The organism is Afipia massiliensis (genome assembly GCF_014203115.1).
Classification (GTDB): domain Bacteria; phylum Pseudomonadota; class Alphaproteobacteria; order Rhizobiales; family Xanthobacteraceae; genus Afipia; species Afipia massiliensis.
Genome location: NZ_JACHIJ010000006.1, coordinates 226,050 through 325,953 on the forward strand (window position 1 = coordinate 226,050; position 99,904 = coordinate 325,953).

The following is a 99,904-nucleotide window of genomic DNA, read 5'->3' on the forward strand; positions in this document are numbered from 1 at the left end:
CCGATGGCCCCCAGGATAAGGAGCCAAGTGTAGATCGCGTTGCCTGAGCGGAAAGTATAGTTAAAAACTTTCTCGACAAATGAATTGCCTGGCGTTCCGTAGAATCCGGCGCGAGGAAGTTGCGAAACGGGTGGAGAGATGAGATGCGCAGGGGACGTGAGGTTGATGAATACTCCCGAGGCCCAGGATTTCAGCAGCGATGAGAACTGGATCTCATTTCTGATCGCCTCGCGTCCGATCTCCTGATAGCGCACGGATTGTTCGAATGGATTCTCCGAGGGCGGACCAAAGCGCTCTGTTGTGCGAGCGATTATTTTTTCGAGTGATGTTGTGTAGGGTGTTCGATCCTGGGTTTCTTTCGCCAGGGGAAAAACCCAGAGAGCAAGATAGTCACCGCCTTGCGGCGTCAGAGTGGGTGTTCCGAACTGAGCTACATTCCTCGCGGCTATGATGCCCAGGCTCAGAGATAGAATAGCCGCAGCCATTAGCAATTTCAGGTAGTTGGAAACTTCGGTGCGCCGATAGGCATCGTAGCTGGCGAGTAAGCCGATTGCGAAAAACCCCCACGGTGCAATTGATACCCGTATCAATGCGGCACAGCCGAGGGCGCAGCCCAGTCCCAACCCCGTTTTCCAACTTGGCTTGGCGGTCCAGTGGGCCGCGAAAAAGAGAGTGAGAGTAACAAAAAACGTAAACGACGTATCGTTGTAGATGAGGCCGCTCAAAACGATCTGCGTGGGATTTAAGACCGCAACGATCGCAGACGGGATTGCAATCCGCTCATCAAGGGATCGCGCCAATACATAGACGAGGATGCACGTCCCGCTATCGAGAGCGCCTTGCAGAAGAATATGGGAGATCGCGCCCCCGCCTCCAAAAATGAGAAAGGGTAGCGTCGTCAGCCATTGATAGAGCGGCATGGTATAAGGAGCGTCACCAAGCCAATGCGCTCCATGAACAGCGCCAGCTCGGATCGCTCGTGCGAATGTTTCGGCGTTAGCGGCGTACGTCGTCGAATCGAGGCCCTTCAGTCCGTCATCGCCCATCAGGGCGTACATCGCCAGCGCATAAATCCAGCGCACGGCGAGAGCAGCGAAGAATATCTTCAGCAAGATCGATGAATCTGGACGCGCCAGCGGCGTCCCGGCACTGGCCGGGAGTGAAAGGCTACTCACCTTCGGGAGCGACATGGGATATCTCGGACGATTTCTCCGCGCTCAGAACCCAGACGAGGCCGCCGATGGCGCCTACCACGAAAGACGAAGCACCGAACAGAAGCGAGACCACAGTGCCGTCGGTCTGTGCAAGGCCGGCATAACCGAATGCGACCATCATTGTTGCTTCTCGCACGCCCCAGCCCGCGATGGAGATCGGTAGCATTGTGATCAGCATGATCGGCGGTATCAACATGAACAATTGTTCGAACGCTGCCGGAGCCGCGATGGAGCGCACGGCGCACCAGGCGATCACCACAGCCATCACATGAATGAGCAGGGACAGGATCGCGACCTTCGGTCCACTGCTGCGGTTGAAGATTACCTGGTTGGCGATGACCGAGCAGGCATGGATGTGCCGCAGCGGCCAGAATGTTTTCAGCCACGGCCACGGCAGCATGCCCAGGACGAGAAAGCCGAGCCCGGCTGAAATCGCACCGATATCCACCAGCAGCAAGGCGAGACGTCCCCGCGCGTTGGCGATCAGGTCGTAGCTCCAGGGCAGGCTCACGACGACGATGAGCGCGAGTGCGATCAGGCCGATGGCGCGGTCGACGAGCACGGAATATGTGGCTGAGCGCCAGCCCGCACCCGTTTGCCGCACCAGCCAGAGCCGCATCGCATCGCCGCCGATAGTCGACGGCAGGGTCTGATTGAAGAACGCGCCGATCATGTTGTAACGAAGTGCTTGCCCGGTTCCGAGCGGGGCGCTGCATCGTGCGCTGATCTCCCGCCAGCGGAGCGCACCGAGGAAAATCTGGAAGACCGTCGCCAGCACGGCGAGCAGAAACCATCCGACGCTGATCTGACTCAGGCGGGATTGGATCGCCGCGAAGTTGATGCCGCGGAATGCAAAATAGAGCAGCGCCGCCGACACCAGTATTCGAGCGGCAAGAAGGAGAAATCCGCGCATTCCGGACCGCGATGGTTAACGTTGCTGAATCTGAGAAGGGCCTGAATATCAGGGCCCATTTTCAAGGTCTTGGTATGGGTTTAGGGCAGTTCTGGCAATAGGTAAGCTCCGCCTATTGCGGCAGCTACCGCACGGCGGCTAAAGAGGGCGGCCGGCGTAGGCCAGATCCGCCGGGGTTGGGGACGGAATTCGTGACACACGGGCGTAAAATCGCGGTCATCGGGCTTGGTTATGTCGGACTGCCGGTCGCTGCTGCATTTGCGCGCGCCGGGGTTCCGGTCACCGGTTTCGACATCGATCAGCGGCGCATCGCCGAACTGCGCGCGTTTCACGACCGCACACATGAAGTTGAAGCCGCCGATCTGCGTCATACGTCGCTTTCGTTCACACATGAGACGAAGGAACTGGCGTTGTCGGATTTCTTTATCGTTACCGTTCCGACGCCGATCGATGAAGCGCGCCAGCCTGACCTCGGCGCCATGTTCGCGGCCTCGCGCACCGTCGGAACAGTGCTCAAAAAAGGTGACATCGTCGTCTATGAATCGACGGTTTATCCTGGAGCGGTAGAAGACGACTGCGTGCCGCTTCTGGAGCAGGCGTCCGGGTTGAAGGCCGGATCGGATTTCAAGGTCGGTTACTCCCCGGAGCGTATCAATCCCGGCGATAAGCAGCATCGGTTTGAGACGATCACCAAGGTCGTCTCGGCGCAGGATGCCCCGACGCTGGACATCGTGGCCGACGTCTACGGATCGGTCGTGACCGCTGGCATTCACCGCGCGCCGTCGATCAAGGTCGCTGAAGCAGCGAAGGTGATCGAGAACACGCAGCGCGATTTGAACATCGCGTTCATGAACGAACTGTCGCTGATTTTCCAGGCATTGAATATCGACACCGGCGACGTGCTTGCCGCGGCGCGGACCAAATGGAATTTCATGCCGTTCCAGCCGGGTCTTGTCGGCGGGCACTGCATCGGGGTTGATCCCTATTATCTGACATATCGTGCCGAGCGGGCCGGCTACCATCCGGAAGTCATTCTTGCCGGACGCCGTATCAACGATGGCATGGGACAGCGCGTTGCGCGTGAATGTATTCGGGGGTTGCTGCGCCGGAAGAGCAATGGCGGCGTTGTCACCATTCTCGGCCTGACATTCAAGGAAGACGTGCCCGATACGCGCAACTCACGCGTGATCGATATTATTCGCGAACTGGAATCCTTCGGGCTCACGGTGCAGGTCAGCGATCCGATGGCGGACCCTGCGGACGCCACGCACGAATACGGCGTGAAGCTGGTCGATGTCGATGCGCTGCAGCCTGCCGATGCGATCATCATGGCTGTTGCTCACAAGACGTACATCGATGCAGGCTGGCCGTTGATCCAGAAATTGCTGATCGGCGGGCGCGGTCTTGTTCTGGACGTAAAGATGAGGCTCGATCGCGACAGCTTGCCTGACGGCATTGAGTTGTGGCGCCTTTGATCGCCGGATGGTGAAACGCATGTCTGAGAAGACGATACTGGTTACTGGTGCGGCGGGCTTTATCGGCTTTCACCTTTCGCAGAAACTTCTCCAGGCGGGTCATAAGGTCGTCGGGCTCGACAACATCAATAGTTATTATGACCCGAAGTTGAAGGAAGCGCGCCTTGACGTGCTGAGGAACGATCCGTCGTTCAGCTTCGTCAAGCTCGATCTCGTCGATCGGAGCAGCGTGGCGGAATTATTCAGCGCGAAACGCTTTCCGGTGGTCATTCATCTCGCGGCGCAGGCGGGCGTGCGGTACTCGATCGAGAATCCGCATGCCTACGTGGACGCAAATCTCGAGGGTTTCATCAACATCCTCGAAGGGTGCCGCCATAACGAATGCCAGCATTTGCTGTATGCATCATCGTCGTCGGTCTATGGTGCGAATACCAAGTTGCCATTCTCCGTGCATGACAGTGTCGATCATCCGGTCAGCCTCTATGCGGCCTCGAAGAAGGCCAACGAGCTGATGGCGCACGCCTATAGCCATCTCTATCGCATTCCGTCGACCGGCCTGCGCTTCTTTACGGTGTACGGGCCGTGGGGCCGGCCGGACATGGCGATGTTCCTGTTCGCCAAGGCGATCCTCGAAGGTAAGCCGATCAAGCTGTTCAATCACGGCGATATGCGCCGCGACTTCACCTACGTTGACGATGTGACGGAAGCGATCGTGCGGCTGATCGATCACGCGCCGGTCGGGCAGGCCAGAGCACCGGACGCTGCTCCCGACCCCGGAACGAGCGCGGCTCCCTGGCGGGTTTTCAATGTCGGGAACAACCATCCCGAGGAATTGTCCAAGGTCGTCGAGATTCTCGAGAAAGAATTTGGGCGCAAGGCAGCGAAGGAAATGCTGCCGATGCAGCCCGGTGATGTGCCGGCCACCTACGCGGACGTCGATGACTTGATGCGCGAAGTTGGATTCCGGCCGTCAACAACGATTGAAGATGGTATTGCGCGGTTCGCAGCGTGGTATCGCGAGTATCATCAGCTTTCCTGAAGTAATTTTGAGGACGCATGAGCGAGCGCATTATTCCATTGATCATGTGTGGCGGGGCAGGCACCCGTCTGTGGCCTGCCTCACGCGAGGGGCGTCCAAAGCAGTTTCTGCGGCTGTTCGGCTCCCATTCGACGTTTCAGGAGACGATGCTCCGCGTCAGCGATGCGAGCCTGTTTGTACGGCCGATCGTCATCACCAATGCAGCCTATCGCTTCATGGTGCTGGAGCAGTTGAACGAGATCGGTCTTGAGGCCGACATTCTTCTCGAACCGGCCCGGCGCGATTCCGGTCCGGCAATCGCCACCGGTGCGGCCTTTGCGCTGACCCGTGATCCAGATGCCGTCGTACTGGCGCTGGCGGCCGATCACGTCGTGCGTGACCCGGCGGCTTTTGTCGAGGCGTGCCGGAAAGCGCTGAGCGTCGCCAACGCCAGCCGCATTGTTACGTTCGGTGTTCTTCCGGAGCGACCTGCGACGGAATACGGCTACATCCGGCCCGGCGACGTTGTCTCCGGCGATGTGCGGAAGGTTGCGAAGTTCGTCGAGAAGCCAGATCCCGTAACCGCCGCTGGATATGTTGCCGACGGTTACCTGTGGAACTGCGGGAATTTTATGTTTCGCGCGCAAATGCTGCTGGATGAGTATCGCAGCGTCGATGCTGACAGTGTGAGCACGCTGGTCGAAGCCGTCGATAGCGCCGGCCGCGATCTCGGCTTTGTGACGCTTCCACTGGAATCTTTCGGCAAGGCCACTCCGATTTCCATCGATTACGCTGTGATGGAAAAAACCATGCAAGCCGCGGTGATACCCGTAGCCTGTGGATGGTCCGACGTCGGATCCTGGCATGCGGTATGGGAGCTGTCGGACAAGGACGCGCACGGCAACGCCTCGCAGGGTCTCACGGTGTTCGAGAATTCACGCAACTGCAACGTTTCCACCGACAAGGCGCTGGTCGCGCTGGAAGGTGTCGATGATCTCGTTGTCGTCGCGACACAGGACGCCATTCTGGTGTCGCGCCAGAACGATCCGAACGGTTTGAAGCGGCTGGTCGGCAAGCTGCGAACCGTTGCTCCGCAGGTCACCGAAGACCACATCAAGGTTCACCGCCCGTGGGGATCGTATCAGTCGCTCGATATCGGCGAGCGCCATCAGGTGAAGCGAATTATCGTAAAGGCGGGCGGCCGGCTGTCGCTGCAGAAGCACCATCACCGGTCCGAGCACTGGATCGTGGTGCGGGGGACCGCGCTGGTCACTGTGAACGACATCCAGAAGATGGTCCACGAAAACGAGTCCATCTACATTCCGATCGGTGCGGTTCATCGCATGGAAAACCCCGGCAAGATTCCGCTGGAACTGATCGAGGTCCAGACCGGCAGCTATCTGGGCGAGGACGACATCATCCGCATCGAGGATGACTACCAGCGCTTGTAAATTTGCGCGTGTTTCAAACATTATCCACTGTTTTTTCAGCGAACTGATTTTGAATGGAGTTCCTGAGACAAGCGAATCAGACAGGATATTTGCGGCCTATGGGCGGGCCATTTCGTAATTCTAAACGAAAGGAGTTCAGCCATGTCTGGACAGCCCTCCAAATCCGCGCGACAGCCAACCGATACATTCGAAGTTCCCCAGGAATTCTATGACCTGCTCGGGTCGCCGACATTTGCGCCGAGCGACAATCCGGCGAACTACAGTCTGATCGTTAAAAGGATGCTGGAAAGCATCCGCCCAAAGGACTTCATCGAACGGCTTTTCGTTCGCGATCTCATCGACCTGACGTGGGAGGAATGCCGACTGCGTCAGATTCGAGAAGCCCTCCTTGCGGAGAGCCGCAGTGCTGCAGTCGAACGTCTTCTCTATCGTAAGAATTTGCGCGAAGTCCCCGAGGGGGCCGAGCGGATCGCCAGAGCGCAAGCGAAGGAGCAGTTCAAGGACTGGACGAACGATCGTGCAAAGCAGAAAGAGATCGAGAAGGATTTGAATAAGCATAGCCAGGGCGAAGATCAGGCGATCCTGGCGGCGAGCTATAGCGAGATTCACAAGGAGCTTGAGAGCGTCAAGAAGTCCATTGCCTTCGCGCAGCAGCGCCGCATGGCATTGCTGCGCGAAGTAGAGCATCGCCGCGAATTTGGACAGCGCGCTCGGAAGGCATCGGATGAAGCAGTCGCGATGATCCCTACGAAATCGCCGTAGTGTATCCGTGACGTCAGACCGGAAAATTACTGCTAACCGAAGAAATGCCCTCCAGAGCTCTGGTCCCCAGACGCTGGAGGGCAAAATGCGTTCAAGTCGAAACTCATACCGGCACGGCCTGGCGGCTAAGATTTCTGCGACCGAAGATGAGCACCGAAAACTGGACACGCTGGCCCGCCGCTTGGCAGACGGAAGTAACGACTACTGGGTGGGAGAGGCCGCCATTCACGCGGCCGAGAACTTTCTCTACCTCCAACGCGTGAAAACTAAGAAAGCTGAAGTTATCGAAGGTCTTCTGAAGGCGACTTCTGCTGAGGATTTTCAGCAGGGAGCGCGAGAACTCGCCAAGTTTGAGACGTATGAGCGGAAGGCCCGATCACGATGGAAGCGTAGCCAGCGCGATCTTGAGGCCCGTAAAGCGACAGCAATTGAGGTTGTTTAACTTCGACGGTTCCGGCTCTAGATTTTGGCAGAACGAAGCCATCCTGGGTGCCCGTCGAGGAGGGCGTTGGCCCAACGAACCCATTGTGGGTCGGTTTCAAGTGCCTCGGCTCTGGCCGGTCGCCAGAACTTAAACCTCAATTTTTTCAATAGGCTATTTGGAGCGAGATCTGTAATTCTTTGAATCAAAACGTGTAAGGGAATAGGGCAGCGCCGTTCGCCACATATGTGACGGCATGCTAGGAAGTTGCATGCAGGCGCGGCGAGCGACTCGCGCCGGGAAATTCAGAGAATTCAGGAATCTCAGAAGATGAGTTCGACCGTGTCGACAAAAAGTACTGCGAGCAACGATCGTCCGCTGCGCGTTGGCGTCGTGGGTGCGGGAGTCATGGGGACCAACCATGCCCGCGTGCTGGCCGGCCTGCCGGGCGTTGAACTCGTGGGCATTGTCGATCCGCTTCCGGCGCATCGCACGCGTGCGGTAGAGATTGTCGGCTGTCCGACCTTCGAGACTCTTGAAGAGATGCTCGATGCCGGCCCCGATGCGGTGACCATCGCCGCGCCGACGCACCTTCATCGCGACGTTGCGCTCGCCTGCATCGCACGAAAGATTCACGTTCTCGTCGAGAAGCCCATTGCGACCTCGGTCGAGGAGGGCAACGAGATTGTCAACGCCGCGCGGAACGCGGGCGTGACGCTGATGGTTGGCCATGTCGAGCGCTTCAATCCCGCGGTCGCCGCGATCAAGCAGGCAATCAAGGATGAGGAAATCCTTTCGATCGCCATTACCCGCGTCGGTCCGTTCCCGCCGCGCATGTCGAATGTCGGCGTGGTGATCGATCTCGCCGTTCACGATATCGATCTGATCCGCTGGTTCACCGAATCCGACATTGTCGATGTACAGCCACAGCTTGCGAGCGCCGTTGCCGAGCGCGAGGACATTGCGCTGCTTCAGTTTCGGACGGCTTCCGGCGTGCTTGCGCATATCAACACCAATTGGCTGACGCCGTTCAAGGCGCGCAGCGTCACCGTGGCGACGCGCGGCAAGTATGTTCAGGGCGACCTGCTGACGCGGCAGGTGACCGAGTGTTTCGGCTTCCAGCGCGACGGCAGCTACTCGATGCGACATCTGTCGGTAGGGCACGACGAACCCCTGCGCGCGGAACTGGTCGCTTTCCTCGACGCGGTACGGACCGGCAACGCGCCTGCCGTGACCGGTGACGAAGGCGTCGCCAGCCTCGAAATCGCGATTAAGTGTCTCGATGTTCCGACGGGTTCAATCGCTGCGCCGCTGCGCAAGGGACCGCGCGCCGTCGCAAGCTGACGGCAGACTTCATTCTTTCGAAATGGATCCGGCACGCATCATGAACCAGCATTTGCGATCAGAACCCGTGGCTTTCATCGACATCGGCGCGCAGCGCCGGCGCCTCGGCACCAAGATCGATGACGCCGTCGCGCGCGTGCTGACGCACTGCCAGTTCATCAATGGTCCCGAGGTCACCCAGCTTGAGGCTGATCTCGCTGCCTACTGCGGCGCCAAGCACGTCGTTGCGTGCGCCAGCGGCACTGACGCGCTGTTGATGGTGTTGATGGCGCAGGGTGTCGGCCCCGGCGACGCGGTGATCTGCCCGTCGTTCACATTCTGCGCCACCGGCGAAGTGGTCGCGCTGGCCGGCGCGACGCCGGTGTTCGTCGATGTCGATGAAACGACGTTCAACATCAACATTGCATCGCTCAAGGCCGGTATCGCCACCGCAAGGAAACTTGGCCTTAAGCCGAAGGCGATCGTTCCGGTCGATCTGTTTGGTCAGAGCGCGGACCACGACGCGATTGCCGAGGTCGCCAAAAGCGAGGGGCTGTTTGTTCTGGACGACGCTGCGCAGTCGTTTGGTGCAACGTACAAAGGCCGCCGGCTCGGCACCTTCGGCCTTGCGACGGCGACCAGTTTCTTTCCCGCCAAGCCGCTCGGCTGCTTCGGAGACGGCGGCGCAATTTTCACCGACGATGCCGCGCTCGCGGAACGGCTGCGCAGCATTCGCGTCCACGGGCAGGGCACCGAGAAATACGATAACGTTCGTCTCGGCCTGACGGCGCGGCTGGACACCATGCAGGCCGCGATCCTGATCGAGAAGCTGAAGATTTTCGACGACGAGATCGAGGCGCGCAACAAGGTCGCGAGCCGCTATTTCGACGCGCTGCATAACATCGTGACGGCGCCGCGCGTGGCCGATGGCAATACGTCGGTCTGGGCGCAGTACACCATCCGGCTGCCCCGCGGTGGCCGTGATGCCTTCGCCGAGGCCCTCAAGGCTCAGGGCATTCCGACCGCGATCTACTATCCGAAGTCCATGCACCAGCAGACGGCCTATAAGCACTATCCGACGGTCGAAGGCGGGCTGCCGGTCAGCGAGAAGCTGTCGGAGGACGTCATCAGCCTGCCGATGCATGCCTATCTCGACCAGGCGGCTCAGGATCGCGTCATCAAGGCTGTGCGCGACGCTCTTTCATAGCGATTTGAGCGTTTTGCGCCGCGGTCTCATGCTGTAGAACTAGTGTGGTGGTTCGCAAGTCCGCATCATTTCTGCGGCGCGTCCATTTGCGGACTTGCGAACCAAAACCACACTAGAATTATAGCTTCTAGTGTCCTGAATCCGAAGTTCGCGACGGAGCGTGCTGCAAAATGGTGCGAACTTCGGATTCAGGACACTAGCGGATGCTCGGGCGCATTTTCACCGTCGGCGGCTATACCCTTCTCTCGCGGGTCACCGGATTCGCGCGCGACATCATGCTCGCGGCGATCCTTGGCGCGGGGCCGATTGCGGACGCGTTCTTCGTCGCGCTGCGGCTCCCCAATCATTTTCGCGCGATTTTCGCGGAGGGTGCATTCTCCGCGGCGTTCGTGCCGGCCTATACGCATCTCCATAATCGCGATGCACTGGCTGCGAGATTGTTCGCGGATCGCATCTTCACGCTGCTGCTGAGCGTGCAGGCGGGGCTGCTGGTGGTCGCATGGCTGTTCATGCCGCAGGTCATTGCGCTGCTCGCGCCGGGATTTACCAGCGATCCCGCGCGTGCGGAGTTGGCGATATCCCTGACGCGCATCACGTTTCCCTACCTGCTGCTCATTACGCTGGTGACGCTCTACGGCGGAATGCTCAATGCGATGCATCGCTTCGCGAGCCCGGCCGCCGCGCCGATATTCCTCAACCTGTCGATGATGCTGACGCTGGCGCTTGCGGCATTTTTCCCGAACGCGGGATATGCTGCAGCATGGGGCGTGCTGCTGGCTGGGTTTCTGGAGTTCTTTCTGGTCGCGGGCGATGCTGGCCGCACCGGCATCCTTCCGAAATTCACGTCGTTCAAGCTCGACGAAGATGTGCGCGGCTTCTTTCGCGCGCTGGGTCCAGCGACACTAGGCTCGATGGGAACACAGGTCGCGCTGTTTGCGGATACCATCATCGCAACATTCCTGGCCGCCGGCGCGCTTTCGGCGCTCTACTACGCGGACCGGCTCAACCAGTTGCCGATCGGTGTGATCGGCATTGCTATCGGCACGGTGCTGCTGCCGGAGATGTCGCGGCGGATCACGGCTGGCGACCATGAAGGCGCGCTCGCGTCGCAGCGGCGGGCCTTTGATTTCACCTTGTTGTTCTCGATCCCTTTCGTTGCCGCATTCCTCACGGTGCCTGACGTCATCATGCGCGCCATGTTTGCGCGTGGCGCATTCTCCAAGGCGGATGCTGCAGCGGCTGGCGCCACGCTTGCTGCCTATGCTGTCGGGCTTATTCCGTTCGTCCTGATTCGGAGCGCCGTTGCGACGTTCTATGCCCGCAAGGACACCGCCACGCCGGTCAAGGCTGCACTCACGGGCGTCGCGGTCAATGTCGCTCTGAAAATCGCATTGGTCGGATCGCTGGCACAGATCGGGCTGGCGCTGGCCACCGCGGTCGGTGCGTGGGTCAATCTTCTGCTCGTTGTCCTGTTCGCGACTCGCCGAAAGTTTTTCGTGTTCGATCGCGCCGTTCTGACGTCGCTGGCGAAGTTCACGGCGGCGGGCGCGGTGCTGGCTGCCGCACTGTGGTTCACCGCCCGCTGGGCGGAGTCCGGACTGGCCGCTATGTCCTCCTTGCGCGATGAAACCGCTCTCGGAATTTTGATCGTGGTGGGGATTGTCGTTTACGGTGGCTGCATACTGTTGCTGTTCGGATGGCGCTGGCTGACGGGGCTGGTACGTCCGTAACCCATTTGCGCTTCCAGCCATTCCGCTGCATGATGGACCTTAGAAACGTTCCAGATTGCAGGTGGAGAGATTATGGCTCCCGTCAAATTCGGTGTCGGTCAAAGTGTTCTTCGCAAGGAGGACGACGCGCTCATTCGTGGCAAGGGCCGCTACACCGACGACTACACTCCGGCAGCAGCGATGCATGCCCTTGTGTTGCGGTCTCCGCACGCGCACGCGAAATTCAAGCTCGATGCGTCGCAGGCCCGCGGATTGCCGGGTGTCGCTGCGATTCTCACCGCCGACGACGTCAAGGACCTCGGCAGTCTTCCCTGCCTGTTCAATCTGCCTGACGAACCCTTTACCGGCCCTCCGTATCCGATCCTTGCGCGCGATGTCGTGCGGCACGTTGGCGACGCGGTTGCGTTCGTCGTGGCGGACACCGTCGAGCAGGCACGGGATGCGATCGAGGCGATTAAGGTCGAGTGGACGGCCCTGCCGGCCGCCGTTGGTCTCGTCAATGCGGTGAAGAAGGGTGCGCCGCAGGTCTGGCCGGACCACGCCGGCAACGTGCTGTTCGACACGTCGCTGGGCGACAAGAAGACAACGGAAGCCGCCTTCGCGAAGGCGCATGCGGTGGCGGAGATCACCATCGTCAATCCGCGCATTATCACCAACTACATGGAAACCCGCGCGGTCGTTTGCGAGTACGATACCAAGCGCGATCATCTGACGCTGACAATCGGCAGTCAGGGCAGCCATCGGCTCCGCGATATTCTCTGCCAGAATGTTCTCAACATTCCCGTCGAGAAAATGCGGGTGATCTGTCCCGACGTTGGCGGCGGCTTCGGCACCAAGCTGTTTCCCTATCGTGAATACGCGCTTGCGGCGGTTGCCGCGCGCAAGCTGAAAAAGACGGTGAAATGGACCGCCGAGCGCGCTGATCACTTCGTCGGCGACGCACAGGGGCGCGACAACGTCACCACCGCGCGGATGGCGCTGGCCGAGGACGGGAAATTCCTCGCCATGGATGTCGATCTGATGGGCGACATGGGCGCCTATCTCTCGACCTTCGGGCCGTACATTCCGCACGGCGGCGCGGGAATGCTGCCGGGTCTCTATGACGTCCAGGCGTTCTATTGCCGCATTCGCACGGTGTTCACCAACACGGTGCCGGTGGATGCCTATCGCGGCGCCGGGCGCCCCGAAGCCGCTTATGTGGTCGAGCGCCTTGTCGATGCGGCGGCGCGCAAGCTCGGCATGACGCCGGACGCGATCCGCCGCAAGAATTTCATTCAGCCGAAGGCAATGCCGTACACAACGGCCACCGGGAAGATCTACGATTCCGGTGACTTCGCCGCCCACATGAAGCGCGCGATGGATGTTGCCGACTGGAAGGAATTCCCGAAGCGCGCCAAGGCGGCGAAAAAGCAGGGACTGGTGCGCGGTATCGGTCTCGGCACCTATGTCGAGGTGTGCGGCTCGATGGGAGAGCCAGAAACGGCTCAGGTTCGGCTCGATCCCAATGGCGATGTGACGATCTTGATCGGCACGCAGTCCAGCGGGCAGGGACACCAGACCGCGTATGCCCAAATCGTTGCGGAGCAGTTCGGAATCGCACCCGAGCGTGTCCATATTCATCAGGGTGATACTGATCAGATCGCCACCGGTCTCGGTACCGGCGGCTCGAGCTCGATTCCATCCGGCGGTGTCAGTGTGGAGCGAGCGACGCGCACACTCGGTGCGAATTTGAAGGACATCGCCGCCGATCTACTGGAGACAGGTGCGGGCGATCTTGAGTTCAGCGACGGGGCGATCCGTATTGTCGGCACCGACCGCACAGTCTCGTTCGCCGATCTCGCAAAGCGCGCCGGCGCCGATCCGTCGAAGCTGAGTGCAAGCGCGAAATTTACGAGCGCTGACGGTACCTATCCGAATGGCACGCATATCGCAGAGGTCGAGATCGATCCATCAACCGGTGTGATCCATGTCGTGAACTACGTCATCGTCGACGATTTCGGCGTGACGCTGAATCCGTTGCTGCTGGCCGGCCAGGTTCATGGCGGCACCATGCAGGGCATTGGTCAGGCCCTGATGGAGCAGGCGGTCTATGACGCCGCCGACGGTCAGCTCGTCACCGGCAGCTTCATGGACTATGCGCTGCCGCGCGCTGCGGACGGCCCATCGATCAAGTTCGAGACCCACAACGTGCCGTGCAAGACCAATCCGCTCGGCGTCAAGGGAGCGGGCGAAGCGGGGGCAATCGGTTCATGTCCCGCGGTGATGAACGCGATCATCGACGGCTTGTCGCGTGAGTACGGGATCGACCACATCGACATGCCGGCGACAGCGGAACGAGTCTGGATGGCGATTGAGCGAAACCGTCGCGAGCATCGATTGTAAAAAATTCCCGACGCAGGAAAAAATTGTTGGGCTTGTCAGGCTGCAGCGGGAATGTTCGATTCCGTCAATTTTTCGAATGAAGGCGTTGTTTTCAAAACTCAAGGAGGAAATACCGAATGAGGCGTTCTGTTCTCGTAGCCGCTGCGATATTGCTGGGTGCGACCGCTGTTGTTGCTCAGCAGGCAGAGATCGAGCAAAGCCATGCGCTGATGAAAGCGAACGGCAAGAACCTGGGCGGCGTTCTCAGTCCGATGGCGAGAGGCGACAAGCCCTACGATCAGGCGGCTATCAATGCAGCGCTGACGCAGCTTGATGAGACGGCCAAAAAACTCCCCTCGCTCTATCCCGCAAGCGTCAAGGCTGTGAAGCAAACCAGCGAGTACACTCCGTCTCCCAAGATATGGGACGACAGGCCTGGATTTGACGCGGCTATCGCAGCCTTCGGCAAGGCCGTGACCGAGGCGAAAGGCAAGATCAAGGATGTGGACAGTCTGAAGGCGACGCTGCCGACAATCGGCAAGTCATGCTCGGGCTGTCACGAGACATTCCGCGTGAAGAACAGCTGATTTCAGATCACTCACGACAATTTTAAGGGGCGGGTGCCAGTGGCGCCCGCCCTTGTTTTGAACCCAGAGTGATCCGTTACTTGGTGACCTGTCCGCGAATTTCGCCACCTGGATGCGCGGCGGTATGAATGTTGATGTAGTACTTCCCGGCCAGCAGGTCGGCGGCCTGCGCGTCGGTCAAGGTCGCACTGCCCTCGGCACCGCTGGCGGCGTCCTTGAAGGGAACGGCGACCGGGCCGTTCTTGCCGGCTTCGGCGAGGTGAAAATGCGCCATGGTCGCCGGTCCCGTGAGACCGGAATAGGTAACCTTCCAGGTCAGCATTTTGGTCGCGGTATCGAAGCCAACATCGGCTGTACCCTTGCCGGGACTGGTGACCGCGGGGACTTGGGCCGCGCTGGTCAGATCCACTTTCATGGTCATCTTTTCGGCGAATGCCGGTCCGCCAAGTGCGATGCACGCGCCTGCGACAAGGGTGACAACCGCAAATCTTTTGCTGTTCATCGTTTTCTCCCATAGTTTCCGGACTGCCAATACCGATTGAACACTGGCCGCGGCCGTTTAGTTCCTGACCATTTCTGGTTACTTCCATTGGGGGCGCTTATGTTTCGGAAGCTTTTCCTGCTGGCGGTTCTTGCTCTGATCGCCGGCGTGGGAGTTTTCTGGTTCGTCACCATTCCGGCGGTGGTGTCCGCCCAGGCCTTGCCGGCTTACTCACCCAACGTGGCCAACGGTCAGATAGTGTTCAATGCTGGCGGATGCGCGTCGTGTCATGGGGTGACTGGTGAACCGCGTACCATGCTCGGCGGGGGACTGGCCCTTCCGTCGCCGTTCGGCACCTTCCATGTCCCGAACATTTCGCCGCACAAGCAAAACGGCATCGGTGACTGGACCGAGGCGAACTTTGTCACCGCGATGAAGTACGGCACCTCGCCGGCCGGGACGCATTACTTTCCGTCGTTTCCCTACGGCTCCTACCGGCTCGCGACCGACAACGACATCCGCGACCTGTTCGCCTACATCAAAACCTTGCCGCCGCTCTCCGGCCGTCCGCGTCCTCACGACGTGAACTTTCCGTTCAACATCCGCCGCCTCGTGGGCGGATGGAAATTCTTATTTCTGGACGACAAGCCGTTCACCCCGGATCCCAAGCAATCCGCTGCGTGGAATCGCGGTGCTTATCTGGTCAACGGCCTCGGCCATTGCGCCGAATGTCACAGCCCCCGCAATTTCCTCGGCGGCATCGTGTCGTCGCAGCGCTTTGCCGGCGGCCCGAATCCTGAAGGTGAGGGTTGGGTTCCGAACATCACCCAGAAGGGCCTCAAGGACTGGACGGAAAAGGAAATCGCCTGGTTCCTCAAGACCGGCGAACTGCCCGACGGCGACACCGCCGGTGGCTCGATGGCGCGCGTCATCAAGAACACCTCGGAATTGAACGACGAGGATCGTGCGGCGATGGCCGCCTATCTCAAGTCCTTGCCCGCCGTGGATGGCCCGGCGCGGCCTAAAAAGAAGACCTGAGCGCCGGATTGTTCCAGTCGGGAGCCGGCCTGCCTGCATGGCCGGTCAACAAGCCATGTTGAGAGCGGGGTTTTCCGGGTTGCCGCCGCGTGCTTTGTCGGGCCGCAATTGCCGCAGGATTCGCGCTTTTCTCCATGAATATCGTCAAAGCCGTTTCGTTCAAGGTCGCCAGCACGCTGATGTTCGCCGTCATGGGTGCGCAGGTGCGCTATCTGGGCGGAGCCTATCCGGAAGGGCAGGTGGCATTCTTCCGTTCGATGTTCGCGCTGATCCCGATCCTGATCGTGTTCGGCTGGCGCGGGCAGCTCAAGGGTGCCCTGCGGACGCAGCGCCCATCGGACCACCTGCTGCGCGGCGTCTTCAGTGTCGTCGGCACCTTCTGCACCTTTGCGGCGCTGGCGCGAATTCCGATCGCTGACTTCACCGCAATCGCGTTTGCGTCTCCGCTCATTACCGTGATTTTCGCCGCGATATTCCTGAAGGAAAAGGTTCACGCCTATCGCTGGTCGGCGGTCGCCTTCGGTTTTTGCGGCGTCATCCTGATGCTGACGCCCTATGCGCGCGACCACGCCGCGCTCACGGCATCGATGGCGATCGGCCTTCTGTTCGCCCTGACCAACGCCTTCACGGCAGGCGGCGCATCGATCCAGATCCGGCGGCTGACGGCGACCGAGACCACTTCATCAATCGTCATCTTCATGACGCTTCTGGTCTTGCTGGTCTCCCTGCTGACCTTGCCATTCGGATGGCGCATGCCCTCCACGTGGCAGGATGTGGCTATCCTCGCCGGGATCGGCATTGCCGGTGGCCTCGGACAGATTTTCTTCACCGACAGCTATCGTTACGCGCCGGCCTCGTTCCTGGCGCCGTTCGATTACACCGCCATGCTGTGGGCGTTCATGCTTGGCTACTGGTTCTTCGGTGAGGTGCCGACGCTTTACGTTATTGTTGGCGCGGTCGTTGTCGCGAGCGCCGGAATTTTCGTGATCCTGCGTGAGCGCTATCTCGGCCTGAAGCGGCTGCGCGATACGCCGGTCGCGGCTATCGCCACCATCGCCGACGGCGAGGAAGATCCCGACGCGCCGGTGTCAGGGACAGCCAAGGCAGCGTGATACGGCATGATCCCGAAAAGTGGGCACCGGTTTTCGGATCAGATCATGCCCCGCAAGACTCTTACGCCCCAAACGCCTTGAACGTGATGATGGTGTAGGTGTCCTGGATGCCGGGGATGACCTGGACCTTCTCGTTGACGAAATGGCCGATGTCAGTGGCGCTGTCGACGTAGAACTTGACCAGCAGATCGTAGTCCCCCGCCGTCGAGTAGATTTCCGAGGCGATTTCGGCCTCGGCGATCGCATTGGCGACCGCATAGGACTGGCCCAGCTTGCATTTGATCTGGACAAAGAAGGGGACCATCGCTGTCTCTCCGGCAAAGCAGTATTGCGTCTTCTGAAGCGCAATAGAGCCAAATCCGGCCACGGTGGCAACCCGGCTTGCTGGAGTTTATTCAGCGGGTTAGAGCAGGGTGCGAGAGACACTGAATGTCCCATGAGACTGCCATGAGCATACCGATTGCGCTCACCATTGCCGGCTCGGATTCGAGCGGAGGCGCCGGGATTCAGGCCGATCTCAAGACGTTCGCTGCCTGCGGCGTTTATGGCGCGTCCGTGATTACCGCGCTGACGGCGCAGAATACGAAAGGCGTGACCGGCATCCATGATGTCCCGGCCGACTTCATCACCGCGCAAATCGATGCAGTGTTCGCCGATCTCGATGTGAAGGCCGTCAAGATCGGCATGGTCGCTCGCCATGAGGCGATCGAAGTAATAGCGGCAAGTCTCGACCGCTGGGCGCCAAAGCACGTCGTACTCGATCCGGTGATGGTCGCGACATCGGGCGACCGGTTGCTGTCGTCCGATGCGGTCGATGCCCTGCGCACCAAACTCTTTCCGCGCTGTGGCCTGATCACGCCGAACCTGCCGGAGGCCGCGGCGCTGCTCAACGAGGCCATTGCCGAGAGCGAGGCGGACATCGAGGCTCAGGGCCGGCGGCTGCTGGCGATGGGCTGTCCCGCCGTCCTGATCAAGGGCGGTCATGGAACCGGTCCCGAGAGCACCGACTATCTGATCGACAACAACTCGGTCATCCGGCTGGCCGCGCCGCGCATCGCAACCAGTAACACCCACGGAACGGGCTGCTCGCTGTCATCGGCCATCGCGGCGGGCCTTGCCAAGGGCAATGGACTTGAAGCCGCGGTTCGGGATGCCAAGGCGTATATCAGTGCCGCCATCGCCGCGGCGGACCGGCTTGATGTCGGTCACGGCCACGGGCCGATCCATCACTTCCACGCCTTCGACACTTAGAGCCGGATGAATTCCCGGCGTCATCGGGATTTCTCCGCAACCGTCATTGCGAGGAGCGTTTGCGACGAAGCAATCCAGTTCTTCCTTGTGGCTCTGGATTGCTTCGCTTCGCTCGCAATGACGTCCAGAGGCAACTCAATCTCAATTCATTCCGGCCTTGACGCGACAAGCTGCCGCGCGTGTCGCCTGTTTGTCGTACTCCGCTGGTAATCGCCAATAAGCGAATAGGAAATCTGATTCCTCAGACCGCTTATTGGAACCAAAATGAGTTCGACCGATCTCGACAAATCCATTGTTGAAACCGCTTACGCGCGCTGGGCGCCGATCTATGACGCCGTGTGCGGCCCTGTCATGGTGAAGGGCCGGCGCGCAGCTGCTGCGGCAGCACGGGCCACCGGCGGCAAGATTCTTGAGGTCGGCGTCGGCACAGGGTTGTCGTTCGACGACTACGACAACAGCACCGAGATCACCGGCATCGACATGAGCGCGCCGATGCTCGATAAGGCGCGCGCGAAAATGGCGAGCGGAAAGCATCCGTTCGTCAAGGCGGTGCACCAGATGGACGCGCACCAGATGACGTTCGCGGATGCGACCTTCGATTGCGTGGTGGCGCAGTTCGTCATCACGCTGGTCGCCAATCCCGAGCAGGTGCTGTCCGAATGCCACCGCGTGGTGAAGCCGGGCGGGCGCATCATCCTCGTGAACCACCTCTATTCGGAAGTCGGTGTTGCGGCTGCTGTCGAGCGCTGGGCCGCGCAGAAAACCCGCGCGCTGGGTCTGCGCCCCGAATTCCCCTTCGCGCGGCTGCAGGCCTGGGCGCAATCAAATGCAAGCACGACGCTCGTGGAGCGGCGCAAAGTTGCGCCGTTCGGCATCTACACGCTGGTTTGTTTCGAGCGGACTCTCGGTTCGCAGGCGGCGTGATCTGTCATCACGCTGTCATGAGATTTTGATACGTGCTCGCGCATGGAAAGACAGGCTATGAGCGATAGTAGTCCAGAACGACGCTTTCGCACTTTGTTTATCTCCGATGTCCACCTCGGAGCCCGCGGTTCGCAAGCTGACCGCCTTCTTGATTTTCTCCGCTGTCACGACGCCGACACGATTTATCTTGTCGGCGACATCATTGACGGATGGGCGTTGAAGTCGTCTTGGCACTGGCCGCAATCCCACAACGACTTCGTCCAGAAGATGCTGCGCAGGGTCCGCAAGGGTGCACGCGTGATCTACATCCCCGGCAACCACGATGAATTCCTGCGTTCCTATTACGGCACGCATTTCGGCGGCGTCGAAGTCGTCGAGGATGCGATTCACGAGGGTGCGGACGGCAAGCGCTATCTCGTCATTCATGGCGACATTTTCGACCTCGTCGTTCAGAACGCGCGCTGGCTCGCGCACCTTGGCGACAAGGCCTACGACTTCGCCATTCAACTGAACCGGCTGGTCAACGCGTTCCGGAAGCTGTTCGGCGTGCCGTACTGGTCGCTGTCGCAGTGGGCCAAGCAAAAGGTGAAGAACGCGGTCAACTACATCGGCGCGTTCGAGCAGACGCTGGCCGGTGAAGCCAAGCGCCACGGCGCGGACGGCGTGATCTGCGGCCACATTCACTACGCGACGATCCGCGACGAGAACGGCATCCGCTACATGAATTGCGGCGACTGGGTCGAGAGCTGCACCGCGCTGGTGGAGCACGAGGATGGCCGTTTCGAAATCCTGACATGGACCGATCCGCTGCGCCGTTCTCAGCCGGTGCCTCGCGTCACGGCGCAGGCGGCCTGATGCGCATCCTGATCGCAACGGACGCCTGGCACCCGCAAGTCAACGGCGTGGTGCGGACGCTCACCAAGATGGCGGAAGCTGCCGCCGAGATGGGCGTCGATGTCGAGTTCCTGACGCCGCAATCGTTTCGAACCATTGCGCTCCCAAGCTACGCCGATCTGCATGTCGCGCTGCCAAGTCCAGGCAAGATCGCGCGCATGATCGAAGAGGCGCAGCCCGATTACATCCACATCGCGACTGAAGGCCCGATCGGAATTCTGGCGCGGCGCTATTGCCAGAAGAACAAGGTGCCGTTCACGACGAGTTTCCACACCCGTTTCCCCGAGTATGTCTCCGCGCGGTTTCCAATCCCCGAGTCATGGGTCTGGGCAGCATTGCGCTACTTTCACGGCACCAGCGATGCGGTGATGGCGGCGACGCCGGCGCTTGCGGATGAATTGCGCGGGCGCGGCTTCCGCAATGTCGTGCTGTGGTCGCGCGGCGTGGATGCTCAACTGTTCCGGCCGCGCGATTTCGATCTCGCTTTGCCGCGTCCGGTGTTTCTCTCGGTTGGCCGCGTCGCCGTCGAGAAAAATCTGGAAGCGTTTCTGGAACTGGATTTGCCCGGCACCAAGGTTGTGGTCGGCGACGGTCCAGCCAGGGCCGAGCTCGAGCGCAAATATCCCGACGCGGTGTTTCTCGGCACCATGCAGGGGGAGACTCTTGCGGATACTTATTCCGCGGCCGACGCGTTCGTGTTTCCGAGCAAGACCGACACCTTCGGTCTGGTGCTGCTTGAGGCGCTGGCCAGCGGCGTTCCTGTCGCGGCACTGCCGGTATCCGGCCCCCTCGACGTGATCGGCGATGCGCCGGTCGGCGTGCTGAACAACGATCTGCGTGCGGCTTGTCTGGCGGCGCTGGACATTCCGCGCGAAGCCTGCCGCGATTTTGCCGCGTCCCGAAGCTGGGGTGCCTGCGCTCAGGCCTTTATCGACAACGTGACGCGCGAGCGTCCGCCTCAGGTCAAGCGGCGCTGGCGGCGGCGTCTGGCCCGGCGGCTCCGGTTGACGTCGGAGTCCGTTCCCACGGCCTGATCCCGCATGGCGGCTGTTCTCTGGTCTGGTGGCTCGCGATCTTGCCCGAACGCACCGGCGCGCTATACATGCGCCATGACCTCTCTCGTTCTCCCCACAAATGCCGATATCGAAGCCGCCGCGCGCGTTCTCGCGCCTGTCGCGGTGCGAACCCGCCTCGTGACATCTCCGGCGCTCGACGCGCTCACGGGCGCGCGGGTGTTTCTCAAGCCGGAAGTGCTGCAGCGAACAGGTTCGTTCAAGTTTCGCGGGGCGTTCAACAAGCTGTCGTCGATTCCGGAAGCATCGAGAAAAGCGGGCGTTGTGGCGTTCTCGTCGGGCAATCACGCGCAGGGCGTCGCGGCTGCGGCGCAGCTCCTGAGCATGCCGGCGGTGATCGTGATGCCGTCCGATGCGCCGGTCTCCAAGATCGAGCGCACCAAAAGCTATGGCGCAGAAGTCGTTCCGTATGACCGCGACAAGGAAGACCGCGATGCCATCGCGCGCGATCTGGCAAGCAAGCGCGGCGCAACGGTCGTTCCGCCTTACGACGATCCGTGGGTGATCGCGGGGCAGGGCACGGTCGGCCGCGAGATCGCGGAGGACTTCGCGGCGTTCGGGCTCGTGCCTGACCTCGTGTCCGCGCCTGCGTCCGGCGGCGGACTGATGGCGGGCATTGCGCTCGCGACAAAAGCGAAGTTTCCGAATGCCGGTCTGATGACCGTCGAGCCCTACGGTTTCGACGATCACGCCCGGTCGTTCAGCGCCGGTGAACGTCAGCCGCACCGCGCAGTGGGTCGCACCATTTGCGATGCGCTGATGGCTTCAATTCCCGGCGAGATTACCTTCGCCGTCAACGAGAAGAATGGAGTGAAGGGCGTCACGGCAACCGACGATGAAGTTGCTAAGGCCGTCGCGTTTGCGTTTCGCGAGTTGAAGCTCGTGGTCGAGCCGGGTGGTGCCGTCGCGCTCGCCGCACTTCTGGCGGGACATATCGATGCCAGGGGCAAGACGATTGCGATCGTGCTGTCCGGCGGCAATGTCGATGCGGATCTCTACGCGAAGCTCATTCAGTAGGCGTCACAATCCGGTCTTTTGCTTGCCTTTTGCGCCGAAGACCGCCGCAGTTTCGCCTTTAGCTGAAAAACGCGATTTTCTCGGCCTGGCTCATGCGCCTGATGGGCGCGAGCGGATCGCTGCGCGGCGAAACCGGCCTTGCGATAATCCCGCTGGCGATCAGGCTTGCACCGAGCGAGGTGGGCGCGGACGCCGTGGCCTCGATCTCAGGCTCGATTGCAAGAACGGCAGGCTGAACAACAGCGGGCTCAATTTCAAGAACAGGCTCCGGTGCCGCTTCCGGCACGATAGTCAGATGCACGGCCCTAACGGGCTCCGGCCCTTCATCCACTTCGATCGTCGCCCCAACCATCTCCATCGGCTGGATGTCTTCCGCCAGCATAACCGTTTCGGGTACGGCTTCCGGCGACGGCTCTTCCGAAGCCGCGACTGTGACGTCGAACAGTTCGTCATCCAGGGCGGCGATCTGCAGTTCGCTGGGCGTTTCCACAGGCGCCGGACTGAAATCGACGACATGGACTGTCGCAACGGGCTCGACCTCGGCGTGCGGCTCCACCGCGGATGGGGCAATGGCCTCGATGTCGCGCGCTGCCTCGTCGAAGGCCCGCAGAACGTCGTCGCGAAGGCCTGCTGCGGCAGCGTGATCGCAGGCGGCGTTGATCGCATCGACCTGAGACTCGAGCAGGGAACAGATGCGGCCGTCCGCGCCGGATTCGCGCAGTCCCCAAGCGATCTCGCGGATCACCCGCGCGCATTTGCGTGACGGCGCCAGCGCGTCCGTCAAAGCCTGACCGTCCAATGCCGCGGAAACGCTTTCGCGGGTGGCTGCGACAATGGCCCGAACCGCAGCCATGGCTTCCGGCAACTCATTTGAAGGCTGAGCGACCGGTTCTTCTTGCGGCTGCTGTTCTTCCTTCTGAACCGCCAGCGTGCGCTCGATGCGGGCGACGGCTTCCAGCACCATGGCGGTGTCGGCGTTGCGGTTGCGCTTTGTGTATTCGTCCAGGAACCAGCGGCCGCGCGCGGTCTCCAGAAACGCTTCGCGAATAGCCTCGAAGTCCGCGTCCGTCGGAGACGTGGCGCGGGCCGAGATCGGCGACAGGGCGAAGGCTTCGTTGGCCATTAAAACCTGTAAGACTGAAATCTGCAGGACAGAAACGCGGTGACGCAATCCATACGCAAAAGCGATGTCCAGATATGCCGAACACGCGCTAAACATTCACCAACACGAACCGCAGCGAATCGCAATTCCCTTGCTCACCAGAGAATCACAAAAGCATCCGGCCGGGCAATCCGTTGCTCGCCGATTTGCCATGCGGATCAGCCTGTTTTACGCCTCGACCTTCGGCATTATCGGGGTCCATCTGCCGTTCTTCCCGATCTGGCTGAAGGCCATTGGAGTCGATGTGTCCTGGATCGGGGTGATCACGGCGGCGCCGTCGCTGTCCCGCTTCACCATCCTGCCGTTTGTGACGGCGACCGCCGAGCGTCGCCAGGTCCTGCGCGGGACGATGATCGGACTCGCGTTTGCCACGGCAACGGGTTTTGCCATTCTGGGGCTACTTCGTGACCCGCTCACCATCCTGATCGTCTATGCCGTCATCGCCTGCCTCTGGACGCCGCTCAGTCCGTTGACGGACGGCTATGCATTGAAGGGCGTGACGCGTTACGGCCTCGACTATGGGCGAATGCGGTTGTGGGGCTCGGCATCATTCGTGGTGTTCGCCCTTGTAGCGGGCCTGTTGCTGCAGAGGATCGAGGCGCAAAACCTGATCTGGATCATTGTGGCGCTGGCATTTCTCAGCGCGTTCGTCGGTCTTGGGATTGTCCCACTGAAGGCTCCGGCCGTCGAAGCGCCGCTGCAAGGCAAGACGCATAGCTTGCTAAGGTCGCCGCAATTCCTCGCGATCATTGGAGCTTCGGCACTGATCCAGGGCAGCCACGCGGCGTACTTCGGTTTTGCCTCCATTACCTGGCAGAACGCCGGGCTAGGGGGATTCACGATCGCTGTCTTGTGGTCGCTTGGGGTCATCGCCGAGATTGTTGTCTTCGCGATCTCGCCGCGCTTCACCCTGTCGCCGCAGGTCCTTGTGCTGATCGGCGCGGCGAGCGGCGTGCTGCGCTGGGTGATTACGGCGCAGGAGCCGCGGATCGAGATTCTCGCGGTGGTGCAGTTAATGCACGGCCTGACGTTCGGCATCACGCAGGTTGGCGTCGTCGCGTTGATCGTCCGCAGCGTGCCCCATCACGTTATCGCCAGCGCGCAAGGCTACATGGTGGCCACTCAGGGTGCCACCACCAGCCTCACGATGATCTGTTCGGGGCTGATCTATGCCCGGGTCGGCGAGGGCGTGTACTACGCGATGGCCGTGATGGCGCTCGCAGGCGGTCTCGTCATGGCCTTCGCGCGCAAGCGCCTCGACGCGCATCACGCGGTGATGGACTAGCCCCAGAGACCGGCGTCGGGCGGATAGACCATGCTGCCGTCATAGCGCAGGCCGTTGTCGCGGTCCTTCGCTAATAGTAACGGCCCGTCGAGATCGACCACGCGCGCTCCCTGCGCGATCATCATCGCGGGGGCCATCGCCAGCGAGGTCGCGACCATGCAGCCGACCATCAGGTCAAATCCCAGCGCCCGCGCCGCCTCGGCCATCGCCAGCGCCTCGGTGAGGCCGCCCGTCTTGTCGAGCTTGATGTTGATAGCGTCGTAGCGCTCGCGCAGGCCCCCCAGCGACGCGCGGTCGTGCACGCTTTCGTCGGCGCAGACAGCCACGGGCCGCTTGATGCGCGCCAGGGCCTGATCCTGACCCGCGGGCAGGGGCTGCTCGATCATGGTCACCCCGGCATCGGCGCAGGCCGCCAGATGCCGCTCCAGGTCGGCCTCGGTCCAGGCCTCATTGGCGTCGACGATCAGCTCGCTGGCCGGAGCGGCTTTGCGGACCGCCGCGATCCGGGCCTCGTCGCCGTCGCCGCCGAGCTTGATCTTGAGCAGCGGGCGATGGGCGGCCTTTGCAGTCGCCTCCGCCATGGCTTGCGGGGTGCCCAGCGAGATCGTGTAGGCGGTGGTCAGCGGACGCGGTTCGGGACGTCCAAGGAGGTCCCAGATACGCGTTTCAGCCACCCTGGCCTCCAGATCCCACAGCGCGCAATCGAGCGCGTTACGGGCCGCTCCGGGGCTCATCCGTGATTGCAGCGCCTGCCGGTCCAGACCGCTGCGGAACGCGTCCTGAAGGCTGAGGATGGCCGCGAGCGTTCCTTCCGGCGTCTCGTTGTAGCGGGCATAGGGAACGCACTCGCCGCGCCCGATAATGGCCTTACCATTGAGGCCCTGGCGACTTACCTCAGCCACAATCACAACGGCTTCTGTCTTGGCTCCCCGGCTGATGGCGAAGCCGCCGGCAATAGGCCAGCGCTCGATCCGGGCGGCGACAGTCAACGATGGCGTCATTTGTGAAATCGATTTTCGTGAGGGCGGACTTGCCGAGAGGCGGCAATTATGGCTCTTAGCAGCATCCCCGTACAGATTGTCGGCATCGTGGTAGGTTGTTTGATCAACCGGGCACGGGATCGACACAGGAGTTGGGCTTGAACGGCAATCCGACATTGGAGCAGGTGAACGTCGGCGCGGGTCTCGCGCTGCGCGCGACCGGCCAATGGACCGTCCACCACGCGCCGGACCTCGAAAAGATCGTCGAGGACACCGAACGGCTGACCGGCCGTCCGGCCAACATCGTGATCGACGTGTCGCAGGTCTCCAATCTCGACACCTTCGGGGCCTGGCTGATCGAACGGCTGCGCCGCAGCCTGACCCAGGGCGGCATCGAACCCAATGTGGCCGGCCTGTCCGCCAACTACGCGAGCCTCGTGAATGAGGTCCGCCAGGTGAAGTCCGGCGTCGTTCACAAGCGCCAGCGGCAAACCCTGCTTGGCATGCTTGACGGTATCGGCCGCAGCGTCGTGGACGTCGGCGGTACGCTGGTCGGCCTGATCGGTATGCTGGGGGCGATCCTCAACGCGCTGTTCCGGGTGATCCGCCACCCGACCACCTTCCGCTTCACCTCGATGATCCACCACCTTGAACAGGTGTGCTGGCGCGCGGTGCCGATCGTGGTGCTGATCACCTTCCTGATCGGCTGCATTATCGCCCAGCAGGGCATTTTCCATTTCCGCAAGTTCGGCGCCGACGTGTTCGTGGTCGACATGCTCGGCGTGCTGGTGCTGCGCGAACTCGGCGTGCTGCTGGTGGCGATCATGGTCGCCGGTCGCTCGGGCAGCGCCTACACGGCGGAACTCGGCTCGATGCGGATGCGCGAGGAAGTCGACGCGCTGCGCACCATGGGCTTCGATCCGACCGAGGTGCTGATCCTGCCGCGCATCGTCGCGCTGATCATCGCCATGCCCATTCTGGCTTTCCTCGGCGCGATGGCCGCGCTGTACGGCGGCGGTCTTGTCGCATGGGGTTACGGCGGCGTGCAGCCCGACGCGTTTCTGGTCCGCCTGAAGGAAGCGATTTCCATCAATCATTTCACGGTGGGCATGGTGAAGGCGCCGTTCATGGCGCTGGTGATCGGCGTCGTCGCCTGCGTCGAGGGCGCTGCCGTGAAAGGCAGCGCCGAGTCGCTCGGCCAGCACACCACGGCATCGGTGGTGAAATCGATTTTCTTCGTCATCGTCATGGATGGCCTGTTCGCGATCTTCTTCGCGACGATCAATATTTGAGGTGGCGACCATGGCGTCCTATTCCAACGATGCGATCATCCGTGTCCGCGACCTTACGGTGAAGCTGAACGAGAACCTCATTCTCGATCACCTCGATCTCGACGTGCGGCGCGGTGAGATTCTCGGTTTCGTCGGTGCGTCGGGCGCGGGCAAGTCGGTGCTGACCCGCACGATCATCGGCCTGATCCCGAAGCTCGCCGGCAATATCGAGGTGTTCGGCGTCGATATGGGCAAGGCGAACGAGGACCAGCGCCGCGCGGTCGAACGCCGCTGGGGCGTGCTGTTCCAGCACGGCGCGCTGTTCTCGTCGCTGAACGTACGCCAGAACATCCAGTTCCCGGTCCGCGAGTTCATGAACGTGTCCGAGCGGCTGCTCGATGAAATCGCCATCGCCAAGCTCGCCATGGTCGGCCTCAAGCCGGAAGTCGCCGACCGGTTCCCGTCGGAACTCTCGGGCGGCATGATCAAGCGCGTGGCGCTGGCCCGCGCGCTCGCGCTCGACCCGGAAATCGTGTTCCTCGACGAGCCGACCTCCGGCCTCGACCCGATCAGCGCCGGTGATTTCGATCAGCTTGTGATGACGTTGCAGCGTACTTTGGGGCTGACCGTTTTTATGGTAACCCATGATCTCGACAGCCTTAAAACGGCCTGCAACCGGATTGCAGTGTTGGGGGATCGCAAGGTTCTCTTGGTAGGCACGATGGATGACATGCTGGCCTCGCAGCATCCTTGGCTGCGGGCCTATTTTCATGGCAATCGCGCCCGGGCCGTGATCGCGTAATTATATTGCGTATTTGGAGTTAAGTTGATGGAAACAAAGGCAAATTTCGTCCTGATCGGGGCGTTCACGCTGGCGGTGGTTGCCGCGGCGTTTGGCTTTGTGTTCTGGTTCCAGAACCTTGGTGCGGCGGCTCAGCGAATCCCGCTGCGCATCGTGTTCGAGGGCGCGGCTTCCGGCCTGCGCACCGGCGGCAACGTCAACTTCAACGGCATCAAGATTGGTGAAGTCACCTCGATCAAGCTCGATGATCCAAAGCGCGTTGTCGTGATCGCCAACGTCGACAAGTCCGCGCCGATCCGCAAGGACTCGCTGGTCGGCCTCGAGTTCGCGGGTCTCACCGGCGTGTCGTCGGTGTCGCTCAAGGGCGGTTCGATCGAGGCGGGCGGCGTGCCGGTCGCCGAAGACGGCGTGCCGACGCTCACGGCCGATCCCAACGCGATCCAAGACATCGGCGAGGCGGTGCGCGGCGTATTGCAGAACGTCAACAAGCTGGTTCTCGACAACCAGGAGACCCTGCACAACAGCATGACCAACATCGAAGCGTTCTCGAAGAGCCTTGCGGCGAACTCCGCGCGCATCGACAGCATCATGGCGGGCGTCGATGGCTTGATGGGCGAGAAGGGCGAGTTGCACGCAGCCGCCAAGTCGTTCCGCGAACTCGCTGACAACCTCGACAAGCGCTCCGCCGGCCTGATCATCGACGGCCGCCGCACGCTGGCCGACATCAGCCGCGCGGTGAACAACTTCGACCGCAACCCGACCCGCGTGCTGTTCGGCGCTGGGCAAAAGGATGCCGCACCGGCCCCGCCGCCGGCTCCAACTCCGGCCCGGAACCCCGCCGATGCCCGCGCGCGGCAGCGGTAACGGCTGGTAAGCCGCTGAGTATTGGTTCGCTGCACTCAATTCACGAGTTGTCATCACTGGGCTTGTCCCGGTGATCTCGATGAGGTTTCCACGGAATCTCTCAACCGGGTCGTCCCCGCCAACGGGTCCGGCTTCGCCGGCCCGATGACAGGCTCCGGCGGGGACCCATACTCCCTAAGTTCTCGATTTGCTCCCTAAGCTCTCGATTGAGGGGCCTGCTGGAGCAGGCTTCGTACCATCATCACCTCGTTCGGTGGTTATGGGTCCCCGCCTTCGCGGGGACGACATTGAGTATGTGGCACTCAACCCGCCCAGCCACAGTTCGTCATGGCCGGGCATAGCCGTTCGAAGAACGGCGTCGCTTCCGCTCGCCTATGTCCCGGCCATCCACGTCTTTTCTTGAGATATACAGGCAAGACGTGGATCACCGGGACAAGCCCGGTGATGACGATCGTGGGTGTTGCGCTGGTGTGCATCACCTCATCATTCCAGATTCGATTTTCAAACAGCCACGCATCATCGCTCCCGCGCTTTAATTGCGCGAGGTGAGCCCTTGCCTTGCCCCTGAAACGAGGGGCATGGAGCGCCGCGAGGCGCGCCTTGTCTTGTTTCGCTTCCGGCACCGCTTGCGAGGCGATGTGTTTCCGGAAGCGCATCGCCTTGCGGCGCTCCATTGCGGGATTTTGGGCGAGGGGACCGTACTTCCGGGTGAGGACGGACGCTCTCACGTCCCGATCCGGCCGGCTTTCGCCGCCTTCATCCTCGCCGCGTCCAGCCGCGAACGGCAGAGCCACGTAGTTGGCCCGGACGGTGACCCCAGCCTCCCGGACGTGTGGTTGCGAACCACGCGCGCAGGCACCGCATCCTGCTCCGCCTCATGAGCGCCCTCGAGAAGCGCCCCTCACGAACAGGACACGCCGAACATACGAGCGGTTCGGAGAGCGGGGATTGGTATCCCCATCACGAAATGTTGCAGGCTACAGGCTCATTGTCATTTCGGAATCTCACCGCGTCGTCCCCGCGAAAGCGGGGACCCATACTCCCTAAGCCATCGATGTGGTGGAGATGCTGGAGCGATCTTCTCGCTTTTGCCACGACGCTCAGTGGTTTGGGTCCCCGCTTTCGCGGGGACGACATTGCATGTGTGGCGGGCGCTGCGCTTCCCACACTTCGTCATGGCCGGGCTTGTCCCGGCCATCCACGCCTTACTTTTGGATCAATGAGTGAAGACGTGGATCACCGGGACACGCCCGGTGATGACGGCCGAATGTGTTGAAACACTCTCGTTTCATCTTCCTGTAGCCAACAAGAAAAGCGGAGGCTTGCGCCTCCGCTTGTTGTTCGATCACTTCACCGGCCGGAGCCGATGAAATAAGTCCGAGTCTTACCCCAGCCGTCCCGCCGCGTGGGCGAGCAGGGTGTAGACAAGGCCCGTTTCCGACACGAGGTGGCTGCGCAGCGCCGCCGGTCCGCGTTCGTCGCGCGAGACTTCGTCGAGCAGCCGCTCGAACTCGTTGATGTAACGGTCCACCGTCTGCTTGAAGTTGCGGTCGGCGCGATACTTGCGGGCGACCTCGTCGAACGCCTTCTGGCCGGCAGGTGTGTAGAGCCGCTTGGAGAACGCCTTGCGTTCGCCGCGCTGATAGCGATCCCACATTTCCGCTGCGAGCTCGCGCTCCACCAGCCGGGCGATGTCGAGCGACAGCGCTTCCAGCGGATTTCCAGACTGACGCGGGGCGGCAGCGGCGCGGCCACGCGGGCCGTCGTCGGTGTCGGCGCGGTTCAGCAGATCCGACAGCCATCCGTCGCGGTCCGAAGCGGCCGGGGCGACCGACGGCGCTTCCGTGCGGCGCGGAGCCGGGTTGGCCGGACCGAATTCTGGCGGCGGCAGGCTCGATGCGCTGGTGATGTCGCGCGGGCGCGGCGCAGGGCGGGAGACCGCCTCCTGACGTCCGCCGTTGCTGGCGATCGCAAGTTCATCTTCGCGGACGCCACGGTTGCCGGTGGCAACGTCGAGACCCTTGCCGTGGCGGGCGACGATCCGGTTGAGTTCGGCGAGCGCCTCGATCTGGTCAACGATGACCTTGCGCATATGCGCCGTGCTCTCGGCGGCTTCCTGCGGCACTTCGAGCACGCCCCGGCGCAGTTCGGCGCGGGTGGCGTCGAGCTCGCTGTGCAGTTCTGAGGCCATCTGCTTCATGCTGTGCACGATGGTCGAGAACTTGTCGGCAGCCTGACGGAACATATTGTCCGCTTCGCGCGTGCCCTGGTCGTACAGTTCGGACATCGCTTCGGAGGTCTGGCGGCGTTCGTCCTCGACGGCCATGCGCACGGCTTCGAACTGGCGGCTGACTTCCGCCGAGCTGGAGCCTGCGGTCTGCGCCACGATCTGCGCGATGTCGCGCGCCCGCGTTTCGGCTGCGGCGAGCGAGTCGTCGAGCAGGTTCGTGAAGCGGGAGAGGCGATCATCGAGGTCGTGGGTCCGCAGGTCGATGTTCGAGATCAGCGATTCCAGGATGGCGTTACGGTCGGCAACGGAGTCGCCGGCGCGTTCGTTGCTCTTCTCCAACAGGGTCGCGGCCTCGGCCAGCGCGCGGCCGTGGTTCTCGAACTGCACCGAGAGGGCGTTGAGGTTCTCCAGCGCGCCTGATGTCTTGGAGGTGAAGGTTCCGAGCTGCTGCTCCAGCGTAGAGGTGGATTCGCCGTTGCGGCTGGTTACGTCGTTCATCGTCGAGACGAATTCCGCGACCCGCGTGACGAGCGTGCGCTCCAGCGAGTTGAGGTTGTCGTGCGCGCCGGTGAGCACTTCCTGCAACAGGATGTTGCCTTCGCGCAGCCGCTCGAACAGGGCAAGCGTGTCGGTGCGCAGGATCTTGCTGGTTTCCTGCAGCTCGTTGATGGTCGAGGTCGCCACCTGACGCGACTGGTCGATCGCCGCGCGCGAGGTCTGGTCGATGTCCTTCAGCGACTTGCTGACGGCGCCGATGGCGATTTCGCTGGCGGTGTTGATCTGGCGCGCCAGATCGGAGCTGTTGTTCATCATCGCGACGGTGAAGGCGCCGCCATGGTTTTCGATCGACTTGAGCGCGGAATCCGCGGCGCTGCCGATGGTGGTCGAAATCTCGGCGGCCTTGCTGCCGATGGCGTCGACCAGTGCGCTGCGCTTGCTGTCGACAAGCTGGGCGAGCTGCTCGGTGTGCTCGCGCACGCCGTCGGTGATCGCCTCGACCTTGCCGGTGAGGGTCGAGCCGAAGCGGTCGGTCGAGACAGCGATGGTGCGTTCGATCTCGGCGGAGGCCGACTTGATCTGCGCGGTCGCGCCGGTCGATGCGACGGTGAGGGTGTTCTCGGCTTCGCGGGCAGCCATCTGGATGCTGCGCTCGACATCGCCGGAGACCGTCTTGAGGCTGTTGCCGAGGTCGGTGGAGACGGCCTTGAGGCTGGTGCTGACGTCGCCGGAGACGCTGCGAAGGTGCGAGCCCACCTCGCCGGAAATATCCCGCAGATGGGTGCCGACATCGCCCGTGATGCCGCGAAGCTGCGAGCCGACCTCGTTGGAGACGGTCTTCAGCTCGGTGCTGACTTCGCTCGAGACAGCCTTGAGCTGGTTGCCGACGTCGCTGGACAGCGACAGCAGCGACTGCTGGGCGGCGCGCGCGCCTCCCTGAACCGTCGCGGTGGTATCGGCCATCAGGCCGGTCAGGATGCGCTCGGCTTCCTCGACGCGCGACTTGATCGTCAGCGACAGTTCGTCCGAGCGGGAGCCTATCGCCTCGGCGGCATGCTGGCCGCTGGTGGTGACGCGGTTGGCGGCAGCCTCGACGCGGGTATCGAGCAGGTTCTCGAACTGCGCAACGCGGGCGCTGATGTCCGAGGCGAGGGAGCTGACATTGAACTCCAGGTTGTTCTGGATGTCCTTGACGCGGACCGACACGGCGTTGGCCATGTCGTCGACGCCGCTGGTCATCAGGCTCATGACCTGCGCCCCACGGCTTTCCATCGCATCGGCGATGGTCGCGGAGCGGTTCTCGACCACGGCCACGAACGCCGCGGCGCGGCTGTCGAAGGTCTGCACCACGGATGAGGTGCGGGTGTCGACGATGTCGGCGAAGGCGGCGGTGCGGGTATCGAAGGCGTCGGAGACCGCGTTGGTTCGCGCCTCGACGATGTCTGCAAAGGCTGCGGTGCGGGTATCGAATGCCTCGGTGATCGCGGCGGTGCGGGCATCTACCACGGTGGTGAAGGCTTCCGCTCCGTTGTTGATCCGCGAGGTGATGGCGACGGTGCGCGCATCGATGAGATCGGCGAACGCGGTGGTGCGGCCGTCGATGGTGTCGGTGAAGGCGGTGGTGCGGTAGTCGATCGTTTCCTTGAACGCCGCGGTCTGGTTGCTGACCGCTTCGGTGAATTCGGCGGTGCGGGTGTCGAACGTCTTGGCGATCTCCGCGGTGTGGGTCGCCACGGTCTCGGTGAACGTGGCGGCGCGGCTGTCAAAGATCTTGCCGAGTGCGTCGGTGTGGGTGTCGAGCTTCTCGGTGAACGCCACCGCGCGGTTGTCGATCGCGTCGGTGAAGGCGCTGGTGCGCGAATCCATTACCGAGGTGAAGGACGCAGCACGGCCGCTGACCGTCTCGCCGAAGGCGGCGGCGCGAGCGTCGAACGATTCCTCGAGCGCCTTGGTGCGGCTGGTGACGGTTTCGTCCAGCGCATTGACCTTGCCGAGCAGCGAGTTGTCGAGATTGTCGATGCGGGTTTCAACCGCAGACTTGAAGCCGTCCAGGCTCTGGTCGAGCTTGGCATGAAGCTGGTCGCCATGGGTGGTGACGCGGCTGTCGAAGGTGTCGACATAGGTCTTGAGACTGTCGGCCAGGCCCTGGGTACGCTCGCCCATGCGTTCGACGATCTCGCCGCCATAGGTCTTCACGGTGCGGTCGAACTCGGCGATGTGGCGGGTGATGAGGGCGCCCAGCGTGCCGCTGTCGCGCGCGAACCGTTCCGCCAGTTCGGTACCCTGTTCTTTCACGAGGCCGTCGAACAGGCCGATCTGGTTGCTCAGCGTCTCGTGGGCGCTTTCGGTCTGGGTCATGACCTTCGCCACCAGCGTGCTGATGGTGACGTCGAGCGCTTCGCTGGCCTTGTCGCCGCTGGTCAGCACGCGATCGGCCAGCCGGTTGCCGGCTTCGTCGATCTGCTCGGAGAGGGTGGCGCCGCGCACGTCGAGTTCCGACAGCAGGGAATCGCTCGAATTCTTCATCGAGTCGAAGATGCGTTCGGTGCGGTCGACAACGCTTCGCACGATATCTTCCGAACGCGAGGCGATGCCGTCGACGATTCCGGTCGAGCGCTCCTCGAACTCGCCGGTCATCTTGTCGAGGCGCTCGTTCAGCGAGTCGTGAACGCGGTCGGCGAGGTCCGCGAATTCCTCGTGGACGTGGCCGGTCTTGAAATTGAGGCTGGCGGTCAGCTTTTCGCTGGCGTCGAGCACGGCAGCGGCGGTCTGGGTGCTGGCTTCTTCGAGGCGGTCGAGCAGGTCGCCGCCGCGCTCGCCGAGCGCAATGATCATGTTGTCGCCGGCGCTGGAGAGCGCGCGGGTGATGTGTTCGCTGCGCTCCTCGAGCGCGCCGGTGATGCTGCTGGCCACTTCATCGACGCGCGATGCGATGGCGTCGCTGATCAGGGCGATGTCCTGACGCAGATCGATCTGCACGCCGGAAATGGCGTTGCGGACCTGTTCGGCCTGGCCGACGAGGTTGTCGCGCTGAACCGCGATGTCCTGGAGCAGGGCGCGGATGCGCACTTCGTTGTCGCTGTAGGCGCGCTCAAGCGACGACACTTCGTTGGCAACGAGGGCTTCGAGTTCGCCGGCACGCGCGATCGCGCGCTCGACGCCGTCGCCCATCGCGGCGACTTCGCGGCGGATCGCCTGGCCCACTGTCACGATCGAGCCGTTGGCGACATGTTCGGGTTCGGAGAAACGCACGGCCATCTGCGCCATGGACTGCGCGATCATGCTCATTTCCTGGCTGCGCCACGCCATGCTGGCAAGGAAATAGAACAGCAGCAGCGGTGCGACGAGAACGGCGATGAGGCCGATCATCGCCAGAGCGCCGGCGCTGCCCTGGCCGGCAACCGATTCAAGCGCGGGCAGGAATGCGAAGGCGAGGAATCCGACGCCTGCGATCCACAGGCCGGAAAACAGCGTGGCGACAGTGTAGGCGTTGCGGCGCGGGCGGCCCTTCTGGATCGCCTGGAGAATGGTGCCGATGGTCTCGCGGTCGTCGTTCGCGGGAAGGCGGTCGAAGGCGGGAGCGCCGAGATCGTCGGCCGGCTGGCGCAGATCAGAGCCACGGTTGTCAGAACCACGGCTGTCAGGGCCGCGGGTGGCGGAGCCGAGCGAGGGTTCGTTGCGCAAGTGATTGTCCCGGCCGTTGTCGGTCTCAGGCAGGTCGCCGATGTTCAGAGCTTCCTGGATCGCCGAGAGAGCGACTTCGGTTGGATCCTTGACCTTCGGATTTTTTGCCATGTGTCCCGCACGCCTTTATTTTTTACGCATCCGCAGTGGCACCACGGCAGAGGCCGCGCGCCTTCGAATGTTCCCCGATACCGTCGGCCGAAACGAAGTTACGTCGCCGATTTGTCCCGCCGGTTGTCCCGCACTTCCGCAAACATCCTATTGGCTCGGTCGGTCGAATGAAATGGCAGGAGTTAATAGATTTTTAATCATCGTTAACGGCGCAAGGGTTAACACTTTAAGAAATCAACAGTTTTCAAAAGCACTTTGGTATTTCTAGGCGGCGGCACGGCGAAAACATGGCTAAATGATGGCGAATGGCTGATACATTTCGTTAACCATTGGTGTGATTGCTTGAGGGTGTTTTCCGCCGGTTGACCCGGCGCCGTCAGCAATCTCGGATGTGTCATGTCACTCAATTTGGAGCGGTTGAACTGGATGCCGTCGCCACCGCTCGTTCCGGAAGACTCCGCCATCGATGTCCAGCATCTTGGACGCATGACGCTCGGCGAAGCCGCGCTTGAGGCCGAAGTTCTCGCGCTTTTTTCGGCCCAGAGCGGGGAGCTGGTTACCCGGCTCAAAGCCAACCCGCCTGACGCCGCCGCACTGGCGCATACGCTGAAGGGGTCCGCACGCGCCATCGGCGCTTTCCGGGTCGCGGAAGCCGCTCTCGGCGTCGAAGCTGCCATGAAGAACAATGGCGACGTGGCGAGCGCGATCACTCTGCTGCAGCAGACTGTCGAGGAAGCCCAGGTCACCATCGGACGGATGTTGAACCGGTCCTGACCGGCGTTTCCGCACGGCTTTTATCCCCCGGCAGATCCAGTGTCCCGTATCCGACGTTCGCTTCACTCTGCAGCAATTTCCGAGCGAACGTCGGATACGAAGGGACACTGGCAAACTATTGGTTCTAGTGATCCTTTGGTTCTGCCATTCGTAAAGGTGCCTGCTAAAGATATGGTACGAATGGCAGAACCGGATCACTAGCATCTGGCGGATTGACCCGTTATAGGACTGCTCAATCTGAATTATCCGGGCAGCACGACAAATCATGGTCAAAATCAACTTCACCGATCACACAGGCACAACCCGTTCCGTGGACGTGGAGGCCGGCGCGACCGTGATGGAAGCGGCGATCCGCAACGCCATTCCCGGAATCGAGGCTGAGTGCGGCGGCGCATGCGCCTGCGCGACCTGCCATGTGTATGTCGATGAAGCCTGGCGTGAGAAGGTCGGCTCGCCGACGCCGATGGAAGAGGACATGCTCGATTTCGGTTACGACGTGCGGCCGAATTCGCGCCTGTCATGCCAGATCAAGGTTACTGACGATCTCGAAGGCCTCACGCTGACGACGCCGGAACGTCAGGCGTAGTTCGCGTCATCATCCGCCGCATCAGCCGGCGGTGGATTTTTTCCGGCGGCGATCCATTCGGCGACCGCCGTCACCAGGCCGACGATGAAAACGGCGATCACGACACGCGTGTCCGCCTGCATCAGCATCGCAACGACGCCGAAGATCCAGATCGCGCCGGTCAGCCGGAGCGCAATTGCAAGCGATGGCGGCATGTTGTGCATGGCCGCGACCTCAGAATGGCATCGACGCGCGGGCGCGATAAGTCCAGAGAGCTGCACCATTGCTGCTGCCGAGTCCGCCACGCTCCGCGCCGACGGATATCTGCGCGCCGTTGGCAAATTTCAAATTCGCGCCGCTCGCGACACGTGCCGACCAGCCGTCAAGAATGGCGGCTGACACGGTTGCGAGGCTGGCCACCGGCACGGCGGCGCTGTCGCTGTTGAAGTAATAGTCGCCGTACAATCCGACATACGGCGCGACGGCGACCGAAGACCACATCACCGGATAGGCGAGCTTGAGTCCGCCGCTGGCGCGGCCGGTGGAGAAGTCGCGTGCCGATTGCAGCGTGCCGAGCGTATCGGTGTAGGCGTTCTCGTGCTCCCACAACGCGTATACGCGCGCAGACGGTTCGATCTGCAGTCCGTGGCTTTCATAGGTACCCGTCAATCCGCCCGACACCAGCCAGCGATTGCCGTTGAAGGTGCCGGAAGCTGTGCCCGCGGTTCCGTCATAGCCGATGCCGGAATAGCCGACCGCTGCGTCGAAGCGCAGGGTCTGCGTGATCTTCCAGCCGAGATAGCTGCCGACGGTCCAGCCGTCGCCCTTCAGGCGGCCCTGCAATTGATCCGAACGATACTCAAATGTCTCGTAGCCGCCGAATGCGCCGATCAGGAAATTCGGCGCGAGTTTGCGCGTGAGACCGGCAAGCGCATTGATCTGGTTGCCGTAGAGCGTTGAGGGGGCACCCGTACCGCTGCTGCTCCATCGGTCGAGCGTCGCACCGCGCACTTCAGCCCAGCCGAGCCACTCGCGCTGTTCGGTAAAACGCCGCGGCGCCTTTATTGGCGAGGCATAGGCGAGGGCGCCGAACGCATCCTCGACGCGCGACGACTTCGTTGACGTTACGCCGCCCGCCTGCGACGAACTTGCGCTGCCAAACGGTGCGGAGGAGCCGACGCTCGATGACGCTTTCTGGTCGTCGTCACGGCTCTCGGCGGAAAAGTTGAAACGGATACCGCTGTTGTTCGGGCTGACCAGCGATCCGCCGCCGTCGCTGAAACCTTCAGCGATGGCATTGTCGATTGCGCCAGAAATCGCCTGACCGGAGAACTGGCTCACCATGGGCGTGGCCATGGCCTGGAGTGCGCGCAGCTTCAAACTGTCCGCGGGAATGTTCACCGATTGAACCAGTGGCGATGACGTGCCGCTCGTAAAGCCCGGACTGCCGCTGAAACTGGCCGTGATGGTGTGACTGCCCAGCGTAAGCGCCGCCGTCGTGAGCGTCGCCACGCCGCCGGTGAGCGCGACGGTGCCAAGCGTCGTTGCTCCGTCCATGAAAGTCACCGTACCGGGCGGCGTTCCGCCCGCGCTTGTGACGGTCGCGGTGAAGGTCACCGGCTGGCCGACATCGCTTGGATTCTTCGATGATGCCAGCGCCGTTGTCGTGCTGGAGAGACTGATGGTCTGGGAGAGGACCGGAGATGTCGAGCCGTTGTTGTTGGAATCGCCGCCATAGACCGCGGTGATCGAGCGCGCACCGGGCGTCAGGGCGCTTGTGGTCAGCGTTGCCTGACCCGTGCTCAATGTGCCCGATCCGATCAGCGTCGCGCCATCAAAGAACTGCACGGTGCCGGTAGGGTTCAGGCCGGTGACGTTCGCGGTGAAGGTCACCGGCAGGCCGAACGGGCTCGGATTGGCGGATGAACTGACGGAAGTGCCCGATGTCGCCTGTCCTACGGTGAACGGACCGGTGATCGTTGCATTGGTGTAGTTCGTGTCGCCGTTGTAGGTCAGGGCCGTGGTGAAGTTCGTGGCGGTCGCATAGGTGTGCGTGGTGCTGGCTGTGCCGCCACTGAGCGTGAGGACAGCTGGGGATGAGCCGTCGCCGAAATTGAGCGTCGCCGTTCCGGTCGGAGTTGGCACACCCGATACGCCGGAGACCGTGACCGAGAATGTCGAAGCCTGACCGGCAACACCGGGCGACGGCGATATGTTGAGACTTGGCGAACTGGCTGCCTTGTTGACGGTTTGCGTGAGGCTTCCGGAACTGGTGACATAGTTGGTGCTGTCCCCGCTGTAATTCGCGGTCACGCTCTTGCTGCCGGCGGTCGCATAGGTGTGGGTTGCGGTTGCGGTGCCTCCGCTTAGCGTCACCGTCGACGAGTTGCCGTCGCCGAAATTGATGGTCACGGTGCCGTTCGGAGTGCCGTTCGATGCGGTGCCTGTCACGGTGGTGGTGAAAGAGACCGATTGTCCCGCGACGCTCGGGTTTGGCGTCGCCTGAACTTCGGTGAGGCTGGCATTGGCCGGGCCCGGCGTGCAGGCGACCGTGATCCAGTTCGCACCGCCGCCTGAACCGCCATTGTAGATATAGGCGGTAATGGCGGACTCATTGCCCGCCGCGGTGAGCGTGAAGGTGGAGAAGTTCGTCGGATTGGTGCTCTCCGCGCGCCGTTGGCTGCCGTCCGTGAACACCAGATAGACGTAGTTCAGCGTGCCGTCATTGGTGCGGGCTGTCGTGGTCAGCACGTCGCCGGGGCTGAACCGCTTGCCGGTGATGGTCTTCCAGGCCATCGGTGTCGAGGTGGACGCGGATAAGTCGAGTTCGCCGTTGTTGACCGCGTCACAGCCTGCGGACGCCCATGCGCCTGAGGCCGCCGATACGGCCAGAATGCCGCCAGCCAACAGGGCGAATGCGGCGCGCTTGATCGCCGCGATCCTCTCAACGCACCCCATGCCCCACCCACTACTCGATGCTCCGTCGCCGACCGGGCGACTGAGACCTCAGCGTGGAACGTGTGGCAGATCGATTTGGGGTCGTCTTCTCACTGAGCGCAGACGCCATATTCTGGCGGATGAATGTCGAATCTTTTCAGCGCTGTGGCACGGCAGTCACATGCCCGGCCAAGTGAAATTTTTACGTGATGGCAAAGGGACGCTGAAATACGAGAGCAGTAATTCTTACGTCATGAAAATCGACGCGAAGCCCCGCCTGTGTGCGGGGCTTTGTAGGCTCCATGTGGCAGATCGGCGCGCGCCCGTCTTCTCATTGCGCGCAGACGCACAACTCAGATGCGGGAAGGTAAACGCGGCACTTCGCGCCGCCGATGCGCTCAGAACGTCTGGCTGATGCCGAGGCGCGAGACGTAAGTGACCACCTGACCGGGCGTGAGCGACGCGGTGACTGACGCCGTGACCGCGCCGTTCGTCCATGCGGGCAGGCGCACGCCGCCGCCGACCTCAGCCCAGTCCCTTGCCGACGACAGACCGGGCGAGGTGAAGGCGAACTGCGCATCGACCAGCGTGCCGGTGATGTTCGCGCCCTTGCCGCTGTCGAGGCGGTGGCCCCAGGCCGCTGTGCCCCACACCCAGCTATTCGGTGCGAAGGTGTAGCGCACGTCACCGCCGACGCGCGAGACCTGCGAGGTCGAAATGAAATCATCGAAATTCGAGGCGAACACGCCATTGGTTTCGCCGTAACCTCCGAAGCGCGTTTCTGCGAATGTGTAGGAGGCGAACGGCGTCACCGTGACCTGCGGCAGAACCGCGAAGCCCCAGCCGATGCGCGCGGTAGCGCCATAGCCGTTGCCCGACGCCGATCCGGTCGACGATGTCGGTGTGACGCCGTTGAGATAACCGCGTGTGATGTCACCCGTCAGTGCGATCAGGCTGCCGCCGAGCAGCCATTGCAGGCCCGTGTTCGGTGTGCGTGCGATGAATGCGCCCACCGCGCCGCCGAACATCTTCGCGTTGCCGTTATTGACCATGTCGGTCTTCACATAGTTCGCCGATGCCGAGAAGCCGGCGACAAGACCGAACGGCAGATCGGCGGTGAGGCCGAGCGTGCCCGATGCAATCGGGTCGCTGTCGTAAGCGCCATAGCCGAACACGGAGTAGGGCGTGCTGCGGCTGCCCTGAGTCTGATACGCCTGTGTGGCGTATTCCTGCATCGTGCCGAGCGTGCCACCGATCGCGGCATTGGCGGTCTGTCCGACGGCGGACTGGCCTGCATAAGAACTGGCCATCTGGTCGTAGGTCGTCAGACCCTGACAGATCACGGACTGGCAGCGCGCGATGTAGTAACCCTGCAAGACCCTGTTTTGATCGGTGAGATCGCCGATGGTGATCTTGCCATCGGCAGACATGGCTTTCGCTGCACCGAGAACCATGCCGGGGCCCGGACTTATGCCCCTCGCGGCCAGCAGATCGGACAGCTTTTGCATGCCAGTGGCCTGCGTCCAGCGAAATGCAAACATAGGACCAGTATTAAGGGGGGCGTCGTTACTGATGCCTGCGACAATGGCGCCGTCGGCACTGACAGCCGAGGCAGAGGACCAAACGCCACCGGGCAAAGTGCCGAGATCCTGCATGCCGGTGGCCTGTGTCCAGCGAAAGGCGTGATAATTGCCTGCGCTATCCGCGACGGCATTTCCGACGATCACAGAGCCATTGGCGCTGGCGGCGTTGGCAAAACTGTTTTGTCCGGGCGCCGTTGGCAGAGAACCGAGGCCAACCATGCCGGTCGCCGCGGTCCAGTACATCGCCTGGTATGAAAAGCCACCCGAGGGGGGATCACCCACGTAGCCGACGATTGTGGTCCCATCCGCGGAGATGGCACTTGCATTGCTCGATCTATAACCCGACAGGAAACCGAGGCCCGTCGTGCCCGTGACCTGCGTCCAGCGAAAGGCCTGTCGAATTCCGAGGTCACTCACCGCAAATCCCGCGACGACATTCGTGTCGGCGCTCATGGCGGTGGCGAAGCTTTCGTTATAGTTCTGAAGCGAGCCGCCGGGTCCGAACGCGGTGCCGGTATGAAGATCGGTAAAAACGCCGTCTGCATAACGGATCGCGTGGCCGGTGACATTGTTCGGCCCCTGAAATTGCCCATAACCGACCCAGACCGTTCCGGTGTCGTTGATGGCCGAGATGCTGGTCTGGAGAGTCGGGTCGGCGAACGCTGGCACCAGGCTGTAGGTGCCGTTGCTGTAAATCCAACTGCGATAATTCCCGGCACCGCCATCGGTAACGCCAAAAAGGAAGCGCCCGTTACGGCTCATACCCCAGAGCTCGAAAAAGCTGCCAAGCCCGGTGCCAGTGAGGACCTCGATCCCGTCTCGCGCCGATGCGACGGACGGGAGGGCGAGCGCGGCCATCGCCGCGCTCGCAAACAAAGCGGCGCGCCATCGTGTGCGTGTTAAAAGTCCAGCCCCGGCCATTGACGGCTCCCCAACCCGGTAATGGCCCTACCAAATCGGGAGAAAGCCGTCTTCTCATTGCGCGCAAACGCGCTGTCCGGATGCTGAAAAGTAGAGTCTTTTCAGGGTTGTGTCGCGGGGGCCGCTAGGATTCACGCGTTGAGAGAATTCATCCGGACATCGCCTGGCGTCATGCCGTAGGCGCTGCGGAAAACGCGGTAGAATGTCGCGATGCTGTCGAAGCCGCAGGCATAGGCGATCTCGGCGACCGAACGCGCCGGCATGGTTTGAAGCTGCCGTCGCGCTTCCTCCAGACGCATCGCCGTCAGCGTGCGTGCGAACGACAGGCCGGTGGGCTCGAACAGCACATGGACCTGCCGAAGTGAAATAGCGATCTCTGCCGCGACCGTTGCTGGCGACAAATCCGGGCGATGGAGATTGCGCTTCATGATTGCGCGCGCCGCGTGGAGATATCCCGCGCGCAGCGCCGCGCGGCTTTCCGGCAATCCTGTCGCAAGGCGTCCGCGCGCCAGCAGGGCCAGCCGCGCGATGTGCTGAACGTCGTCTTCAGGAGAGGCGGCGGGTTCATGCGGGTCTGACAGCGCGGCGAACATCGCCGCGATCAGGCGCGTGAATTTCGTATTGCCATCGAGTGTGCCGGGAGCGAGATCGTGCGCGCGTGCGCCCAGCAGGATATCGCTGCTCAGCGGAATCTTCAGCGTGCGGAAGTGAAAGCCGTCGGAACGTTCCGGTGTCCCCATGAACGGCTGCTCGGAGTGGCTGACGGTGAAGTCGCCTTCGCGAATGCGATGAACCTGGCCGCGCCCGATATCCACATAGCCCGGCCCGCGGATCTGATATCCGATGCTCAGGCTGTTGCTTGCCACGCGTGCGATGTCGGCGGGTGTGCGGCCGACGCGGTAGGACGATGCGGTCATCTCGGCGACAACGGCATTGCCGATCGTGACGGCGGAAAAGCGGCCGTGGAAATTGGCGCGGCGCTCACGCTCCAGTTCGATGGTGACCCCGAACAGGCTTTTGCCGCGCACCTCGCACCAATGGTCGAAGCGGTCCTGCGGACGCAGGTCGTCGGTGGAGAAGCTGATCATGCGTGCCGTGCGTGGGAGGCTGGAACCGGTTCAGAATGGCAAGACGGCAAGGAATTGTCCAATGACAACGGCGGCCGGGCGGTGCGACAGGCTATTGGCGATCCGTGGCGGCCTTGATGTCGCGGGGCGTTATGCCATAGGCCGCCCGGAATACGCGGTAGAAGGTCGACAGGCTGTCGAAGCCGCAGGCAAGAGCGACGTCTGTTACTGCAAGCGCCGGCGCCGATCGCAGCAGCCGGCAGGCCTCCGCGAGCCGCATCGCCATCAAGGTGCGCGAGAAGCTGGTGCCCGTCGGCTCGAACAGGATGTGCAATTGCCGCACCGAAATCCCGAGCGTGCCGGCCACGTAGTCCGGTGACAGCTTCGGGTGGTGCTTGTCGCGCGCGAGGATGTTGCGGGCCGCCTGCAGAAATCCGAACCGCAGCGCGGCGCGGCTGTCCGGCGATCCCGCCAGGACGGAGCCGCGCGCCAGCAGCGCCAGTTGCGCGAGATGACCGACGGCAAGATTGCAATCGGCTTCGGGATTTTGAGTGCTGTCCGCCACCAGCGCCGCGAACGACGCCGAGATCAGCAATGTCAGGCGCGGGTCGTCACGCAGGAGCGCGGGCGCCAGATTGAGCGACGGGAATGCAGGCGCCGCGCGCCCGGCCAGCGGGATTTTCAGAATGCGCAGATCGAAGCCATGGGCCGTGATCGGCCGGGTCAGGTAAGGCAGATCCGAATGACTGATGGCGAACTCGCCGGCCCGCACCACGAACTCGCCGCCGGCGTGGCTGTTGAACCAGCTTGAGCCGCCGGTCTGCTGATAAATGCAAAGACTGTCGCTCGAGGCGCGGGAAATATCGCTGGCGGTGCGCGACACCTTGTAGGGCGACGCCTGCATCTGGCTCAGGATCGCGCCGCCGGCGGGTCTGGCCGAGAACTGCCCCCGGAAGTGCTGGCGTTCTTCCTGCTTCAGCGAGATCGTCACGCCAAACAGGTTGCGGGCGCGCACTTCGCACCAGTAATCGAACCGCTCATGTGGACGAAGGTCGTCGGTCGAGAAGGTGAGCATGACGGATGTTTGCCCCGTTAGCCTCGAACTTGGCCCGAGCTTTAGAGGCAGACGGTTGCCACGGCAACATCAATCGCTGTGCAGGTTGGCCTAGGTGAGCAACAGCCAGGGCTGAAACCGCTCGATGATGTCGGGGGTCAGCGGCGTCGGCTTGCGGGTCTTGGCATCGACCAGGACGGTAACGGCTTCGGCGGAGGCCGTGCAGACGTCGCCGGCAAACACCACCTGCTGGAATGTCGTTGAGGTGCGGCCGAGCTTCGAGACGCCGATGCCGAGTTCAAAGCTTCCCGGCCAGTGCATCTCGGCGCGGAAGTCGATCGCCAGATGCACCAGCATCCAGCTCAGGCCCTTCGGCATCAGGCCGCGGTCGCCGCTGCGCAACAGCGTCACGCGCGCTGTCTCGAAATAGGTCGCGTACACCCCGTTATTGACGTGCTTGTTCGGATCGAGGTCGCCGTAGCGGACGTTGTCAGCCAGACGGAAGGGATAGTTTTCAAGCTTGAATTGCGGTTTCGGGCGGATCGGTGCGTTCACGTCTTCAGTCTCCGGTTTGAAGCCTGCATAGCGGGAAATGTCGCCGCCTCACAAGGTGCCGGGATAGCAGGCAGGCCCGAATATGGCTTCCCCCAAACGGCTGTCTTGGCTAGACAATGCCCCTAAAAGCGGCACCTTCCGCTCCCGCACCCCGATCTCCCTCCGTCACCAGACCGGAACGAGCATGACCGACACGATCAAAACTGATGTCCTGATTATCGGCGCAGGCCCCTGCGGACTGTTCGCCGTGTTCGAACTGGGCCTGCTCGACATGAAGGTGCATCTGGTCGACATTCTCGACAAGCTGGGCGGTCAGTGCGCGGAGCTTTATCCGGAAAAGCCGATCTACGACATTCCGGCGATTCCGATGGTGACCGGGCAGGGCCTCACCGACGCGCTGATGGAGCAGATCAAGCCATTCAATCCGACCTTCCATCTCAACGAAATGGTCGAGACCATCGAGAAGATCGGCGACCCGCTGTTTCGGGTGAAGACCGACGCCGGGCAGGTGTTTGAGACCAAGGTCGTGGTGATCTCGGCAGGCGGCGGCTCGTTCCAGCCGAAGCGTCCGCCGGTGCCGGGCATCGAGGCCTATGAAGGCACCTCGGTGTTTTATGCCGTGCGCAAGATGGAGCAGTTCCGCGGCAAGGATCTGCTGATCGTCGGCGGCGGCGACAGCGCGCTCGACTGGGTGCTCAACCTTCAGCCGATCGCCCGGCGCGTCACGCTGCTGCATCGCCGTGACGATTTCCGCGCAGCGCCGCACAGCGTCGATCAGATGCGCAAGCTCGTTGCGTCCGGAAAGATGGATCTGAAAATTGGGCAGGTTACTTCGCTTGAAGGCGCCAACGGCATGTTGTCCGGTGCGACGGTGAAGGGCAACGACAACGAAATCTCGAACGTCGAGTGCGATACCATTCTGCCGTTCTTCGGACTGACGATGAAGCTCGGCCCGGTGGCGAACTGGGGCGTCAAGCTCGAGAACAATCTGGTGCCGGTCGATACCGAAGCGTTCGAGACCAACGTGCCCGGCATCTTCGCCATCGGCGACATCAATACCTATCCCGGCAAGCTCAAGCTCATTCTGTCCGGCTTCCATGAAGGCGCGCTGATGGCGCAGAAGGCGAGCCGCTACGTCTTCCCGGACAAGCGCGTCGTGTTCCAGTACACCACGTCGTCATCGAGCCTGCAGAAGAAGCTCGGGGTGAGCTGAGCGGATAGGCCGACGTTAGCTGCGTTGTTTCAATACTCACTGCCGTCATCACCGGGCTTGTCCCGGTGATCCACGTCTTCGCTTTGTCGATTGCAGAAGAAAGTCGTGGATGGCCGGGTCATAGGCGAGCGAAGCGACGCCGTCCTGCAGACGGCTATGCCTGGCCATGACGCTCTGATGCTATCGCTGCAGCGGTACGGTCGGCGCAATCGGCTCGCTGGTCACCGGATTTTCGGCAAGGCCGAGCCCGAGCACCGACATGGCGGCGGGGAGCGCCGCATCCGCCATTGCGGCGTGGCCTTCGGCGGTCGGATGGATCGCGCCGCCGTACACCGCGGACAACACACCCCACGTCGCATCGTGAATGTCGCCCGGCTGGTTGGTCGGAGCCTTTTGTGCCTGCGGATAGGTCATCGCCGTGAAGTAGCTGTCGTTGGCGTCGCGGACCCAGCGTGCGCGCGGCGCGTAGGCGCGGAAGTCGCTGGCGGCGGCGCCGCAGACCAGCGGATTGTTCGCGGCGTTGACGATGTCATTGGAAAAGCTCTCGCCATTGGCTGAGAAACATTCCCGGTCGAACGGCGGATCGGTTTCCGCGCGCGCACAGAAGCCATGGTTGGCGAAGGCCTCCTGATGCTGATCGACGAAGGTCATGCGGTCGCGGGTGCGGTCGCCGCACAGCACGCCGCCGCTGCACTGAGCGAGCCGCTTGATCTGCGGCAGGAATTCGCTCTGCACGAAATTCGTCACGTCGGCGAGGCGCTGCGGATCGGCATTGAACGACGGATGAATGTCGAAGCCGGCGCGGCCGCCAGGGCAAGGCGCGCCGTTCACGAGCGACGGGTTTGCGTAAGACGTGTAGATGACGCGCGCGAGATCGCCGCCGACGAGTGGCTTCAACGCCTGACGCAGCTTGCTGAAGTCCTGCGGCAGTTCTCGTTGCAAGGTGGAGCGCGCTTGATCGACCGAACTGAGCACGCCGGTGCGCCGTGACAGCGCGCGCTCGGTTTGCCGCTCGACGATGACGTCAGCGACCAGTCCCGAAAAGTCGATATCGTTGGCGCCGATGGACAACAGGATGAGATCGAGCCCACGGTCCGGCTGCCGCCGCGTGGCCGCAGTCAACGCCTCGCGCAATTCCGAGATCTGCGCGTTCACCGTGCCCTGACAGGTCAGACCATTCTTGCCGACCACGCATTCGCGGGCGCGCTGCGATCCGAACATGCCTTCGTCGATGGTGGCGCCGGTGCAGGCCAGCGGCAGATAGGTCACCGCGATTTGCGGGTTCTGCGCCGCCAGCGCAATCGCCATGCGGGTCTGGTAGCTGTAGAGCGAACGGTGACACGCCGGGTTGAACCACTGCGCGCCGGCGCGCTGCCAGTTCTGCAGGCTCATGCCGTCGGACGTATCGCAGGCGCGCGCGCCCTTGAAGCCGGCGCGGCCGGGGCGGAAGTACATTCCGGCGGGGCCGCCGAGGTAGGAGCGGAAGCAGAATCCTTCATCGGAGAGCGTCACCGGCCGGTCGGGATTGCCTTCGCCCGATGCGATGGAGTCGCCGAGGCCTGCGATGAAAATATCGCGCACCGCGATCTGCGTCGTGACGCGTTGCGGCGCATCCGATCCGCTCGAGACATCGACGGTGACGGGGGTGGCGCGGCCGTAACGGACACGCAGGTTGATCGGTTCGGCGCAATCGAGCGTCGATTGCCGCGGCGGATCGCCATCCTCGAAGGTCCATGCGCAGACCGCACCCACCGGCACCTCGCCGGCGAGGCGCACGGTGACCGGATGATCGACCGGCGTGAGATAGCTTTCCTTCACGCCGTCGCGGGTGCAGGGCTCGCTGACGCGACCCGCTGCGTCGATGCACAGCCGTCCGAGCGTGTTGCGCGCCCAGCCCCGGCCGTCGCTCTGGGTCGCCAGCGCCTGTTCGGCGGCAAGGATGTTGCGGCCGCTGAGCGAGTCGACCTGAAGCTTAAAGTCGCGCTCCTCGCGAAACAGCCGGAAGCGGTTACGGACTTCCCAGGAAATCTGCATCGTCGTGCTGAGTTGCACGGCGGGTGGCTGTGCGATTGGCGGCTGTGCAAGCGGCGGCTGGGCGACGGATGGGGCAGCGGCGGGAGGCGTTTGCGCCATCGCAGGGCTTGCCATTGCGCCCCCGAGCACGGCGACGAAAAGCGCCCCGATAAAGGGCCTTGCCCTCGGCGACGGACGGGTGACGCGCAACTTGATCATGCAGGTTTGAAGCCGACGGATGAGGCCAAAATGTGGGGCAGAGCGCGATCAGCAAAAGTGGAGACCGGTTTTGCGTCCGATCGCGCGCTCACTTTTGAAGGGCGCATGATCTTATCGCCAAGCCGCTACACACTTTGACGGATCATGCGCCAAAACTTAGGTCAGGCCTCGAAACCCCACAAGCCACATCTTTGTGCGCGGAATTATTCCGCGGCCTGCTTGGTGTTCACCGGCTGCGAGGGCGGCGTCTTGGCGACCGCCGGCTGCAGTTTCCGGCTCTGTTGCCACGGCAGGATGACGCTCAGCCACAACTCCCGGATGCCCAGGATCGTGATCGACGTGGCGAACGGGATCAGGAAGTACAGAATGCGGAACACCAGCAGGGCCGCGAGCAGTTCCTCCTTGCCGAGCATCGGCAGGCCGATCAGCATCGCCGCGTCGAACACGCCGAGACTGCCCGGCGCGTGGCTGGCGAAGCCGAGCAGCGTGGCGAGAATGAAGACGACGGAGAGCGTCACGAAGTCGAGATTCGGGCTGGACGGCGCCAGCAGGTACATCGCCAGCGCGCAGAAGGCGAGATCGACGACGCCGATCAGGATCTGCAGCACGGTGAGTGGCGCGGACGGCAGATGGACCTTCCAGCCGTCCTTGCCGAGTTTGCGGCGGCCATGCCCGGTCGCGATCCATGTGAGATACGCGGCGATGCCGACGAGCAACCCGGCGCCGATCAACTGGTTGACGCTCTCGGGCAGCAGATCGACCGCCGATGCGGCGGCCGGATGCCAGATCATTCCGATGCCGAGCACGAAGGTGTTGCCGAGCCAGAATGTCAGGCCGGAGATGAAACAGATTTTGGCGACGTCGATCGCGCTCAGGCCCCAGTCGGAATAGATCCGAAACCGGATCGCGCCGCCGGTGAAGACCGTGGCGCCGATGTTGTGGCCGATGGTGTAGCTGGTAAAGCTGGACAGCGCGGCGATGCGATAGGGGACGTGCATCTTGCCGATCGTGCGCAGTGCGAACAGATCGTAGAACGTCAGGGTGAAAAACGCGCACAGCACGCACAGCGCGGCCAGCGCAATCTGGCCATGCGACTTTTCGGCGAGCGCCGTCAAAACCATCGCGGTGTCCACACCCTTGAGGGTGCGGAACAGATGCATGATCGCAATGGAAACAATCGCGACGCTGGCGACGATCCCGAGCCGTTTCCAGCCAACTCGTTCCCTGAAAACACGCCCAAGCGCGCTCAACAATTGTTGCATTCGTCCTCCCGGCAGGGCGCGAAACCTATAGAAGCCGATTGAGGCGACAGTGAGCAAGCGGCTGCGGCGGTACTCATACGCGAAATCCCGCGCTTGGAAAATAGGGCGGTTGTGCAGCGCGAATAGCGGTTAACGCTGGGAAATCGGGGCCGATGGCCGTCATCTGCGCTTCATATTGGGCCGGCTCTGCGGTGATCCGGTCAACCCCATGTGGGGAATGAACACGGTGTTTGAAAGGCCGGCGGTCGTTTCGTTCGATCGGCCATTGTCGATTCTTCGCATCGGATTTTCAGGAACATCGGCCAAGGCGCGCCGTTAGACAGCCATCACGCTCAAGCGCATTGGCGGGCCATCGCGATGGAATGGCGGCGTCATCGCGCTCCCGAAATTCTCACAGAGGACACGGCGATGGGACTGTTTACGAAAGACATCAAGACCATGGACGATCTGTTCGTGCATCAGCTTCAGGACGTCTATTACGCCGAGAAGCAACTGGTGAAGGCGATTCCGAAACTCGCTGAAAAAGCCAATGACAATCAGCTCAAGCAGGGTTTTCTCAGTCATCTCGAGCAGACCAAGACTCACGTCACCCGGCTCGAGCAGGTGTTCCAGATGCACGGCGTCGAACCGAAGGCTGTGACGTGTCCGGCGATCGACGGCATCATCAAAGAGGCCGACGAGGTCGCCGGTGAAGTCGAGGACAAGCAAGTGCTCGATGCCGCGCTGATCAACGCGGCGCAGGCCGCCGAACACTACGAGATCACGCGCTACGGCACGCTGGTGACCTGGGCGAAGCGGCTCGGCCGCGACGACTGCGCGGCGGTGCTGCAGAAGACTCTCGACGAGGAAAAGGAGACCGACCGGAAGCTGACGCAACTGGCCGAAAGCGGCATCAATCTCAAGGCTGCCAGCTAGGGCGCCCGCTTGCCGTGGTCCGTCAAGGATTGTGAGGCAAAACGCCGCGCCGGTGCAAACCGCGCGGCGTTTGCACAAGCGACATCAGTTTCGGTGCATCAGTTTCGGCGTAGAGCGAACTGCGCGCCGCAAAGCGACATCACCGCACCAAGACCCAGCGCGGCAAGACCCGCCAGGGCGCCGGACAGGGACGGGATCGGGCTCGGTGCAGCCGCCGCCTGACCGGCGGCCGCCAGCATGATAACGCCGACGGCAATCAGGAATTGACGCAGGCGCAGCGAGATCCGGCCGGAGACCGCGCTGTTCATCAGCGATGCCGAAATGAAGCCCGCGAGAAACGCCACCGTGCCGATCAGCCACCATGCGAGCGCCGCCCGCGCAGGGATCAATTCCGGGACGTTGCTCCGCCACAGATCGCCGAGATTGAGATTGAAGCGCTGGATGATGATGTGGATGCCGAGCGCCAGCAGCACGCCGAACAGGACCGATCCGGCGAGAACGATATGGCGGGAGAAATAGACGGGCTTGGTGGCCATCAGGTGTTTCGTCCGGGCGCGGCGGGCTGCTATGACTTGTAGAATGACGGCTAGCTGCTGCGCAAGCGGGGCCGGATCGCGGTCGTCCGCGGCGCCATTGAAGGATTTTCATGCTCTCGCAGATGTTCAACGCCGGGCGTGCCGGCCCCGAGACAGCCAGTGACGGCACGCAATACATCTTCAAGCCGTCGCTGGTGGGCGGAGCGGCGCAGTTCGATCTCACCGACGACGGATTGTCGTGGCAGGTGAGGGGAAAGCAGGGCGTGTGGCCGCTGGAGAAGATCGCGGCCATCCGTCTGTCGTATCGTCCGGTGTCGATGCAGTCGCGGCGGTTTCGCGCCGACATCGAGGACACGCGCGGCGAGCGCGTCACGATTTATTCGACAACTTGGCACACCGTCGCGCTGATGTCGCCGCAGGACAACGGCTACCGCGCGTTCATTGTCGAACTGCACCGCCGGCTTGCGGCGGCTGGAAGCAACGCGGTGCTCATTGTCGGCATCAATCCGACGATCTACCTGGGGGGACTGTTTGTGGTGGCGCTTGTCGGCGTCGCGATGCTGGGATTGCTGATCCGCGCATTGGTGACGGGTGAATTCGGGGGCGCACTGTTTCTGCTCGGATTCGCGGCGCTGTTCGGCTGGCAGATCGGCAACTTCATGCGCCGCAATCGGCCGCGCGGCTACACGTTCGAGGCGTTGCCCAAGGAAGTTTTGCCGTAACTGGAAGTGTTGCCGTAAGAGTATGCGTTCAGCTCGGCCGGGCATCGTTGGCCGGCCCGGCCAAACCTCAGCCGCCCGATGATGGGGATCACCTTCCGGCGGCGCGCGACCATAGCTGACGACGCTGTCGGAGAGAAGTCAGTCCGGGTCACGAAATCGCGCGTTAGTGCCGCACCACGAGCACCGAACATTTCGCATAGCGGACGACGTGTCCGGCATTTGAGCCGAGAAAATAACTCTGCATCGACGGGCGGTGCGACGTCATCACGATGAGGTCGGCGCCGATATCGGCGGCTTCTTCGAGCACCTCGTGATAGATGCCGCCCTGCCGCACGACCACCGAGATGCGCCGGCTTTCAATTCCGGATTCGCGTGCGACGATCCCCAGCGCTTCTTCCGACGACTGGCGTTGCTGCATGTCAAAATCGGGCGGGACATATTCCGCCAGCATCACCGGCGTCATCGGCATCACATTGACCAGCCGCACGGTGCCGCCGGAGGATTTCGATAATGAAGCCGCCGTCTCGATGGCCGGCTTCGCAAGATCGGTATCGGCAAGGTCGATGGGGACGAGGATGGACTGGAACATCGGTCTCTCCGCTCGATGGATCGCTTACGATGAAGTCGTTGGCGGCAAGATGCAAGGTTGGCAGGCAGAGCATCCGAGTTACGCCGGCTGATTTTCAGCTGGGCATGATCTGATCCGAAAACCGGTTCCCACTTTTCGGGATCATGCCCCGTCCGACCATTCTCTCAAAAGCTTGGGACTGGCGAAGCGTTCGAGCCGCCCGCTGCGGAAACCGACATCGCCCCAGTCGTCGGTCTTGAAATCGATCACGACGATGCCCGCGGTCGGCAGGTTGGCAGCCAGTGCGTGCCTCCCGGCCGCGTCCCCGCTGGCGACCAGCGCAAGCGCCAGTTCATGCAGGCCGGGATTGTGCGCGAGGATCATCAGGCATTGTGGGTCGGCCTTCGCCGCTCCGTGAACAGCTCTCAGCAGTTCGGACGGATCGGCCCCGTACAGTTCGGGCAAATGTTTGACCCGCACGGACGGCATCGTGGCGCGAAGCAGGTCCCATGTTTGCTGGGTACGCGTTGCGGTCGAGACCAGCACAAGGTCGGGGCGATAATCTTCAAGCGCGAGCCAGCGGCCGATCTCCACGCTGTCATTGCGGCCGCGCTCGTCGAGGCGGCGATCCTGATCCTTGCCGGAAGGGGCGTCCCGCTCGGTCTTGGCGTGGCGGAGCAGGATCAGGCGGCGCATGTCGCGATCTCATGTTCGGTCTGCGTGGCAAGCGTTGAAAACGTTGCCAGTTTTGAATTGGTGCACTAGGGCACGGCGCGGAATAGTGTACAAGCTTACGCAGAACCTGTGACGGGCGCGAGTGCCGTTACACCCAGAAAACAAACGCGTCACGGCCTGCGCTTTTCGGAACAATCGGCATGGAAGAATCTTCTGCAAATCCCCCGGCTGACGTGTCCAGCCGTCAGGGGCTGACGTTCGATCTCGATGTCGATATCTGCGTCATCGGAGGAGGGCTGGCCGGCCTGACCATGGCGCTTGAATCGGTCCGCAAGGGCGCGAGCGTGGCGGTACTCGAAGGCCGCAGCATCGGCTGGAACGCGTCCGGCCACAATCTCGGCACCGTCATGCCCGGATACGGCGTCGCGGCTTCCGACCTGATCGAGCGTGTCGGCTTCGAGGATGCGCGTCATCTGTGGACGCTTGCGCAAGAGGGCGCGGATTATGTCCGCGCCACCGCGGCCCGCATGCAGGGCATTGCGCTGACGGACGGCGCGCTCGAAGTTTCGAGAATAGATGCCGGCGACGAACTCATCAGCCGATTGCAGACGCTCGGCGAGGATTTCGGCACAGAGGTCGAAGGCTGGCAGACCGATCGTGTGCGCGAAGTGCTGAAGACGGATCGCTACTTCCATGCGATTCATTTTCCGAAGGCGTTCCAGATCGACGCGCGGTCCTATGTTCATGGTCTCGCGGCGCTCGCCGAAACCGAAGGCGTGCGGATCTTCGAGGATACGCCGGTGGTCGGCATCGATCCGGCCGGTATCCGCAAGCGCGTGTTTACGCCATCGGCAAAACTGCGCTGCTCTCATGTCGTGCTTGCGGGCAATGCACATCTCGGCGCGCCCAGCCAGCGTCTCACCGCAACGCTGCTGCCGACCTGGCGTTATGCCGCGTTGACGGAGCCGCTCGGCGAACGACTTGCCGGCGCGGTGGCTTTTCAGGGATCGGTGAGCGACACCCACGGCATCGATCATTTTCGCATCGTCGATGGCGACAGGCTGCTGTGGTCCAGTCCCGAGACGACATGGCAGGGCGATCCGCGGCGTTATGCCAAACGCATCGAGAGCCGTATCGCCGCGATTTTCCCGAGGCTCGGGCCGGTCAAGATCGCAGACACCTGGGGCGGGATGTTCGGTCAGACGGTGCATGGCATGCCGCAGATCGGCGAAGTTCAGCCGGGCCTCTGGATTCTCAGCGGCTTCGGCCGTCAGGGACTGAACACGACGGCGATGGGCGGTCAGCTTCTCGCGCGGAGCATTCTGTCGGGCGATGATCGCTGGCGGCTGTTTTCGCCATTCGAACTGGTGTGGGCCGGCGGATCGGCCGGGCGCATCGCGGGACAGGCGATCGATCTATGGACGCGCGGCCATTCCGCCGCAGCCGGTGCACTGTCGCGATTCCGCGAACGCGCCCGCAGCCGGGAACAGGCGCGGGAATATGCCACGGAGGCGCGGATCGCATCCGCCAAGGCGCAGGCCTCGGTTGCGCGGCAGCACGCGTCGGCGGCGATGCATGAAGATCGCCGCGGTTCGGGCGGCGCCTAGCGCGCGAACGAAATCGGGTGAATAACCCGCCGGCGGCGGGGTTATCGAAGCAGGCGCGTCTGCACGGGCGTTGCCGCCTCGCGGGAAAGTGAGCCTGCCGTGAGGGCGATGCTGTAACTTTCCGCGACATGGATCGTAGATCGTGATGGACAGCCTGTTTCCCGATTTGCACGGAGCTTTGACGATGATCGACCGCCGTATCCTGCTCGCATCCGCGATGAGTCTCGCTGCGTTCTCGGCATTCCGCTGGCTTGGCCTCGGCAACGCCAGCGCTGGCGAGAAATCCGCCGCAAAATTCGAAATCGAGAAGACTCCGGAGGAGTGGCGCAAGCAGTTGAGCGCGGCTCAGTATAATGTGCTGCGCGAAGCCGGAACCGAGCGCCCGTACTCGAGCCCGCTGAACAAGGAAAAGCGCAAGGGAACCTTCGCCTGCGCGGGTTGCGATCTGCCGCTGTTCGCGTCCGAGACGAAGTTTGAAAGCGGCACCGGCTGGCCAAGCTTCTATCAGGCGCTGCCGAACGCCATCGTCGAGAAGTCCGATCGCACCATGATGATGGTGCGGACCGAAACCCTGTGCCGACGCTGCGGCGGCCATCTCGGCCATGTGTTCGACGACGGCCCGAAGCCGACCGGACTGCGCTACTGCATGAACGGGCTGGCGCTGACGTTCAAACCTGCGGACGGCTCATCGACCTGATATCGCGCGGCAATTCTTGCCCGCTAGGCAATTGTGCCCCGGTCATCTGGCCGGGGCATTTCTTTTAAGTGGCTGATTTTGCTTGCTTAACACTGTTGGCACAGAGCTTGCGATCTCTTCTTCGAATGCGGCCGTGAACGTTGGGCACCGGTAGGCCGCCCGGATCGAAGTTGGAGATAATGTAATGGGTCTCTTTGGCGCTCTAAACACATCCGTCGCGGGTCTTCGTGCTCAATCCTACGCGCTGGAAAACATCTCCGGCAACATCGCGAACTCGCAGACGACCGCTTTCAAGCGCATCGATACGAGTTTTCTCGACCTCATTCCCGAGACCGGCAACAACAACCAGCTTGCCGGCAGCGTTGCGACCTCATCGCGCGCAACCAATACGGTGCAGGGTGACGTTCAGAAGGCTGCCGTTGCCACCTACATGGCGATCAGCGGCGACGGCTTCTTCGTGGTTCAGAAGCCGGGCAGCTTCACCGACAACAACCCGATCTTCAACGGCGTCGACAACTACACGCGCCGCGGCGACTTCACCCTCGACAAGAACGGTTATCTCGTCAACGGCGCCGGTTACTATCTCGAAGGCCTCCCGATCGATCCGACGACAGGCAACGTCACCGGCAGCAACCCGCAGGTTCTGAAATTCGGCGGTGACTTCCTGCCTGCCCAGCCGACCACCACGGTAACCTACCGCGCCAACCTGGCTGCATATCCGCTGACCACCAAGCACGATAAGTCCGTTCCGGGTTCGGAACTGATCAACGTCGGCGATTTCACCACTAATCCGAGCACGGTCGGTACGCCGCCGCTGCCTTACCTCGATAACGCGGCCAGCGGCACGCCGGTCAACAGCGCGCTGACCACACCGACCAGGATCAACGGTTCGACCGCGCTGTCGGGCGCGGCGAACACCAACTCGCTGGCGGCAGGTTTCGCAATCGGCGACACCATTACCGTCAACGGCAACACCATCACCTTTACCGCCGCATCCACGGCGCTGCCCCCCGGCGTCAATGACGCAACAAACATCCCGATCGACAGCACGGTCGATCAACTGCTCGACAAGATCGACGGACTGAGCGGGAACGCGGCACTGAATTCGACGGTCACCGCCGGCGCGGTCTCGCTGCACACCGGCCTGACGAGCAACCTCACGGTCAGTTCAAGCAACGCGACCGCCTTCGCCGCTCTGGGCTTCTCGGGCCCTGTGGCCGTGAACCGCCTGGGTGGCGGTACGGCGGGCGCCGGAGTGGTCATCGGCTCCGACGCGGCGACATTCATTTCACAATCGATCGCGGGCGGCGCCACCACCGGCTACGACATTTCCGGCTCGCCGGTGAGCATCCAGTTCCGCTGGGCCAAGATGGACAGTTCGACGCTCGGACCGGGCCATACCGATAAATGGAACATGTTCTATCAGGTCAATCCGAATGCGACGGGCACCGCGACGGCCTGGCAGAATATCGGCACCGATTTCTCCTTCAGCGCGAACGGTCAACTCACGCCGGCGGTTGCTTCGGTCGTCCTCACCACACCGAACATCAACGGCATCACGCTCGGCGACGTCACCGTCAATTTCGGCGTCAGCGGCCTGACCTCATTCGCCGACGCGAACGGCAATGCACAGGTCAACGAAATTCGCCAGGACGGCTTCCCGGCGGGTTCGCTGCAGACGGTCGCGATCGGCGATAACGGCCGCGTGGTTGGCAGCTATTCGAACGGCCGCAACATCGACCTCGCGCAGATCACGCTGGCGACGTTCAACGGCGCGAACTTCCTCAAGCGCATCGACGGCGGCGCGTTTGAGGTGACTGACCAGTCCGGCGCCGCGATCTTCGGAAAGAGCGGTTCGATCACCGGCTCGGCGCTCGAAGGCTCGAACAGCGACATCGCCGACGAGTTCACCAAGCTGATCGTGACGCAGCAGGCCTACTCTGCGAACACCAAGGTCATCACGACAGCAAACACCATGGCGCAGGATCTGCTGAACGTCCTGCGATAGTCGCGAGCGTACCGTCGCGTGATGCGACCTGAGATGGGCAGTATGTTATGGGTCTGAGCCAAGCTCTATCAACCGCGATGTCCGGCCTGCGGGCGAACCAGGCAGCAATGTCGCTGGTTTCGTCCAACGTCGCGAACGCCGAAACACCGGGTTACGTCCGCAAGACGACCAACCAGGTGCAGATGTCGACCGGCACCGGCGTCCAGACCATCGGCGTCAACCGGACACTCAACGAATATATCCAGGCCCAGCTGCGGACCGAAACGTCGGGCGCGTATTATGCGAGCACGCGCGCGAGCTTCCTGAATAATCTGCAAAGCATTTACGGCGATCCGGACTCCGCGTCGACGCTGGAAGGGAGCTTCAATGCATTGACCTCGGCGCTTCAGGCACTCTCGACCAGCCCCGATTCCCAATCGGCGCGGATCGGCGTGATGAACGCCGCGCAGTCGATGGCGCAGCAGTTGAATGCAACGTCGCAGGGTATCCAGGGATTGCGCAATAGCGCCGAGCTGGGGCTGACCAATGCCGTGTCGGTGGCCAATAACGCATTGAGCCAGATCGCCAGCATCAACAGACAGCTGCAGGGCAACCTCGGGCAGGATGCGTCGACCGCCGCGATGCTCGACCAGCGCGATCAGTACATCACGCAGCTATCGCAACTGATGGATGTGCGTGTCGTGCCGGGGAACGGCGATCAGGTTTCCGTCTACACGATGTCGGGCGTACAGCTCGTCGGCGGCTCAGACGCGGCGCAACTGTTGTTCAATGCACAAGGCACAGTGACGCCGAATACGCAATGGAATGCCGATCCGACCAAGAGCTCGCTCGGTTCGATTTCCATCAGCTATGCGAACGGCGGAAGCATCGATCTGATCTCGAGCGGTTCGATTCGCTCGGGGGCGATCGCAGCCTATCTCGAACTGCGCGACAAGTCGCTGGTGCAGGCGCAGGCCCAGGTCGATCAGCTCGCCGCGGCGATGGCCAGCGCGCTGTCCGACAGGACGACAAGCGGTACGGCGTATCCGCCGGCGTCACCCGCTCCACCGCCCGGCACACCGGCCGGCTTCGATCTCGACCTGTCAGGCCTTCAGTCCGGCAACGTCGTGAATCTGACCTATACAGATACGATCACCAACACCCAGCACAGCATTTCAATTATCCGCGTGGATGATCCGAGCGTGCTGCCGCTGAAGGACAATGCAACGATCAACCCGAACGACAAGGTGATCGGCGTCGATTTTTCCGGAGGCATGGCGTCGGTCCTGACGCAGCTCAACGCGGCGCTCGGAAGCACGGGCGTTCAATTTTCGAATCCGTCGGGATCGACGCTGCGCGTGCTCGACGACGGCGCGGGCGGCATGGCCGACATCAATGCGGCGTCGGTGACGACGACGGCGACCTCGCTGAATGGCGGCGGACCGGAACTGCCGTTGTTCACCGATGGCGGACATATCTATTCCGGTGCAATCACCGCGTCGGGTTCGCAGCAGACGGGTCTTGCCGGACGCATCACCGTCAATTCAGGATTGCTGGCCGATCCATCACGCCTGGTCGTCTACGGCCCGGCAACATCTGCCGGCGACACCACGCGTTCGAATTACATTCTGTCGCAACTGACATCGGGCAGCTTCAATTATTCGGCGTCGACCGGCATCGGATCGAACGCGTCGCCTTACAAGGGCACGCTTCTCGGCTTCACGCAGCAGTTCACGAGCTTGCAGGGGAATGCTGCGGCGTCGGCACAACTGCTCTCCGACGGTCAGGACGTCGTGCTGAACACGCTGCAAAAGAAAATGGATTCAGTGTCCGGTGTCGATATCGACGAGGAAATGGCCAACCTGCTGTCGTTGCAAAATGCCTACTCAGCAAATGCGCGGGTGATGTCCACCGTCAATTCGATGTTCCAGTCATTGATGCAGATACTGTGAGGGTCTCATGACTATCGAAGGCGTTAGCGGCCGGACATCTTATCTCGGCTCGTCGATCATCAACCTCAAGAGTCAGCTCGATACCCTGACGCAGCAGCTTGCGACCGGAAAGAAGTCGATCACCTATTCGGGTCTTGGCGTCGACGCGGGTGTGGCGACGGGTTTGCGCGCGCAGCTCGCCGGCATTGCCAGCAACAGTAACACCGGGACGTTGCTCAACACGCGCATCAATATCGCGAACCTGTCGCTGCAAGGCATTAGCAGCGCGAGCAGCCAGGTCAAGGCCGCCGCGGCCGGCGCCACACTGACGCTTGACAACGCCGGCAGAACCGCCGGTCAGAAAACGGCTATGGCGTCGTTCACGCAGGTGATCGCGCTGCTCAACACCGAAGTCGGCGGCCGCTATCTTTTCTCCGGCCGCGCCACCGACACGCCGGCAACGCAGCCCGCCGATGTCATCCTCAAGGGCAGCGGGACGCAGGCCGGATTGAATCAGCTGATCGACGAGCGCGGTCAGGCCGATGGCACCACGGGATTGGGCCGCCTCGTGATTACGTCGCCGTCGCCGACATCGGTGACAATCGGCGAAGACGTTGCGGGATCTCCGTTCGGCTTCAAGCTGAGCGCCATCACGTCGACGTTGACCGGCGGGACCGTCACCGGCCCTGCACCTCCGGCGGCGCCTCCCGGCGCGCCCTCGGAAATGTCCGTTGATCTCGGCGCGACCAATCCGGCCGATGGCGAGAAGGTCAGGTTTACGTTCGCTCTTCCCGACGGAACGTCGGAGACGGTCGAACTCACGGCCTCGACGGCGACCCCGACTCCTGCGGGCAGCTTTGCTATCGGCGCCAATTCGACGGCGACCGCGGCCAACCTCAATGCGGCACTCAACACGGCAGTCGGCACGCTGGCAAATACGTCACTGGTGGCCGCGTCGGCGATCACGGCATCGGACAATTTCTTCAGCTCGTCGCCGCCGTTGCGTGTCGGCGGTCCTCCGTTCAATACCGCGACGGCGCTCATGAACGGCACGCCGGCCAACACCGTTTCCTGGTACATCGGGGAAAGTGGCACCGATCCAGCACGCGGAACGGCGGTGGCGGGTGTCGATCAGTCGATCAGCGTGCAGTATGGCGCGCGCGCCAATGAACATGCGTTTGTCGCGGCGCTAAAGAATATCGCGGTCTATGCCGCGGTGACGACGAATGCGAGCAACCCGAACGCGAACGGACAATTGACTGCGCTGAACTCGCGCATCGTCGATAACCTTGCCGTGCATCCGGGAACACAGTCGATTCAGGATGTTCAGGCGGATTTCGCCGGTGCGCAGGCGGCAATCAAGGCGGCCAAGGATCGGCAGACCCAGACCGGCGCAGTCGCGCAGTCGATGCTGGATTCGATCCAGGGCATCAACGACAACGAAGTTGCCGCCAAAATTCTTGCCTTTCAGACCGCCCTGCAGGCGTCGTATCAGACGACCGCTTCGCTCTATCAAATGAGCCTGGTGAAGTTCCTGTAAGACCGGCGGGTATCTTCACGCCGCCGGGGCAATCGTCTCGCCATTATCCCCGAGAACGAAAACCAGTCCCGACAACGAAAAAGGCCTCCTTCTGGAGGCCTGTTCGCATGTGGGTCTGCGTGTGGTGTTAAGCGGCGGCGCTGCTGAGGCCGGCTTCGGTCGTTCCCGCACCCTGGCCGCGGGCCAGATCGAGGAGCCGCTTCTCGTAAGCGATCAGCTTCTTCGATTCCTTCAAGGCTCTATAGTAGTCGCCGCTTAAGATGCAGTTATTGATTTCCTCGACCATGCCGGCGGCGCTCGGCACGGCGCTCAGGAAATCGCGCATCACGTCGAAATACACCGCGTGGTGTTCCTGCGGATCGTGCGAGATGTACATGAGCTGGACCGCCAGATAGATCAGCTTGGCCGGTGTGTCGGCGGTGTCCGGTGTCAGGATATCTTTCTCTCGCAAGACGGGCAGCCTCTCTCCTTCGATCAGGAATTTTGCACGCTGATCGGTATTTGTGATGACGCACGAGCCGACAATGATCTTCTCGTGCGGCTTGAGTTCGACCTTCAAAGCCATGGCGGTTCTCCCGTGCGCGCCGGTTTCAACTGGGTCCGGCAAGTGCGGCGATCCTTTCGCGTTATGGTTAACGCGAGGTAAACGCCGAGCCGACCAGACGGAGATGGGTTTAAAAAATACCCTTGTCGGATCAAGGTATTTGCGAATTACCGCGGTGCCCGCACCGCGGTCTAATGCCGACACTTGGACCGGACCGGTTCATATCTTTTTAGACTGTTGCTCCCAATGTGCACCGGTCCGCTGATCGAAATCGGCGACACGCTTGTACACGTTGCGTAACACCAGAAAGGTAGTTCCATGTCCGGTATCGTTCTCTCGTCCTCGGTTCGTCAGAACCTGCTCTCGCTCCAGTCGACCGCCGACCTCCTGTCGACCACCCAGACCCGCCTTGCCACCGGCAAGAAGGTCAACACCGCTCTCGACAATCCGACCAACTTCTTCACTGCCGCCGGCCTCGATGCCCGCGCCAGCGACATCAACAACCTCCTCGACGGCATCGGCAACGGCGTGCAGGTCATTCAGGCCGCCAACACCGGCATCACCTCGCTGCAGAAGCTGGTCGATACCGCGAAGTCGATCGCCAACCAGGCGCTGCAGACCCCCGTCGGTTACACCAAGTCGTCCGTGACGTCGCTTGCGACCACCGGCGCGACCGCTTCCAACCTGCTCGGCAATCCCGATACGGCCGCGACACGGTCTGGCACCGTCGTTGCGACCCTCGCGACCGGTGCGGACCTGAGCGCTGCGGCTGGCGGCGGCTTTGCCAACGGTGATACGCTTATCGTCAACGGAAAGACGATTACGTTCGCCACGGGTGGCGTTGGTGCAGCCGCATCGACGACCGACGCAACAACTGGAAACGTCACCATCAACCTGGCCAATGGTGCCGGTCCGGCCAACACAACGACGGCGACGCTGAAGTCCGCTATCGAAGGCATCGTCGGCGCCGGCAGCACGTTCGCCATCGCTGCGAACGTTGCTACGATTACCGCCGGTAACACGACCGACAGCATCGTCCTTGGCGGCAGCGCGCTGAGCAAGCTCGGCCTCACCGCCGGCACGACGGCGCCGACCTCGACGGTGACGGGCAAGACGCTGACCATCGGTGCAACCGGCGGCGGCACTGCGACCAACATCACCTTTGGTACGGGTGCTGGTCAGGTTTCGACCCTGAACGAACTCAATGCAGCTCTGTCGGCGAACAACCTGCAGGCGTCGATTGACACCACTGGCAAGATCAGCATCACCACCTCCAACGATGCCGCGTCAGCGAATATCGGAACCATCGGCGGCACGGCGGCGGCGTTTGCCGGTGCGACAGCCGCTGCGGCGGTTGCTGATCCGAACTCGCAGGCAACCCGCGCCAGCCTGGTGAACCAGTACAACAACGTCATCGATCAGATCCGCACGACGGCTCAGGATGCGTCCTTCAACGGCGTCAACCTGCTGAACGGCGACCAGCTCAAGCTGGTGTTCAACGAAACCGGCAAGTCGACGCTGAACATCACCGGCGTCAACTTCAACCCGGCGGGCCTCGGTCTTGGTTCGCTGTCCGTTGGCACCGACCTCGTCGACAACGCGGCGACCAACAAGATTCTGGCATCTCTGAACACCGCCAGCACCACGTTGCGTTCGCAGGCGTCGGCTTTGGGTTCGAACCTGTCGATCGTGCAGACCCGTCAGGACTTCTCGAAGAGCCTGATCAACGTGCTGCAGACCGGTTCGTCCAACCTGACGCTGGCCGACACCAACGAGGAAGCGGCGAACAGCCAGGCGCTGTCGACCCGCCAGTCGATCGCCGTGTCCGCGCTGTCGCTGGCCAACCAGTCGCAGCAGAGCGTTCTTCAGCTGCTCCGCTGATCTGGACTATACCGAACAAAAATCAGGCGGCGGGGAAAACCCCGCCGCTTTTTTTGTTGTCCGTTGTGCCGCCGGCCGGGCAGGGCGGTTACATCATTAAGGCTTTGTAAAGGACGATATTTAAGCCGCTGTTAACCATAATTTAAACCGTGCCTCCTAAGAATTGGGGAAAGAAGCCGTTCTCCATGCTGCACCTGCCGATTCGGGTTGTCGGCATTTCGCATACTTAAGGAAGGTACCATCATGTCCGACATCGTGCTCTCGGCGTCAGTTCGCCAGAATTTGCTGTCGCTTCAGGCAACGGCGGATTTGCTGGCAACCACCCAGAACCGGCTTGCAACGGGCAAGAAGGTCAACTCGGCGCTCGACAATCCGACCAACTACTTCACAGCCGCCGGGCTCGATGCTCGCGCCAGTGACATCAACAACCTGCTCGACGGTATCGGCAACGGCGTGCAGGTCCTGCAGGCCGCCAACACCGGCATCACCTCGCTGCAGAAGCTGATCGACAGCGCGAAGTCGATCGCCAATCAGGCACTTCAGACCAATGTCGGCTACGCCAAATCAAGCCTGACGACAGGTCCGAACACCGGGGCGACGGGCGCCAACCTGCTCGGATTGCCGGATACCGCCGCTAGCGTGACTGGCATTGTCGTCGCCGGCGGCTTGACACCTGCCACCACGCTGGCCGCCGCCGGTTTTGCCAACGGCGACTCGTTCACGGTCAATGGCAAGACGATCTCGTTCGTCACCGGTGTGGGCGCCGACCCCGCGTCCACGACCGATCCGGTCACCGGCAACGTTTCGATCAGCCTGTCCAGCGCCACCGGCGGCACCGTGGCGACCATCCTGAGCGCCATCAACAGCATCACGGGCGGCACGTCGAGCATCGCGGGCAATCAGCTGACCGTCAGCAACGCGGTGGCCGACACCGCCAACAGCATCACCTTCGGCGGTACCAGCAGCGTGCTCGCCAAGCTCGGCCTCTCGACCGGCACCACGCCGCCGACCTATACGTTCTCCGGCCAGACACTGACCATTCCATCAACCGCGGGTGGACCGGCCACCAACATCGTCTTTGGTAACGGCGTCGGACAGGTCTCCACCATCAACCAGCTCAATGCCGCGCTGCTGCCGAACAACCTTCAGGCCAGCATCGATTCGACTGGTGCGATCACCATCACCACGTCCAACGATGCCGCATCCTCGACGATCGGCGCACTCGGCGGCACGGCGACGGCAGCGGGCGAGCTGTTTGCGGGCGTGATCGTGTCAGCCCCGGTTGCCGAAGCCAACTCGCAGGCCACGCGCGCGAGCCTGGTGTCGCAGTACAACAACATTATCAACCAGATCAAAACGACATCGCAGGATGCGTCGTTCAACGGTGTGAACCTCCTGAACGGCGACCAGCTCAAGCTGGTGTTCAACGAAACCGGCAAGTCCACGCTGAACATCACCGGCGTCAATCTTGATCCCGCAGGCCTTGGTCTTGGCGCGTTGGCCTCCGGCACCGACTTCATCGACAACGTCGCGACCAACAAGGTGCTCGACGCGCTCAACTACGCGAGCAGCTTCCTGCGCTCGCAGGCGTCAACGCTGGGTTCGAACCTGTCGATCGTGCAGATCCGCCAGGACTTCTCGAAGAACCTGATCAACGTGCTGCAGACCGGATCGACGAACCTGACCATCGCCGACTCCAACGAGGAAGCAGCCAACAGTCAGGCGCTGTCGACGCGCCAGTCGATCGCGGTGTCCGCGCTGGCGCTGGCCAACCAGTCGCAGCAGAGCGTGCTTCAGCTTCTCAGAACTTAAGAGAAGGCTAAGGATTAGAACAGGAAAGCGGCGAGGGGCACTTCGCCGCTTCTTTTGCGCCGTAAACTGCCGTTACTGCTCTTGAGCTGAACTGGCAAGCGTCAGCCTGACAGGAGCCACAGAGCAAGGGAGACAGAACGTGCCTCTCAGAGTCGAGCTCAAGCCGTTCGAGCGAATCGTGATCGGCCAGAGCGTCATCACCAATTCCGAGCACCGCGCGACATTCCTGATCGACGGCGATACGCCGATCCTGCGCGAGAAGGACATTCTGACGGCCGAGACCGCGAACACGCCGGTCAAGCGAATCTATCTCTGCGTTCAGCAGATGTATCTCGAAGATGACATTCCGAAATATCAGGAACTCTATCTTGGCTTCGTGCGGGACATGCTCGAGGCGGTACCAAGTTCCCGCGAACACATTGAAGCCGCAAGTAATCATATTTTAAACGGTGATCTTTACAAAGCTCTAAGAGAAATCAGGAAACTGATGAAGCGCGAAGAAGAACTCCTCTCGAGGTAATACATGTCTCACGCTGCCTATGCTCGGACCGCTCAAACCACGGCATCTCCACGGGAGATCGAGGCGCAGGCTCTGCTGAAGGCAGCGAACAAGTTACAGGACATCGTGAACAATCTCGGCCGCACCGACGACGAGTTCGCCGCGGCGCTGCTGTTCAATCGCAAGCTTTGGGCAATCCTGCTGAGCGCCGTCACCAGCGACGACAATCAGCAGACCATCGAGGTTCGTCAGAACATTGCCAACATCGGTACCTTCGTCCTGACGCAAACCGCGGAACTGCAGCTCAATCCGCAGCGCGAGAAACTCCAGCCGCTGATCGATATCAACTGCAACCTGGCGGCTGGATTATCCGGCCGGGCATAACGAGCGGATTGCGCTGTGGCTGACCTCCTTGGCATCATATCGGCGAACTACGTGGCGGTTGGCGCGAACGTCAACTACTCGAAAGGCCCTTATGTGCCTGTCGATGCCGCAAGCTACGAAGGCAACTGGACTGGCAAGTACGCCAACAACGAGTCCTTCAGCATCCAGGTGTCCGACGTCATCGGATTCCGCGCCAAGGTCAGATACCAGAGCGGCGCCACGACGAAGTATCAGGAGGTTCTGATCCGCGACAACTCCTTCCGGATCGGGGACTCGAAGTTCATGCTGACGAAGCAGGGCACGGCGCAGATCAAGACGGTGATGACCAACAACGGCACCCAGTCACTCGAGACGGCCTACGCCAAGCAGAGCTGATCCTTACGGTCGCGGCCTCGGACAGAATCTCAAACTCTCAGATCGGTATTCCGGCGCATGTTGTCCTCGCGGGCGATGTCCATCGCTCGCAGATAGGCGCGTGCGCGCAGCCGCGCTTCGTCCGGATACTGGCGGACCACCAGGCTGGTCGCGCTGTCGACGGTTCGATAGACGATTTCAGCCGCGGCGCGATCGATCACCACCTGCTTTGAGAGCCGATCGGTCTCGGCCTGGGGATTGTTGCGCACGTGCAGGGGCGCGTCCGGCGCTGTGACGGCCTTGTCAGGCGGAAGCTGCGTCGGGACAGCCGTCTTCGCTGCGTTGAACGCAGGATCGACGTATGTTGCGATAACCGATGCCCCCACCGGTTTGATGTTGAAGTCCGTACTCATGGCAGCCTCTGGCTTTCCCTTGAGTCAAACCCCAACCCTCCGGTTCCGAACATGACGGAACTCTCTGAAGCCAATCCTTATGTTGCTGCGGTGATTTAAATCAAAACGTCTGCGTTTCGCGCTGCCATATGCGCAATGCAAACACGACGCGGCCCATGGCGGTGCGATGAGCTGCGTCGCGGTCGATCAGGAGAAGGAGCTTACAGCGAACGGCTGACGGTCAGCGGGGTGACGTGACGCGGTCCCGGCATCGCGCGTTGTCCAGCGGCTGTATAACCGTTCGGAAGACTTTTCCGCTGCATTTCGCCGTTGACGCCGCGGATGATTCCCTCGGAGACGGCGTGCGCCGTCGCGAGCACCGTGAGATTGACCTGAAGCATGGCACGGAAGGTGTCGTGATGACGGTGCAGCGCGGTCAGCAGTTCAAGCGTGGACTGCTTGAGGTAATCGCGGCTGTGCGTCAGTTTCGAGATCGCATCGACATACTGCCGCGACATCTCGCCTTTCTCGGCATCGAGCGCCATTGCTTCGCGGACATTGCCGGCGCGGACCAGCTCGGTCTCGCGTTCCACGATCCCGAGCAGCGTGCTCATGATCTTCATCAGCCCTTCGGCGAGCTGGCGGGCTTCGACCGGTGTCGATGCCGGGTCGAGAGATGCGGGCGCTCTGGAGTTTTGCTGTTGAGGGGTCATGAGGTGTCCCTTCCGGCGCTTACGCCGCGCGATTGGCCTGTTGAAGGATGAGGGTGCGGTAAACGTCGCTGGAGATTCCAACGCCGCCGGACTGCGCGAACGACTTCGAATACTGCTCGGTCATCATCGAGCGCCAGATGCCGGTGCCCGGCGTGTTGCCGTAGGGACCGTCGCCTTTGATGCCGCTCATCATCTGCGTAAACATCGAGTTGAGGAACACCGCCTCGAAATCCTGCGCCTGGCCTTTAGCTTTGGCCTGCGCCTGCGGCGAGACTTTCGTCAGCGCGTCCTGCAGCAGAAGATCGGGACGTCCACCGGTGAAGGTCGTCGGAGCCCGTGTCGTGGTCGGGGTGATGCTCATCACATCACCTCGATGTCGGCCTGGATCGCGCCGGACGCCTTGATGGCCTGCAGGATGCCGATCAGGTCGCGCGGACCGATGCCGAGTCCGTTGAGACCATCGACGAGTTGCTGCAGCGAGACGCCATCCTTGACGACAGCGAGTTTCCTGCCGTCTTCCTGCACGCCGACGCGTGTGTTCGGTGTGACCACAGTGCGGCCCCGCGAAAACGGCGCGGGCTGGCTGACCTGTGGGCTTTCCGAAATCGTGACCGTGAGGTTGCCTTGCGCCACCGCGACGGTGGCGACGCGCACGTCGCGGCCCATCACGATGATGCCGGAGCGTTCGTCGATGATGATCTTGGCGCCGAGATCCGGCTCGACCTGCAACTGCTCGATCTCGGTCAGCAGCGCGACTACGTTGCCCTTGAACTCGGCCGGAATGCTGAGCTGCACGGTGGAGGGATCGACCGGCTCGGCGGTCTTGGTGCCGAGGTAGTCGTTGACGGCGGCGGCGATGCGCTTGGCGGTGGTGAAGTCGCCGTTGCGCAGGGCAAGGCGGACATTCGGCAGGCGGTTCAGCGCGAACTCGATTTCGCGTTCGATGATCGCGCCGTTGGCGATGCGGCCGACGGTCGGGACGCCCTTGGTGACGCTGGCGGCGGCGCCTTCGGCCGAAAAACCGCCGATTGCCAGCGAGCCCTGCGCGACCGAATAGACGTTGCCGTCCGCGCCGAGCAGGGGCGTGACGAGGAGGGTGCCGCCCTGAAGACTCTTGGCGTCGCCAAGCGCCGACACGGTAACGTCCATGCGGGTGCCCTGGGTGCCGAACGGGGGAAGGTTGCCTGTCACCATGACGGCGGCGACGTTGCCGGTGCGGATGGTGGAGCCGCGGATGTTGACGCCCATGCGCTCGAGCATCGCTTGCAGCGACTGCTTGGTGAAGGGGATGTTGTTGAGGGTATCGCCGGTGCCGTTGAGGCCGACCACGAGACCGTAGCCGATCAACTGGTTCTGGCGCACGCCTTCGATGTTCGCGAGATCCTTGATCCGCGACGTCGCATGAGCCGGCGCACCCGAGGCGCCGATAACGGCGGTCAGCAGGGCGATGGCCATGCAGGCTGCCTGAGAAATCCGAAACATCCTCTGCTCCCCGCTGAGGTCTTTGCGGACTGTTCCGTGCTCCCCACGGGACTGGTCCATCATTAACTATGCGAGGGCCGTGCCAGAGCGGGAAAGAAGGCAAGCATCTGTATTTATTATGAAATTTTATGGAGAGGGAGGCTGGGGCAGTTCCGCCCGCGCGCCGAACTTGCCGTATCCGGCATAAATTGCCGGGCTGTTTACCTCTCATTAACCATAAACCGCCACTTTGGGCCGTGGACCAATCAGGGCGTCACGCCAGCGGTCCCAATCCGTTGCGAGATAGCACGATGCGAATTTATGGACCGAATGGAGCCAATCTGGCGTCGCCGGCGGCAAACGCGCGGCGCTCAAGCTCGACGGCCTTTTCCCTTGGCGATATCGGCACGCCGGCGGAGACCCGCTCTGCTGCAGCGCCGCGCGCCACCAGCGGAATCGATGCGCTGCTGGCGATGCAGGGTGTCGAAGACTCTACGGAACGCCGCCGGCGCTCGGTTGCCCGCGGCCGGACCGCGCTGGATGTGCTCGACGACCTCAAGATCGGGCTGCTGGCCGGGGCGTTCGACTCAACGACAGTCGCCCGCCTGCGCACCGCCGCAGCAGAGCTGAAAACCACCTCCGGCGATCCGGGACTCGACCAGGTACTGTCCGAAATCGAGCTGCGGGTGGAAGTCGAACTTGCCAAGGCGGGTCAGTCCGCCGGCGGCTAACGGCGCCTTTGGCCCGGAAAGGCCGGGCAGGGTTCCCTGTGGAAGGCCCCTGTTACCGGGGATTCCCGGGTTTTCCGGCCCACAGGCGATATTGTCTGTCACAAGCCGCCGCTATATAAGCTGCGGCGCGAACGGGCATATTCCGTCCGCCTTGTACGTCGACATGGACCGCACTTGGAAAAGTTGAAGAACTACAGGCCCTCTGAAAAAGAGCCTTTCATGAACGAGCGTCAGCGGGAGTATTTCCGCCGGAAACTGCTCGACTGGAAGGAGGAGATTCTCCGGGAATCGAAGACCACGCTTCAGCAGCTTCAGGAAGAAAACGTCAATCATCCTGATCTTGCCGACCGCGCTTCATCAGAGACCGATCGCGCCATTGAACTTCGTGCGCGCGACCGTCAACGCAAGCTCATTTCCAAGATCGATGCCGCCCTGCAGCGCATCGAAGAAAATACCTACGGGTATTGCGAAGAAACCGGCGAGCCGATCTCGCTGAAGCGGCTGGAAGCGCGCCCCATCGCGACGCTCTCGGTCGAGGCGCAGGAGCGGCACGAAAAGCGCGAAAAGGTCTATCGCGACGAATAGCGGGCGTCGCCGCTACCTTCGCGACAATTGTATCAAGCCCGGTGGTCCGAAAGACCATCGGGCTTTTTCATGCCGCTCCGGAACATGCGCGCTGGTCGCGAATTAGCGACAACAAAACAGACGGAGGAAATCGTGAGGATGTTTTTGATCGCAGCGGTATCGCTCGCCATAACTTCGCTCATGGCAACAACCGCCGATGCGCGGGGTTACCGGTATTGCCTGAAGAGTTCGCCCGGTCCGGGTGACTGCAAGTACAGCAGCTATCGGCAATGTAAAGCGGCGGCGTCAGGGCTTAACGCGACCTGTGTCCGCAATTACGGCCCGCGACGCTAAGCGCTGTTGAATGATCTGAGGTGGGCCCGAGTTCTTATTGCGCGCTCATGCGGCGCGCATTCAGCTAGGCTGCTTGTTGATGTTCGCCTTGTCCGCGCTTGCCTTGTCGGATTTCGATGCGCCAAGTTCCTTGCGAACTGCGGCGGCGGAGTTGCCGACCTTGTCGATGAGTTTCTGCAACTCTTCCCTCGTGACGCCGAGGTGCTTGGTCCAGTAACGGACCTCATCGTCCGCGTTCATCGCGATATGACAACGATCCTGTTGGCCTTTCACCGCAAGGCGATCCGTCATTCCGGCCTCCCGCGATAACTCTCTTGAAGGTCTGCGATCGGTGAAATGACCCCGTCAGGGGCCACTTCATCCGGTTTGATCAGCGATGGTGATGATGGTGACCGTGGCCGCGCTTGATAACGATCACCTTTTTACCGTGACGATGTCCGTGATGGCGATGCCCGTAATGACGATGCATATGGGCGCGAGCGCCGCGATACTCTCCGTGATGATGAGAATGATGACCGCGATGCACTCCACGTTCGCCGGTCTGGATAACGACGCTCTGTGCGCTGGCCATCGACGGAACCGCAATCGCAAGTGCAGCGGCGGCCGCAATAACAAAACCAAACTTCCTCATGTATCTCTCCTTTGAATAAAGCGAGAGTAGAACAGAAGCGGCAACCAAACGTTCCCTGCGCGGTACAGACATTTTTATGAACCGCTGTTCATGGCCGACGGTTGTTGTTGTTGAATCCAGGCCTCTTCGCCGCTCAGCCAGTGGCATTCGCCCGATTACGCGGCAAGGCTGAAGCTGGAGATTTGAACGCGGTTACGGCCGGAGGCCTTGGCTTCATAAAGCGCGGTATCTGCTCTGCTGAGCAGCGACTGGAGCGTCTCCGGCTCTGGCGAACGAACGGCGATTCCCGCACTGACCGTTGCCCGAACGGGTCCATTCTCCGTTTGAACGATCGTTGCTTCAATTTGCGATCTGATGCGATCTGCAACGGCGGCTGAAGCTTTCGGATTTGAGTCTGGCATGATGATGCAAAACTCTTCACCACCCATACGCGCAGCAAGATCGTTCGCGCGAATATTGGAGTGTATGACATCGGCAAAGGCCATCAGTATCCGGTCGCCGGAATCATGTCCGAAGCGATCATTGATCGTCTTGAAGTAATCCAGATCCATCATCACGACGGCCGTTCCGGGTGGCGTGATCCCCATCCGCCCGTCGAACAATGCGCGCCGGTTGAGAAGGCCGGTCAGCGCGTCTTTCATTGCATCCGACTTGTGGCCGTTTGCGATGCGCATCTGATTGAGCGTGAGAGAGAGGGCGCCCATGCCGCTCAGCCCGGCAATCGCCATGATCGAGTTGATCTCTTCCGCCCAGTTGGCAGGCCGGGAGGTCAGTACGATCTGGCCCTGCTCGGCGAGTGCGTAACCGCATGCGATGAACGACGCCGCTGTGACAACACAAAATAGCGCATTGGCAGCCATCAGGAGCGGCGACTCCGCGCGTGCAAGCCAGTAATGGCGTCCGGTCTGAACGAGAAGAACGCCGATCGCGATGTTGCCGATCATCGTTCCTACGCCGGAATAACCCAGGGCAAAAGCTGTCGATGTCAGAATGAACGAAAGAGCGACGGATATAGTTGTTGAACTCCAACTGGTTTGCCCCGAGCAAAACCGGGCGCAGCCGGCATGGAGCAATCCAAATCCTCCGATCAGGAACAGGAAGGATATCAGCAGGAGTCCTGAATTGTACTGCTCGACGACGGCGCCGAAGAAAACGACGCCGACGACGATGAGCACGAGGCCGCCCGCCCACATCAGCAGATGCCTCTCGGACCGCCCGATCGCCCACATCATGAAGAACGTGAGGCCGAGCGATGCGCAAGAAAAGCCGATGGCAACGAGGACGGAGAGCTGATCGAGAAACATGCTGCGGCCCGTGATGAATCCTGGGTCTTTAGATAGGTCAATGATGGTTACCTAACCAACGACGGTCGCGTCATTCGTGCCGCAGGGTGATCAAATGGTTACTCTGTCAGTTAAAGAATTTCGGGTGCCTGTCGCGTAGGTAAATCTGCACGCTCGATGAGCGCCAGATCGGCATTTCTACAGTATGAAAGACCGCGACCGTCGGCGCGGCGTATCCGCCGCTAGGCCAGCGTATGAACGATGACCGGTCCGGCGACCGCGGAAACGGGTCCGGTGAGCAGCGGCGCGAGATTTTGCTCGATCCACGCAAGCCCGCGCTTGTTCGACTCTTCCGCTCCGGCGAAATTGTTGAAGATGCTGATCGCCGTCACCGTGTCGTCCGGCGCATAGACCACATAGTAGGCCATGAAACCCTCGACATCGCTGATGATCGGGATCGCGCCTTCCTTGATCCGGCGCGCCAGTTCCTCTGCCATGCCCGTTTTTGCCTTTCCCTGACGAATGGCGGCGTACATCACATCCTCCTTCACCGGTCGGCTGCTCGAGGTTGCGGCAACTGCGAGGTGGCGTCACGCCCATTCAGTGGCGGCCGAGCAGCGGGATTGTCCGCGCGCTGAACGGTTCGCAGTTGAGCATGGCGTCAGATTATCACTTCCGCGGTCTGTTGGACACCGACTCAGCCGCGCTGCAGTCGGATGCCCGGCCTTTTGCGGGAAGAAGCCGGCGAGCGGCTATCCTGAATGGGGAGATCAGGAATAATCCCGGTTCATGGCTCCGAAATATCTTCATGGAGAACCTCGGGCCGGGACTGGACGTCTTGCCCTGACTATCGGCAGATATTAGCCTTGCCTCGTTTTTTGATGAAATTTCATTTTGTGGGGATCATTATGACGTCACGCGTCTTTGGGGCCGCGCTGCTTTCGTTTTCTTTTCTTTGTACTCCCTCCATGGCGGCAGAACCTGTTCTGGGAATGGGTATCGGCCATCCCAGAAAAACCACTGAGCTGGGTGACCGCCGAATTTATCAAATCACCTTCGAATGCAAAAAGCTGGCTGATCCGACAAGCGATCCGGTCGCAAACGCTTTCATTCGGAGAAACAAAAGTAATTCACATCTGATTGTGATAGCAGACGAGCTTCCGGCAAGAGATCCTGCGACCGACAAACTCAAGTTTTCTGACAAGGCCGTCGCTCTGCTTCCGGTTTTCTCGGTCCGGAATGGAAGGCTCGATCCGGACAACCGCGAAGCCTGTCCGAATGACACTTATGTTTATGGCGGGCGCAAGCTTTATGTCCTCGGCATCGCCAGTTTCTCAACGACCAACACGCCGGGCTGGCTGACCAGCCTCACATACGGGGTTGCGGGTCTGGTGCCGCCTCTTTGGTCGATGTTCAAGGGCAATATCTCGCCCGAGGTATCCAGCAAGTTGGGCAAGTACGAGGAGACTGAAGACCCCTTAAAGAAGACTCTCAGCGCTCTCAATGCGGACGAAAACTACAGCCTCACCCAGGAACTCGGTGCGGACAGATATGTGGTGCAAACGGCATTCAGCCGGGTCACGATCAGGGTCAAGTACATCCGGTCCATTCTCCGGGACGGCACCCAAACCGCCCGCAATGCTTTCCGGAAGCAGTTGGACGGAGGTGAGGAGCTCAGCACCACCGACATTGCCGCAACATGTTCTAAAATCGCAGCCGAGCTGCTGAAGCTTGGTTTCTCCAACGAGGAGGATGTGCCGTTCGGCCTCGGCTACAAGGCGATCAACTCAAAGCTGACTGTCGGCCAAATCACGGAATGTCTTGGCTCGGATTACGCCCTGGCCGCGGCCAACATGAAAGACCTTCAGAGCTTCGCTCCAAAATCGCGAAGACTCGATCCCAAAAAAGTCGCCGAGCAATTTCCGCCGGCAGACAGCTCCGTCGAATATCAACCCGAATATAGAGTCAATCAGGCCAACACCGAGAAATTCAACAGAGCGCTGGCAACAGTTACGAGAGCCAAGGATGTCGTGGCCGCCGATCAGGCGAAGCTGAATAATCTTCTTGCGTCGACGTTCGTGCTTCAAGATGAAACGGTGGCCAAAGTATTTGGAGGTTCAAGCATCACCGGCGGAGATGCCGTTGTGAAAGCAATGATTGACGCCGGCTATCGCAGATTCGGTTGTCATCAATCGACAGAGCTGGGTAAGTCCGCGGACGGCGGCACAACCTTGCTGTTCGCGTTCAAGGCGGACGCCGACAACAAAACATTGCCTATTGAAAGCGTCGTGATCCTTAAACCGTTCTTTGCGAGCAACAAGGTCACCAAGGTTATCGCTTACGACGAGTACGACTGGATTAACACGGTGATGGAATCACGAGGTTACGCTTGCTACGGCACGAAGATTGAGAAGCCGCCGGGCGAACAAAAGGTAGCTGCCGGCCCCAGGGGCGGGTGAATCTCTGCCGCCTCGCCGTGTTCAGACCGCCTGGCTGCCGAGGCCATTGCCTGAAACGATCACGGCCCTCATCAGGGGAGCTGATGAGGGCCGCGTCGTGAACACCGTGCTGCGCCTAGGTTCGCCGCCTGGTGTGGGAGCTCGAGAGAAAGACGGTGGGAGCCGTCTCATTTATTGCGGTGTGGTTTCCTTCTTAAAGCGGCTCAAGATCACGCCTCTATGTCGTGCTTAGAACGGGAGCAGGATGTCGAACGCCTGCTGGCCGTAGCGGGCCTGCTGCACGTCGGTGATCTGGCCGCGGCCGCCGTAGGCGATGCGGGCCTGTGCGATCTTGCTGGAGTCGATGGTGTTGTCGCTCTGGATGTCCTCCGGCCGGACGATGCCTGCGACGATCAGTTCGCGGACTTCGAAGTTGACACGGATTTCCTGCTTGCCTTCGACCACGAGGTTGCCGTTCGGCAGCAACTGCGTGACCACGGCGGCAACGTTGGTCTGCAATGCTTCCTGCCGGTTGACCGACCCCTTGCCGTCGCTGGACGAGGTGGAGTCCGCCGTCAGCATGCGGCCGGGAGGGATCGCGGCGTTGGTGCCCGGGATCTTGTTGATGCCGAAGAAGCTGGTGACGCCGGAGTTCTCGCTGTTGGTGCGGCTGCGCTGGGTCTCGTTGGCGATGTTGGCCTTGTCGGTGATGTTGACCTGTACGGTCAGGATGTCGCCGATCTGGTGCGCGCGCTGATCCTTGAAGAAGGCGCGCGAGCCGTTCCGCCACAGCGAGTTCGGATTGAATGACGCCGGCTGCGGCGCGGGCATCGGCATCGACACCGGCTTGTAGCCCGCCTGCGTCGTCGGGTTGTCGATCGCCGAGAGCTTCGGCTTTTCGCCGATCGCGGCGAGGCGATCGAGAGACGAACATCCGCTGGCCAGGGTGCCGAGCGCCAGCAGGCTGCCGATGACTATGAGGCGATTGAACACGTGAGACTTCGACATGACTGTTACTCGGCTTTTCTGGATTCAGGGGCGGGAGCGGCTGGCGGTTCGCTGGTCGAGAGGGCCGCGGTTGTGGTGAGGCGCGGCTTCGGAACGATAATCGAGACCTGACCTGGGCCGGTCACCACGCCCTGAACGGTGCGCTTCGACTGCAGGTTGACGACGTTGACGACGTCGCCCTCGGTGCCGCTGTCGATCGCCTTGCCGCGGCCGGTGAGATAGATGCCCGGCGTCTCGTAGATCAGCGTCACGCCCTGATCGCGCGAAACCAGATCCGGCTTTCCGAGATCGGCCACTTTCAGCGCCTGTCCGGCGCGCATCTGCTTGCGGGCCTGCATGCCGACCGAACGGTCGCGATTGGCGACGTCGTTACCGACTTCGGCTTTCGGCCGCCGCTCGATCACCACGTCGGATGACTTGAGAATGTCGTTGCGCTCGACGGCGCGGGTGAGCACCGCCGCTTCCACGGTTTCCACCGCAGTGCCGGTGAAGCGAAGCTTGGTCGGCGAGTAGGTGACGTCGTTGGCGATCTCGAAGGTGATGTCGAAGCGGCCGTTGCGCGGGTCGAACCGCACGGTGGTGGCGCGCATGTCGCCGGTATGGGCAGAGTCGAGCTGCAGTTCGCGCAGGTCGCGCTCGAAGGTCACCGAAATGTTGGCGGCGTCGCCGAGGCCGTTGCGGCGCTCGAGCACGCGGGCGATCTGATGCTCGATCTCCTTCGAGACCAGCGTACGCGACGACCGCGTCACCGAGACTTCGCGGATGTCGCGGGTCTGAACGCCGATCACCTCATGGGCGCGCAGCACAGTCAGCAGTTGCTGCGTCGGCAACGATCCGGTGGTGCCGAGATCGGGTGCGCGGAAGATGGCGATCTGCGCAGCGGTTCCGGCATTCTCGACCACATCGCCGATCCGGACCACGTCGCTGCTGACAGTGACGTTCGCGCGCAGCACGGGAGCTGCGAGCGAGTCTCGTTCCGCCTGCGCGAATGCCGCGCCGGACGTCAGGGCGAGCAGGGCGGCGGCGATCAGGGTTGAGCGCAACATCATTCTCTCCCTCAGCGGAACATGCCGGTGGTGGCCTGCATCATCTGGTCGGCGGCGCTGACGACCTTGGCGTTCATCTCGTAGGCGCGCTGCGCGGCGATCAGATCCGAGATTTCGGACACCACCTCGACGTTGGCCTGTTCGAGATTGCGCTGCTGCATGTCACCGAAGCCGTCGGCGTTGGCGATGCCGTCCTGCGGTGGACCCGACGCGGGGGTATCGGTGAACAGGTTGTCGCCGATCGACTGCAGGCCCGCCTTGTTGATGAAGCGGGTCAGGCCGATCTGGCCGACCACGGTCGGTGTGGTCGTGCCCGGCGTCGTGACCGAGACCTGGCCCTGCTGGTTGATGGTGAGGCCGGATGAATTCTGCGGAATGGTGATCGTCGGCTGCACCGGATTGCCCTGCGCCGTCACCACGCGGCCCTGGCCGTCGGTGGTGAAGGAGCCGTCGCGTGTGTAGGTGTAGGTGCCGTCGGTCATCTGGATCTTGAAGTAGCCCTCGCCGCGGATCGCGATGTCGAGGTCGCCGCCGGTCGGGTTGAGCGTGCCCTGCGTCATCAGGCGCGGCGTGCCGACGGTCTTGACGCCGCCGCCGATGTCGATGCCGACGGGGAGGATGGTGCCCTGATCGGACGCCTGCGCGCCGACGCGCTTGACGTGTTCGTAGATGAGGTCCTGGAACTGCGCGCGCTGCTTCTTGTAGCCCGTGGTGCGCAGGTTCGCGATGTTGTTGGAGATGACCTGGACGTTGAGTTCCTGGGCCGCCATCCCGGTCGCTGCTGTATAAAGTGCGCGCATGGATCGGTCTCCTTATGCCGGAACGTCGGCGAGTATCTGGATTGCGTTTTTGCGAAGGTCGTTCTGCTGCTGCATCAGCGACGAGACCGACTGGTAGGTGCGCATGACTTCCATCATGCGGGTCATCTCGGCGACCGCACTGACGTTGGACTTTTCAACGAAACCCTGATTGACGCGCGAGGCGAGGTCAGGCTGCGCGGCGATTCCGGCGGGCGCCGAGTAAAGGTTCGCGCCTTCCTTCTTGAGCTGCTGCGGACTGTCGAACTTCACGAGCTTGAGCTTGCCGCGGATGGAGTCGAACTGGGTCACGACGCCTTCGCCCACGGTGATCGTGCCGTCGCTCGAGATCGCGATGTCGCGGTCGGTCGGCTGGAACACGATCGGGCCGTTGGTGCCGAGCACGATGTTGCCGCCGGTGGTCACGAGCTGGCCCTGGGCGTTGATCTGGAACGAACCGTCGCGGGTGTAGCGTTCGCCGGCCGGCGTCTGGACGGCAATGAAGCCCTTGCCGTCGATGGAGACGTCGAGCGGGCTGCCGGTCTTCTCCGAGGGGCCCTGTGAGAAATCGTGATAGGCGGCGCGGTCATGGACGAAGCTGACGCGGCGGTCGCGGACCGAGAAGTTGTCCTCGCGCGCGCCCGTGTTCAGGAATTCCTCGAACAGCGACTTGTTGGCCTTGAAACCGGTGGTGTTGACGTTGGCCACGTTGTTGGCAATGACGTCGATCTGCCGCTCAAGCGACATCTGCCGCGATAATGCGACGAGAAGCGTATTCTCCATCGGCCAGTCTCCCCTTGTTGAACCGCGGCCTGCCTCTCCCAAGGCCTGACGCGGATCGTGCGAACCGGTGAAGCTCTCCCAAGCCGTCGGTTCGCCATCTACAATGCGAGAGCTGTGCCAACTAAGAAATATGAATTATTTCAATGTTTTATGGATTTTCGAGGCTTGCCGGGCGTCGGCAATAACCTCTTGTTGACCATGTTGCCCCGGCAAAAATTTCCCAGTTGAGGGACAAAAGAAAGATTCCGTTAACCATTGCGTCCGTACGGTGGACAAACAGGGCGCTCACGCGCCGGCGGCCTTTGTATCGCGTCATTTAAAGCCAGTTCGGCAGCATCGAGCCCATCCCAGGACCACGGGCGGGGGCAATGGCAGACGACGATCAGGAGGAGGGCGCGGAAGCCGCTGCTCCGAAAGGCAAACGCAAGCTCATTATAATGGGTGGCGCTGCGGCGCTTGTGCTTCTGCTTGCCGGGGGCGGCTGGTTCTTCTTCATGCGCGGGCCTGCGAAGGAAGTGCAGGCAGTCGCGCCTCCGCCGAAGCCGCCGGTATTCCTTGATGTGCCAGAGGTGCTGGTCAACCTGTCGAACGCACCGGGCGAACGAGTTCAGTATCTGAAGGTCAGGGTCGTGCTCGAGGTAAAAGATCAGCCGCTGTCGGCGCAGATCGCGCCGACGATGCCGCGGGTGACCGATCTGTTTCAGACCTACCTGCGCGAACTGCGTCCCGCCGATCTCAACGGTTCGGTTGGGCTGTTCCGCCTGAAGGAAGAACTGACGCGCCGTGTCAACGCCGCGATCTCGCCCAATCAGGTGAACGCTGTGCTGTTCAAGGAAATCGTCATTCAGTGACGGACGGAAATTGAAGCATGTCTCCGGGTGATAATGACGTCGATCAGGATGCGCTAGCCGCCGAATGGGAAGGCGCGCTCGATTCCGAAGATCCGGTCGCCGCCGCGGCTGAGGCGGAAGCCAATACGCTGACCGAGACCATGGCCGAGCAGTGGGCCGCGATGGTCGACGACGGCAGCCGCAGCCTCGAAATCGGCAAGGCCGGCGGCGAGCGAGTTCTGTCGCAGGAAGAAATCGACAACCTGCTCGGGTTCAGCGACGGCGAGCTCAATATCGACGAGAATTCCGGCATCCGCGCCATCATCGATTCCGCGATGGTGTCGTATGAACGCCTTCCGATGCTCGAAATCGTGTTCGACCGCCTGGTGCGGCTGATGACGACGAGCCTGCGCAATTTCACCTCGGACAACGTCGAAGTCTCGCTGGACCGCATCACCTCGGTGCGCTTCGGCGACTATCTCAATTCGATCCCGCTGCCCTGCGTTCTGTCCGTGTTCAAGGCCGAGGAGTGGGAAAACTTCGGCCTGTTCACCGTCGATTCGAGCCTGATCTATTCGATCATCGACGTGCTGCTCGGCGGCCGCCGCGGCCAGCCATCGCTGCGCATTGAAGGCCGGCCCTACACCACGATCGAAACCAACCTCGTCAAGCGTCTCGTCGAAGTCGTGCTCGCGGATGCCGAGCAGGCCTTCCGGCCGCTGTCGCCGGTGACTTTCACGATCGACCGGCTTGAGACCAATCCGCGCTTTGCCGCCATCAGCCGTCCCGCCAACGCCGCCATTCTGGTCCGCCTGCGGATCGACATGGAAGATCGCGGCGGCAACATCGAACTTCTGCTGCCTTACGCCACCATCGAACCGATCCGCGACGTTCTGTTGCAGATGTTCATGGGTGAAAAGTTCGGCCGCGATCCGATCTGGGAAGGTCATCTCGCGACCGAGATCGCGCAGGCCGAAATCGCGGTCGATGCGGTGCTCTATGAGGCCAACATTCCGCTCAAGCAACTGATGACGCTGAAGGTCGGCGATACCCTGCCGCTCAACGTGCGGCCCGACGCGCTGGTCACGGTGCGATGCGGCGACGTGCCGCTAAGCGAGGGACGGATGGGACGGGTCGGCGACCGGGTCGCCATTCGCGTCACCAAGCCGCTGCGCAAGCCACATACGTCCTACGCGATGTTCGAGAAGCAAGATGAACAAACCAAACTGATGGAGGCACAATGAGTCATTCATTCGGACTTGTGATCGAGAGCCTGGTTGCGGTTCTGCTTCTGGTGACAATCGGTTACTGCACGCTGCTGAATCGCCGTCTCAAGCGGCTCAAGGCCGACGAGCACTCGATGCGCGCGATGATCGCCGAGCTGATCACGGCAACGGAAATCGCCGAACGCGCCATCGGCGGCCTGAAGGTGACCGTACGCGAGTGCGACGAGAACCTCGGCGCGCAGCTCGCGGCGGGCACGACATTGTCCGCGAAACTCGCCAAGCAGGTGGCCGCGGGCGAAACGATCCTCAATCGCCTGACGCAGATCGCGCTCGCGGCAAGGCCAGCCGGCGCTGAAACGCAGACCACCGCGGCGGCCGATGTCGCGGAGCAGGCGGCTCCGGCGCAGAACCCATCGGCGCAAAACATGTCGAACGCCAAGGCGTTGCTTGCGGCCGCGCAGGCCTTCTCCGAGCGGCGAAGGGCGACCGGTCTCGCTGCATGAAAACGCTTCTCCGCGATATCCGTCTCATCCCGATACTTCTGATCGCGACCTGCTGCCTGGTCGTGCTCAAGGTGTCGGGCCTTCTGCTCGACGGCGGATACATCCTCAACGACACTCCGAAGCCCAAGTCCTGGGCGCAGGAGACGTTCAACTTTCCGTCGTCCGGCAAGACGATCGATTCAGCGGACATCACAGGCTCGGTCGCGGCCAAGAAAGAGGAGAAGCCGGTCGTTGCGGCTCCGGAAGCCTTGCCGCCGCCGCCTGAGAACGTGGTCTATCCCGATCCCAACCGCCCCATCTCGGCGTCGGAACGCGCGGTGCTTGAGAGTCTGCAGGCGCGGCGTCAGGAGATCGAAACCCGCGCGCGTGAGATCGACATTCGTGAAAGCCTGATGAAGTCCGCCGAAAAGCGGATCGAAGGCAAGATCGAGGAAATGAAGGCGACCGAGGCGCGGGTTTCCGTGGCCGGTCAGCAGAAGCAGGAACAGGAAGCGGCGCGCTTCAAGGGACTCGTGACGATGTACGAGTCCATGAAGCCAAAGGACGCGGCCAAGGTCTTCGACCGGCTCGAACTGTCGGTGCTGTTCGAGATCGCCTCGCAGATCGCGCCGCGCAAGATGTCCGATATCATGGGGCAGATGCAGCCGGAGGCGGCCGAGCGGTTGACGGTCGAGATGGCGCGCCGCTCAACGGGAGACAGATCGGCGTCCGCCAGCGATTTGCCGAAGATCGAGGGCAGGCCGCAGCAGGTCCGCAATTGAGGCGGGTGATTAACAGCTCCTTAACAGCCGAATTCTAGATTCGAATTGCGCGTCTGAGCCACAGGTTTCCGGAATAACAGAAAGCCGAGAACATCCGGCAAGAAAGACCCGGCGAGAAAGATTTGGGAATGTCCTGCAAGGCCGCCCTCACGTTCAAGGCCGCCCGGAAGTCCGGGGCGAGGGCCCGGTCTTTCGCGGACAGGCTCTGCCGTGGCCTGCAGCCGCTGCCGCTTGCGCTGGCTGTCGCGTTGTCATGTCTTTCTGTTGGGACAAACTCCGCGCGCGCAGAACCGGTCAGGGGTGAAGCCACGCTGACGGCGCAGTCCGGTTACGCGCGCATGGTCCTGCAGTTTCAGGAAGATGTCCCGACCGAGGTGACCGTCGCTGGCGCGATCCTGGTGATCCAGTTTAGTAAGCCGGTCGCCGTTCCGATCGACCTGCTTGCCGAGTCGGTCCCGTCCTATGTCGGATCGGTTCGGCGCGATCCGGATGGCACCGCCATCCGCATGGCGTTGACGCAGAAGGTGCGCGTCAACGTGATGACCGCGGGTGAGCGGGTGTTTATCGATCTTCTGCCAGAGAAGTGGACCGGACTCCCGCCAGCATTGCCTGCCGAGGTCGTCAAGGAATTGTCCGAACGTGCGATCGCGGCTGAGCGGGCGCTGCGGATTCAGCGGATGGCGGAAGAAGCCAAGAAGCGGCCGCCGGTCCGGGTGCGGGCGTCGGTCCAGCCGACCTTTGTCCGTTTTGTTTTTGAAATGCCGGACGGCGTCAGCGTGTCGTCGTCACTGGCCGCGGACAAATTTTCGCTGTCGTTCACCTCGCCGCTGACGTTCGACCTCGCCGATGCGAAGATCGCGATGCCTGCGAACATTCACTCGATCAACCAGAAGATCGAAGGCGAGACATCGCGCATCGACATTGCGATGATCGGCGAGGCCGATGTCCACGCCTTCCGCGAGGAGAAGAATTACGTCGTCGATGTTGCGTTCGAGCAGGGGCAGAAATCGAAAGCGGCCAGGTCGCTTCCGAAGGCTCTCTCGACACCTGCCGACAAGGCCGTCGAAATCGTGCCGCCGACGTCCGAGCAGGTCGCGCAGCAGACGACGAAGCCGGCCGACACAGTGCAATCGGAGGTGAAATCTCCAGAGGCCAAATCTCCTCACATCAAATCTTTGGAGGTCGCGCCGCCTGAGGCCAAAACATCAGACACCAAGCCGTCCGACAACAAGCCGTCTGTTGCTGACGCGAAAGCGGAAGCAGTGCCCGCCAAACCGGAGATTGCTGCGCCGCCCGTGGCTGCTCCGGTCGTGGCCGCCGCTGTGGACGCGCCAGCGAAGGCGCCTGCGGCATCGCCGTCTGCGCCTGCGAAGGCGCCGCAGCCGGACAGTCCTGCGATGACGCCCGCAGCAGGCGTGACCGTGGACGCGCGGCTGACCAGCGATGACTTTCGCCTGACATTTCCGTTCACCAGCCCGACGCCTGCCGCGGTGTTTCGCCGGTCCGATTCGATCTGGCTGGTGTTCGATACCGATCAGCCGATCGACGCCAGCGCGATTAAGCGCGAAGGCGCGTGGATTGTCGCCGACGCGACCCCGCTCGATCTGCCAAAAGGCCGCGCTCTCCGGATCCGGCTGAACCGTCCGCAGCTTGCAACCATGATCGGGGACGAGCGTGCGTGGACCCTCATCCTTGCCGACAAGGCCCAGTCGCCGCCACAGCCGCTGGCCGCGACGCGCAACATGGCCGATCCCAGCCGTGCCAGTGTCGGTGTCAGCCTTGCGAAGCCGGGACAGATACATCGTTTCAACGATCCCGACGCCGGCGACCAACTGCTGGTGATGACTGCCGGAGGACCGGCACGCGGATTCATGAGGCGTCAGGACTTCGTGGAATTCGCGCTGCTCGAATCCATCCACGGCGTCGTCGTCCAGCAAAAATCGGATGACCTGACCGCCGGAATTGCGTCCGACACGCTGATCCTGTCCCGGCCCGGCGGCTTGACACTGTCCACGGCGATGACCGCGCCGGATCGCGCGACGTCGGTCGTTCGTCCGGTGTTCGATGTCACCGAATGGCGCACCTTTCAGAATGCGGAGTTCATTCCGACCCGCAACAAACTGCTGACCGCCGCTTCGATGGCGACGGGTTCTGCGCGCATGCCCGCGCATGTCGATCTTGGGCGATTTTATCTGGCGCGCGGCATGAACGTCGAAGCGAAGGGGATTCTCGATCTGGCTCTTGCCGAGGCCAAACCCGGCGAGGAGGATGCGGCGGCGTTGACGGTTCATGCGGTCGCCAGCACGCTCGCTGGCCGCTCAGAGCTTGCGCTCGCCGATCTCGCCAATTCCGCCGTTACCCCCAATCTCGATTCCCAGCTCTGGAAAGCGCTCGCGCTGGCACGGCTGCAGAAGTGGGCGGAGGCGCGCGAGAAATTCAAGAACGTCGAGTTTGCGATTACCGCCCTGCCGGTCGAACTGCAGCGCATCGTGATTGCGGAAGCATTTCGCGCGTCGCTGGAGGTGAGGGATTATCCGGGTGCGACGGTGCGCAGCAACGATCTCGATGTCCTCGGCGTCGGCCCCGATCAGGCTGCGTCGATAGCTGTTCTGCGCGGGCGCCTGGCCGAAGCGCTGGGCCGCGATCAGGATGCGCTGGCCGCGTTTGCGGCGGCCGCCGGATCGGCAGATCGCCCGGCCGCCTCCGAAGCCAAGGTCCGCGAGATTGCCCTGCGCCAGAAGCGTGAGGAGATCACCGACGACGACGCGCAGCGCGATCTCGAAGTTCTTGCGGCGACATGGCGCGGCGATTCCACCGAGGTCAAAACGCTCGCCATGCTGACCCGGCTCTATGCCGCAAAAGCGCGCTATCCGGAAACCTTCGCGGCGGCGTACCGCGCGATCCAGCTGGAGCCGAACTCCGAAATATCGCGCAAGATGCAGGACGAGGCGTCGGCGCTGTTTGAGCAGATTTATAATGGCGCCAAGGGCGATGATATCCCGCCGGTCGAGGCGCTGGCGATGTTTTACGAATTTCGCGACCTGACGCCGATCGGCCGCCGTGGCGACGAGATGATCCGGCGTCTGGCGGACCGTCTCGTCGGGATCGATCTGCTCGATCAGGCCAGCCAACTGCTGCAATACCAGATCGATCACCGGCTGGAGGGTTCCGCCCGGGCACAGGTCGCATCACGGCTGGCGATGGTCTACCTGATGAACCGCAAGCCGGAGCGCGCCATCGCGGCGCTGCGCACCACGCGGATCGCGGATCTGGCCGGCGAAATCCGCCAGCAGCGTCTTTTGCTGGAAGCCCGCGCGCAGACCGACATCGGCCGTCACGATCTGGCACTCGACATTATCTCGAATGTGAGCGGCCGCGAAGCGGTCCGGCTGCGCTCCGACATTTACTGGGCGTCGCGGCGCTGGCGCGAGTCCGCCGAGCAGATCGAATTGCTTTACGGGGATCGCTGGCGCGACTTCCAGCCGCTGACGGCGACGGAAAAAAGCGACGTCATCCGCGCGGCCATCGGCTACGCGCTGGCGGAAGACGCCATCGGCCTCGCGCGATTCCGCGAGAAGTACAATCCGAAGATGGACGGCGGCAACGACCGCGCGGCGTTCGATCTCGCCGCGAAGCCGGCGAGGGCGAACAGCGCGGACTTTGCCCGGATCGCGAAAATGGCGGCGACTATCGACACGCTCGACGGCTTCCTGCGCGAGATGCGCGTCCGCTTTCCCGATGCGATGGCGCGCGCGAAGCTTCCGCCGGAAATCAAGACCGACCCGAATCCGACCGGCGCGCTGCCCGCCATCAAGGGCGTGAGACCGGTCGCAGCCGCGCGCTGATCTGATCTTGATCGCAACGCAAGGCGTTGATCGTTCTTATTCAGGCATGATCTGATCCGGAAACCGGTTTCCACTTTCCTGGATCATGCCTATCCGCCACCGTAGCTTTGCACGAGGCTGCCGGCCACCAGCGACCAGCCGTCCACCAGCACGAAGAAGATCAGCTTGAACGGCAGCGACACCACCACCGGCGGCAGCATCATCATGCCCATCGACATCAGGACCGACGCGACGACGAGGTCGATGATCAGGAACGGCAGAAACAGCAGGAATCCGATCTCGAACGCCCGCTTCAATTCGGAGATCATGAAGGCGGGGATCAGGATGCGCAGCGACATCTGCTCAGGCGAGGCCGCGGGCGGCTCGCCGGACAGGTCCATGAACAGCTTGAGATCTTTCTCGCGGACATTCTTCTGCATGAAGCCGCGCAACGGGCCGGTGCCGCGCTCGAACGCCTGCTCGACGGTGATCTGGTTCGCAACCAAAGGCTTGATGCCGTCGTCATAGGCCTTCTGCAGAACCGGCCCCATCACGAAGCCGGTTAGGAACAGCGCCAGCGCGATGATGACCGAATTCGGCGGTGCGGTGGCGGTGCCGAGCGCGGTGCGCAGCAGTGACAGCACCACCACTATCCGCGTAAACGAGGTCATCATGACCAGGATCGACGGTGCGATCGACAGCACCGTCAGCAGCGCGATCAGCTGGATCGCGCGCTCGGTGACCCCGCCGCCACCCTGGCCCAGATTGATGCTGATATCCTGCGCGCTCGCCGGATCGATAAGAGATCCGGCGGCGACGAGGAGACTGACAAAAAATAAAACTCTACGCGGTGGTTTCGACGATCTCACGCGGGAGGCTTTGGACGGCCGAGCAGGTTGGCCATCTCGTCTTCGAGATTCTCGAACGCGGCCTTCGGAGCAGGCGCCGGTGGGGGCGGAGGCGACGGCGGGGCCGGCGGACGCGGAGCGCCTTCGGAACGCGGCACTGGCCGGTTGCCCATCGGCTCAGGCACGACCGGCGGTGCGCCGGGTCGCTCGATGGGGCCGGTCGGCGTGTCGAGACGCATTTCGCCTCCCGGGCGGCGCAGGGCGGCTTCAAGCCGCTGTGCCATATCCGCGAGATTCTGATCTGCAGACGATAGCGGAGCCTCGACCGGACGTGCGGGAGGACGCGGCGGCAGCGGCGGTGCTTTCGGAGCGGCATCGCTCGACCGCGGCAGCCGGGGCGGCAGCGGTTCGGTGCGTTCGCTGCGGGGAATCGCGCGCGGCTCGGATCGCAGAGTGGGATCGGGGCGCAGCGCAGGCTCGGGCCGAATCATTGGCTCCGGCGTGAAGCTCGGTATCGTATCGGGGCTGTGGCGATCCGGCAGCGGCGGCGTCGGCCGGCGCGCATCGTCGGAATAAGATCCACGGGCGGTGCGCGGCAGTTCAGGCATCGGCGGCTCGCGATGCTCGAAGGGGTCGGTATGCGCGACTTCGCTGTCGGACCATCCGGTGTCAGGCGCCAGACGCGGCGGCAACTCGGTCCCGGCGGGTCCCCGTTGGGGAGCCTGGTCGCGCTGCGGCATGCCGCGGACGATATTGGGTTCGACCACGAGGTCGGCCGGGCCGCCAATCATGAGAAGGTGTTCGACGTTATCGCGCCGGACCAGCACCAGCCTGCGGCGGCCATCGACCGCGGCGGCGTCGATGACGGCAAGCCGGGGCATACGCCCCCGCCCGGCGCTGGAGCCGAGACTGCTTCCGCCAAACCGGCGCACCAGCCAGGCTGCAACTCCGATCAGCGCAAGAACGATGACGAAGGCTATGAAGAACCAAAGTGTTTGCGACATGTCCTGTCCCCGTCAAACATCACTCGCATCTATGCCAGATTCGCAGGTCGCTGGCCGCGAAACAAGCGGCTTGGGACGAATTGGGAGCGAAGTTTGAGCGATCCGTTAATGCGCGGCGGCAAATGCTGCCGTTCGCGACCCTGTTATCTGAGAAAGTTCACCGGCTCAAAAGACTTGTTGTGCCGGAACTTCAATGACTTGTCCGGTTGAAGGCAATTCGTGGCGAAAGTGGGTCAGGGCGGATCTTAACCCCTTATTAACCATACACACGGCAAATTCTGCCTACCTGAAGCGCCGCTTCGGGTCTCAGGGCGGAACAGGCCGATGGCAATCACCGATCTTCCTATGTTGTCCGCGCTTCGCACCAAGATGCAGTGGCATCAGGAGCGCCAGCGCGTTCTTGCGGAAAACATCTCGAACTCGGACACGCCGAACTTCAAGCCGCGCGATCTGGTGGCGCCCAAATTCGATTCGAGCGGAACCGGGCCAGTGACCGGCAACATGGCCTCGCTCTCCATGACGCGCACCAGCGCCGGTCACATTCAGGGGGCGGGGGTCAGCGACAACTTCAATTCGCACAACCGGGGCGGTTACGCGACGCGGCCCGCGGGCAATGCGGTCAGTCTCGAGGACGAGATGATGAAGGTGTCCGCGAACCAGGGAGACTATGCGGCGGTAACCGCCCTCTACAGCCGCAGTCTCGGGTTGCTGAAGACCGCCATCGGAAAGCGCTGACACATGACCGCGCCTAAGGGAGCCACAGCATGAGCAACGGCAACGATTTTCTCAGGTCGATGAGCATCGCGACGGCCGGCTTGCGTGCGCAGGCCGGCCGGATGCGGGTCATTTCGGAAAACATCGCCAATGCGGATTCGACGGCGAAGACCGCGGGCGGTGACCCGTATCGCCGCAAGATCCCGACATTCTCGTCCGAACTCGACCGCACGATCGAGTCGCGCGTGGTGAGCCTCGGCAAGGTCAAGACGGATACGTCCGACTTCCGCATCAAGCACGAGCCGGGCAATCCGGTGGCCGATGCCAGCGGCAACGTCAAATATCCCAACGTGAACTCGCTGGTCGAAATGACCGACATGCGCGAGGCGCAGCGATCCTACGAAGCCAACCTCAACATCATCTCCGCTACGCGCCGCATGATCCAGCGCACCCTCGACATCCTCAAGGCCTGACAAGGAGAACTAACTCATGGCTTCGCCATCAGTCGCCGCCAATGCCTATGCAAGCCTTGCCAAGATCGTGGATTCAGCAGGAGCCGCAGGCGGCTCCAAGGCTGGAGAGACCGGCGGCGTGTCGTTCGGCACGCTGCTCAAGGAAACGCTGGGCAATGTGATGGATGCCGGCCGCAAGTCCGACGCGCAGACCATCTCGATGGCACAGGGCAAGGCCAACGTCATGGATGTGGTGACGGCGGTGGCCGAAACCGACGTCGCAGTGTCGACCCTGGTGTCGGTGCGCGACCGCGTGATCCAGTCCTACGAAGACATCATGCGGATGCCGATCTGATTTCGACTTTGACGACACGCCCGCGGGCAGGGGATTGAAATGACTGGTGCTGAAGTTCTCGACCTCTCGCGCGATGCGATCTGGACCATCGTGAAGGTGTCGTCGCCGCTCTTGATCGTCGGCCTCGTGGTCGGCGTCGTGATTTCGCTGGTGCAGGCCCTGACGCAAATTCAGGAACAGTCGCTGGTGTTCGTGCCGAAGATTCTGGCGATTTTCGTCACATTGGTGCTCGCGTTACCGTTCATGGCGGACGCGCTGCATAGCCAGATGCTGCGGATATCGTCGCGAATCATCGGCGGCTAGCGCATGATTAGGGACTTGTTCAGGGACGCAGCGTTCAGGAGCGAGGCAAGTCTTCGCGGGGCAAGTCTTCCATGCGTATCGATATCTCGCTGCTTCCGGCGCTCGCCGCGGCCTTCATGCTGGTGTTCGCCCGCATCGGCTCCATGGTGATGCTGCTGCCCGGATTCGGCGAAGCCAACATCCCGGTCCGGGTCCGCCTTGGGATCGCGCTGGCGCTGACGCTGATCATCCTGCCGCTGCATCGCAACGCCTATACGGTCAGCATGACATCGATGGCGCCGCTGCTGGTGCTGATGGTTCACGAAATCATCATCGGCGTGGTGCTTGGTGCAACTGCGCGCGTGACGCTGTCGGCACTGTCGGTCGCGGGCTCCGTGATCGCCCAGCAGCTTGGCCTCGGTTTCGTCACCACGGTCGACCCCACGCAGGGCCAGCAGGGCGCGCTGCTCTCCAACTTCCTGACCCTGCTCGGAATCACGCTGCTGTTCGCCACCGACATGCATCACCTCGTGATCGCGGCATTGAGCGAGAGCTACAAGGTATTTTCGCCGGGCGAACTGATGTCGAGCGGCGATGTGGCGGCGCTGGCCACCAGCGCTTTCGCGACGGCGTTCAAGATCGGCATCCAGTTGTCCGCGCCGTTCATCGTGTTCGGTCTGGTCTTCAACCTCGGCCTCGGCGTGCTGGCGCGGCTGATGCCGCAGATGCAGGTCTATTTCGTCGGCGTGCCGCTTTCGATTCTGGCCGGCTTCCTGATTCTGGCGGCGATTCTCGGCACCATGATGGGCACCTACCTCGAATACTTCGGCGGCGTTCTCCACGACCTTGCGCCGCGACGCTGAGGGCAGGGCATGTCAGACGACGACAAGGAATCAAAAACACAGGACCCAACGCAAAAACGTCTCGACGATGCGTTGGAAAAGGGCGATGTCGCCAAGAGCCAGGAGGTCAACACCTGGTTCGTGATCGCGGCGTCGACCCTGCTGCTGACGTCGTTCTCGGGATCGATCAGCAAGGGCATCGAGGTTCCGATGCGCAACCTGCTGATGAACATGCATCAGATTCGCGTCGACGGGCCGGGTTTGCTGTCGCTGCTCGGCCAGATCGAACTGATGCTGATCGGCGTTCTCGGCATTCCTTTTCTGCTGCTGCTGATCGCAGGCGTCGGCAGTAACCTGATCCAGCATCGGCTGGTGTTCTCGACGGAGCCGCTGACCCCGAAGTTCAGCAAGATCTCGCCGGCAGCCGGCTTCGCACGCGTGTTCGGCAAGCAGGCGGCTGCGAACTTCCTCAAGGGTCTGTTCAAGGTGGTCGCGCTCAGCGTGGTCATGGTCCTGATATTATGGCCGGAGCGTCACCGCCTCGATGCCATGGTCCGGTTCGACCCGATAGCGATCCTGACAGTCACCAAAACCATCTCCGTCCAGTTGATGGGAACGGTGGTGGCGATGCTCGCGGTAGTGGCCGCGCTCGATTATTTCTTCCAGTACCGGCAGTGGTTCGAACGGCAGAAGATGTCGCTGGAAGAGATCAAGGAAGAATACAAGCAGTCCGAAGGCGATCCCCACATCAAGGGACGCATCCGGCAGATTCGCCATGCGCGCGCGAAGAAGCGCATGATGGCGGCGGTTCCGACGGCGTCGGTGATCATTACCAACCCGACGCACTACGCGGTGGCGCTGAAATACGAGCGCGGCATGTCCGCGCCGATCTGCGTCGCCAAGGGCGTCGACGTGCTGGCCCTCAAGATCAGGGAAATCGCGACGGCGAACAACATTCCGATTGTCGAGAACGTGCCGCTGGCCCGTGCGCTGCATGCGAGCGTCGAGATCGACGATGAAATTCCGGTCGAGCACTATCATGCGGTCGCCGAGGTGATCGGTTATGTGATGCGCCTCCGGCACGGCGTCACAGGCCTTGGCTGATGCGTGATCTCCGGTTGACAAGGTCTGGCGCGGGCATGGGCTCGGTCGTAATGTGCCTTGCGCTAGTGGTCCGATTCTAACATTCGCATCCCGTTTAGGCAGGCGATTTTTGCGAATGTTAGAATCGAAGGACCACTAGTAGATATTATTTGCTAGTGGAGCTTGGATTTGACATTCGCGTTGCGAAATCTACGGCTGGGTGGGTCGCGAATGTCAAATCCGCTCCACTAGATGCCCGATTCAGGCACTCAGAGGCCGGTAAACTGCGAATATATGACTTGCGCGTCCCTTGCGGAACACGCGAACAGGCAGCGATGACAACCGACACGGGCAACGAGCTTCATTCTTCTTTCGCCACCGTCCATGAACCGGCGCGGCGCAGCGGCAGCATCCTGCTTGTGCTGCTGGTGGCGGGTGCGATCATTGCGGCCGCCGTGGCGTTCATGACCCTCGGCCGCAGCCAGGCTCAGCCCTACATTCTGGCGCTGCTGGCTCTGCTCGCCATGGTCGGGCTGTTCACGCTGTTCGCCTTCGCCGCGGGCATCGTCCGTTTCGCCGACCGTCATGCGGAAGACCCGATCGCGCGGCCGATCGCCGATCATGCGGTGGATGGGCTGGCGGTGACCGATCCGCGCGGCCACATCGTCTACGCCAACACGGCCTATCTCGCGCTCACCGGAGCGACCGGTCCCAACGATGTGCGGCCGGTTGAGCGGGTCTTCATCGGTAATCCCGATGTCTCCGAAGCGGTGTTCCGGCTGCTCAAGGCGGCCCGCGAGGGCAAGCGTCAGCAGGAAGAGGTCCGCGTCGCCGGCGCGGACGCCGGGCATGGCCGCTGGCTCCGCATGCGCGTGCGCCCGCTTGGGGCGGACAAGCGGCAGGCGAAGTTTGCGGTCTGGTCGGTCGCCGACATCACCCGCGACCGCGAGCGGCAGGAAGACGTCTTCCAGGAGTTGCAGCACGCCATAGAGTATCTCGATCATGCGCCGTGCGGTTTCTTCTCGGTCAATGCAGGTGGCGAACTCGTTTACGTCAACGCGACGCTTGCCAACTGGCTGGACTACGACCTCGCGGAGATCGGTTCCGGTGGTCTGAAGGTTGCCGACATCATGTCCGGCGACGGCGCGTCGCTGCTGACCTCGATCGTTCCCGAGCCGGGCGAAGTGAAGACCGAGGTGTTCGACCTCGATTTGCGCATGCGCAACGGCAAGACCATGCCGGTGCGGCTCTATCACAAGCTGGCGTTCGGCGCCGACGGTGCGCCGGGGGCATCGCGAACGCTGGTGATCAACCGCGCGCGTGACGATCATTCCGACCCGCAGCGTGCGGCGGAAGTGCGCTTCATGCGCTTTTTCGATCACACACCGATGGCGATTGCCACCGTCGACAAGGCGGGCAACGTCGTGCGTGCCAATGCGCGCTTCGCGAAACTCACCCAGAGCCTTTCTCCGGCCGGGACGTCGAGCAAGTCGATCTTCGCGGTGGTTCACGAGCGCGAGCGCGGCGAACTGATCGCCGCGATCAACAAGGCCGCCGACGGGCAGGGCGACATTCCCCCGGTCGAAGCGATGCTGGACAGCACCAAGGAGCGCTGGGGCCAGTTCTTCGTCACGTCCGTGGAGCAGGACGCGCGCGACGCCGAGGCGGCGATCGTTTACCTGCTCGACACCACCGAAAAGCGCACGCTCGAGAACAGCTTCGCGCAGTCGCAGAAAATGCAGGCGGTGGGCCAGCTCGCCGGCGGCATCGCTCACGATTTCAACAACGTGCTGTCCGCCATCATGATGGCGAACGACTTCCTGCTGAACGCGCACAAGCCGACCGATCCGTCGTTCCAGGACATCATGCAGATCAAGCAGAACGCCAACCGCGCGGCGGCGCTGGTGCGGCAACTGCTGGCGTTCTCGCGCAAGCAGACGCTGCGCCCGCAGGTGCTCGACATCGGCGACGTGCTGTCGGACATCAACGTGCTGCTCAAGCGCTTGTCGGGCGAGAAAGTGAAGCCCGAATTCGTCTACGGCCGCGACCTGTGGCCGGTGAAGGCCGACCTTTCCCAGTTCGAACAGGTCATCGTCAATCTTGCCGTGAACGCGCGCGACGCGATGCCCGACGGCGGCAAGCTGACGATCCGCACCGCCAACGTGTCCGCGAAGGACGCCGAGCGGGGCGAGTTCAAGGGCATGCCTGCGGCGGACTACGTCCTGATCGAGGTAGGCGACACCGGCAGCGGCATTCCCGCTGACATCGTCGACAAGATCTTCGAGCCGTTCTTCTCGACCAAGGAAGTCGGCAAGGGAACAGGCCTCGGCCTGTCCACGGTCTACGGCATCGTCAAGCAGACCGGCGGCTTCATCTATGTCGACTCGGTTGAGGGACGCGGCACGGTGTTCCGGATTTTCCTGCCCCGGCATTTCCCGGAGGTCGAGAAAGTTCAGGAAGTCGCAGCTGCCATCAGCGCGGTCGCTCATGCGCCGGTTCCGGCACGCGCACCGGATCTGACCGGGCAGGGCACCATCCTGCTGGTCGAGGACGAAGATGGGTTGCGCTCGCTCAATGCACGCGGCCTGCGCTCGCGCGGGTACACGGTCATTGAGGCGGAGAACGGCCTGGATGCCCTGGAAGCGCTGGAGCGGGAAGAGGGTGCGGTCGATCTCGTCGTGTCCGACGTGGTGATGCCGGAAATGGACGGTCCGACCATGCTGACCGAGATGCGCAAGCGCAATCCGGACCTGCGAATCATCTTCGTGTCGGGCTACGCCGAGGATGCCTTCGAGAAGAGCCTGCCGGAAGGCCAGCAATTCAACTTCCTGCCCAAGCCGTTCACGCTGAGCCAGCTTGTTGCTGCCGTGAAGGAAACCATGACGGCACCGTCATAATTGGGCGCGATCCCGAAAAGTGGTTACCAATTTTCGGAATTGATCATGCCAAAACAAAGGTTTGATCCCGATAGCTTCAACCGGATTGAGCGCGCCCCGCGACTGAGGGCCGCAGGCCCTATCGTACCTATCCGCTTCCCTTTCTCTCGCCGCTGCCCATGTATGGACCTGTCCCCTAAGCCGGGGATCAATGCCCCTTGAGGGCCGAGAGGGAACAGACATGATTTCGTCGCAGCGCTTGCGCTCAGTCATCAAAACGCTCGCTATCGCCATGGCCGTCGCCATGCCGCTGGCACTTGCCATTTCATCGGCGGTGGACGCCCGCCCAAGCAGCGGCGGCAGCCGCGGCTCGCGCACGTTCAACGCGCCGGCCGCTACGCCGACTGCGCCCAATGCGGCGCAGCCGCTTAACCGCACCATGACCCAGCCCGGCGCGAAAGCTCCGGCGGCGGCTCCCGCAGCCGGTGGCTTCTTTAATCGTCCCGGCATGGGCATGCTCGGCGGTCTCGCCGCGGGCTTCCTCGGTGCCGGCCTGCTCGGCATGCTGTTCGGCGGCGGTCTGTTCAGCGGCCTCGGCGGCCTGTCGTCGATCATCGGTCTGGTTCTTCAGATCGGCCTGATCTACCTCGTGGTGCGTCTCGCCATGTCGTGGTGGAAGCGCCGCAACGCGCCGGCCTATGCCAATGCAGCGGCCGCACCCGGCCCGATGCCTGCGCAGGATCAGGGTCCGATGGCCAACGCGCGATCGGGCTTCGGCTTCGGTCTGGGCGGCGGTTCGAACGACGCGCCGCTTGAGATCAAGCCGGATGACTACGATGCGTTCGAGCGGCTGCTCGGCGAAGTCCAGACCGCGTGGTCGAACGAGGACATCGGCAAGCTCCATACGCTGGCCACGCCGGAAATGGTGTCGTACTTCACCGAGGATCTCAACGCGAACAAGGACCGCGGCGTGATCAACAAGGTGTCGGACATCAAGCTGTTGCAGGGCGACCTTGCGGAATCCTGGCGCGAAGGTGCCACCGATTACGCCACCGTGGCGCTGCGCTATGGCCTGATCGACAAGACCATCGAGCGCGCAAGCGGCAAGACCGTCGAAGGCAGCGATACTCCGCAGGAAGTCACCGACGTCTGGACGTTCGTGCGTCGTCCGGGCAGCCAGTGGGAACTGTCGGCCATTCAGATGACCTGATCCCGTCAGTTCGGTTCAAGCAATACAAAGGCGTCGCGCTTGCGCGGCGCCTTTTCGTTTGCCGGTCGCTGTTCCGTACCGGAATAAATCGCAGCCTTGTGTGTTGAACTTGCACACCAGCAGGCGCATCACCGCGCGGTAGTTCAAAAAGACTTCAAGGGAGGGATGAATGATCAGATCTTACATGATCGCGGCGCCGCTTCTTCTGCTCGCTGCTGCCCCTGCTCAGGCGCAGCAGGCCAACATGACTTTTTTCATCACCAGCACGCCGATCGGCAATGGCGGAAACCTCGGCGGTCTCGCCGGCGCCGATAACCAATGTCAGACGCTGGCGCAGGCCGCGGGCGCCGGTGCGAAGACCTGGCGCGCGTACCTCTCGACGCAGGCGGTCGACGGTCAGCCTGCGGTCAACGCGCGTGACCGGATCGGCAAGGGCCCGTGGACCAATGCCAAGGGCGCCGTGGTCGCCAAGGATGTCGCCGATCTTCACGGCGCCAACGCGCTGACCAAGCAGTCGGTCCTGAACGAGAAGGGTGAAGTCATCAACGGCGCCGGCGACAAGCCGAACCGCCATGACGTCCTCACCGGCTCGCAGCCCGACGGAACTGCCTTCGCGGCCGCTGACGACAAGACCTGCAGGAACTGGACAAGCAGCACGCAGGGCTCGGCAGTGGTCGGCCATCACGACCGTGTCGGATTGCGCGACGATGACGCATCGAAATCCTGGAACTCGTCGCACGGTTCGCGCGGGCCGGACGGCGGCTGCTCGCAGAACGATCTCAAGAGCACCGGCGGCGACGGCCTTCTGTATTGCTTCGCGTCGAACTGATCCAGGTTGAAGACGTTGACCATTCGGCGCGGAGTCTCTCCGCGCCGAAACTGTTTGTGAGGTCTCCATGCGGTATGAACTTTACTACTGGCCGATGATCCAGGGGCGCGGCGAATATATCCGGCTCGCGCTGGAAGACGCCGGCGCGGATTATGTCGATGCTGCGCGGCGCGGAAGCGGCGAAAGCAGGATGATCGCCATGATGAAGGGGCGGGGAGCAACGCCGCCGTTCGCGCCACCGTTTCTGAAGGCCGGCAAGCTCGTGATCGGGCAGACCGCGAACATCCTGCTTTATCTCGGGCAGCGTCATGGCCTTGCGCCGAAAGCCGAAGCGCAGCGCCTGTGGGTGCATCAGCTGCAACTGACCATCGCGGATTTCGTGGATGAAGTTCACGACACCCATCATCCGCTCGGGACATCGCTCTATTACGAAGATCAGCGTCCCGCCGCGAAGCGACGTTCAAGCGAGTTCTGGAGCGACCGGGTCCCGAAGTTTCTCGGCTATTTCGAGCGGCTGATCGGCGCCAGCGGCGGGCCGTATCTCAACGGCCGCAGGCTTTGCTACGCCGATTTGTCGCTGTTCCAGATCGTCGAAGGCCTGCGCTACGCGTTTCCGAACAATATGAAACGCTTTGAGCGCAAGGTGCCGCACCTGATTGATCTGCGCGACCGGGTGGCGGCGCGGCCGAACATCAAGGCGTATCTGGTGAGCGATCGCCGCATCCCGTTCAATGAAGACGGCATCTTCCGCCGCTATCCGGCGCTTGACGGTTAGCCTGTACCGCCGCGTTTACATCGTCCTTATATCCGGCGCGGGCTTTCCGTCTCGAATTCTTATGCCTCGCGGCTCATCTTCTGAACGTCACGCGGCACTGGCCGCGTCATGATTTCAGGAGATGGCCATGGCCGCTTCATGGCCGCGGGATGATACGCGCGAATCTTTCCCCGAGGACGACTATCGCGCCTATCTGATCAGCCGCAATCCGCCGCCGATCGTCTATCACTCGTGCGGCGTTCGCCTCAAGCGCCTGCGGGTTCGCTTTGATCGTGCCGTGGACGCGATCGACCGCATGCTTCATCGTGTGATCGAAGCCCTCGCGCGCAGCAAGGCTCGGCGCTAATTGCAGTTACGCGGCATACGCTGCGCGCAACGGACGAATGACGATCCATCATCACCTCGCTGAAATAAAACTCCCCGGTTGCGGGATTGCGGCGTAAACTGCGCGTCTGTTTCGACGCCGGTCCCGGCGATCCATCACCCGGAGTCTCCCATGAAGATCACACCATCCGGCTCCGTGCCGACCAAGCGCGCGCCTGCGTCCTATTTCACCGGCACGGTGTGGCAGGACCCGGTGATCGAGACGCCTGCGCCTGCGCGGCTCAACGCGACGCGCGTGACCTTCGAGCCCGGCGCACGCACGGCGTGGCACACTCATCCGCTCGGCCAGACACTTTATGTGCTGGCGGGCTGCGGCCGCGTGCAGACCGAAGGCGAGCCGGTGCGCGAGATTCGTCCGGGCGATGTGGTGTGGATTCCGCCGGGCGAGAAACACTGGCATGGCGCGGCGCCGACAACGATGATGACTCACCTCGCGATGCAGGAATCCGAGAATGGCAGCTTCGCGACCTGGCTCGAGCATGTGACCGACGCGCAATATGCGGAGCAGCCGGAAAAATGATCGCTGTGTGATGCCGTCCTGCGTGCGTTCACGTGAATAATTTCATCGCAAAACATGTCTGAACTACTGACGCATTGCGTTGCGCGACGCAGCGACGAATGCGCTTGACGACCGGTACGCATACGACTTTAGTTTGCGCGGACGGGAGGTGCGTATCATGCCTTATCAGTCTGGGTTTCTTCTCAACAAACATCCCTGCGCTCAATGCGGCAAGCCGATTGCGGCGCCGCTCTGGTCCGAGCACGAACGCAACCGCGTTTCGTTTTTGTGGTCGTGCCGGGCGTGTGACTATCAGTTTGTCACCGTTGCGATCCTCAAGGCCGAGGTGATTGACATTCCCGCTCCGCAGCAACCGCAAGCGGTTGAAGTCGCGGTGCACGGCGAAACTGTGATCGCGGCCTGACTCTCTCAACCGTCGATACGGATCAGCGCCAGTCCCGATCCGGGGTCGTGCCGCTTGCGAAGGTGTGCCGGGCTTTCGGTGAGGATAACCTCAAGGTGGGGCGCGCATGCGCCTCGCCGGAATGTGCTGCCGGCGGTGCCATATTGCTTGCAGCGTCAACCGTGCGCGCCGACAGGGGTTCCCGAATCGCGTGTATTGCCGCAATGCTGTCGCATTCGCCCTGTCTGTTCCGGCTTCATTCTTCATTCACACGCGAAGCAGGAGGATCGATGCGCATCATCACCCCCGCCATCTATGCAGCCCTGCTTGGAGGCGCGATCTACATCGCTATCGCTCAGAATCCGCTGCCCAACGCGATTGCCTCGGCTCCGCCTGAAGGCGCCAGGATCGCCTATGCGGTGCCGGCGGAAGGCAAATCGGTCACGCGCGTCGGCAAGCGGGAAACCTGCCGCCAATCGGTGTCCGCGAAGAAGCATCTCGGCAAGTATCAGGCGCGCGACCAGATGCAGCTCTGCGTGGCGCAGGCGCGGGTCGAATGTCTGAAGCAGGCGATCGACCAGAAGTTGCGCGGCTCCGCACGCAGGGTCTACGTGAAGAGCTGCGTCGCGGCGTAAGCGCGCCGCGACGTTCAGCGGTGGATCGCCTGTCTTTCAGCGGTCGCCTCTAGTAGATCAGCGACTCCTCAGCGCGAGAAACCGTGATCTCCGCCTTCTCGGGCTGTGTCTCGCGGGCCGGGACTGCAGGCAACTGCAGAATCGTGGCGCGCTGGCCGGGTTCAAGCTGGGTCAGCAGGATGAGCTGCCCGTCCGGAAACTCCAGCGCATCATGGTGCCGGTTCGGATTGTCGAGATCGACGGTCCGGAACCGCGCGACGGTGTGACGAGCCCTCTTTCGGAAGAACCCTCCGTCGTACTCCACCTCGCGTTCGAACGAGAGTTCGGTGCCGGGGAGGACACAGACCGCAACATTCGGCTCGCCTTCGCCGGCGAAGCCTCGGGTTACGGTCATGGGGAATTTCGTCGACACCAGCTTGTCGCCGACTTTGGCGGGCCGGCTTGCTACGGCGTGCAAGCTATAATCACACATAGCGGTCACTCCTGTTGCTGATCGCTCAACCGGGTGATGCGCGGTATGAAAGTGTAACGCTTTTGGTAAGGCGTTGTTATGTTGAATCGCCGTCACCTTTTCGTGACAGCGAATGAGCGCTCGCCGCTCAGCGGGACAGATGCGCCGGCGTCCGGTCGCTCAACCGCGACGCGCATTTTTCGCGCGCCATGCGTTCGGCGAGCTCGACGATCTTCAGGCGTCCCTGCATGTTGGGAATGGCCTTGAACGCGGCCAGCAGGCGCTGCGCTTCCTCGTCCGATGTCACCAGAATATCCCTGAGCATTGTCCGTCCCGTGCGACTTGAGCGTCTCTTGGCCAGGCCGTCTCTTAGTCGCGGGACGTTACCATCCGGTTCATTCGGGAATGTGACGGTTTGAACGGCGTGTCAGCGTGGTTAAGCGGGTGTGAGTGCGGGTGGGGCGAGGGAATAATCTCTCTCCACGTCGTCCTCGCGAAGGCGGGGACCCATGACCATCGGCCGTGGTGATGGCAAAGATAAGAGTTGGCCAGCTATCGCGACAACATCGATGCTTCAGGGAGTATGGGTCCCCGCCTTCGCGGGGACGACATCTGAAGTGTTGCGTGATCGCACTTCACATCTCCCGATTCAAATTTCAAACAGCCACCTGCGCTTGGGGCTTGCCCCATTCGCGCAAAGACAAGCGCCATCGCCCCTGTTGTTGTGACGGCGCGGGGGCGCCCGAAGTCCTCGTTTCCTCCGCCTTCAATTGAGGGCGCGCGGAACGCCGGATGCGCAAGCGCATCCGCAGCCTCGTGTGCAAAGGTAGAAAGCACACGAGTGTCGTCGCCACGGTCGCGCCGGATGCATCCGGCGTTCCGCACGCGGTGGTGCTCCGGCTTGCTTCGTGCTCTCCCCGGCAACGCCCTCGGGCTGACGCCGTCGTCTCCGCGGTACTTTTC

General features: G+C 62.1%; 96 protein-coding genes (1 of these 96 running past the window's edge). 60 read left to right on the plus strand and 36 right to left on the minus strand.

Annotation, left to right across the window (positions count from 1 at the left end; translation table 11 throughout):
- Nucleotides 1-1,190 carry the 5' portion of an ArnT family glycosyltransferase gene (locus HNQ36_RS20655; protein WP_184088213.1) on the minus strand. The gene continues 238 nt to the left of window position 1, outside the view, so 1,190 of the gene's 1,428 nt are visible here — the first part of the coding sequence; its start codon is at nucleotides 1,188-1,190; its stop codon lies off the left edge, out of view.
- A complete protein-coding gene (locus tag HNQ36_RS20660; RefSeq protein WP_184088215.1) occupies nucleotides 1,168-2,127 on the minus strand; it encodes a lysylphosphatidylglycerol synthase transmembrane domain-containing protein in 960 nt (319 codons plus the stop codon). Before HNQ36_RS20660 ends, HNQ36_RS20655 begins: the two co-directional genes overlap by 23 nt.
- Before the next feature lie 191 nt (nucleotides 2,128-2,318).
- Between HNQ36_RS20660 and HNQ36_RS20665 the strand changes: the two genes are divergently transcribed.
- From HNQ36_RS20665 to HNQ36_RS20710, 10 genes are all read left to right on the plus strand, one after another.
- Nucleotides 2,319-3,602, plus strand: coding sequence for a nucleotide sugar dehydrogenase (locus HNQ36_RS20665; RefSeq protein ID WP_184088223.1), 1,284 nt, complete (start codon nucleotides 2,319-2,321; stop codon nucleotides 3,600-3,602).
- 19 nt (nucleotides 3,603-3,621) lie between these two features.
- Nucleotides 3,622-4,641 carry an NAD-dependent epimerase gene (locus HNQ36_RS20670; protein ID WP_184088225.1) on the plus strand — a complete coding sequence of 340 codons (1,020 nt, stop codon included), beginning with the start codon at nucleotides 3,622-3,624 and terminating at the stop codon, nucleotides 4,639-4,641.
- A gap of 17 nt (nucleotides 4,642-4,658) precedes the next feature.
- Nucleotides 4,659-6,071: a mannose-1-phosphate guanylyltransferase/mannose-6-phosphate isomerase gene (locus tag HNQ36_RS20675; RefSeq protein WP_184088227.1), complete on the plus strand. Its 1,413-nt coding sequence runs from the start codon at nucleotides 4,659-4,661 to the stop codon at nucleotides 6,069-6,071.
- Between the two features lie 279 nt (nucleotides 6,072-6,350).
- Nucleotides 6,351-6,833: a hypothetical protein gene (locus tag HNQ36_RS20680; RefSeq protein WP_184088230.1), complete on the plus strand. Its 483-nt coding sequence runs from the start codon at nucleotides 6,351-6,353 to the stop codon at nucleotides 6,831-6,833.
- An 85-nt stretch (nucleotides 6,834-6,918) separates the two neighbouring features.
- Nucleotides 6,919-7,275 carry a hypothetical protein gene (locus HNQ36_RS20685; RefSeq protein ID WP_184088232.1) on the plus strand — a complete coding sequence of 119 codons (357 nt, stop codon included), beginning with the start codon at nucleotides 6,919-6,921 and terminating at the stop codon, nucleotides 7,273-7,275.
- 309 nt (nucleotides 7,276-7,584) lie between these two features.
- Entirely contained in the window at nucleotides 7,585-8,598 is a 1,014-nt protein-coding gene (locus HNQ36_RS20690) for a Gfo/Idh/MocA family protein (protein WP_046827103.1), read from the plus strand.
- A 40-nt stretch (nucleotides 8,599-8,638) separates the two neighbouring features.
- Nucleotides 8,639-9,784 (plus strand): DegT/DnrJ/EryC1/StrS family aminotransferase, encoded by a 1,146-nt coding sequence (locus HNQ36_RS20695; protein ID WP_184088234.1) that lies wholly within the window; start codon nucleotides 8,639-8,641, stop codon nucleotides 9,782-9,784.
- A gap of 203 nt (nucleotides 9,785-9,987) precedes the next feature.
- Nucleotides 9,988-11,514 (plus strand): murein biosynthesis integral membrane protein MurJ, encoded by a 1,527-nt coding sequence (gene murJ / locus HNQ36_RS20700; RefSeq protein WP_184088236.1) that lies wholly within the window; start codon nucleotides 9,988-9,990, stop codon nucleotides 11,512-11,514.
- A 69-nt stretch (nucleotides 11,515-11,583) separates the two neighbouring features.
- A complete protein-coding gene (locus HNQ36_RS20705; protein ID WP_184088414.1) occupies nucleotides 11,584-13,896 on the plus strand; it encodes a molybdopterin cofactor-binding domain-containing protein in 2,313 nt (770 codons plus the stop codon).
- Nucleotides 13,897-14,012: 116 nt separating this feature from the next.
- Nucleotides 14,013-14,462 (plus strand): c-type cytochrome, encoded by a 450-nt coding sequence (locus HNQ36_RS20710; protein ID WP_184088238.1) that lies wholly within the window; start codon nucleotides 14,013-14,015, stop codon nucleotides 14,460-14,462.
- Between the two features lie 76 nt (nucleotides 14,463-14,538).
- Here the strand turns inward: HNQ36_RS20710 and HNQ36_RS20715 are convergent, their stop codons facing one another.
- Complete coding sequence (locus HNQ36_RS20715) at nucleotides 14,539-14,964, minus strand: CHRD domain-containing protein (protein WP_184088240.1); 426 nt, start codon at nucleotides 14,962-14,964, stop codon at nucleotides 14,539-14,541.
- A 99-nt stretch (nucleotides 14,965-15,063) separates the two neighbouring features.
- Here HNQ36_RS20715 and HNQ36_RS20720 point away from each other — a divergent pair, with 99 nt between their 5' ends.
- Entirely contained in the window at nucleotides 15,064-15,981 is a 918-nt protein-coding gene (locus HNQ36_RS20720) for a c-type cytochrome (protein ID WP_184088242.1), read from the plus strand.
- Nucleotides 15,982-16,115: 134 nt separating this feature from the next.
- On the plus strand, nucleotides 16,116-17,093 hold the full coding sequence (locus tag HNQ36_RS20725) for a DMT family transporter (protein ID WP_184088245.1): 978 nt from the start codon (nucleotides 16,116-16,118) through the stop codon (nucleotides 17,091-17,093).
- 61 nt (nucleotides 17,094-17,154) lie between these two features.
- On the opposite strand, the gene HNQ36_RS20730 is transcribed toward HNQ36_RS20725, so the two are convergent.
- A complete protein-coding gene (locus HNQ36_RS20730; protein WP_046827096.1) occupies nucleotides 17,155-17,397 on the minus strand; it encodes an Lrp/AsnC ligand binding domain-containing protein in 243 nt (80 codons plus the stop codon).
- Between the two features lie 143 nt (nucleotides 17,398-17,540).
- Here HNQ36_RS20730 and thiD point away from each other — a divergent pair, with 143 nt between their 5' ends.
- The 5 genes from thiD to HNQ36_RS20755 all read left to right on the plus strand — a co-directional run bounded on the left by thiD (nucleotide 17,541) and on the right by HNQ36_RS20755 (nucleotide 22,252).
- Nucleotides 17,541-18,344: a bifunctional hydroxymethylpyrimidine kinase/phosphomethylpyrimidine kinase gene (gene thiD, locus HNQ36_RS20735; RefSeq protein ID WP_184088247.1), complete on the plus strand. Its 804-nt coding sequence runs from the start codon at nucleotides 17,541-17,543 to the stop codon at nucleotides 18,342-18,344.
- A 264-nt stretch (nucleotides 18,345-18,608) separates the two neighbouring features.
- Nucleotides 18,609-19,268 carry a class I SAM-dependent methyltransferase gene (locus tag HNQ36_RS20740; protein ID WP_184088249.1) on the plus strand — a complete coding sequence of 220 codons (660 nt, stop codon included), beginning with the start codon at nucleotides 18,609-18,611 and terminating at the stop codon, nucleotides 19,266-19,268.
- A gap of 57 nt (nucleotides 19,269-19,325) precedes the next feature.
- The gene (locus HNQ36_RS20745) at nucleotides 19,326-20,123 is read left to right on the plus strand and encodes a UDP-2,3-diacylglucosamine diphosphatase (RefSeq protein WP_184088251.1); all 798 of its coding nucleotides are present in this window, start codon (nucleotides 19,326-19,328) and stop codon (nucleotides 20,121-20,123) included.
- Complete coding sequence (locus tag HNQ36_RS20750) at nucleotides 20,123-21,196, plus strand: glycosyltransferase family 4 protein (protein ID WP_184088417.1); 1,074 nt, start codon at nucleotides 20,123-20,125, stop codon at nucleotides 21,194-21,196. Before HNQ36_RS20745 ends, HNQ36_RS20750 begins: the two co-directional genes overlap by 1 nt.
- A 75-nt stretch (nucleotides 21,197-21,271) precedes the next feature.
- On the plus strand, nucleotides 21,272-22,252 hold the full coding sequence (locus HNQ36_RS20755; protein ID WP_184088253.1) for a threonine/serine dehydratase family protein: 981 nt from the start codon (nucleotides 21,272-21,274) through the stop codon (nucleotides 22,250-22,252).
- A 58-nt stretch (nucleotides 22,253-22,310) separates the two neighbouring features.
- On the opposite strand, the gene HNQ36_RS20760 is transcribed toward HNQ36_RS20755, so the two are convergent.
- Nucleotides 22,311-23,375: a hypothetical protein gene (locus tag HNQ36_RS20760; RefSeq protein WP_184088255.1), complete on the minus strand. Its 1,065-nt coding sequence runs from the start codon at nucleotides 23,373-23,375 to the stop codon at nucleotides 22,311-22,313.
- A gap of 190 nt (nucleotides 23,376-23,565) precedes the next feature.
- On the opposite strand from HNQ36_RS20760, the gene HNQ36_RS20765 reads away from it, so the two are divergent.
- Complete coding sequence (locus HNQ36_RS20765) at nucleotides 23,566-24,699, plus strand: MFS transporter (protein ID WP_246395471.1); 1,134 nt, start codon at nucleotides 23,566-23,568, stop codon at nucleotides 24,697-24,699.
- Here HNQ36_RS20765 and dgcA read toward each other — a convergent pair.
- Nucleotides 24,696-25,700 (minus strand): N-acetyl-D-Glu racemase DgcA, encoded by a 1,005-nt coding sequence (gene dgcA, locus HNQ36_RS20770; protein ID WP_184088260.1) that lies wholly within the window; start codon nucleotides 25,698-25,700, stop codon nucleotides 24,696-24,698. The two genes, HNQ36_RS20765 and dgcA, sit on opposite strands and share 4 nt — an antisense overlap.
- A 137-nt stretch (nucleotides 25,701-25,837) precedes the next feature.
- Between dgcA and HNQ36_RS20775 the strand changes: the two genes are divergently transcribed.
- From HNQ36_RS20775 to HNQ36_RS20785, 3 genes are read left to right on the plus strand one after another with little or no spacing between them, the layout of a single operon-like run.
- Nucleotides 25,838-26,971: an ABC transporter permease gene (locus HNQ36_RS20775; RefSeq protein ID WP_184088263.1), complete on the plus strand. Its 1,134-nt coding sequence runs from the start codon at nucleotides 25,838-25,840 to the stop codon at nucleotides 26,969-26,971.
- A gap of 10 nt (nucleotides 26,972-26,981) precedes the next feature.
- Entirely contained in the window at nucleotides 26,982-27,752 is a 771-nt protein-coding gene (locus HNQ36_RS20780) for an ABC transporter ATP-binding protein (RefSeq protein ID WP_184088265.1), read from the plus strand.
- Nucleotides 27,753-27,779: 27 nt separating this feature from the next.
- Nucleotides 27,780-28,616 carry an MlaD family protein gene (locus HNQ36_RS20785; RefSeq protein WP_184088267.1) on the plus strand — a complete coding sequence of 279 codons (837 nt, stop codon included), beginning with the start codon at nucleotides 27,780-27,782 and terminating at the stop codon, nucleotides 28,614-28,616.
- 302 nt (nucleotides 28,617-28,918) lie between these two features.
- Here HNQ36_RS20785 and HNQ36_RS20790 read toward each other — a convergent pair whose 3' ends face one another.
- Nucleotides 28,919-29,290 (minus strand): hypothetical protein, encoded by a 372-nt coding sequence (locus HNQ36_RS20790; protein ID WP_184088269.1) that lies wholly within the window; start codon nucleotides 29,288-29,290, stop codon nucleotides 28,919-28,921.
- 710 nt (nucleotides 29,291-30,000) lie between these two features.
- Nucleotides 30,001-35,139 (minus strand): apolipoprotein A-IV repeat region-like domain-containing protein, encoded by a 5,139-nt coding sequence (locus tag HNQ36_RS20795; protein WP_184088271.1) that lies wholly within the window; start codon nucleotides 35,137-35,139, stop codon nucleotides 30,001-30,003.
- A gap of 396 nt (nucleotides 35,140-35,535) precedes the next feature.
- On the opposite strand from HNQ36_RS20795, the gene HNQ36_RS20800 reads away from it, so the two are divergent.
- Entirely contained in the window at nucleotides 35,536-35,913 is a 378-nt protein-coding gene (locus HNQ36_RS20800) for an Hpt domain-containing protein (RefSeq protein ID WP_184088273.1), read from the plus strand.
- 265 nt (nucleotides 35,914-36,178) lie between these two features.
- The gene (locus HNQ36_RS20805; RefSeq protein WP_046827083.1) at nucleotides 36,179-36,499 is read left to right on the plus strand and encodes a 2Fe-2S iron-sulfur cluster-binding protein; all 321 of its coding nucleotides are present in this window, start codon (nucleotides 36,179-36,181) and stop codon (nucleotides 36,497-36,499) included.
- Here HNQ36_RS20805 and HNQ36_RS20810 read toward each other — a convergent pair.
- The 6 genes from HNQ36_RS20810 to HNQ36_RS20835 all read right to left on the minus strand — a co-directional run bounded on the left by HNQ36_RS20810 (nucleotide 36,490) and on the right by HNQ36_RS20835 (nucleotide 44,595).
- On the minus strand, nucleotides 36,490-36,702 hold the full coding sequence (locus HNQ36_RS20810) for a hypothetical protein (RefSeq protein ID WP_184088275.1): 213 nt from the start codon (nucleotides 36,700-36,702) through the stop codon (nucleotides 36,490-36,492). The genes HNQ36_RS20805 and HNQ36_RS20810 overlap by 10 nt on opposite strands.
- Nucleotides 36,703-36,712: 10 nt before the next feature.
- The gene (locus HNQ36_RS20815; protein WP_184088277.1) at nucleotides 36,713-39,436 is read right to left on the minus strand and encodes an Ig-like domain repeat protein; all 2,724 of its coding nucleotides are present in this window, start codon (nucleotides 39,434-39,436) and stop codon (nucleotides 36,713-36,715) included.
- A 377-nt stretch (nucleotides 39,437-39,813) separates the two neighbouring features.
- The gene (locus HNQ36_RS20820) at nucleotides 39,814-41,856 is read right to left on the minus strand and encodes an autotransporter domain-containing protein (RefSeq protein ID WP_184088284.1); all 2,043 of its coding nucleotides are present in this window, start codon (nucleotides 41,854-41,856) and stop codon (nucleotides 39,814-39,816) included.
- Nucleotides 41,857-42,050: 194 nt separating this feature from the next.
- Nucleotides 42,051-43,007, minus strand: coding sequence for a helix-turn-helix transcriptional regulator (locus HNQ36_RS20825; RefSeq protein WP_184088286.1), 957 nt, complete (start codon nucleotides 43,005-43,007; stop codon nucleotides 42,051-42,053).
- Between the two features lie 91 nt (nucleotides 43,008-43,098).
- Nucleotides 43,099-44,061, minus strand: coding sequence for a helix-turn-helix transcriptional regulator (locus HNQ36_RS20830; protein ID WP_184088288.1), 963 nt, complete (start codon nucleotides 44,059-44,061; stop codon nucleotides 43,099-43,101).
- Between the two features lie 90 nt (nucleotides 44,062-44,151).
- The gene (locus HNQ36_RS20835) at nucleotides 44,152-44,595 is read right to left on the minus strand and encodes a thioesterase family protein (protein WP_184088290.1); all 444 of its coding nucleotides are present in this window, start codon (nucleotides 44,593-44,595) and stop codon (nucleotides 44,152-44,154) included.
- A 184-nt stretch (nucleotides 44,596-44,779) separates the two neighbouring features.
- Between HNQ36_RS20835 and HNQ36_RS20840 the strand changes: the two genes are divergently transcribed.
- Nucleotides 44,780-45,808 carry an NAD(P)/FAD-dependent oxidoreductase gene (locus tag HNQ36_RS20840; RefSeq protein ID WP_184088292.1) on the plus strand — a complete coding sequence of 343 codons (1,029 nt, stop codon included), beginning with the start codon at nucleotides 44,780-44,782 and terminating at the stop codon, nucleotides 45,806-45,808.
- Between the two features lie 180 nt (nucleotides 45,809-45,988).
- Here the strand turns inward: HNQ36_RS20840 and HNQ36_RS20845 are convergent, their stop codons facing one another.
- Nucleotides 45,989-48,040 carry an SGNH/GDSL hydrolase family protein gene (locus HNQ36_RS20845; RefSeq protein ID WP_184088294.1) on the minus strand — a complete coding sequence of 684 codons (2,052 nt, stop codon included), beginning with the start codon at nucleotides 48,038-48,040 and terminating at the stop codon, nucleotides 45,989-45,991.
- 203 nt (nucleotides 48,041-48,243) lie between these two features.
- Nucleotides 48,244-49,302 carry a lysylphosphatidylglycerol synthase transmembrane domain-containing protein gene (locus HNQ36_RS20850; RefSeq protein WP_184088296.1) on the minus strand — a complete coding sequence of 353 codons (1,059 nt, stop codon included), beginning with the start codon at nucleotides 49,300-49,302 and terminating at the stop codon, nucleotides 48,244-48,246.
- A gap of 408 nt (nucleotides 49,303-49,710) precedes the next feature.
- On the opposite strand from HNQ36_RS20850, the gene HNQ36_RS20855 reads away from it, so the two are divergent.
- Nucleotides 49,711-50,217, plus strand: coding sequence for a YciE/YciF ferroxidase family protein (locus HNQ36_RS20855; RefSeq protein ID WP_184088298.1), 507 nt, complete (start codon nucleotides 49,711-49,713; stop codon nucleotides 50,215-50,217).
- Between the two features lie 98 nt (nucleotides 50,218-50,315).
- Here the strand turns inward: HNQ36_RS20855 and HNQ36_RS20860 are convergent, their stop codons facing one another.
- The gene (locus tag HNQ36_RS20860; RefSeq protein WP_184088300.1) at nucleotides 50,316-50,753 is read right to left on the minus strand and encodes a hypothetical protein; all 438 of its coding nucleotides are present in this window, start codon (nucleotides 50,751-50,753) and stop codon (nucleotides 50,316-50,318) included.
- Nucleotides 50,754-50,863: 110 nt separating this feature from the next.
- On the opposite strand from HNQ36_RS20860, the gene HNQ36_RS20865 reads away from it, so the two are divergent.
- On the plus strand, nucleotides 50,864-51,475 hold the full coding sequence (locus HNQ36_RS20865) for a hypothetical protein (protein ID WP_184088302.1): 612 nt from the start codon (nucleotides 50,864-50,866) through the stop codon (nucleotides 51,473-51,475).
- 163 nt (nucleotides 51,476-51,638) lie between these two features.
- Here the strand turns inward: HNQ36_RS20865 and HNQ36_RS20870 are convergent, their stop codons facing one another.
- Together HNQ36_RS20870 and HNQ36_RS20875 are read right to left on the minus strand one after the other, a co-directional pair.
- Entirely contained in the window at nucleotides 51,639-52,064 is a 426-nt protein-coding gene (locus tag HNQ36_RS20870) for a universal stress protein (protein WP_046827074.1), read from the minus strand.
- A gap of 141 nt (nucleotides 52,065-52,205) precedes the next feature.
- Complete coding sequence (locus HNQ36_RS20875; RefSeq protein ID WP_184088304.1) at nucleotides 52,206-52,739, minus strand: SixA phosphatase family protein; 534 nt, start codon at nucleotides 52,737-52,739, stop codon at nucleotides 52,206-52,208.
- Between the two features lie 179 nt (nucleotides 52,740-52,918).
- On the opposite strand from HNQ36_RS20875, the gene HNQ36_RS20880 reads away from it, so the two are divergent.
- From HNQ36_RS20880 to HNQ36_RS20900, 5 genes are all read left to right on the plus strand, one after another.
- Nucleotides 52,919-54,325 (plus strand): NAD(P)/FAD-dependent oxidoreductase, encoded by a 1,407-nt coding sequence (locus HNQ36_RS20880; RefSeq protein WP_184088305.1) that lies wholly within the window; start codon nucleotides 52,919-52,921, stop codon nucleotides 54,323-54,325.
- Nucleotides 54,326-54,509: 184 nt separating this feature from the next.
- On the plus strand, nucleotides 54,510-55,022 hold the full coding sequence (gene msrB / locus HNQ36_RS20885; protein WP_184088307.1) for a peptide-methionine (R)-S-oxide reductase MsrB: 513 nt from the start codon (nucleotides 54,510-54,512) through the stop codon (nucleotides 55,020-55,022).
- A gap of 184 nt (nucleotides 55,023-55,206) precedes the next feature.
- Complete coding sequence (locus HNQ36_RS20890; RefSeq protein ID WP_184088309.1) at nucleotides 55,207-57,030, plus strand: flagellar hook protein FlgE; 1,824 nt, start codon at nucleotides 55,207-55,209, stop codon at nucleotides 57,028-57,030.
- Nucleotides 57,031-57,077: 47 nt separating this feature from the next.
- Nucleotides 57,078-58,961, plus strand: coding sequence for a flagellar hook-associated protein FlgK (gene flgK, locus HNQ36_RS20895; protein WP_184088310.1), 1,884 nt, complete (start codon nucleotides 57,078-57,080; stop codon nucleotides 58,959-58,961).
- A 7-nt stretch (nucleotides 58,962-58,968) separates the two neighbouring features.
- Nucleotides 58,969-60,480, plus strand: coding sequence for a flagellin (locus HNQ36_RS20900; protein ID WP_184088311.1), 1,512 nt, complete (start codon nucleotides 58,969-58,971; stop codon nucleotides 60,478-60,480).
- 127 nt (nucleotides 60,481-60,607) lie between these two features.
- Here HNQ36_RS20900 and flbT (HNQ36_RS20905) read toward each other — a convergent pair whose 3' ends face one another.
- Nucleotides 60,608-61,045, minus strand: coding sequence for a flagellar biosynthesis repressor FlbT (flbT, locus tag HNQ36_RS20905; protein ID WP_184088312.1), 438 nt, complete (start codon nucleotides 61,043-61,045; stop codon nucleotides 60,608-60,610).
- A gap of 297 nt (nucleotides 61,046-61,342) precedes the next feature.
- Between flbT (HNQ36_RS20905) and HNQ36_RS20910 the strand changes: the two genes are divergently transcribed.
- The 5 genes from HNQ36_RS20910 to HNQ36_RS20930 all read left to right on the plus strand — a co-directional run bounded on the left by HNQ36_RS20910 (nucleotide 61,343) and on the right by HNQ36_RS20930 (nucleotide 65,975).
- Nucleotides 61,343-62,905, plus strand: a complete 1,563-nt coding sequence (locus HNQ36_RS20910; RefSeq protein ID WP_184088313.1) for a flagellin N-terminal helical domain-containing protein — start codon at nucleotides 61,343-61,345, stop codon at nucleotides 62,903-62,905.
- A gap of 243 nt (nucleotides 62,906-63,148) precedes the next feature.
- Complete coding sequence (locus HNQ36_RS20915; protein ID WP_184088314.1) at nucleotides 63,149-64,717, plus strand: flagellin N-terminal helical domain-containing protein; 1,569 nt, start codon at nucleotides 63,149-63,151, stop codon at nucleotides 64,715-64,717.
- A 139-nt stretch (nucleotides 64,718-64,856) separates the two neighbouring features.
- Nucleotides 64,857-65,237 (plus strand): flagellar biosynthesis repressor FlbT, encoded by a 381-nt coding sequence (gene flbT / locus HNQ36_RS20920; RefSeq protein WP_046827066.1) that lies wholly within the window; start codon nucleotides 64,857-64,859, stop codon nucleotides 65,235-65,237.
- A gap of 3 nt (nucleotides 65,238-65,240) precedes the next feature.
- Nucleotides 65,241-65,600 carry a flagellar biosynthesis regulator FlaF gene (gene flaF, locus HNQ36_RS20925; protein ID WP_184088315.1) on the plus strand — a complete coding sequence of 120 codons (360 nt, stop codon included), beginning with the start codon at nucleotides 65,241-65,243 and terminating at the stop codon, nucleotides 65,598-65,600.
- A 15-nt stretch (nucleotides 65,601-65,615) separates the two neighbouring features.
- On the plus strand, nucleotides 65,616-65,975 hold the full coding sequence (locus HNQ36_RS20930; protein ID WP_184088316.1) for a hypothetical protein: 360 nt from the start codon (nucleotides 65,616-65,618) through the stop codon (nucleotides 65,973-65,975).
- Between the two features lie 29 nt (nucleotides 65,976-66,004).
- Here HNQ36_RS20930 and HNQ36_RS20935 read toward each other — a convergent pair whose 3' ends face one another.
- From HNQ36_RS20935 to HNQ36_RS20950, 4 genes are all read right to left on the minus strand, one after another.
- Nucleotides 66,005-66,367 (minus strand): hypothetical protein, encoded by a 363-nt coding sequence (locus HNQ36_RS20935; protein WP_184088317.1) that lies wholly within the window; start codon nucleotides 66,365-66,367, stop codon nucleotides 66,005-66,007.
- Between the two features lie 200 nt (nucleotides 66,368-66,567).
- Nucleotides 66,568-67,059 carry a hypothetical protein gene (locus tag HNQ36_RS20940; RefSeq protein ID WP_184088319.1) on the minus strand — a complete coding sequence of 164 codons (492 nt, stop codon included), beginning with the start codon at nucleotides 67,057-67,059 and terminating at the stop codon, nucleotides 66,568-66,570.
- 19 nt (nucleotides 67,060-67,078) lie between these two features.
- A complete protein-coding gene (gene flgJ, locus HNQ36_RS20945) occupies nucleotides 67,079-67,420 on the minus strand; it encodes a flagellar assembly peptidoglycan hydrolase FlgJ (protein ID WP_046827062.1) in 342 nt (113 codons plus the stop codon).
- Nucleotides 67,420-68,541 (minus strand): flagellar basal body P-ring protein FlgI, encoded by a 1,122-nt coding sequence (locus tag HNQ36_RS20950; protein WP_184088321.1) that lies wholly within the window; start codon nucleotides 68,539-68,541, stop codon nucleotides 67,420-67,422. The genes flgJ and HNQ36_RS20950 overlap by 1 nt, the downstream gene beginning before the upstream one ends.
- Nucleotides 68,542-68,831: 290 nt before the next feature.
- Here HNQ36_RS20950 and HNQ36_RS20955 point away from each other — a divergent pair, with 290 nt between their 5' ends.
- Nucleotides 68,832-69,251, plus strand: coding sequence for a flagellar assembly protein FliX (locus HNQ36_RS20955; protein WP_046827060.1), 420 nt, complete (start codon nucleotides 68,832-68,834; stop codon nucleotides 69,249-69,251).
- A gap of 219 nt (nucleotides 69,252-69,470) precedes the next feature.
- Entirely contained in the window at nucleotides 69,471-69,836 is a 366-nt protein-coding gene (gene dksA / locus HNQ36_RS20960) for an RNA polymerase-binding protein DksA (RefSeq protein WP_170978692.1), read from the plus strand.
- A gap of 32 nt (nucleotides 69,837-69,868) precedes the next feature.
- On the opposite strand, the gene HNQ36_RS20965 is transcribed toward dksA, so the two are convergent.
- Entirely contained in the window at nucleotides 69,869-70,018 is a 150-nt protein-coding gene (locus HNQ36_RS20965) for a hypothetical protein (RefSeq protein WP_184088423.1), read from the minus strand.
- Here HNQ36_RS20965 and HNQ36_RS20970 point away from each other — a divergent pair.
- Nucleotides 70,017-70,169 (plus strand): DUF3551 domain-containing protein, encoded by a 153-nt coding sequence (locus HNQ36_RS20970; RefSeq protein ID WP_246395481.1) that lies wholly within the window; start codon nucleotides 70,017-70,019, stop codon nucleotides 70,167-70,169. The two genes, HNQ36_RS20965 and HNQ36_RS20970, sit on opposite strands and share 2 nt — an antisense overlap.
- Nucleotides 70,170-70,229: 60 nt before the next feature.
- Here the strand turns inward: HNQ36_RS20970 and HNQ36_RS20975 are convergent, their stop codons facing one another.
- A complete protein-coding gene (locus HNQ36_RS20975) occupies nucleotides 70,230-70,460 on the minus strand; it encodes a DUF3606 domain-containing protein (protein ID WP_184088323.1) in 231 nt (76 codons plus the stop codon).
- A gap of 85 nt (nucleotides 70,461-70,545) precedes the next feature.
- Between HNQ36_RS20975 and HNQ36_RS26610 the strand changes: the two genes are divergently transcribed.
- Entirely contained in the window at nucleotides 70,546-70,815 is a 270-nt protein-coding gene (locus HNQ36_RS26610) for a hypothetical protein (protein WP_184088325.1), read from the plus strand.
- A gap of 140 nt (nucleotides 70,816-70,955) precedes the next feature.
- Here HNQ36_RS26610 and HNQ36_RS20985 read toward each other — a convergent pair whose 3' ends face one another.
- Together HNQ36_RS20985 and HNQ36_RS20990 are read right to left on the minus strand one after the other, a co-directional pair.
- The gene (locus tag HNQ36_RS20985) at nucleotides 70,956-72,104 is read right to left on the minus strand and encodes a GGDEF domain-containing protein (RefSeq protein ID WP_184088327.1); all 1,149 of its coding nucleotides are present in this window, start codon (nucleotides 72,102-72,104) and stop codon (nucleotides 70,956-70,958) included.
- Nucleotides 72,105-72,325: 221 nt separating this feature from the next.
- Nucleotides 72,326-72,619 carry an antibiotic biosynthesis monooxygenase gene (locus HNQ36_RS20990; RefSeq protein WP_184088329.1) on the minus strand — a complete coding sequence of 98 codons (294 nt, stop codon included), beginning with the start codon at nucleotides 72,617-72,619 and terminating at the stop codon, nucleotides 72,326-72,328.
- 372 nt (nucleotides 72,620-72,991) lie between these two features.
- Between HNQ36_RS20990 and HNQ36_RS20995 the strand changes: the two genes are divergently transcribed.
- Entirely contained in the window at nucleotides 72,992-74,542 is a 1,551-nt protein-coding gene (locus tag HNQ36_RS20995) for a hypothetical protein (RefSeq protein ID WP_184088331.1), read from the plus strand.
- Between the two features lie 228 nt (nucleotides 74,543-74,770).
- On the opposite strand, the gene flgH is transcribed toward HNQ36_RS20995, so the two are convergent.
- The 4 genes from flgH to flgF are packed head-to-tail and all read right to left on the minus strand — an operon-like array spanning nucleotide 74,771 to nucleotide 78,155.
- Nucleotides 74,771-75,529: a flagellar basal body L-ring protein FlgH gene (gene flgH, locus HNQ36_RS21000; RefSeq protein ID WP_184088333.1), complete on the minus strand. Its 759-nt coding sequence runs from the start codon at nucleotides 75,527-75,529 to the stop codon at nucleotides 74,771-74,773.
- Nucleotides 75,530-75,534: 5 nt separating this feature from the next.
- Nucleotides 75,535-76,575 carry a flagellar basal body P-ring formation chaperone FlgA gene (flgA, locus tag HNQ36_RS21005; RefSeq protein WP_184088335.1) on the minus strand — a complete coding sequence of 347 codons (1,041 nt, stop codon included), beginning with the start codon at nucleotides 76,573-76,575 and terminating at the stop codon, nucleotides 75,535-75,537.
- A gap of 11 nt (nucleotides 76,576-76,586) precedes the next feature.
- Nucleotides 76,587-77,375 (minus strand): flagellar basal-body rod protein FlgG, encoded by a 789-nt coding sequence (flgG, locus tag HNQ36_RS21010; protein WP_046827055.1) that lies wholly within the window; start codon nucleotides 77,373-77,375, stop codon nucleotides 76,587-76,589.
- Nucleotides 77,376-77,387: 12 nt separating this feature from the next.
- Nucleotides 77,388-78,155, minus strand: a complete 768-nt coding sequence (gene flgF, locus HNQ36_RS21015) for a flagellar basal-body rod protein FlgF (protein ID WP_184088337.1) — start codon at nucleotides 78,153-78,155, stop codon at nucleotides 77,388-77,390.
- 368 nt (nucleotides 78,156-78,523) lie between these two features.
- Here flgF and fliL point away from each other — a divergent pair, with 368 nt between their 5' ends.
- The 5 genes from fliL (at nucleotide 78,524) to HNQ36_RS21040 (ending at nucleotide 85,320) form a co-directional block, all read left to right on the plus strand.
- Nucleotides 78,524-79,006 (plus strand): flagellar basal body-associated protein FliL, encoded by a 483-nt coding sequence (gene fliL / locus HNQ36_RS21020; RefSeq protein ID WP_184088339.1) that lies wholly within the window; start codon nucleotides 78,524-78,526, stop codon nucleotides 79,004-79,006.
- A 17-nt stretch (nucleotides 79,007-79,023) separates the two neighbouring features.
- Complete coding sequence (gene fliM / locus HNQ36_RS21025) at nucleotides 79,024-80,229, plus strand: flagellar motor switch protein FliM (RefSeq protein WP_184088341.1); 1,206 nt, start codon at nucleotides 79,024-79,026, stop codon at nucleotides 80,227-80,229.
- Nucleotides 80,226-80,714 (plus strand): DUF6468 domain-containing protein, encoded by a 489-nt coding sequence (locus HNQ36_RS21030; RefSeq protein WP_184088343.1) that lies wholly within the window; start codon nucleotides 80,226-80,228, stop codon nucleotides 80,712-80,714. Before fliM ends, HNQ36_RS21030 begins: the two co-directional genes overlap by 4 nt.
- Entirely contained in the window at nucleotides 80,711-81,475 is a 765-nt protein-coding gene (locus HNQ36_RS21035) for a MotE family protein (RefSeq protein ID WP_046827050.1), read from the plus strand. The genes HNQ36_RS21030 and HNQ36_RS21035 overlap by 4 nt, the downstream gene beginning before the upstream one ends.
- Before the next feature lie 128 nt (nucleotides 81,476-81,603).
- Nucleotides 81,604-85,320, plus strand: a complete 3,717-nt coding sequence (locus tag HNQ36_RS21040) for a tetratricopeptide repeat protein (protein WP_184088345.1) — start codon at nucleotides 81,604-81,606, stop codon at nucleotides 85,318-85,320.
- 89 nt (nucleotides 85,321-85,409) lie between these two features.
- On the opposite strand, the gene fliP is transcribed toward HNQ36_RS21040, so the two are convergent.
- Nucleotides 85,410-86,168 carry a flagellar type III secretion system pore protein FliP gene (gene fliP / locus HNQ36_RS21045; protein ID WP_184088347.1) on the minus strand — a complete coding sequence of 253 codons (759 nt, stop codon included), beginning with the start codon at nucleotides 86,166-86,168 and terminating at the stop codon, nucleotides 85,410-85,412.
- Nucleotides 86,165-87,151: a flagellar biosynthetic protein FliO gene (locus HNQ36_RS21050; protein WP_184088349.1), complete on the minus strand. Its 987-nt coding sequence runs from the start codon at nucleotides 87,149-87,151 to the stop codon at nucleotides 86,165-86,167. The genes fliP and HNQ36_RS21050 overlap by 4 nt, the downstream gene beginning before the upstream one ends.
- Before the next feature lie 324 nt (nucleotides 87,152-87,475).
- Here HNQ36_RS21050 and flgB point away from each other — a divergent pair, with 324 nt between their 5' ends.
- From flgB to HNQ36_RS21120, 14 genes are all read left to right on the plus strand, one after another.
- On the plus strand, nucleotides 87,476-87,886 hold the full coding sequence (gene flgB, locus HNQ36_RS21055) for a flagellar basal body rod protein FlgB (RefSeq protein WP_046827046.1): 411 nt from the start codon (nucleotides 87,476-87,478) through the stop codon (nucleotides 87,884-87,886).
- 29 nt (nucleotides 87,887-87,915) lie between these two features.
- The gene (gene flgC / locus HNQ36_RS21060; protein ID WP_184088350.1) at nucleotides 87,916-88,338 is read left to right on the plus strand and encodes a flagellar basal body rod protein FlgC; all 423 of its coding nucleotides are present in this window, start codon (nucleotides 87,916-87,918) and stop codon (nucleotides 88,336-88,338) included.
- Between the two features lie 16 nt (nucleotides 88,339-88,354).
- Nucleotides 88,355-88,672 (plus strand): flagellar hook-basal body complex protein FliE, encoded by a 318-nt coding sequence (gene fliE / locus HNQ36_RS21065; RefSeq protein ID WP_184088352.1) that lies wholly within the window; start codon nucleotides 88,355-88,357, stop codon nucleotides 88,670-88,672.
- A gap of 39 nt (nucleotides 88,673-88,711) precedes the next feature.
- On the plus strand, nucleotides 88,712-88,975 hold the full coding sequence (fliQ, locus tag HNQ36_RS21070; protein WP_046827043.1) for a flagellar biosynthesis protein FliQ: 264 nt from the start codon (nucleotides 88,712-88,714) through the stop codon (nucleotides 88,973-88,975).
- Nucleotides 88,976-89,046: 71 nt separating this feature from the next.
- Nucleotides 89,047-89,817, plus strand: a complete 771-nt coding sequence (fliR, locus tag HNQ36_RS21075) for a flagellar biosynthetic protein FliR (RefSeq protein ID WP_046827042.1) — start codon at nucleotides 89,047-89,049, stop codon at nucleotides 89,815-89,817.
- Between the two features lie 9 nt (nucleotides 89,818-89,826).
- On the plus strand, nucleotides 89,827-90,900 hold the full coding sequence (flhB, locus tag HNQ36_RS21080) for a flagellar biosynthesis protein FlhB (RefSeq protein WP_046827041.1): 1,074 nt from the start codon (nucleotides 89,827-89,829) through the stop codon (nucleotides 90,898-90,900).
- Between the two features lie 314 nt (nucleotides 90,901-91,214).
- Nucleotides 91,215-93,776, plus strand: coding sequence for a cell cycle histidine kinase CckA (gene cckA / locus HNQ36_RS21085; protein WP_184088354.1), 2,562 nt, complete (start codon nucleotides 91,215-91,217; stop codon nucleotides 93,774-93,776).
- Nucleotides 93,777-93,996: 220 nt separating this feature from the next.
- Nucleotides 93,997-94,965 (plus strand): Tim44 domain-containing protein, encoded by a 969-nt coding sequence (locus HNQ36_RS21090; protein WP_184088356.1) that lies wholly within the window; start codon nucleotides 93,997-93,999, stop codon nucleotides 94,963-94,965.
- Between the two features lie 169 nt (nucleotides 94,966-95,134).
- Nucleotides 95,135-95,794 carry a lectin gene (locus HNQ36_RS21095; protein WP_184088359.1) on the plus strand — a complete coding sequence of 220 codons (660 nt, stop codon included), beginning with the start codon at nucleotides 95,135-95,137 and terminating at the stop codon, nucleotides 95,792-95,794.
- A gap of 67 nt (nucleotides 95,795-95,861) precedes the next feature.
- The gene (locus HNQ36_RS21100; protein ID WP_184088360.1) at nucleotides 95,862-96,569 is read left to right on the plus strand and encodes a glutathione S-transferase; all 708 of its coding nucleotides are present in this window, start codon (nucleotides 95,862-95,864) and stop codon (nucleotides 96,567-96,569) included.
- 127 nt (nucleotides 96,570-96,696) lie between these two features.
- Nucleotides 96,697-96,915 carry a hypothetical protein gene (locus tag HNQ36_RS21105; protein ID WP_246395472.1) on the plus strand — a complete coding sequence of 73 codons (219 nt, stop codon included), beginning with the start codon at nucleotides 96,697-96,699 and terminating at the stop codon, nucleotides 96,913-96,915.
- A 150-nt stretch (nucleotides 96,916-97,065) separates the two neighbouring features.
- Complete coding sequence (locus tag HNQ36_RS21110) at nucleotides 97,066-97,473, plus strand: (R)-mandelonitrile lyase (RefSeq protein ID WP_184088362.1); 408 nt, start codon at nucleotides 97,066-97,068, stop codon at nucleotides 97,471-97,473.
- A 79-nt stretch (nucleotides 97,474-97,552) separates the two neighbouring features.
- Complete coding sequence (locus HNQ36_RS21115) at nucleotides 97,553-97,876, plus strand: hypothetical protein (protein WP_246395473.1); 324 nt, start codon at nucleotides 97,553-97,555, stop codon at nucleotides 97,874-97,876.
- 269 nt (nucleotides 97,877-98,145) lie between these two features.
- Nucleotides 98,146-98,490: a hypothetical protein gene (locus HNQ36_RS21120; RefSeq protein WP_184088364.1), complete on the plus strand. Its 345-nt coding sequence runs from the start codon at nucleotides 98,146-98,148 to the stop codon at nucleotides 98,488-98,490.
- A gap of 49 nt (nucleotides 98,491-98,539) precedes the next feature.
- On the opposite strand, the gene HNQ36_RS21125 is transcribed toward HNQ36_RS21120, so the two are convergent.
- Together HNQ36_RS21125 and HNQ36_RS21130 are read right to left on the minus strand one after the other, a co-directional pair.
- Nucleotides 98,540-98,962, minus strand: a complete 423-nt coding sequence (locus HNQ36_RS21125; RefSeq protein WP_184088366.1) for a hypothetical protein — start codon at nucleotides 98,960-98,962, stop codon at nucleotides 98,540-98,542.
- Between the two features lie 127 nt (nucleotides 98,963-99,089).
- Nucleotides 99,090-99,266 (minus strand): hypothetical protein, encoded by a 177-nt coding sequence (locus tag HNQ36_RS21130; RefSeq protein WP_184088368.1) that lies wholly within the window; start codon nucleotides 99,264-99,266, stop codon nucleotides 99,090-99,092.
- Between the last annotated feature and the right edge of the window lie 638 nt (nucleotides 99,267-99,904).

Coding starts and splice junctions, on each gene's coding strand:
- HNQ36_RS20660 (WP_184088215.1), bottom strand. CDS start 2,127: ATGCGCGGATTTCTCCTTCTTGCCGCTCGAATACTGGTGTCGGCGGCG.
- HNQ36_RS20670 (WP_184088225.1), top strand. CDS start 3,622: ATGTCTGAGAAGACGATACTGGTTACTGGTGCGGCGGGCTTTATCGGC.
- HNQ36_RS20675 (WP_184088227.1), top strand. CDS start 4,659: ATGAGCGAGCGCATTATTCCATTGATCATGTGTGGCGGGGCAGGCACC.
- HNQ36_RS20680 (WP_184088230.1), top strand. CDS start 6,351: ATGCTGGAAAGCATCCGCCCAAAGGACTTCATCGAACGGCTTTTCGTT.
- HNQ36_RS20685 (WP_184088232.1), top strand. CDS start 6,919: ATGCGTTCAAGTCGAAACTCATACCGGCACGGCCTGGCGGCTAAGATT.
- HNQ36_RS20690 (WP_046827103.1), top strand. CDS start 7,585: ATGAGTTCGACCGTGTCGACAAAAAGTACTGCGAGCAACGATCGTCCG.
- HNQ36_RS20695 (WP_184088234.1), top strand. CDS start 8,639: ATGAACCAGCATTTGCGATCAGAACCCGTGGCTTTCATCGACATCGGC.
- murJ (WP_184088236.1), top strand. CDS start 9,988: ATGCTCGGGCGCATTTTCACCGTCGGCGGCTATACCCTTCTCTCGCGG.
- HNQ36_RS20710 (WP_184088238.1), top strand. CDS start 14,013: ATGAGGCGTTCTGTTCTCGTAGCCGCTGCGATATTGCTGGGTGCGACC.
- HNQ36_RS20715 (WP_184088240.1), bottom strand. CDS start 14,964: ATGAACAGCAAAAGATTTGCGGTTGTCACCCTTGTCGCAGGCGCGTGC.
- HNQ36_RS20720 (WP_184088242.1), top strand. CDS start 15,064: ATGTTTCGGAAGCTTTTCCTGCTGGCGGTTCTTGCTCTGATCGCCGGC.
- HNQ36_RS20725 (WP_184088245.1), top strand. CDS start 16,116: ATGAATATCGTCAAAGCCGTTTCGTTCAAGGTCGCCAGCACGCTGATG.
- HNQ36_RS20730 (WP_046827096.1), bottom strand. CDS start 17,397: ATGGTCCCCTTCTTTGTCCAGATCAAATGCAAGCTGGGCCAGTCCTAT.
- thiD (WP_184088247.1), top strand. CDS start 17,541: ATGAGCATACCGATTGCGCTCACCATTGCCGGCTCGGATTCGAGCGGA.
- HNQ36_RS20740 (WP_184088249.1), top strand. CDS start 18,609: ATGAGTTCGACCGATCTCGACAAATCCATTGTTGAAACCGCTTACGCG.
- HNQ36_RS20745 (WP_184088251.1), top strand. CDS start 19,326: ATGAGCGATAGTAGTCCAGAACGACGCTTTCGCACTTTGTTTATCTCC.
- HNQ36_RS20750 (WP_184088417.1), top strand. CDS start 20,123: ATGCGCATCCTGATCGCAACGGACGCCTGGCACCCGCAAGTCAACGGC.
- HNQ36_RS20755 (WP_184088253.1), top strand. CDS start 21,272: ATGACCTCTCTCGTTCTCCCCACAAATGCCGATATCGAAGCCGCCGCG.
- HNQ36_RS20760 (WP_184088255.1), bottom strand. CDS start 23,375: ATGGCCAACGAAGCCTTCGCCCTGTCGCCGATCTCGGCCCGCGCCACG.
- HNQ36_RS20765 (WP_246395471.1), top strand. CDS start 23,566: ATGCGGATCAGCCTGTTTTACGCCTCGACCTTCGGCATTATCGGGGTC.
- dgcA (WP_184088260.1), bottom strand. CDS start 25,700: ATGACGCCATCGTTGACTGTCGCCGCCCGGATCGAGCGCTGGCCTATT.
- HNQ36_RS20780 (WP_184088265.1), top strand. CDS start 26,982: ATGGCGTCCTATTCCAACGATGCGATCATCCGTGTCCGCGACCTTACG.
- HNQ36_RS20785 (WP_184088267.1), top strand. CDS start 27,780: ATGGAAACAAAGGCAAATTTCGTCCTGATCGGGGCGTTCACGCTGGCG.
- HNQ36_RS20790 (WP_184088269.1), bottom strand. CDS start 29,290: ATGGAGCGCCGCAAGGCGATGCGCTTCCGGAAACACATCGCCTCGCAA.
- HNQ36_RS20795 (WP_184088271.1), bottom strand. CDS start 35,139: ATGGCAAAAAATCCGAAGGTCAAGGATCCAACCGAAGTCGCTCTCTCG.
- HNQ36_RS20800 (WP_184088273.1), top strand. CDS start 35,536: ATGTCACTCAATTTGGAGCGGTTGAACTGGATGCCGTCGCCACCGCTC.
- HNQ36_RS20805 (WP_046827083.1), top strand. CDS start 36,179: ATGGTCAAAATCAACTTCACCGATCACACAGGCACAACCCGTTCCGTG.
- HNQ36_RS20810 (WP_184088275.1), bottom strand. CDS start 36,702: ATGCACAACATGCCGCCATCGCTTGCAATTGCGCTCCGGCTGACCGGC.
- HNQ36_RS20815 (WP_184088277.1), bottom strand. CDS start 39,436: ATGGGGTGCGTTGAGAGGATCGCGGCGATCAAGCGCGCCGCATTCGCC.
- HNQ36_RS20820 (WP_184088284.1), bottom strand. CDS start 41,856: ATGGCCGCGCTCGCCCTCCCGTCCGTCGCATCGGCGCGAGACGGGATC.
- HNQ36_RS20825 (WP_184088286.1), bottom strand. CDS start 43,007: ATGATCAGCTTCTCCACCGACGACCTGCGTCCGCAGGACCGCTTCGAC.
- HNQ36_RS20830 (WP_184088288.1), bottom strand. CDS start 44,061: ATGCTCACCTTCTCGACCGACGACCTTCGTCCACATGAGCGGTTCGAT.
- HNQ36_RS20840 (WP_184088292.1), top strand. CDS start 44,780: ATGACCGACACGATCAAAACTGATGTCCTGATTATCGGCGCAGGCCCC.
- HNQ36_RS20845 (WP_184088294.1), bottom strand. CDS start 48,040: ATGATCAAGTTGCGCGTCACCCGTCCGTCGCCGAGGGCAAGGCCCTTT.
- HNQ36_RS20850 (WP_184088296.1), bottom strand. CDS start 49,302: ATGCAACAATTGTTGAGCGCGCTTGGGCGTGTTTTCAGGGAACGAGTT.
- HNQ36_RS20855 (WP_184088298.1), top strand. CDS start 49,711: ATGGGACTGTTTACGAAAGACATCAAGACCATGGACGATCTGTTCGTG.
- HNQ36_RS20860 (WP_184088300.1), bottom strand. CDS start 50,753: ATGGCCACCAAGCCCGTCTATTTCTCCCGCCATATCGTTCTCGCCGGA.
- HNQ36_RS20865 (WP_184088302.1), top strand. CDS start 50,864: ATGCTCTCGCAGATGTTCAACGCCGGGCGTGCCGGCCCCGAGACAGCC.
- HNQ36_RS20870 (WP_046827074.1), bottom strand. CDS start 52,064: ATGTTCCAGTCCATCCTCGTCCCCATCGACCTTGCCGATACCGATCTT.
- HNQ36_RS20875 (WP_184088304.1), bottom strand. CDS start 52,739: ATGCGCCGCCTGATCCTGCTCCGCCACGCCAAGACCGAGCGGGACGCC.
- HNQ36_RS20880 (WP_184088305.1), top strand. CDS start 52,919: ATGGAAGAATCTTCTGCAAATCCCCCGGCTGACGTGTCCAGCCGTCAG.
- msrB (WP_184088307.1), top strand. CDS start 54,510: ATGATCGACCGCCGTATCCTGCTCGCATCCGCGATGAGTCTCGCTGCG.
- HNQ36_RS20890 (WP_184088309.1), top strand. CDS start 55,207: ATGGGTCTCTTTGGCGCTCTAAACACATCCGTCGCGGGTCTTCGTGCT.
- flgK (WP_184088310.1), top strand. CDS start 57,078: ATGGGTCTGAGCCAAGCTCTATCAACCGCGATGTCCGGCCTGCGGGCG.
- HNQ36_RS20900 (WP_184088311.1), top strand. CDS start 58,969: ATGACTATCGAAGGCGTTAGCGGCCGGACATCTTATCTCGGCTCGTCG.
- flbT (WP_184088312.1), bottom strand. CDS start 61,045: ATGGCTTTGAAGGTCGAACTCAAGCCGCACGAGAAGATCATTGTCGGC.
- HNQ36_RS20910 (WP_184088313.1), top strand. CDS start 61,343: ATGTCCGGTATCGTTCTCTCGTCCTCGGTTCGTCAGAACCTGCTCTCG.
- HNQ36_RS20915 (WP_184088314.1), top strand. CDS start 63,149: ATGTCCGACATCGTGCTCTCGGCGTCAGTTCGCCAGAATTTGCTGTCG.
- flaF (WP_184088315.1), top strand. CDS start 65,241: ATGTCTCACGCTGCCTATGCTCGGACCGCTCAAACCACGGCATCTCCA.
- HNQ36_RS20935 (WP_184088317.1), bottom strand. CDS start 66,367: ATGAGTACGGACTTCAACATCAAACCGGTGGGGGCATCGGTTATCGCA.
- HNQ36_RS20940 (WP_184088319.1), bottom strand. CDS start 67,059: ATGACCCCTCAACAGCAAAACTCCAGAGCGCCCGCATCTCTCGACCCG.
- flgJ (WP_046827062.1), bottom strand. CDS start 67,420: ATGAGCATCACCCCGACCACGACACGGGCTCCGACGACCTTCACCGGT.
- HNQ36_RS20950 (WP_184088321.1), bottom strand. CDS start 68,541: ATGTTTCGGATTTCTCAGGCAGCCTGCATGGCCATCGCCCTGCTGACC.
- HNQ36_RS20955 (WP_046827060.1), top strand. CDS start 68,832: ATGCGAATTTATGGACCGAATGGAGCCAATCTGGCGTCGCCGGCGGCA.
- dksA (WP_170978692.1), top strand. CDS start 69,471: ATGAACGAGCGTCAGCGGGAGTATTTCCGCCGGAAACTGCTCGACTGG.
- HNQ36_RS20970 (WP_246395481.1), top strand. CDS start 70,017: ATGGCAACAACCGCCGATGCGCGGGGTTACCGGTATTGCCTGAAGAGT.
- HNQ36_RS20965 (WP_184088423.1), bottom strand. CDS start 70,018: ATGAGCGAAGTTATGGCGAGCGATACCGCTGCGATCAAAAACATCCTC.
- HNQ36_RS20975 (WP_184088323.1), bottom strand. CDS start 70,460: ATGACGGATCGCCTTGCGGTGAAAGGCCAACAGGATCGTTGTCATATC.
- HNQ36_RS26610 (WP_184088325.1), top strand. CDS start 70,546: ATGGTGATGATGGTGACCGTGGCCGCGCTTGATAACGATCACCTTTTT.
- HNQ36_RS20985 (WP_184088327.1), bottom strand. CDS start 72,104: ATGTTTCTCGATCAGCTCTCCGTCCTCGTTGCCATCGGCTTTTCTTGC.
- HNQ36_RS20990 (WP_184088329.1), bottom strand. CDS start 72,619: ATGTACGCCGCCATTCGTCAGGGAAAGGCAAAAACGGGCATGGCAGAG.
- HNQ36_RS20995 (WP_184088331.1), top strand. CDS start 72,992: ATGACGTCACGCGTCTTTGGGGCCGCGCTGCTTTCGTTTTCTTTTCTT.
- flgH (WP_184088333.1), bottom strand. CDS start 75,529: ATGTCGAAGTCTCACGTGTTCAATCGCCTCATAGTCATCGGCAGCCTG.
- flgA (WP_184088335.1), bottom strand. CDS start 76,575: ATGTTGCGCTCAACCCTGATCGCCGCCGCCCTGCTCGCCCTGACGTCC.
- flgG (WP_046827055.1), bottom strand. CDS start 77,375: ATGCGCGCACTTTATACAGCAGCGACCGGGATGGCGGCCCAGGAACTC.
- flgF (WP_184088337.1), bottom strand. CDS start 78,155: ATGGAGAATACGCTTCTCGTCGCATTATCGCGGCAGATGTCGCTTGAG.
- fliL (WP_184088339.1), top strand. CDS start 78,524: ATGGCAGACGACGATCAGGAGGAGGGCGCGGAAGCCGCTGCTCCGAAA.
- fliM (WP_184088341.1), top strand. CDS start 79,024: ATGTCTCCGGGTGATAATGACGTCGATCAGGATGCGCTAGCCGCCGAA.
- HNQ36_RS21030 (WP_184088343.1), top strand. CDS start 80,226: ATGAGTCATTCATTCGGACTTGTGATCGAGAGCCTGGTTGCGGTTCTG.
- HNQ36_RS21035 (WP_046827050.1), top strand. CDS start 80,711: ATGAAAACGCTTCTCCGCGATATCCGTCTCATCCCGATACTTCTGATC.
- HNQ36_RS21040 (WP_184088345.1), top strand. CDS start 81,604: ATGTCCTGCAAGGCCGCCCTCACGTTCAAGGCCGCCCGGAAGTCCGGG.
- HNQ36_RS21050 (WP_184088349.1), bottom strand. CDS start 87,151: ATGTCGCAAACACTTTGGTTCTTCATAGCCTTCGTCATCGTTCTTGCG.
- flgB (WP_046827046.1), top strand. CDS start 87,476: ATGGCAATCACCGATCTTCCTATGTTGTCCGCGCTTCGCACCAAGATG.
- flgC (WP_184088350.1), top strand. CDS start 87,916: ATGAGCAACGGCAACGATTTTCTCAGGTCGATGAGCATCGCGACGGCC.
- fliE (WP_184088352.1), top strand. CDS start 88,355: ATGGCTTCGCCATCAGTCGCCGCCAATGCCTATGCAAGCCTTGCCAAG.
- fliQ (WP_046827043.1), top strand. CDS start 88,712: ATGACTGGTGCTGAAGTTCTCGACCTCTCGCGCGATGCGATCTGGACC.
- fliR (WP_046827042.1), top strand. CDS start 89,047: ATGCGTATCGATATCTCGCTGCTTCCGGCGCTCGCCGCGGCCTTCATG.
- flhB (WP_046827041.1), top strand. CDS start 89,827: ATGTCAGACGACGACAAGGAATCAAAAACACAGGACCCAACGCAAAAA.
- cckA (WP_184088354.1), top strand. CDS start 91,215: ATGACAACCGACACGGGCAACGAGCTTCATTCTTCTTTCGCCACCGTC.
- HNQ36_RS21090 (WP_184088356.1), top strand. CDS start 93,997: ATGATTTCGTCGCAGCGCTTGCGCTCAGTCATCAAAACGCTCGCTATC.
- HNQ36_RS21095 (WP_184088359.1), top strand. CDS start 95,135: ATGATCAGATCTTACATGATCGCGGCGCCGCTTCTTCTGCTCGCTGCT.
- HNQ36_RS21100 (WP_184088360.1), top strand. CDS start 95,862: ATGCGGTATGAACTTTACTACTGGCCGATGATCCAGGGGCGCGGCGAA.
- HNQ36_RS21105 (WP_246395472.1), top strand. CDS start 96,697: ATGGCCGCTTCATGGCCGCGGGATGATACGCGCGAATCTTTCCCCGAG.
- HNQ36_RS21110 (WP_184088362.1), top strand. CDS start 97,066: ATGAAGATCACACCATCCGGCTCCGTGCCGACCAAGCGCGCGCCTGCG.
- HNQ36_RS21120 (WP_184088364.1), top strand. CDS start 98,146: ATGCGCATCATCACCCCCGCCATCTATGCAGCCCTGCTTGGAGGCGCG.
- HNQ36_RS21125 (WP_184088366.1), bottom strand. CDS start 98,962: ATGTGTGATTATAGCTTGCACGCCGTAGCAAGCCGGCCCGCCAAAGTC.
- HNQ36_RS21130 (WP_184088368.1), bottom strand. CDS start 99,266: ATGCTCAGGGATATTCTGGTGACATCGGACGAGGAAGCGCAGCGCCTG.